Annotated in this window: 106 protein-coding genes and 4 pseudogenes (1 of these 110 only partly in view); 53 read left to right on the forward strand and 57 right to left on the reverse strand. The window is 72.3% G+C overall.

Annotated elements, in window-relative coordinates; all coding sequences use genetic code 11:
* Positions 1–130 precede the first annotated feature (130 nt).
* Entirely contained in the window at positions 131–412 is a 282-nt protein-coding gene (locus ACFPZN_RS10640) for a hypothetical protein (protein WP_378281689.1), read from the reverse strand.
* A gap of 453 nt (positions 413–865) precedes the next feature.
* Between ACFPZN_RS10640 and ACFPZN_RS10645 the strand changes: the two genes are divergently transcribed.
* Complete coding sequence (locus ACFPZN_RS10645) at positions 866–1,522, forward strand: hypothetical protein (protein WP_378281690.1); 657 nt, start codon at positions 866–868, stop codon at positions 1,520–1,522.
* Between the two features lie 958 nt (positions 1,523–2,480).
* On the opposite strand, the gene ACFPZN_RS10650 is transcribed toward ACFPZN_RS10645, so the two are convergent.
* Positions 2,481–3,209: a TetR/AcrR family transcriptional regulator gene (locus ACFPZN_RS10650; RefSeq protein WP_378281691.1), complete on the reverse strand. Its 729-nt coding sequence runs from the start codon at positions 3,207–3,209 to the stop codon at positions 2,481–2,483.
* A 181-nt stretch (positions 3,210–3,390) separates the two neighbouring features.
* Here ACFPZN_RS10650 and ACFPZN_RS10655 point away from each other — a divergent pair, with 181 nt between their 5' ends.
* Both ACFPZN_RS10655 and ACFPZN_RS10660 read left to right on the forward strand, forming a co-directional pair.
* Positions 3,391–4,143, forward strand: coding sequence for a siderophore-interacting protein (locus ACFPZN_RS10655; RefSeq protein WP_378281692.1), 753 nt, complete (start codon positions 3,391–3,393; stop codon positions 4,141–4,143).
* 74 nt (positions 4,144–4,217) lie between these two features.
* Complete coding sequence (locus tag ACFPZN_RS10660; RefSeq protein ID WP_378281693.1) at positions 4,218–5,333, forward strand: FAD-dependent monooxygenase; 1,116 nt, start codon at positions 4,218–4,220, stop codon at positions 5,331–5,333.
* 163 nt (positions 5,334–5,496) lie between these two features.
* On the opposite strand, the gene ACFPZN_RS10665 is transcribed toward ACFPZN_RS10660, so the two are convergent.
* Entirely contained in the window at positions 5,497–6,321 is an 825-nt protein-coding gene (locus ACFPZN_RS10665) for an SDR family oxidoreductase (protein ID WP_378281694.1), read from the reverse strand.
* A gap of 320 nt (positions 6,322–6,641) precedes the next feature.
* Between ACFPZN_RS10665 and ACFPZN_RS10670 the strand changes: the two genes are divergently transcribed.
* The 4 genes from ACFPZN_RS10670 to ACFPZN_RS10685 all read left to right on the forward strand — a co-directional run bounded on the left by ACFPZN_RS10670 (position 6,642) and on the right by ACFPZN_RS10685 (position 11,049).
* The gene (locus tag ACFPZN_RS10670; RefSeq protein WP_378281695.1) at positions 6,642–7,136 is read left to right on the forward strand and encodes a hypothetical protein; all 495 of its coding nucleotides are present in this window, start codon (positions 6,642–6,644) and stop codon (positions 7,134–7,136) included.
* Positions 7,137–7,361: 225 nt separating this feature from the next.
* Positions 7,362–8,549, forward strand: coding sequence for a hypothetical protein (locus ACFPZN_RS10675; RefSeq protein ID WP_378281696.1), 1,188 nt, complete (start codon positions 7,362–7,364; stop codon positions 8,547–8,549).
* 579 nt (positions 8,550–9,128) lie between these two features.
* The gene (locus ACFPZN_RS10680; RefSeq protein ID WP_378281697.1) at positions 9,129–9,467 is read left to right on the forward strand and encodes a hypothetical protein; all 339 of its coding nucleotides are present in this window, start codon (positions 9,129–9,131) and stop codon (positions 9,465–9,467) included.
* Positions 9,468–10,482: 1,015 nt separating this feature from the next.
* Positions 10,483–11,049, forward strand: a complete 567-nt coding sequence (locus tag ACFPZN_RS10685; protein WP_378281698.1) for a hypothetical protein — start codon at positions 10,483–10,485, stop codon at positions 11,047–11,049.
* A gap of 1,092 nt (positions 11,050–12,141) precedes the next feature.
* Here the strand turns inward: ACFPZN_RS10685 and ACFPZN_RS10690 are convergent.
* Entirely contained in the window at positions 12,142–12,405 is a 264-nt protein-coding gene (locus ACFPZN_RS10690; RefSeq protein ID WP_378281863.1) for a TetR family transcriptional regulator, read from the reverse strand.
* Positions 12,406–12,416: 11 nt separating this feature from the next.
* Between ACFPZN_RS10690 and ACFPZN_RS10695 the strand changes: the two genes are divergently transcribed.
* The 7 genes from ACFPZN_RS10695 (at position 12,417) to ACFPZN_RS10725 (ending at position 21,906) form a co-directional block, all read left to right on the forward strand.
* Positions 12,417–13,019 carry an SDR family oxidoreductase gene (locus ACFPZN_RS10695; RefSeq protein ID WP_378281699.1) on the forward strand — a complete coding sequence of 201 codons (603 nt, stop codon included), beginning with the start codon at positions 12,417–12,419 and terminating at the stop codon, positions 13,017–13,019.
* A 1,439-nt stretch (positions 13,020–14,458) separates the two neighbouring features.
* On the forward strand, positions 14,459–15,622 hold the full coding sequence (locus tag ACFPZN_RS10700) for a TolB family protein (RefSeq protein WP_378281700.1): 1,164 nt from the start codon (positions 14,459–14,461) through the stop codon (positions 15,620–15,622).
* Positions 15,619–16,530 carry a hypothetical protein gene (locus tag ACFPZN_RS10705; RefSeq protein WP_378281701.1) on the forward strand — a complete coding sequence of 304 codons (912 nt, stop codon included), beginning with the start codon at positions 15,619–15,621 and terminating at the stop codon, positions 16,528–16,530. The genes ACFPZN_RS10700 and ACFPZN_RS10705 overlap by 4 nt, the downstream gene beginning before the upstream one ends.
* 489 nt (positions 16,531–17,019) lie before the next feature.
* Complete coding sequence (locus ACFPZN_RS10710; protein WP_378281702.1) at positions 17,020–18,126, forward strand: TolB-like translocation protein; 1,107 nt, start codon at positions 17,020–17,022, stop codon at positions 18,124–18,126.
* 289 nt (positions 18,127–18,415) lie between these two features.
* Positions 18,416–20,401: a PKD domain-containing protein gene (locus tag ACFPZN_RS10715; protein ID WP_378281703.1), complete on the forward strand. Its 1,986-nt coding sequence runs from the start codon at positions 18,416–18,418 to the stop codon at positions 20,399–20,401.
* A gap of 479 nt (positions 20,402–20,880) precedes the next feature.
* The gene (locus ACFPZN_RS10720; RefSeq protein WP_378281704.1) at positions 20,881–21,525 is read left to right on the forward strand and encodes a TetR/AcrR family transcriptional regulator; all 645 of its coding nucleotides are present in this window, start codon (positions 20,881–20,883) and stop codon (positions 21,523–21,525) included.
* A gap of 3 nt (positions 21,526–21,528) precedes the next feature.
* On the forward strand, positions 21,529–21,906 hold the full coding sequence (locus tag ACFPZN_RS10725; RefSeq protein WP_378281705.1) for a hypothetical protein: 378 nt from the start codon (positions 21,529–21,531) through the stop codon (positions 21,904–21,906).
* A 62-nt stretch (positions 21,907–21,968) separates the two neighbouring features.
* Here ACFPZN_RS10725 and ACFPZN_RS10730 read toward each other — a convergent pair.
* From ACFPZN_RS10730 to ACFPZN_RS10740, 3 genes and pseudogenes are all read right to left on the reverse strand, one after another.
* Positions 21,969–22,091 (reverse strand): annotated as a pseudogene (locus ACFPZN_RS10730) (DUF397 domain-containing protein); the annotation flags it as partial.
* Positions 22,092–22,139: 48 nt separating this feature from the next.
* Positions 22,140–22,397, reverse strand: a complete 258-nt coding sequence (locus ACFPZN_RS10735; protein ID WP_378281706.1) for a hypothetical protein — start codon at positions 22,395–22,397, stop codon at positions 22,140–22,142.
* A gap of 112 nt (positions 22,398–22,509) precedes the next feature.
* Positions 22,510–23,769: a hypothetical protein gene (locus ACFPZN_RS10740; protein ID WP_378281707.1), complete on the reverse strand. Its 1,260-nt coding sequence runs from the start codon at positions 23,767–23,769 to the stop codon at positions 22,510–22,512.
* A gap of 167 nt (positions 23,770–23,936) precedes the next feature.
* On the opposite strand from ACFPZN_RS10740, the pseudogene ACFPZN_RS10745 reads away from it, so the two are divergent.
* Positions 23,937–24,307, forward strand: a pseudogene (locus tag ACFPZN_RS10745) (IS5/IS1182 family transposase); the annotation flags it as partial.
* On the opposite strand, the gene ACFPZN_RS10750 reads toward ACFPZN_RS10745, so the two are convergent.
* The 3 genes from ACFPZN_RS10750 to ACFPZN_RS10760 are packed head-to-tail and all read right to left on the reverse strand — an operon-like array spanning position 24,307 to position 25,567.
* The gene (locus ACFPZN_RS10750; protein ID WP_378281708.1) at positions 24,307–24,501 is read right to left on the reverse strand and encodes a DUF397 domain-containing protein; all 195 of its coding nucleotides are present in this window, start codon (positions 24,499–24,501) and stop codon (positions 24,307–24,309) included. The pseudogene ACFPZN_RS10745 and the gene ACFPZN_RS10750 overlap by 1 nt on opposite strands.
* A 20-nt stretch (positions 24,502–24,521) precedes the next feature.
* Positions 24,522–24,716: a DUF397 domain-containing protein gene (locus ACFPZN_RS10755; protein WP_378281709.1), complete on the reverse strand. Its 195-nt coding sequence runs from the start codon at positions 24,714–24,716 to the stop codon at positions 24,522–24,524.
* On the reverse strand, positions 24,713–25,567 hold the full coding sequence (locus ACFPZN_RS10760) for a helix-turn-helix domain-containing protein (protein ID WP_378281710.1): 855 nt from the start codon (positions 25,565–25,567) through the stop codon (positions 24,713–24,715). Before ACFPZN_RS10760 ends, ACFPZN_RS10755 begins: the two co-directional genes overlap by 4 nt.
* Positions 25,568–25,722: 155 nt before the next feature.
* On the opposite strand from ACFPZN_RS10760, the gene ACFPZN_RS10765 reads away from it, so the two are divergent.
* The 3 genes and pseudogenes from ACFPZN_RS10765 to ACFPZN_RS10775 all read left to right on the forward strand — a co-directional run.
* A complete protein-coding gene (locus tag ACFPZN_RS10765) occupies positions 25,723–25,974 on the forward strand; it encodes a hypothetical protein (protein ID WP_378281711.1) in 252 nt (83 codons plus the stop codon).
* The gene (locus ACFPZN_RS10770) at positions 25,971–26,870 is read left to right on the forward strand and encodes a GNAT family N-acetyltransferase (protein ID WP_378281712.1); all 900 of its coding nucleotides are present in this window, start codon (positions 25,971–25,973) and stop codon (positions 26,868–26,870) included. The genes ACFPZN_RS10765 and ACFPZN_RS10770 overlap by 4 nt, the downstream gene beginning before the upstream one ends.
* Positions 26,871–26,987: 117 nt before the next feature.
* Positions 26,988–27,434 (forward strand): annotated as a pseudogene (locus ACFPZN_RS10775) (DedA family protein); the annotation flags it as partial.
* Positions 27,435–27,563: 129 nt separating this feature from the next.
* Here the strand turns inward: ACFPZN_RS10775 and ACFPZN_RS10780 are convergent.
* Positions 27,564–28,145, reverse strand: coding sequence for a DUF4126 domain-containing protein (locus ACFPZN_RS10780; protein ID WP_378281713.1), 582 nt, complete (start codon positions 28,143–28,145; stop codon positions 27,564–27,566).
* 127 nt (positions 28,146–28,272) lie between these two features.
* Here ACFPZN_RS10780 and ACFPZN_RS10785 point away from each other — a divergent pair, with 127 nt between their 5' ends.
* A complete protein-coding gene (locus ACFPZN_RS10785; protein WP_378281714.1) occupies positions 28,273–29,310 on the forward strand; it encodes an SGNH/GDSL hydrolase family protein in 1,038 nt (345 codons plus the stop codon).
* Here ACFPZN_RS10785 and ACFPZN_RS10790 read toward each other — a convergent pair.
* The 4 genes from ACFPZN_RS10790 to ACFPZN_RS10805 all read right to left on the reverse strand — a co-directional run bounded on the left by ACFPZN_RS10790 (position 29,294) and on the right by ACFPZN_RS10805 (position 35,158).
* Complete coding sequence (locus tag ACFPZN_RS10790) at positions 29,294–32,209, reverse strand: hypothetical protein (protein WP_378281715.1); 2,916 nt, start codon at positions 32,207–32,209, stop codon at positions 29,294–29,296. The genes ACFPZN_RS10785 and ACFPZN_RS10790 overlap by 17 nt on opposite strands.
* Positions 32,210–32,413: 204 nt before the next feature.
* Positions 32,414–33,559: an NAD(P)H-dependent flavin oxidoreductase gene (locus tag ACFPZN_RS10795; RefSeq protein WP_378281716.1), complete on the reverse strand. Its 1,146-nt coding sequence runs from the start codon at positions 33,557–33,559 to the stop codon at positions 32,414–32,416.
* 17 nt (positions 33,560–33,576) lie between these two features.
* Positions 33,577–33,978: a Zn-ribbon domain-containing OB-fold protein gene (locus tag ACFPZN_RS10800; RefSeq protein ID WP_378281717.1), complete on the reverse strand. Its 402-nt coding sequence runs from the start codon at positions 33,976–33,978 to the stop codon at positions 33,577–33,579.
* 4 nt (positions 33,979–33,982) lie between these two features.
* Positions 33,983–35,158: a thiolase family protein gene (locus ACFPZN_RS10805; protein WP_378281718.1), complete on the reverse strand. Its 1,176-nt coding sequence runs from the start codon at positions 35,156–35,158 to the stop codon at positions 33,983–33,985.
* 118 nt (positions 35,159–35,276) lie between these two features.
* Here ACFPZN_RS10805 and ACFPZN_RS10810 point away from each other — a divergent pair, with 118 nt between their 5' ends.
* Positions 35,277–36,569 carry an MFS transporter gene (locus ACFPZN_RS10810; protein ID WP_378281719.1) on the forward strand — a complete coding sequence of 431 codons (1,293 nt, stop codon included), beginning with the start codon at positions 35,277–35,279 and terminating at the stop codon, positions 36,567–36,569.
* A gap of 70 nt (positions 36,570–36,639) precedes the next feature.
* Here ACFPZN_RS10810 and ehuA read toward each other — a convergent pair whose 3' ends face one another.
* The 9 genes from ehuA to pip all read right to left on the reverse strand — a co-directional run bounded on the left by ehuA (position 36,640) and on the right by pip (position 44,835).
* On the reverse strand, positions 36,640–37,509 hold the full coding sequence (ehuA, locus tag ACFPZN_RS10815; protein WP_378281720.1) for an ectoine/hydroxyectoine ABC transporter ATP-binding protein EhuA: 870 nt from the start codon (positions 37,507–37,509) through the stop codon (positions 36,640–36,642).
* Positions 37,496–38,149: an ectoine/hydroxyectoine ABC transporter permease subunit EhuD gene (gene ehuD, locus ACFPZN_RS10820; protein ID WP_378281721.1), complete on the reverse strand. Its 654-nt coding sequence runs from the start codon at positions 38,147–38,149 to the stop codon at positions 37,496–37,498. Before ehuD ends, ehuA begins: the two co-directional genes overlap by 14 nt.
* Positions 38,149–38,862: an ectoine/hydroxyectoine ABC transporter permease subunit EhuC gene (ehuC, locus tag ACFPZN_RS10825; protein WP_378281722.1), complete on the reverse strand. Its 714-nt coding sequence runs from the start codon at positions 38,860–38,862 to the stop codon at positions 38,149–38,151. Before ehuC ends, ehuD begins: the two co-directional genes overlap by 1 nt.
* 3 nt (positions 38,863–38,865) lie before the next feature.
* Entirely contained in the window at positions 38,866–39,765 is a 900-nt protein-coding gene (ehuB, locus tag ACFPZN_RS10830) for an ectoine/hydroxyectoine ABC transporter substrate-binding protein EhuB (protein ID WP_378281723.1), read from the reverse strand.
* Between the two features lie 214 nt (positions 39,766–39,979).
* Positions 39,980–40,888, reverse strand: a complete 909-nt coding sequence (gene thpD / locus ACFPZN_RS10835) for an ectoine hydroxylase (protein WP_378281724.1) — start codon at positions 40,886–40,888, stop codon at positions 39,980–39,982.
* Complete coding sequence (locus ACFPZN_RS10840) at positions 40,885–41,280, reverse strand: ectoine synthase (protein ID WP_378281725.1); 396 nt, start codon at positions 41,278–41,280, stop codon at positions 40,885–40,887. The genes thpD and ACFPZN_RS10840 overlap by 4 nt, the downstream gene beginning before the upstream one ends.
* Before the next feature lie 73 nt (positions 41,281–41,353).
* Positions 41,354–42,616, reverse strand: coding sequence for a diaminobutyrate--2-oxoglutarate transaminase (ectB, locus tag ACFPZN_RS10845; RefSeq protein WP_378281726.1), 1,263 nt, complete (start codon positions 42,614–42,616; stop codon positions 41,354–41,356).
* Between the two features lie 166 nt (positions 42,617–42,782).
* Complete coding sequence (gene ectA / locus ACFPZN_RS10850; protein WP_378281727.1) at positions 42,783–43,349, reverse strand: diaminobutyrate acetyltransferase; 567 nt, start codon at positions 43,347–43,349, stop codon at positions 42,783–42,785.
* A gap of 514 nt (positions 43,350–43,863) precedes the next feature.
* Positions 43,864–44,835 carry a prolyl aminopeptidase gene (gene pip / locus ACFPZN_RS10855; protein WP_378281728.1) on the reverse strand — a complete coding sequence of 324 codons (972 nt, stop codon included), beginning with the start codon at positions 44,833–44,835 and terminating at the stop codon, positions 43,864–43,866.
* Positions 44,836–45,531: 696 nt separating this feature from the next.
* Here pip and ACFPZN_RS10860 point away from each other — a divergent pair.
* The 5 genes from ACFPZN_RS10860 to ACFPZN_RS10880 all read left to right on the forward strand — a co-directional run bounded on the left by ACFPZN_RS10860 (position 45,532) and on the right by ACFPZN_RS10880 (position 51,829).
* Positions 45,532–47,103 (forward strand): coiled-coil domain-containing protein, encoded by a 1,572-nt coding sequence (locus ACFPZN_RS10860; protein WP_378281729.1) that lies wholly within the window; start codon positions 45,532–45,534, stop codon positions 47,101–47,103.
* Positions 47,104–47,296: 193 nt separating this feature from the next.
* Complete coding sequence (locus tag ACFPZN_RS10865; protein ID WP_378281730.1) at positions 47,297–48,982, forward strand: CTP synthase; 1,686 nt, start codon at positions 47,297–47,299, stop codon at positions 48,980–48,982.
* Positions 48,979–49,632, forward strand: coding sequence for an NUDIX domain-containing protein (locus ACFPZN_RS10870; RefSeq protein ID WP_378281731.1), 654 nt, complete (start codon positions 48,979–48,981; stop codon positions 49,630–49,632). Before ACFPZN_RS10865 ends, ACFPZN_RS10870 begins: the two co-directional genes overlap by 4 nt.
* Positions 49,633–49,846: 214 nt before the next feature.
* A complete protein-coding gene (xerD, locus tag ACFPZN_RS10875; protein WP_378281864.1) occupies positions 49,847–50,773 on the forward strand; it encodes a site-specific tyrosine recombinase XerD in 927 nt (308 codons plus the stop codon).
* 180 nt (positions 50,774–50,953) lie between these two features.
* Positions 50,954–51,829, forward strand: a complete 876-nt coding sequence (locus tag ACFPZN_RS10880; RefSeq protein ID WP_378281865.1) for a ParA family protein — start codon at positions 50,954–50,956, stop codon at positions 51,827–51,829.
* A gap of 293 nt (positions 51,830–52,122) precedes the next feature.
* Here ACFPZN_RS10880 and ACFPZN_RS10885 read toward each other — a convergent pair whose 3' ends face one another.
* Positions 52,123–53,313: a serine/threonine-protein kinase gene (locus ACFPZN_RS10885; protein WP_378281732.1), complete on the reverse strand. Its 1,191-nt coding sequence runs from the start codon at positions 53,311–53,313 to the stop codon at positions 52,123–52,125.
* Between the two features lie 168 nt (positions 53,314–53,481).
* Here ACFPZN_RS10885 and ACFPZN_RS10890 point away from each other — a divergent pair, with 168 nt between their 5' ends.
* The 8 genes from ACFPZN_RS10890 to ACFPZN_RS10925 all read left to right on the forward strand — a co-directional run bounded on the left by ACFPZN_RS10890 (position 53,482) and on the right by ACFPZN_RS10925 (position 59,895).
* On the forward strand, positions 53,482–54,372 hold the full coding sequence (locus ACFPZN_RS10890) for a segregation and condensation protein A (protein ID WP_378281733.1): 891 nt from the start codon (positions 53,482–53,484) through the stop codon (positions 54,370–54,372).
* Positions 54,365–54,934: an SMC-Scp complex subunit ScpB gene (gene scpB / locus ACFPZN_RS10895; protein ID WP_378281734.1), complete on the forward strand. Its 570-nt coding sequence runs from the start codon at positions 54,365–54,367 to the stop codon at positions 54,932–54,934. Before ACFPZN_RS10890 ends, scpB begins: the two co-directional genes overlap by 8 nt.
* Positions 54,935–55,027: 93 nt before the next feature.
* A complete protein-coding gene (locus ACFPZN_RS10900) occupies positions 55,028–55,759 on the forward strand; it encodes a pseudouridine synthase (RefSeq protein WP_378281735.1) in 732 nt (243 codons plus the stop codon).
* Between the two features lie 41 nt (positions 55,760–55,800).
* Entirely contained in the window at positions 55,801–56,163 is a 363-nt protein-coding gene (gene aroH, locus ACFPZN_RS10905) for a chorismate mutase (protein WP_378281736.1), read from the forward strand.
* Positions 56,164–56,213: 50 nt separating this feature from the next.
* A complete protein-coding gene (locus ACFPZN_RS10910) occupies positions 56,214–57,317 on the forward strand; it encodes a prephenate dehydrogenase (RefSeq protein ID WP_378281737.1) in 1,104 nt (367 codons plus the stop codon).
* Between the two features lie 127 nt (positions 57,318–57,444).
* Positions 57,445–58,110: a (d)CMP kinase gene (cmk, locus tag ACFPZN_RS10915; protein ID WP_378281738.1), complete on the forward strand. Its 666-nt coding sequence runs from the start codon at positions 57,445–57,447 to the stop codon at positions 58,108–58,110.
* A gap of 9 nt (positions 58,111–58,119) precedes the next feature.
* A complete protein-coding gene (gene der / locus ACFPZN_RS10920; protein WP_378281866.1) occupies positions 58,120–59,523 on the forward strand; it encodes a ribosome biogenesis GTPase Der in 1,404 nt (467 codons plus the stop codon).
* A 162-nt stretch (positions 59,524–59,685) separates the two neighbouring features.
* Positions 59,686–59,895, forward strand: a complete 210-nt coding sequence (locus ACFPZN_RS10925) for a hypothetical protein (RefSeq protein ID WP_378281739.1) — start codon at positions 59,686–59,688, stop codon at positions 59,893–59,895.
* A gap of 40 nt (positions 59,896–59,935) precedes the next feature.
* On the opposite strand, the gene ACFPZN_RS10930 is transcribed toward ACFPZN_RS10925, so the two are convergent.
* On the reverse strand, positions 59,936–60,610 hold the full coding sequence (locus ACFPZN_RS10930; protein WP_378281740.1) for a hypothetical protein: 675 nt from the start codon (positions 60,608–60,610) through the stop codon (positions 59,936–59,938).
* Between the two features lie 124 nt (positions 60,611–60,734).
* On the opposite strand from ACFPZN_RS10930, the gene ACFPZN_RS10935 reads away from it, so the two are divergent.
* The 5 genes from ACFPZN_RS10935 to ACFPZN_RS10955 all read left to right on the forward strand — a co-directional run bounded on the left by ACFPZN_RS10935 (position 60,735) and on the right by ACFPZN_RS10955 (position 66,369).
* Complete coding sequence (locus tag ACFPZN_RS10935; protein WP_378281741.1) at positions 60,735–61,895, forward strand: nucleoside 2-deoxyribosyltransferase domain-containing protein; 1,161 nt, start codon at positions 60,735–60,737, stop codon at positions 61,893–61,895.
* A 77-nt stretch (positions 61,896–61,972) separates the two neighbouring features.
* Positions 61,973–62,368, forward strand: a complete 396-nt coding sequence (locus tag ACFPZN_RS10940; protein WP_378281742.1) for a TOBE domain-containing protein — start codon at positions 61,973–61,975, stop codon at positions 62,366–62,368.
* Between the two features lie 180 nt (positions 62,369–62,548).
* Positions 62,549–63,304, forward strand: coding sequence for an ABC transporter permease (locus ACFPZN_RS10945; protein ID WP_378281867.1), 756 nt, complete (start codon positions 62,549–62,551; stop codon positions 63,302–63,304).
* A complete protein-coding gene (locus ACFPZN_RS10950; protein ID WP_378281743.1) occupies positions 63,301–64,353 on the forward strand; it encodes an ABC transporter ATP-binding protein in 1,053 nt (350 codons plus the stop codon). Before ACFPZN_RS10945 ends, ACFPZN_RS10950 begins: the two co-directional genes overlap by 4 nt.
* Before the next feature lie 183 nt (positions 64,354–64,536).
* Complete coding sequence (locus ACFPZN_RS10955) at positions 64,537–66,369, forward strand: phosphoenolpyruvate carboxykinase (GTP) (protein WP_378281744.1); 1,833 nt, start codon at positions 64,537–64,539, stop codon at positions 66,367–66,369.
* A gap of 69 nt (positions 66,370–66,438) precedes the next feature.
* On the opposite strand, the gene ACFPZN_RS10960 is transcribed toward ACFPZN_RS10955, so the two are convergent.
* Positions 66,439–67,302 (reverse strand): GNAT family N-acetyltransferase, encoded by an 864-nt coding sequence (locus tag ACFPZN_RS10960; RefSeq protein WP_378281745.1) that lies wholly within the window; start codon positions 67,300–67,302, stop codon positions 66,439–66,441.
* 160 nt (positions 67,303–67,462) lie between these two features.
* Between ACFPZN_RS10960 and ACFPZN_RS10965 the strand changes: the two genes are divergently transcribed.
* Positions 67,463–68,065, forward strand: coding sequence for an HdeD family acid-resistance protein (locus ACFPZN_RS10965; RefSeq protein ID WP_378281746.1), 603 nt, complete (start codon positions 67,463–67,465; stop codon positions 68,063–68,065).
* A gap of 80 nt (positions 68,066–68,145) precedes the next feature.
* Positions 68,146–68,616: pseudogene (gene soxR, locus ACFPZN_RS10970) on the forward strand (redox-sensitive transcriptional activator SoxR); the annotation flags it as partial.
* A gap of 143 nt (positions 68,617–68,759) precedes the next feature.
* On the opposite strand, the gene ACFPZN_RS10975 reads toward soxR, so the two are convergent.
* Positions 68,760–71,183, reverse strand: a complete 2,424-nt coding sequence (locus ACFPZN_RS10975; RefSeq protein ID WP_378281747.1) for a glycoside hydrolase family 65 protein — start codon at positions 71,181–71,183, stop codon at positions 68,760–68,762.
* Entirely contained in the window at positions 71,180–71,950 is a 771-nt protein-coding gene (locus ACFPZN_RS10980; protein WP_378281748.1) for a beta-phosphoglucomutase family hydrolase, read from the reverse strand. The genes ACFPZN_RS10975 and ACFPZN_RS10980 overlap by 4 nt, the downstream gene beginning before the upstream one ends.
* A 156-nt stretch (positions 71,951–72,106) precedes the next feature.
* On the opposite strand from ACFPZN_RS10980, the gene gndA reads away from it, so the two are divergent.
* Positions 72,107–73,552 (forward strand): NADP-dependent phosphogluconate dehydrogenase, encoded by a 1,446-nt coding sequence (gene gndA, locus ACFPZN_RS10985; protein WP_378281749.1) that lies wholly within the window; start codon positions 72,107–72,109, stop codon positions 73,550–73,552.
* 22 nt (positions 73,553–73,574) lie between these two features.
* Here gndA and ACFPZN_RS10990 read toward each other — a convergent pair whose 3' ends face one another.
* Positions 73,575–75,284, reverse strand: a complete 1,710-nt coding sequence (locus ACFPZN_RS10990; RefSeq protein ID WP_378281750.1) for a hypothetical protein — start codon at positions 75,282–75,284, stop codon at positions 73,575–73,577.
* Between the two features lie 92 nt (positions 75,285–75,376).
* On the opposite strand from ACFPZN_RS10990, the gene ACFPZN_RS10995 reads away from it, so the two are divergent.
* Together ACFPZN_RS10995 and ACFPZN_RS11000 are read left to right on the forward strand one after the other, a co-directional pair.
* Positions 75,377–77,893: a DEAD/DEAH box helicase gene (locus ACFPZN_RS10995; RefSeq protein WP_378281751.1), complete on the forward strand. Its 2,517-nt coding sequence runs from the start codon at positions 75,377–75,379 to the stop codon at positions 77,891–77,893.
* 95 nt (positions 77,894–77,988) lie between these two features.
* A complete protein-coding gene (locus tag ACFPZN_RS11000) occupies positions 77,989–78,789 on the forward strand; it encodes a carbon-nitrogen hydrolase family protein (protein WP_378281752.1) in 801 nt (266 codons plus the stop codon).
* A 20-nt stretch (positions 78,790–78,809) separates the two neighbouring features.
* Here ACFPZN_RS11000 and ACFPZN_RS11005 read toward each other — a convergent pair whose 3' ends face one another.
* From ACFPZN_RS11005 to ACFPZN_RS11045, 9 genes are all read right to left on the reverse strand, one after another.
* The gene (locus ACFPZN_RS11005; protein WP_378281753.1) at positions 78,810–79,322 is read right to left on the reverse strand and encodes a cupin domain-containing protein; all 513 of its coding nucleotides are present in this window, start codon (positions 79,320–79,322) and stop codon (positions 78,810–78,812) included.
* A 65-nt stretch (positions 79,323–79,387) separates the two neighbouring features.
* Positions 79,388–80,512, reverse strand: a complete 1,125-nt coding sequence (locus ACFPZN_RS11010; protein ID WP_378281754.1) for a tetratricopeptide repeat protein — start codon at positions 80,510–80,512, stop codon at positions 79,388–79,390.
* A 113-nt stretch (positions 80,513–80,625) separates the two neighbouring features.
* Positions 80,626–81,006 carry a VOC family protein gene (locus ACFPZN_RS11015; protein ID WP_378281755.1) on the reverse strand — a complete coding sequence of 127 codons (381 nt, stop codon included), beginning with the start codon at positions 81,004–81,006 and terminating at the stop codon, positions 80,626–80,628.
* Positions 81,007–81,091: 85 nt separating this feature from the next.
* On the reverse strand, positions 81,092–82,141 hold the full coding sequence (locus ACFPZN_RS11020) for an NAD-dependent epimerase/dehydratase family protein (protein ID WP_378281756.1): 1,050 nt from the start codon (positions 82,139–82,141) through the stop codon (positions 81,092–81,094).
* A 66-nt stretch (positions 82,142–82,207) separates the two neighbouring features.
* Positions 82,208–83,440, reverse strand: coding sequence for an RNA-guided endonuclease InsQ/TnpB family protein (locus ACFPZN_RS11025; protein WP_378281757.1), 1,233 nt, complete (start codon positions 83,438–83,440; stop codon positions 82,208–82,210).
* A 181-nt stretch (positions 83,441–83,621) separates the two neighbouring features.
* Positions 83,622–84,164, reverse strand: a complete 543-nt coding sequence (locus ACFPZN_RS11030) for a Clp protease N-terminal domain-containing protein (RefSeq protein ID WP_378281758.1) — start codon at positions 84,162–84,164, stop codon at positions 83,622–83,624.
* A 7-nt stretch (positions 84,165–84,171) separates the two neighbouring features.
* Positions 84,172–84,405: a helix-turn-helix domain-containing protein gene (locus tag ACFPZN_RS11035; RefSeq protein WP_378281759.1), complete on the reverse strand. Its 234-nt coding sequence runs from the start codon at positions 84,403–84,405 to the stop codon at positions 84,172–84,174.
* Positions 84,406–84,436: 31 nt separating this feature from the next.
* Entirely contained in the window at positions 84,437–85,456 is a 1,020-nt protein-coding gene (locus ACFPZN_RS11040; RefSeq protein ID WP_378281760.1) for a hemolysin family protein, read from the reverse strand.
* Between the two features lie 7 nt (positions 85,457–85,463).
* Positions 85,464–86,801, reverse strand: a complete 1,338-nt coding sequence (locus ACFPZN_RS11045) for a hemolysin family protein (RefSeq protein WP_378281761.1) — start codon at positions 86,799–86,801, stop codon at positions 85,464–85,466.
* Positions 86,802–86,906: 105 nt separating this feature from the next.
* Here ACFPZN_RS11045 and ACFPZN_RS11050 point away from each other — a divergent pair, with 105 nt between their 5' ends.
* From ACFPZN_RS11050 to ACFPZN_RS11065, 4 genes are all read left to right on the forward strand, one after another.
* Positions 86,907–87,866, forward strand: a complete 960-nt coding sequence (locus ACFPZN_RS11050) for an MBL fold metallo-hydrolase (RefSeq protein ID WP_378281762.1) — start codon at positions 86,907–86,909, stop codon at positions 87,864–87,866.
* Positions 87,867–87,870: 4 nt separating this feature from the next.
* Positions 87,871–89,448: an FAD-dependent oxidoreductase gene (locus ACFPZN_RS11055; RefSeq protein WP_378281763.1), complete on the forward strand. Its 1,578-nt coding sequence runs from the start codon at positions 87,871–87,873 to the stop codon at positions 89,446–89,448.
* A gap of 87 nt (positions 89,449–89,535) precedes the next feature.
* On the forward strand, positions 89,536–90,555 hold the full coding sequence (locus tag ACFPZN_RS11060; RefSeq protein ID WP_378281764.1) for a hypothetical protein: 1,020 nt from the start codon (positions 89,536–89,538) through the stop codon (positions 90,553–90,555).
* A gap of 99 nt (positions 90,556–90,654) precedes the next feature.
* Positions 90,655–92,433, forward strand: coding sequence for an FAD-dependent oxidoreductase (locus tag ACFPZN_RS11065; RefSeq protein WP_378281765.1), 1,779 nt, complete (start codon positions 90,655–90,657; stop codon positions 92,431–92,433).
* Here ACFPZN_RS11065 and ACFPZN_RS11070 read toward each other — a convergent pair.
* The 11 genes from ACFPZN_RS11070 to ACFPZN_RS11120 all read right to left on the reverse strand — a co-directional run bounded on the left by ACFPZN_RS11070 (position 92,407) and on the right by ACFPZN_RS11120 (position 101,635).
* Positions 92,407–93,261, reverse strand: a complete 855-nt coding sequence (locus ACFPZN_RS11070; protein WP_378281766.1) for an acyl-CoA thioesterase — start codon at positions 93,259–93,261, stop codon at positions 92,407–92,409. The genes ACFPZN_RS11065 and ACFPZN_RS11070 overlap by 27 nt on opposite strands.
* A 92-nt stretch (positions 93,262–93,353) precedes the next feature.
* Positions 93,354–94,115 carry a DeoR/GlpR family DNA-binding transcription regulator gene (locus ACFPZN_RS11075; RefSeq protein WP_378281767.1) on the reverse strand — a complete coding sequence of 254 codons (762 nt, stop codon included), beginning with the start codon at positions 94,113–94,115 and terminating at the stop codon, positions 93,354–93,356.
* A gap of 83 nt (positions 94,116–94,198) precedes the next feature.
* On the reverse strand, positions 94,199–94,492 hold the full coding sequence (locus tag ACFPZN_RS11080) for an HPr family phosphocarrier protein (protein WP_378281768.1): 294 nt from the start codon (positions 94,490–94,492) through the stop codon (positions 94,199–94,201).
* A gap of 56 nt (positions 94,493–94,548) precedes the next feature.
* A complete protein-coding gene (locus ACFPZN_RS11085) occupies positions 94,549–95,589 on the reverse strand; it encodes a zinc-dependent dehydrogenase (RefSeq protein WP_378281769.1) in 1,041 nt (346 codons plus the stop codon).
* On the reverse strand, positions 95,586–96,125 hold the full coding sequence (locus tag ACFPZN_RS11090; RefSeq protein ID WP_378281770.1) for a PTS mannitol transporter subunit IIA: 540 nt from the start codon (positions 96,123–96,125) through the stop codon (positions 95,586–95,588). The genes ACFPZN_RS11085 and ACFPZN_RS11090 overlap by 4 nt, the downstream gene beginning before the upstream one ends.
* Positions 96,109–96,423, reverse strand: a complete 315-nt coding sequence (locus ACFPZN_RS11095) for a PTS lactose transporter subunit IIB (protein ID WP_378281771.1) — start codon at positions 96,421–96,423, stop codon at positions 96,109–96,111. Before ACFPZN_RS11095 ends, ACFPZN_RS11090 begins: the two co-directional genes overlap by 17 nt.
* A 42-nt stretch (positions 96,424–96,465) precedes the next feature.
* Entirely contained in the window at positions 96,466–97,671 is a 1,206-nt protein-coding gene (mtlA, locus tag ACFPZN_RS11100; protein ID WP_378281772.1) for a mannitol-specific PTS transporter subunit IIC, read from the reverse strand.
* 53 nt (positions 97,672–97,724) lie between these two features.
* The gene (pfkB, locus tag ACFPZN_RS11105; RefSeq protein ID WP_378281773.1) at positions 97,725–98,666 is read right to left on the reverse strand and encodes a 1-phosphofructokinase; all 942 of its coding nucleotides are present in this window, start codon (positions 98,664–98,666) and stop codon (positions 97,725–97,727) included.
* Positions 98,667–98,871: 205 nt separating this feature from the next.
* Positions 98,872–99,432 (reverse strand): HU family DNA-binding protein, encoded by a 561-nt coding sequence (locus ACFPZN_RS11110; RefSeq protein ID WP_378281774.1) that lies wholly within the window; start codon positions 99,430–99,432, stop codon positions 98,872–98,874.
* A 91-nt stretch (positions 99,433–99,523) separates the two neighbouring features.
* Entirely contained in the window at positions 99,524–100,750 is a 1,227-nt protein-coding gene (locus tag ACFPZN_RS11115) for an RsbRD N-terminal domain-containing protein (protein ID WP_378281775.1), read from the reverse strand.
* Positions 100,751–100,843: 93 nt separating this feature from the next.
* Positions 100,844–101,635: an IclR family transcriptional regulator gene (locus tag ACFPZN_RS11120; RefSeq protein WP_378281776.1), complete on the reverse strand. Its 792-nt coding sequence runs from the start codon at positions 101,633–101,635 to the stop codon at positions 100,844–100,846.
* A gap of 115 nt (positions 101,636–101,750) precedes the next feature.
* On the opposite strand from ACFPZN_RS11120, the gene ACFPZN_RS11125 reads away from it, so the two are divergent.
* From ACFPZN_RS11125 to dmpG, 3 genes are read left to right on the forward strand one after another with little or no spacing between them, the layout of a single operon-like run.
* On the forward strand, positions 101,751–102,545 hold the full coding sequence (locus ACFPZN_RS11125) for a 2-keto-4-pentenoate hydratase (RefSeq protein WP_378281777.1): 795 nt from the start codon (positions 101,751–101,753) through the stop codon (positions 102,543–102,545).
* The gene (locus ACFPZN_RS11130; RefSeq protein ID WP_378281778.1) at positions 102,542–103,438 is read left to right on the forward strand and encodes an acetaldehyde dehydrogenase (acetylating); all 897 of its coding nucleotides are present in this window, start codon (positions 102,542–102,544) and stop codon (positions 103,436–103,438) included. Before ACFPZN_RS11125 ends, ACFPZN_RS11130 begins: the two co-directional genes overlap by 4 nt.
* Positions 103,435–104,478, forward strand: coding sequence for a 4-hydroxy-2-oxovalerate aldolase (gene dmpG / locus ACFPZN_RS11135; protein WP_378281779.1), 1,044 nt, complete (start codon positions 103,435–103,437; stop codon positions 104,476–104,478). Before ACFPZN_RS11130 ends, dmpG begins: the two co-directional genes overlap by 4 nt.
* On the opposite strand, the gene ACFPZN_RS11140 is transcribed toward dmpG, so the two are convergent.
* Positions 104,475–104,720, reverse strand: a complete 246-nt coding sequence (locus tag ACFPZN_RS11140; protein ID WP_378281780.1) for a hypothetical protein — start codon at positions 104,718–104,720, stop codon at positions 104,475–104,477. The genes dmpG and ACFPZN_RS11140 overlap by 4 nt on opposite strands.
* 431 nt (positions 104,721–105,151) lie before the next feature.
* Positions 105,152–105,337: a hypothetical protein gene (locus tag ACFPZN_RS11145; RefSeq protein WP_378281781.1), complete on the reverse strand. Its 186-nt coding sequence runs from the start codon at positions 105,335–105,337 to the stop codon at positions 105,152–105,154.
* On the opposite strand from ACFPZN_RS11145, the gene ACFPZN_RS11150 reads away from it, so the two are divergent.
* From ACFPZN_RS11150 to ACFPZN_RS11160, 3 genes are all read left to right on the forward strand, one after another.
* A complete protein-coding gene (locus tag ACFPZN_RS11150) occupies positions 105,296–105,907 on the forward strand; it encodes an ABC transporter ATP-binding protein (protein WP_378281782.1) in 612 nt (203 codons plus the stop codon). The two genes, ACFPZN_RS11145 and ACFPZN_RS11150, sit on opposite strands and share 42 nt — an antisense overlap.
* Before the next feature lie 32 nt (positions 105,908–105,939).
* Positions 105,940–106,698 (forward strand): ABC transporter permease, encoded by a 759-nt coding sequence (locus ACFPZN_RS11155; RefSeq protein ID WP_378281783.1) that lies wholly within the window; start codon positions 105,940–105,942, stop codon positions 106,696–106,698.
* Positions 106,699–106,805: 107 nt separating this feature from the next.
* Positions 106,806–107,684 (forward strand): MOSC domain-containing protein, encoded by an 879-nt coding sequence (locus tag ACFPZN_RS11160; protein WP_378281784.1) that lies wholly within the window; start codon positions 106,806–106,808, stop codon positions 107,682–107,684.
* On the opposite strand, the gene ACFPZN_RS11165 is transcribed toward ACFPZN_RS11160, so the two are convergent.
* The 5 genes from ACFPZN_RS11165 to mmsB form a co-directional block, all read right to left on the reverse strand.
* Positions 107,662–108,432 carry a class I SAM-dependent methyltransferase gene (locus ACFPZN_RS11165; protein WP_378281785.1) on the reverse strand — a complete coding sequence of 257 codons (771 nt, stop codon included), beginning with the start codon at positions 108,430–108,432 and terminating at the stop codon, positions 107,662–107,664. The two genes, ACFPZN_RS11160 and ACFPZN_RS11165, sit on opposite strands and share 23 nt — an antisense overlap.
* A 141-nt stretch (positions 108,433–108,573) precedes the next feature.
* On the reverse strand, positions 108,574–109,044 hold the full coding sequence (locus tag ACFPZN_RS11170) for a hypothetical protein (protein ID WP_378281786.1): 471 nt from the start codon (positions 109,042–109,044) through the stop codon (positions 108,574–108,576).
* Positions 109,045–109,139: 95 nt separating this feature from the next.
* Positions 109,140–110,000, reverse strand: a complete 861-nt coding sequence (locus tag ACFPZN_RS11175; protein WP_378281787.1) for an SMP-30/gluconolactonase/LRE family protein — start codon at positions 109,998–110,000, stop codon at positions 109,140–109,142.
* Between the two features lie 89 nt (positions 110,001–110,089).
* Positions 110,090–111,286: an aldose epimerase family protein gene (locus ACFPZN_RS11180; RefSeq protein ID WP_378281788.1), complete on the reverse strand. Its 1,197-nt coding sequence runs from the start codon at positions 111,284–111,286 to the stop codon at positions 110,090–110,092.
* Positions 111,287–111,342: 56 nt separating this feature from the next.
* A protein-coding gene (gene mmsB / locus ACFPZN_RS11185; RefSeq protein WP_378281789.1) for a multiple monosaccharide ABC transporter permease crosses the window boundary here: on the reverse strand, positions 111,343–112,605 show its 3' portion. The gene runs 30 nt beyond the window's last position; 1,263 of the gene's 1,293 nt are visible here — the last part of the coding sequence; its start codon lies off the right edge, out of view; its stop codon occupies positions 111,343–111,345.

Genomic DNA, 112,605 nt, shown 5'->3' on the forward strand with positions numbered 1-112,605 from the left:
CGGCCCGCGCGGCTTGGGTCGGAGTGCGGGCGGCGCCGGGGGCGCCGGCGTGCGGCGGCCCCAGGGGATCAAGGCCGGTTCGCCGGACGACGCTCATCCAGCGACGCTGCGCACAGGGTGCGGAGGCCGTTCAGTTGGCGGCGGCGCCCTGCTCGCCAGCAGCGATCGCGGCGGTGCGGGCGGGCACGCGCACCGCCTCCAGGCCCAGTGCGGGCGGCGGCACGCCTGCCGGGGGCGCCGCGCCGATCGCGGCCGCGGCCCGCGCTGCCGCCGACTCGTCGGCGAACGCGTGTCCTCCTGGAGTCGCCGTGGTGCTCCACGCCGCGGATCGCGGGTGACGGCGCCGTGGTGATGCCGGAGCCGGGCCGACGGCCACGTGCCCCGCGTCTGGGTGCGCCGACCCGGCGCCCATGGCCGTAGAGCCTCTCCGGCCCTCGCCGCCTTGGCCGACGACCTCGGGCTGACGGTGACCGTGCGGGCCCCGGCGGAGGGGGGCGTCGGCGCACCCGGCTTGACCGGCCGCGGTGGTCGAGCGGTCTCCCGTCGTCCGGACGCGTGCCTGGATGCGGCGCGTGCCTCGTGACGAGCCGCTCGAATGCCGGGTGGAACCGGCCGCCTCAGCTGCTCAGGGGGTTGCAGGGCAGGTGGGGTGATGGTCGAGGGCGGGAAGGTGCCCCTTCGACTCGGCGCGAGCCAGGCCGCCGCTGGTACTGCGATGTCGTGGTTGAGGACGGTTCTGCCCTCGCTGAGGCTGGTGAGCGTCCTGTCGCCCCGAGAGCACGCGAGCGCGAGGATCGCCGTCTGGTACCGGGCAGGGCATCGCGTCCGGGCCGTCGCTTGCGGCCGGTTCGTGGGAAAATCAGGAATGCCGTACGACGCATCGAAGATCGAGGTTCTTGAGGGGTTCGAGGCGGTCCGCCGTCGTCCGCAGATGTACTTCGGGGGGACGGCACGCGGGAATCCGGCTCTGCCCGGCGTGGCGCTTGCCCTTGTCGTGCAGGACGCCCTGGTCGAGGAGGCGCCGTACGGGCCGCTGACCGTACGAGTCGTCGTCGACGGCCCGCACACGTTCTCGGTCGAGGACGACGGGCCCGGGCTTCCGGTCGAACCGATGTGTCCCGGGCGGCGGCCGGCGATCACGGAGTTGATGACGTCCCTGATGTGCGGCCAGATCCCCATGCGCAGGTGGGGCATGGGGATGGTGACCGCGCTGTGCACGGAGGTCGTCGCGGACGTGTGGCGGGACGGGCGGCACTACCGGCAGCGCGCCGGTTGGCAGGACCTCGAAACCCCGCTCGAGGTGGTGGGAGAGAGCAGCCGGCACGGGACGCGCGTGGCCTACCGCCTGGACGACGCCTACCTGGCGCCGGCGGAGCTTCCGTTTGACCTGATACCGCTGCTGGAGCCGTTGTTCTCATTGCCGCACCATTACGACGAGGTACCGCGTCCGTCGCCGGGGACCATGATCGAGCTGATCGACCACCGGCACGCGAAGCGGACGGCGTCGCTCCGCTCTCCGTGATCGCTCGACGCGCCACGGCCAGTAACCCGCCTGGTGATCTTCGCCCCGGCCACCGTCCACGAACACGGCCGCGACCATCTCGGCGCGGGCCTGCCCGTCCGCCATATGGTCCTGCCCTGCGCCAGGAAACGGCCGTCCTCACCCAGGATCGTGAGCTGCTCGTCGTTCCCAGCCGCCAGTCCGGCAGCTCGGAGCTCTTGCCGCCGTCCGCAGGGGAATGAACCACCGCGAGCATCGAACCGTCCGGGCTCAGCCGCTGGACGCTCATCTGGCGGCCCTTGAGCCTGGGCAGCGCGGCCGGCCCGGGCCTGGTCGACGTGCACCTTGCCGTGTCGTTCGGCGCGCCAGGGGCGGTGACCTTGTCATCGGTGCCGGCGAGCAGGAGGTCGCCGGGCTGGAATCAGTGTGTCCGACGCCGCGCCAGACGATGACCTGCGGTCGTCCCCGCCGGATCTGATGTTCATCGGCTGCGGGGGCGCCGGCGGCCGAAGCCGCCCTCGGAGTCGGTGACCTGGCCGGTGATCCGGCGCGCCTCGTCGGTCACCGGCCAGGTGATCAGGCGCGCCGGGTCGTCCGGCTGGCCGTAGCGGCCGAAGGGGGAACATCGGCGCGACCATTTCCCACATCTCCTCGGTCAGGTTCACCGGCCCCGGGTTGACCGTGTTGAGCTGGTCGGACAGCTGGTCGGCCAGGGGCACGGTGATGCCTTCGAGCGCGGCTTTGGCGGCGCCGTAGGCGACCTCGCCGGGGAGCGGCCGGAATAGGGCGGAAAGGGGCCGCTGCGAGAGCGTTCGCGAGGTCAGTGGCGACGGCGGTTCACGGGGTAGTGGCAGCGGGCCTGGTCAGTGGGGTCGGCGTCAGCGGTGACCTTGGCTGAGGTCTGAGAGGCGGACGTAGGTGCCCAGGCCGGCCAGATGGGCGTAACAGATTCTGTGTCACGGGCAAGCGTGGGAACGGTTCAGGCGGGTGGCGAGTAGTCGAGACCGAGTATGGCGGCCAGGTCGCGGAGGGTCTCCTCGTAGATGGGGGCAGGGTCGGAGTACACGAAGTCGAGCTGGTTGAGGACCTCCATGCACAGCAGCCCGTACAGCCTGATCCAGCAGGACAGGGCCACGTGGAGTGCTTCGATGGGCAGGTCGCGGCCCAGGGAGGTGGCGTAGAGGCGCAGTTGCTCGCGGACGGAAGGGGCCAGGTCTTCGGGCGTGGGGACGGGGAAGCGCTGACGGGTCCACAGCTCCTCGATCTGCTGGAGGAAGACCAGTTCGAAGTCGCGGGCGGCCTGGTTGCGGGGGGTGTCGGGGCGGAGGCGGGCGGAGGCGGCGGCCGGGATGGGGCTGGCGAAGATCCATCCGAACTCGGCGGGGTGGGCGGTGGCCCAGTGGCGCATGGCGCGGCAGGTGGCCAGCAGCCGCTCGGCGGCGGTGCCGTTGGCGGGGTCGTCGCGGGCGGTCTCCATCGCCGTGGTGAGCTCGCGCAGGAAGTCGGCGGTCACGCCCGCGACCAGGTCGTCGTGCGAGGCGAAGTAGTGGTAGAGCGCGGGTCCGCTCATGCCCATCCGGCGGGCGACCGCGTTGATCGTCACCGCCGCGGGCCCCTGGGTGGTCAGCAGCTCGCGGGCGGCCTCGCGGATCTCGGCGAGCGTCGCCTGGCGGAGCTTCTCACGCCTGCGGGCGGTGGGGGCGGCCATGGCGGTCCTTTCTCGGGAACGTTGACAGCCTAGCGGCTCTATGCTTCCTTAGAGGTTCTAAAACTTCTAGAGCCTCTAAGGAGCTGTTCGTGACATGGATTCTGCTCGTCGTCCTGGTGATCGCGGTGTGGTGGGGCATGTCCCGCCGAGCCCGCCGGCGCGACGCACGGAGGGCCTGAGAATGAGAAACCGCATCCGCAAGCCGCTGCGCGGCGCGTTCGCCAAGTACCGCCTGGAGACCACGGTCACCGACACCGGGATGGTCACGCCGACGATGCGGCGGATCCGCCTGGTCGCCGACGAGCCGATCGGCTTCCCCTACGTTCCCGGGCAGCACGTGCGGGTCGAGATCAACGACCCCCTGTCGGTGCCGGGGCTGCTGCGTCCGGGCGAGACGCTGCGCACTTACACCATCTGGGACTTCGATCCGGGCGAGCGCGCGGTCGAACTGCGCGCGCACCTGTACGACGGGGACGGCATCGGGCTGAGGTGGGCGCGCGCGGCCGCCGTGGGGGACCGGGTGCCGGTCTGGTGGCCGCAGGGCGACTTTCACACCCGTCCGGCGCCGTTCCACCTGTTCGCCGGCGAGGAGACCGCGAGCGCGGCGTTCGGTCCGATGCTGCGGGCGCTGGAGCCGGCGGCCCGCGTGTACGGGGTGCTGGAGAGCGAGTCGCCCGAGCACGACCTGCCGATGCCCGGCCCGCACCGGCTGCGCCGCGTGCACCGCCATGGCGCGCCGGCGGTCGCGTCGGCGACGCTGCTGGCGGCGGTGGCCGATCTGGACGTGCCGACCGGCGACGGCGCGGCCTACCTGGCCGGGGAGGCGCGCACCTGCCAGCAGATCCGCGACCACCTGGTCCGCGAGCGCGGCTGGGACCGCCGCTCGATCAAGGTCAAGCCGTTCTGGGCCGTCGGCAAGCGCGGCCTGCACTGACCCGCGAAGAGCGCCGCGCGACGGCCGGCACGGCGTTCCCCGGCGAACGACACTTCCCGACCGAAAGGAAACAGATGCAAGCGCTCATCATCGGAGGCGGAATCGGCGGACTCGCCGCCGCGATCGCCCTGCACCGGTCTGGCTGGCGGGTACAGGTGCTGGAGCAGGCGGCCGAGTTCACCGAGATCGGTGCCGGCCTGTCGATCCAGCCCAACGCGCTGCGCGCACTGGACGCGCTCGAACTGGGCGACCAGGTCCGCGCCCAGGCCGTGACCGACGCCCCCGTCGGCACCCGGCGCGCCGACGGCACCTGGCTGATCCGCAACGACGTCGCCCGGCTCACCCGCCGCTACGGCACGTGGGCGACGCTGCACCGCGCCGACCTGCTCGCCCTGCTGCACCGGGCACTGCCGCCCCAGACGCTGCGACCCGGCGTCCAGGTCCGTCAGGTTCGCCCGGACGGCACCGTGGTGCACAGCGGCGGAACCAGCACCCCCGATGTGGTGGTGGGCGCCGACGGCCTGCACAGCATCACCCGGCGCTCGCTGTGGCCGGACGCTCCCGCACCCCGCTACGCCGGCTACACCACCTTCCGGATGATCACCGCCGCCTATCCCGTCGAGGGCAGCGTGGAGAGCTGGGGGCAGGGCGACCGGTTCGGCTACGCCCCGCTGGCAGACGGACGGATCTACTGCTACGCCATGGTCACCGCCCCGCCGAACAGCACCGGCGGCCTCGCCGACCTGCGGCGCCGGTTTGCCGGCCGGCACAACCCCATCCCCGCCCTGCTGGAGTCGGTGGAGCCCGACGCGGTGCTCCAGCACGACACCTACGAACTGCCCGATCTGAGCACCTACGCGACCGGCCGGGTCGCGCTGCTGGGCGACGCCGCCCACGCCATGACGCCCAACCTCGGCCAGGGCGCAGGCCAGGCGCTCGAAGACGCCGTGGTGCTCGCCCGATCGCTGGAGGCGGCCCGTACCGGCGACACCACGGTCGTCCAAGCCCTGCGCGCCTACGACCGCGCCCGCCGCCCCCGCACCCAGATGATCGCCCGCCGCTCCCGGCAACTCGGTGCGATGGCCGACCCGGCCCGTCTCCCGCTGGCCGCCCGCGACGCGGCCCTGCGGATGGCGCCCGCCTCGGTCTTCGTCCGTTCCATGCACCCGGTCCTGGGCTGGACCGGATGACATCCGCCGACCTTCAACGGCCTCATGGTCACCCCACACCCGCCCGCCCGCACTCCCAACACCTAACGGAGACACCAGGACGATCCTGGTCACCGGCGCGACCGGCGAAGTCGGCCGCAACCTCGTCACCGCACTGCTCGCGGCAGGCCGCTCGATCTGATGTTCATCGGCCGCGGGGGCGCCAGCGGCCGAAGCCGCCCTCGGAGTCGATGACCTGGCCGGTGATCCAGCGCGCCTCGTCGGTCACCAGCCAGGTGATCAGGCGCGCCGGGTCGTCCGGCTCGCCGTAGCGGCCGAACGGGAACATCGGCGCGACCGTTTCCCACATCTCCTCGGTCAGGTACCCGGTGTCCACCGGTCCCGGGTTGACCGTGTTGAGCCTGATCCCCTGGTCGGAAAGCTGGTCGGCCAGGGTCACGGTGATGCCTTCGAGCGCGGCTTTGGCGGCGCCGTAGGCGACCTCGCCGGGGAGCGGGCCGAGGCGCTGGCCGGAGGTCATGAACACCACGGAGCCGCCCGGGCGCCCGTCGTGCCGGTCGGCGAAGGCTTGGGCGAGCAGGATGCACGATCGGGCGTCCACGGCCCAGTGCCGGTCCAGTTCGGTTTCGGTCAGTGCGCCGAGCGGGCCGTCCTGGCCGGTGAGCGCGTGGTTGCAGACCAGCACGTCCAGGTGCCCGAACTCCGCCACGGCGGCGTCGATCACCCGCTCTGGCGCGCCCGGTTCGGCGAGGTCGGCGTGCAGGTCCGCCAGCCGGGCGCCGTCGACGAGGTGAGAGCGCACGTCCGCCAGCACCGCGCCGAGATCATCGGCCCCCCATTCCTGGTCGCGGTCGTGCGGCTGGAAGTGGTGCAGGAAGAGGTCCGCCCCGTACGCCGCCAGCCGGCGGGCGATGGCGTACCCGATGCCGCCGCGGCGGCTCGCCCCCGTGACCAGCGCGGTCCGGCCGGTCAGTGGACGAGGGCTCCTGGCCAGGTCGTCGATGCCCATCCGGCCACCCTCACACGCCCCGCCCGCGATGATCAAACTCCCGAGGTCCGTGACGAACCCACATCATCGGTGCTCTGAGAGACGGGCCCGCCTGGCCGTAATCGGCCGGGCGGCCCCGGCTCGACCTTCAGCCGTCCAGCGACACGACACCGTCGCTGAATCTCCTGGACATCACCCCCCCCACGACCGTCGCTCAGACCAACGCACCGGCATTGCTGCTCTCACGGCCACAGCCGCATCTCCGGCGATCACCGTCCCCGATGTCACCGGGGTGCGGTTGCATGGGGGCCGTCCACTGAAGATCGAAAAGGGAGGGACCGATGACGGAGCCCCCGCCCGGGACCCGGCCGCGTCTGTGGGAACGCCCCGCCCTCACCTGGCGGCTGGTCACCCTCGTCGTTTCGGTGTTCCCGCAGGTGCTTTTCAACCCGGTGCCACGCCTGCTCCCTCGGCCCGCACGACAGGACGACGCCGTCCTCGGGACGGGCATCGCGCACACCGACACCGCGGTGATCGTCGCGGGCTACGGACCGACCCCGCTGCCGGCGGCATGGTTCGAGTACCTGACCAGTTCGGGCCTGGTCCCACTGGCCCTGGCGGTGGCTTTGATGCTCCCCGGCGTGCCCGGCCGCCGCGCCGCTTTCGCGGCCATGTGGGCGCTGACCGCGGGAGGACTGCTCGCCGCGTATGTCGCGACGTCGCAGGGGACCGGCTACGTGTCGGTGTTCTGCCCGTTCTACCTGCTGGCCGCCGTCGTCCTCGCCGCCGCCGGAATGCGAGCCGCCCTCAACCTGCCTAGGCCGACCACCGAGTGACCTCTGGCCCAGGCCCCGTGGTCACCAGGTCACCTCGGGGATATCCGCGTCCGCTGGGAAGGGCTGTTGCAAGCTGAGACGGCCACGATGGATTCCGGTGGGATCCAACACACACGGGTGGACGATCATGGCGCGGTCGGCGGCCCCAGATCGCTCTACCAGGAACTGGCCGCGCGGCGCGGGCGTCGGTATCTGCGGACCATTCATGCTCGATGAGGAGCCGCCGTGCAGCCGGACCATCCGGACGAACTGTGGAACGAGGCCGCGGGGCATGCGCTGCTGGGCGCCGCTCTCCCGAGTGAGCCGATCATCACGTTCGAGGAGGACGGGGGCGGCCTGCGCCGCGTGGAGTTCGGCAGCGGGACCTGGGGCATCGCGTGGGTCGACGGCGGCCGGGCCGTCACCTACGGCTTCGACCTCGACTACAGCACCGCCCGCCGCCGACTCCCGCCCGTGGACCTGCTCGCGGGGGCGCCGGGCTGGTTTCCCTGGGACTATGTCCACGCCGCCCAGAAGGAGATCCAGCTGGTCTCGTGGGTTCACTGGTGGGACGGGGAGACCTGGGCGCGGGCCGAGTACCCCGGCGACATGGACGGCGTCCCCGACTCCGGCGGCGAGGAGTCCTTCGAAGGCTACGCCGATGGCTCGGAGGACCCGGACGCGGCGCGCGATGCCTACGACGACCTGATGGCGGCAGTGGCGGCCCGCGCCGTGGACACGGCGGTGATCGAGGCCCTGTACGCGCCGCTGGAAGAGGCCCTGCAGCCGCCCGACCTCACGGCGCCGGTCGCGGAGGTCCTGGATCTGGCGCGGCGGCTCGGCGTGACGCCTGGGGCCTCGCGGCCGGAGCTCGCCGCCGGGACCGGCGAGCCCGCCGTGCGGCGCGTGCACATCATGGACTTGGAACAGGTGGAAGGGGCGATCGCGAAGGCGATGCGCAACTCGTTCGAGCTGGACCGTCCAGCGCCCTCCGCCGACCCCGACGAGGTCGCCGCGTGGGTGCGCGCGAACCTGGGCGAGACCTCCATCGAGGTCGCCTACACGGGCACCGACCGACCCGGTCACAACTACAAGCTCGGCATCGGATGGGGAAAGATGGCCGATGCCGAGCTGTCCGCGCTGCTGGACGCGTGGCGGGAGCGGGAGGCCGACCCAGAGCGTGGCCGGTGGACGCACGCCCGTGTCGCGGTCACCGCCGACGGGTTCACCGCCGACCGCGCCTACGACCATCTGCCCGTCTGGTGGGACGGGTTCAGGGTCCACCTGACCGGGCTGCGTGCGGAGATGGCGTCCCGTGCGTCGCGGTGGCGCCCGTCCTGGACCGGGCTGCTGGACCAGGACCTCGCCCACGAGGGGGTCCCGCTGGAACTGACGTGGCGGCCTGGTGAACGCTTCCAGTCACTGGCCGGCTGACATCCTCAACCTGGATGAGCTCCGCGCCGCGTTCGGCGGCCCTGTGGGCTCTGGCCGCAGGACGGCGGGGTCGCTCAGGGATGGGTAAAGGAACGAGAGGCTGAGGAGGGCGGCTATGACGAGTTTCCCCAAGTGGAGCGACGTGCGTGCCGAGGTCGTGGCCGGAGCCGGGGGTGAGGAGGGTGTCGCCCGGGCCCGTCAGCGGAATCAGGCATATATCGATGAGCATCGGCTCGCTGAGCGGCGCAAGAGTCTCGGGCTGTCGCGGGATCGGATGGGCGTGACCAAGAGCCGGGTCTCCCAGATCGAACGCTTGCTACGTGGAGGCCCTGGGCGGACAGATCCAGATCTCGGCCGTGTTCGGTGACGATCTCTATACATCGTGCGGGGCACTGACACCGACGCCGCGTAGCCGAGCCAGTATGCCGCGACGTCGCTGGGGGACAGCCACGCGTCAAGGCGCTTGGTCCGTCATGCTGCCGAGACCAGTGAACAAAACCGTATCCTCACGGCATGTAGTCGAGCTACTACTCTTCGCTTAGGTTGGTGGTGCAGCCCGTCTGTTCGAAGAGAGTTCCCATGATCAAGCTTCTCGCTCCGGTCCTCTTGGCGGCCGCCCTGGTCGGCGTTCCCGCCACCGCTGCTCACGCCCTGGCGGGCGACAGCGTCGACCTGTTCGGCGGCCAGTCCCACACCCTGCCGGTAAAGAACGTGAAACCCGGTACGGGCGGGGGATGCACGCCCCTGGCGCAGCCGTTCCACGCCGGCTCTGCGTGGAACCACTCCGCCGTCTACACCGCCCACCTGTACTCCGGCGTCAGCTGTGACGGGGTCGTCCATGCCGTAGTGGGCCCCGGCGTCGACACGAACTTCACCCCCGAATTCGAGGTCGGATCGATCCTGTTCGGGACGGCGTGAGCGGGCGGCGGCCCTGACGGACGACAGCGACCGGGTCCGAGGGCGTGCTCACCGACGAACTCACCGCCCGCTGACTCCTGCCCGTGCCCCGGGTCGGTCGAGGCCGCCGACCGTGTTCGCCACCGCCACCTTCCGGCACAGCCGACCTCATCAACACGGTGGTCAACGCCCACAACTCGGCCGACCAAGCACGCCGTGCGCGGATCCGAGCCCGCGCGGTGGCACGTCGTCGCCGTCGCGGCACGCACCGGGCGCCGGATCGTACTCGAGGGGCTGAGTGGGATAGGCGAACGGGTTCCGGTTCCTCGCGACCAGCGAGCGCGCTTGTCTTTCTGGCCGTTCCGCCGGCTCGCTGTGTTCATCACCTACAAAGCCCGCAGCCAATGTGTGCCGCCGCTCGTGCTGGTACATCGCTCAGCGCTGCCCGCGCACGCCCGAACCCGCCCCGTCATAGCCGGGGCGGGTGGATGCGACCCGTGACCGTCCCGCCGTAAGGGGCAGTCGGGAGCGTGAACCACGTCCTGGCCGAGTCAACAAGCCCCGCGCTTCAGGGCCGAGTACTCGGCGGGAGTCCTGGTTGCACTTCTTGACGCCTTCGCCGGAGCCGTTGCCGTCCACGCTGTTGCCGGACCGGCCATCGGCGGTGCGCCACTTCACCTGGACGCCCCAGCCGCCACCGACAGTGAGTTCTTGTACCGCTTCGAGTCGGCGCTGGCCGGACCGGCCGCGGGCCCGACAGCGTCGACGGCCATCACAGGCGCCTCGGTGCAGCGGGCGAGCTTGCCGGACAGATTCCAGGTTCGTTGTTCAACCTCCGCTGCGGTGTGCTCGGGCTGCGTGATCGTGACAGGATGGCGAGATACAGCACATACTCGATGACCTGGGCAGCTTGACTCCACGAGCGCGGCAGTTCTTGAGCTCCTGGGCTCTCCGCGAGCCGTTCGACGCCTCGGTTGATGACGAGGTTCTCCGGTCCCAACTGCGAGAGCGCCACGGGATCGCAGACGATCGGGCGTTGCGGTTGTTGCGCGAGACACAGCAGCGTTACGGCGGGCTGGCCTTCTACAACCCTGCCGTGCATTTCGGCGAACGAATGAGTTTCGAGCCTCGGCCTGACTTCGGCGGGGCCGATGACGAGCCGTGGATCGACCTGATCGAGCACACGACTTCGATCCCCTGGTCAATCCTGCTCAGAATCGATGGGTCCGTCGCCTATACGGTGAGCGGCCCAGGATGGACACCGGATGGTGTGGTCAAGGTATTCGGCCACCCCGATGTCCTCATTGAGGACGCCGCACTACACGAAGAGTCCGCCAGTCGAGCCTGGAAGCGCTCCGAGCCGCTCAGCCTGCCGGATGCCGAGCACATCCGGAAGCGCGCCACAGGGCTCCGGCTCTTGGCGGAGGGGTCGGGGCTGACGCAGTGGTGGTGGGAGGGTGAGGGGTATCGAGCCTTCTTGTCCACCACGGTGGGCCGTCTGTTCCCCGCCTCTGGCAGGTCCACCTGCACCATCGAAGTGTGGGCCGACACCGGGCGCGGAGCCCAAGCCGCCGAGGCCCAACTGCTGGACCGTCTCGCATAGACGACCTCCAGACAACGTAGCGGCCTTCGCACGATCATGGGTGCTGCTGAAGCACCGGATGCGCTGTTCGAGCTGGCCGACGCGCTGTTGTGCTCCGACGGGCCGGTGAGATCCTTGGTAGATCCTGCGTTGGCTCCCTGGTCACGGAGCTTTGTACGACGGATCGAACAGTGGGCGTCCGGATGTTGCGCTGTTCCGGCAGTCGTCGTCCACGCTGCCGTTGCCGCAGACCGCCGACGGACGGATCGGGCTGGAGGCGGATGTGTCGCCATGGCTACGGTCGGACGCGCAGACCTCCGCAGAGCGGCGGTCCTGACGGACGACGGCGACCGCCGGGGCGTGCGACCCCGTTCCCGGTGACCGGGCCCGAGGGTGTGCTCACCGACGACCTCACCGCATGCGAACTCCTGCCCCCTCGGGCCCACTGGGTCGGTCGAGGCCGCCGACGCGTTCGCCTCTCCGCCACCTTCTGGCACAGCCGACCTCATCAACACGATGGTCAACGCCCACAGCTCAGCCGACCAGCACGCACTGCGCGGACCCGAGCCCGCCCGGTGGCAGGACGTCGCGCAAGGGGCATGACCCGTGCGAAGGCACCGGACTTGCCGCTTACGGCACATCCGTGAACGGCACCCGGTCATCTCTTGCCGGCCTGCCGGCCGCTGGTGTCGCCGATCTCTCCGTCCTCTTCTCGGGGAAGTCCTTGCTGCACTTCTTGATGCCCTTGCCGTCCACGCAGTTGCCGGACCGGCCATCGGCGGTGCGCCACTTCACCCGGACACCCTGCTGTTGCGGGGGCGGACGTTCGTGAGGCCAGCGATGAGGGATTGACGCGTCGGGCGCGTTGATCGCGAGCATCAGGCGGCCAACCCTCGCAGCGCGAGTTCGACCTGATGCTCAATCGTGCCCGGCGCCGGTTCGGAGATGAGCTGCACGATCCGGATGAGGCCGAGCAACTGGTATGCGGTGACGTCCGGAGCGAGGGTGCGGTCGGTGGCGGATCGCTCGATGGCTCCGCGGCCGACGGTTCTCAGATGGGCAAGGCATCGCTCAAGATCCGCGTCGCAGGGGATCCGCCCGCGAGTAGGTCGATCATGGCCTTGTTGGCGGTGAGTTGAGCCGGCGTCCTGGTGAAGAACTCTCGCAGTCCGCGATCGCTGACGCCCGATCGGGGAGGTGCGTGACGGCGAGGTCGGACCCGGTGATGGCCTGCGCGAGGTCTTCCCTGGTGGGGAAGTGCCGGTAGAGCGTGCCGATGCCGACTCCGGCCGCTGCCGCGACCGCACGCATGTCGACGGAAAGGCCGTGGTGTCGGAACGCGTCTTCGGCGGCCCGGAACCTGTGTTCCGGAATGATGGGAGTGCGTCGTGGGGGCGATCGTGGTCACGGGAGGCACGGACGGGATGGGCGCCGCCCTGGCGCGCCACTACCTCGCAGCAGGAGACCGAGTGGTGGTGATCGGACGTAGCCGCGCCAAGTTCGAGGCGCTGGTTGCGGCCGCGGCGAGCCAGTCCCCTTCGGCGCCGTCCAGGGCCGAGTTCATCGCGGCCGTCCTCTCCCTCATTGAGGACGGTCGCTGCGTGGTCAACCCGCTGGAGGAGAGCCACGAACGTATCGACGCGCTGGTACTGGCGGCGTCGTTCATCCGGCATCGCCTACACGGCACCCCCGAGGGGCACGAGGCGTCCTGGTCGCTGTTCTTCCTCAGCAAGTACCTGTGTGTCACGCGGCTCGCCGACCTTCTGCGGGAGACGGTCGACGGGTTCCCCTTCAAACGATCGAACGCTCAGCAGCGTCGAGCAAACGAACTGCCCGGAATCCTCGCCACCGACCAGAACTCGGATCTCGGTTACGTCATCTGGGGACCCGCCCGGCTGGTTCGCTCCAGCTTCGCCGGTGAAGTGGGGACGGGCGTGAAGATCGCCGCCCGCCGTTCTGGGGCCGTTGCTGGGCCAACGTCCCCACAGTAGCCCGGCCTTACCCGCCGGTTCGTCCAGCAACGACGTGCACGGCCTGCCGTACCGGTGTCTGCCAGCGCACATGGCAGCACGCACCTGTGTGAATGCGCCTACCGCTGAGCGAGAATCAAACTCTTGACACGCGAAATCCGTAATGCGATTCTACATTCACTCTGGTGTCGCAGATCACAGGGATGGGTGATGCGATCCGACCGACAAGGCATGAACGCCGGACCGGCCGGCTGCGCGCGGGGCGCCTTGGTGCTGCCGCGGTTCGCCTGCCTGGTGTCGAGCATCCGGGACGAGCGGACGAGCCTGTCCCGGGAATCACGAGGCGGCCGCCCCGCCTGGAGCAGTACACGACTTCGGTGACATCACCACGTACTCGAGGCCGCTTCTGATTGGGACGTCCGGCGTAGTGGCCACCGGTCACACCGTGCAGGCAACGACGAACGAGGCTGATGCAAGGTGTTCAAGAGACCGATACATCGTCACGAGTGGAGGCTGGTTTCCGGAGTGGGCGCCGCCGTGGTGGTCGCTTCCGCGGTGCCGCAGGCGGCCGCGGGGCAAGCGGCTGGAGAATCACTCTCGCAGGCCCGGGTCCAGGTCGATTTCCGGGCCCGGTAAGGCCGGTTGCTGCGCACCGAGCGGTTCAAAACCTTGCGAACCCAACGGTCTCATGCGGGTCTGAGCAACGCCGAGGCGAACACATGTGTTGCCCGCGTCCCTGATCAAGCAGAGGCGGTAACCCGCCGAGAAAAAGCGGATCCTCAAGATGGTCATCAAAGGGCTGAAGGAGCGCTACCCGAAAATCGAGTACATCGAAGCCAACCAGGCTAAGGCCAGTTGCAACAGGTCGACGAGAGAATCGTCGACCTCGGCAAGCGCTCCACCGAGAGCGTCGACCTCGATCCCAACGCGGTGATCATCGGAGGCCGCCGCGGATGCACGGTCACTGATTCATGTGTGGGTCCGTTCCTCCCCGCGGCGGCGCCGACATGGGGACGGAACGGGCACGGCGCCTGCTTGTCTGATTAGTTGAGAAGCAAGGGGCCGGTGGCAGAATTGGCCGTCTGGCCCGTCGCTGAACTCGTCGCGACCGACTTCTTCACCGCTGCCCTGCCCGGCGTGCACACTGCAATGTCGTCCTGTCTGTCGAGCTGTTCAACGAGCGGCTCCCGATTGCCGAGTCGCCGACCGGTGATTGCTCGACGAGCCGTCCAAATACGTCGATATCTGGGCTGTCTCCCGCGAAATCGGCTAGAAGGACCAGCACCCTATGCGGGCCCCAGAGATCGTCCTTGACTTCCACGCCAATACGTGTGAGGTTGCTCATACCTAAACCTGAGAGTGTCGTTTTAAAAATTTGGATCTAGGTTTCTTTCTGGCCTGGTGGTCCGGTTCGGAGCGCCCGGCCGTTCACCTCTGGCTCCTTTCCGAAAGTGAGGCGAATGGTGATCGGAGTTACCCGACGGATCGGCCGCGGCCTGCTCGTGGTCGCACTGGCCGTGGCCGGTACGACCGCAGCCGGTGAGACACCGCCCGAGTCGCCATTGGACGATCTGCCCGAGCACATCGTCCAGTTGCCCCTGCCAGAGGGGATGAACGCGTCGAGGCCCCAGTGGGCACCCGACGGGCGCAGCCTGTATGTGATCGACGAGCGCGGCGAGGTCTGGGACTACCGGGTCGACCTCGGCCACGGGCGTGCGGACGGTCGGCGGCCCCGGGCCCGGGTGCTGACCGGGAGCTTCGCGCCGCCGGTGCTGAGAGCCACGCCGCTGACGAACGGTGACCTGGTGTTGTGCGCCCCGGGCGAAGCGACCGGCGGACGATTCGACGGCCGGATCTGGCTCATGCGGCAGCCGCTCGGTCACAGTGCCCCGGTGCCCCTGGGCGAACGGTGCTGGGAGGGTATCGCCGTGTCGGGGGCGCGTGGCTCGACCACCATCGCCTGGGCCCGCTCGGACTACGACTTCGACGACCCGGACAGGGACATCTTGAACGCACCCTCGCAACTGTTCACCGGTCGCATCCGTTACGACCGCCGGGGCACCCCCTCCCTGGTCGACCGGACGCTGCTCCTCGACCGCAACGACGTCGCGCGACCGATCGCCTTGCTGGAGCCCCAGGACTTCCGCACCGTGCGCGGGCACCGTGGTGTCGATCGCGAGCTGCTCTTCACGACCTACGGCCACCAGGGCTCCGAGGTCACGAGCGTGGACCGGGTGACGGGCGAGATCGTCAACCACTCCCGGTCACCGTGGTACGAGGAGGCGGAGGGCATCGATCCGGCCGGCCGCTGGATCGCCGTGGAGCGGGACCCCAGAAGCGAGGTCGGCCCGCTCGCCATCGACATCTGGCGGGTGGCCTTGGACGGTGAGGCTCGCTGGCAGCGGCTCACGCACTTCACCGACTTCAAGGGCTACGGCGCCAACCAGCCGGTCATATCGCCCGATCGCCGAAGGATCGCCTTCACGTTGAAAGACGCGAACGACGCACACGGCGACGGCTCGGCGCTGCTGCTGTTCGACCTTGAGGCGTGGCAGGCCGGCGGGCCGGACGCCTGGAGGGTCGAGCCCGACCGGCTGCCGCCCTACTCCCGGCCCCGGTCATGAAGCGTCCGATCCGGCGCCTGGGCATCGTGGCGCTCGCCGGCCTCCTGTGCCTCGCGATCTCTGGGGCAGACGCGTCAAGCGCCAGGGGCGACGCGGATGACGCGGCCCCGAAGCAGTCCAAGAACGGGGCGGGCTGCCGCACCGCCGAGCCGGTCGGGCGGTTCCACCCGGCCGAGGACCTCCTGATCGCGAACTTCGACAACAAGCCTGACACCGATGACCTGCTGGCGGCGGCCGGGTTGACGACCATGCTGCGCGACGAGCGCCTGGCATGTGTGCGTTACGTCGCCGCGACCGGCACCTACGGCAACAACCCGGGCAGCTTCATCGACGCGACCTCGCTGTTCAATCTCGCGTTCGGCAGGGCATGGGCGGATGCGCACGCCGACCGGCCTGCCGCGGTGGCGTTCCTGGCCAAGCACGCCCTGAAGACACTGCGCCGCGGGGGCGACGTGTGGATCATGGAAGCGGGCCAGTCGGACGTGACCGCGGCAGTGGCCCGGCGCATCGCCGAGAAGGCGCCGGCCGTCGATATGAGGTCACGGGTGCATCTCGTCCAGCACAGCGAGGTCAACGAGTATCTGACGACACCCGCGGCACTCGCCTACGTGCGGGACCACCTCGACTACATCAAGATCGCCAACGGCAACGAGGTCGGCAACGGGACACCGGGCTTCAAGACCTTCGGCGGCACGGCGTGGCCCGCCCTCCTGGCCGACCCGGAAAGCGGGAAGGTATGGGCCAAGGCCAGGCGCTTGGCGTTGGAGTTCAATCCGACCTCGGCCTACCCTAACGAGGCCATCGCCGCGGGCGGTCTGGACTTCTCCGACCTGGTCGAAGCGGCATACGTCTTCGGCTTCGAGGACTTGGTCGATGTCGAAGACTTCGCCTCGGAGTTCGCGCCATGACGGCATCCGAAGCGTCGGGGATGGGGCTCCGGTCCCGCCGGGACCGTCCTGGGGCGTCATGCCGCGGTGGGGTGGCCCCGGTCCATCTAGCAAGGGGAGATGGACTGGGCCAACGGGGATGTCCGATTGCATCGGCGGGTCGAAGAGGAAACCGACACCGTCCACGCCCGCGTATCGAGCCCAGAGCCGTGGCTCTCCAAGGTCGCGACCCCCTCCAGCCGCTGCTCGCCCGCGGCCCGGCGATCTTCCGGCCGAGGAGGGGCGGCGGTCTGCGAACCGATGATCCGTGGTGCACCGGCCCCGGATGGAGCACCACGCTCACATCCGAGGCCTGAATCGACGTCCCGTCTCGGTGTCACTGAGCGAACCCGGCCGCGGCCAAGCCCCGGGCATGACGGCACGAACGCGCGCGACGATCGCGGCGGCCAAGAGCGGATACCGATGCCCATCCAGTCCGACTTCATCGTCGCAGGCCAAGGGAGCAGATCAATGCGACCACGAACCCGACTGCTCACACTCATCACAGGTGCGTCGATCCTCGGCTCGCTGTCGCCCAACGCGGCGGCCGCCGAGCAGCGTCCTCGCATCGACTACTTCAGCGCTCCCTTCGACATACGCCGCGTCCTCGACTGGGGCGACCGGCCTGTGTGGTCGCGCGACGGCACCAAGATCGCCTTTACCGAATCCGACACCGAGCAGAGTCACGCGCACGAACTGGATCTCCGCACCCGCCAAGAGCGGTGCCTCACATGTCAGTGGGGCGACAAGGGGCTGGTCGAACGCATCTATTACCTGCCCGACGGAAGCTTCCTCATCACAGCGGGCCCGGACCAGGCGAGCACCGAACTGTACTGGATGCCACAGTCCCTTTCGCGGCCGCCGCAACCCCTGGGCGTGCAGGCCGTGGGAGAAGTCGCCATCACGCGGTCCACCGCGTCGCCGCGGGACGAACGCCGACCACGCCCAGCATCACCCCGAGGAGATGATGTACGGCACCCGGCGACCGCACCGGACGGCGGCTTCCGACTCGCTGCCTGGAGCGTCCGCGGAGGGTTGTGGACGGGCACCATTGCACATGACGGGTCGCATGCCGCGATAACCAGCCGGCGGGAAATCAAGATTCCGCTCGAGGGCCTGATCGAGCCCTACAACTTCCTCAGGAATGATCAGGCGCTCACCTTCTACCATATCGACGACATCGACGGCGTCCTCAACGGAGAGATGCACGAGGTGAACCTGCGTACCGGCGCGGTGACGAACCTGTCGCGGGACCCTGCCCATAACGAGGCACACTCATTCCCGAACGAGCGTTTCGGTCTTGAGGAGTCGAACCGGATCTCCGACCCCGACGGCCCTGACCGGGGTGTCAGCGGTCACGCGCGCTACGGGGACAAGCCCTTCGATCTTTTCGTCGTGGATTACGAACGCTCGCGAAACATCCGCAGGCTCACGTATGTGAGCGATATCGGTGGGGAGGCCAACCAGTCGGTTCCCGCGCCCGATGGGCGCCGTGTCGCGTTCGTGCTCGATCCCCGGGCCAGCGGACCCCTCGCTGGTAGTGGCGGACTCTACCTCGGTGAATTCCGTCGACCCTGATGCACGCTGCGACCACGAGCGTGTCCAAGCCTGTGACCACAGCGCGATCCGTGGCACCTTCCGCGCGCGCAGTGACGGCATCCCGCACATCGCGAGCATGAGGAATCACTCATCTATGAGCGGCCGCGGTTGCCTGTGGGGTCGGCCGCGTGCCGCTTTCCAGGCGCCGTCTTCACGGCGACCGAGCCGCCTCATCCCACCCCCGCAAAGGATGGTCATGTCAAGGAGAACCAGCAGTACGTGGACCAGGCGCATCGCCGCGGCACCCGCACCCGCCACGCTGGCCTCGATGACGGCGCTGGCCGCCGTCGTCATCCCGGCGAGCGTGGCGACGGCCGCAGAAGGGACGGCCTGGTGCAGGCCACTCACGGCCGGTGGCCCAGTGTTCATCACAGCCGCGTGCGTCGACCCGGTGTTGGACGAGCCCTACATCGACGCCGACCGGCCCGGGACTACGACCGACCCGGCGACCGGCGTCACGGTCCACTACCGCTACGTCCACGGCGGATTCAGCGGGACCAACGCGAGATTCTCGCTCTACTTCCCGGCACCGGGCCAGTATCGGGGGCGTTTCTTCGAGTCCACCTACCCGACGGTGACGCAGGAGGACGCGGCGTCGGAAACCGTCGCTTTCGCCATCTCCAACGGCGCATACGTAGTTTCGACCAACAACGGCGGAGGTGTCACGGCCGCCGCTGAAGTCGGGCCTTACCGGGTGAACGCGGCATCGGCGAAATACTCCCGGACCGTCGCGGCCAAGATCTACCGCTCCTCTGTGCGGCCGCGCGGCTACCTCTACGGTGCGAGTGGCGGCGCGTACCAGACGCTCGGTGGGCTGGAGAACAGCAGAGGCGTTTGGGACGGTGGTGTTCCCATGGTTCCGGGCGTCCCGAACGGCATCCCCAGTTCCATGACCGCTCAGTTGCTGGCCTCGCGGGTGCTGCGCGACAAGCTGCCGGAGGTCGCCGAGGCGGTGGCGCCCGGCGGCAGCGGCAATCCCTACGCGGGCCTGAACGCCGAACAGCGCACGATCCTGCGCGAGGTGACACGTCTGGGCTTCCCGCTGCGCGGGTGGTGGCAGTACGCGACGTTGGACGGGGGCGCCTTCCAAGCCGTCCAGCCGGGGGTCCGGGCCCTCGATCCGACCTATTCCGACGACTTCTGGTCCAAGGCGGGTTATGAGGGTGGCGAGCCGGCGGTGCGTGCGGCTCGGGTGCGCCACGACACGACGGCGACGGGTCTGGTCGGCTCGCCGAGGGGGCTCGTGCTGGCGGACGTGCCGGAGGGGGAGACTGCGGGCGCGGATCTGGTCATCGCCAGCGGACCGGCGGCGGGCAAGGTCGTGCCGATCGGAAGGGTGACCGGGCGCACCCTCACCTTCGGGGCCGGGGCCGACCCGTCGGTCACCGACCAGATCAAGCCCGGCACGTCGGTGCGGATCGACAACTCCTGGCTGATGGCGCTGCAGTACTACCAGCGCCATCAGGTCCCGGGCCCGGACCAGTACGGCTGGAACCAATACCGCACCGCGAACGGCCTTCCTGCCGGGCCACAGCGACCGACCCTCGTCGGGCCGATCCTGGCCGCCGGAGCGGGCGGCGCGGTCGCCACCGGCCGCTTCCACGGCAGAATGATCATGCTGGCGTCCACGATGGACGTCCAGGCATACCCTTGGTTCGCCGACTGGTACCACCGCAAGGTCCGCGACGCGGACCTCGGCGGCGGCTACCGGCTCTGGTACATGGACAACGCCGACCACGACCGCCGCGGCCCCGCCACCAGCCCCGAAACCGACGCCGCCGCCCACATCGTCGGATACGACGGCGCATTGCAGCAGGCACTGCTCTACCTGGACGCCTGGGTCACCCGCGGCATCCGGCCTCCCGCCACCACCGGCTACGGCATCGACCCCGATACCCAGGTTCGGCTCGCGCCAACGGCCGCGCAACGCCACGGCGTCCAGCCGGTCGCGACACTGAGGGCCGACCCAGGTCCGCACCACGCCGGCACACCCGTCACGTTCTCCCTCAGCGCCCAGGTCCCGCCCGGCGCAGGAAAGATCGTTCGAGTGGAGTGGGACTTCAAGGGCACCGGCACCTTCACGGCCTCTCCGTCCCCGAATGGATCCGTGATCCACCAGCGGGCGACTCACACCTTCGTCAAGCCCGGCACGTACGACACCGTCGCCCGCGTAACCGCGCAACAGAACGGCGACCCTGACACCCCATACGGCCTGGTCCAGAACCTCGCCGCTGTGCGGGTGATCGTCCGCTAAGACGTCGCTTGGGGACACTGACAGTGTGAACAGCCAAGGCTGAACACCGTCCACAGCCGGTACGGGCCCTCGCCGTGGGCGTCCGCCTCCGCCTGCTGCCAGGCGCGGTGCGCAGCGCCGCGATGGTGGTGCGCTCCAGCGAGATCATCCCGGTGCTTCGCGCGGTCTTGGGCGGGCACTGTCAGTCGCCCGTCGCGTCGCCGCAGCTGTCGGCAGACCACCGCACTGCCCTCGTCCAGATCGACATCACACCACCGCGGCCCTGCCGCCTCACCACGCCTCAGCCCACAAGGCGATCAGATGACAGGCCGCTCACAGACGGTGCGAAGCGATCGCGTCCGGAAACTGCGGCCTTCGCGTGATCATGGATGCTGCTGAAGCACCACGATCGACTGCCACCGAATTGACGACTCCGGACACTGACCACCGCAGGGTTCACTATAAGTCCGACCGGTCGGTCTTATAGTATCCTCGGCGGCATGGAAGACGAGGGACGGGGAGACGGCCGGCTGCTGCGGGGGCGGCGAACCCGGGAGGCGGTCTTGGACGCCGCCGTGGCGCTGGCTTCGGTGCACGGCATGGAGGGCCTGTCATTCGGACGCCTCGCCCAGCACCTCGGCGTGAGCAAGTCCGGGCTGTTCGCCCATTGGAAGGAGAAGGAACACCTGCAGCTCGACACGATCGACTGGGCGCGCCGCCAGTGGACCGACCGGGTCGTGGCACCGGCCCTGCGCACACCTCCCGGTCTGCGCAGGGTGTTCGCGCTCCATGAGGCGCGGCTGGCCTTCTACGCCGACGGCGCGCTGCCGGGAGGTTGCTTCTTCCTCGCCGCCCAGACCGAGTTCGACGACCGGCCCGGTGCCGTGCACACCAGGTTGGCCGAGTCGATCCACGACTGGCTGGCGTTCATCCGGTCGCTCCTCGACGAGGCCATCGCCCTCGGCGAGCTTCCCGGCCACCTCGATACCGGGCAGCTCGCCTATGAGATCGATGCGCTGGGCGAGTCCGCGGTGATCCACTCGCGGCTCGTCGGCCGCGAGATCACCTTCACTCGCGCCCGCCGTGCCGTCCTGGAGCGGCTGCGCGGCCACGCCACCGACCCCGACGCCCTTCCGGAGGACTGACTCGTGCTGAGAAGCGCCTGGACGCCTGGACCGGCCGACGCCCACGGCCACGTGCTCGTCAGCGTCACCGAGTTCACCGCCGACCACCTCTGGGACATGCCGAGGATCTACCGGGCGGGCACACGACTGACGCGCCTGTGGCCGACCCTGGAGGGCGCCGTCGGGCACTGGCTCTGGTTGGAACCCCTACGGCGCAGGTCCGGCTCGGTCTCCCTATGGGAAAGCGATCAGGCCATGCGGAACTTCGTCAAGCTGCCTGTTCACCTGCAGATCATGCGCGCGTTCCGGGACCGCGGATCGCTCCGGTCGACCACCTGGACCGCGGACGACCCGGAACTGTCCGACACATGGCGTCAGGCATCGGAGTTCCTCAGGCAGTAGCGACGGCCGATCACGATCGAACATCGGACGCCGAATTGACGGCTCAGGACACCGGGGGCAGGTCAGCCACCTTTGGTGGTGGGCGGGAGCGTGAGGACGGGTCTTTGGAGTCTCGTACTGCCACGGTGTCGTTCACCCTCGGCCACCTCGATGCACTCCGGTTCCTGGAGTTGGCTGTGGCTGCTCGTGCGCCAGTGAACGTAGGTCGGTCATGAGCCGAGGCTGAGCGCCGCTTAGAGGTCGCGCAGATTGGTGACGTGGGTGGTCCAGGCGCGGCGCGCCAGGTTACTGACGGTGATCTCGTCGGGCAGTGATCTCGTCGGGCAGTGGCCCAGGTCATCGAGCTTGTCGAGGGTGGAGCCCAGCAGCGGGGAATCGTTTCGATCGGCCGGGGCCGGCACCCCGCCCAGCGGGATGCCGTACCCCTCGACCAGCAGCGAGCGTTTCATGTCCTGTTTGGGCCGGTCCAGTTCGAGCGCGAAGGCGTCCACGTGGCAGCGTGACCTTCTCGGCACGGCCGTCGCGGACCGTCACTCGGGCCTCGACCAGCCCGGCGGGCATCCAGGCCGGCAGATCCAGGGCGATCTGCACGATGTCCAGCAGTTAGAGGAAGCGGGAACTGGGGACGGGGCCAGGGGAACGGACGCGGCTGCGGGGGCCGCTCAGCCAATGGTCGCGAATCAACGCGACGAGGTGGTGGAGCGCCTCATCGCGGTCAGGGGGCGTGGCGCCGTCGCCCTCGTCCAGAAGGGGCGCGGCTTGTACGATCTCGTCGGCCAATTCCTCGACGGGTCGTTCGTCGGGCGGGATCCGTTGCAGGGAGCCGTCCGTTCCCTGCCGGAGCCCTTCGCCCCATGGCTCCGTCACCGCCTGGTGCAGGAACCCGCTGACGTCCGCGCTGACCGGCGCCGGCGTGGTCCAGCAGGTGGCGTGCTCGAACAGGACCTGGCCCGGCGTACGTTCCCACAGCTCGCTCACGTCGGTCTCGTTGAGGTTGTAGGCCACGACGAGGGTGTCGGGACGTCCCGGGGCGAACGGCTCGGCGGGCAGGCCGAGGACCCGCGCGGCCGCCAGCCCGAGGATGTGGCTCGACCGGTCGGGGAGCAGGCCGATCACCTTCGGCTCCCGTCCGGCCGCGGCCAGGATCAGACGGAGCCGGTCCAGGCTGCGGCGGCAGCCGCCGTACCCGTCGCCCATGTACGCGTAGCGGCCCGTCATACCGGCGTCGAACCCGTACGGCGACAGCGTGGCCAGCACACCGCCACTGAGCACGAAATGCCAGCCCCGCAGGTCCTTGGCGTCGAGCGGGCTGACCGCGCGGATCGCATGGGCGCGGGCGAGCATCCGGGCGAGCCGGTCGCGCGCGGGCAGCCAGTGGTCGTCCTTCGGCACGGACAGCCGCTCGGCCTCCCCGGTGGCGCGGGCCAGGTCCCCGGCCATGAGCGCGTTGTACGCGACGAGGTAGCGGTCGGGCCAGGGGCGCAGGATGGCGGTGTGCTCGTCCAGCACGGTGACGGCCTCCGCGTGCCTGACCTCGTCCTCCAGAGCAGCCACCAGTTCGTTCAGCACCGCCGTAGACCGGGGCGCCATGGTGAGGGCCGAGCGCAGCGCCGGCACCGCGAGGAAGGAAACGCCCCGTTCCACGCACGCGTGACCGAAGGCGTACAGAGTCTGGGGGCGGGCCGGGTCGGCGGCGACGGCGGCGGCCGCCTCCCTGAGATCGTCGAAACCCGATCGGGCGGCCGCCCCTTCCAAGAGCCGCGCCACCTCGGCCTGCTCCATGCTCTCCGCGTTGAATCGAAGGTGCCCCAGCAGCCCGGGGATGTCGCCGGCGTCCAGAAGTGCCCATGCCTCGGTGATCATGATGCGGGACGGTACCGCCCCGGACCAATCAGGATCACCCGGTTTTACGCAGCTCTCGAAGGAACCCCCGCCGGCGCACCGGAATCGCTCGGCGAACGCCTCGCCATAACGTCGTCGGCTATTCATGCAGGTGGCCCCGTGGCGCTGATTAAGAGCTCGCGCAACCGTTGTGGGTCCAGTTCGAGGCGCTGCTGCCCAAGCGGCCGGGTGTACGACCCGGCGCATCCGCTGGGTTGTCACCGGCGGCGCATCAGCGACCGGCTCGTGTTCGGCAAGCTGCTCCAGGTCCTGTGGTTCGGCTTCGGCAACCACGATCCGCAATCGCCGCGACGAATGGATCGCCGCCGGGGTGTTCGCCCGGCTCAACCGGATCGCCCTGGCCGCCTACGACCGGATCGTCGGCCTGATCCTGGACGACCTCGCGGTCGACGGCTGCATCACCAAGGCGCCCGGTGGCGGTGAGCTGGACGAATTGGGTCCGCCGCCCGACGACATCACCGTCCATCTGGACGCCGGCTACGACTCCGGCAAGACCCGTTAGCTGTTCTTGATGTCGCGCAGGAGTGAGCGCCACGTGGCGGCGTGCAGGGGGAGGACGGGGCCGCCCAGGTCCTTGGAGTCGCGTACGGCCACGGCGTCGCTTAGTCCTGCAACCTCGACACATTCGCCAGCCTGGCTGTTGCTGTGGCGGCTCTTGCGCCAGCGGGTGGGGGAGGGGCGGGCCTCGTTCATAGGGCGAGGCTAGGTGCTGGTCAGGCGTTTTTGAGGTTGCGTAGGAGTGAGTGCCATGTGGTGGGTGGGAGGGTGAGGACGGGGCCGTGCGGATCCTTGGAGTCTCGTACTGCCACGGCTTCCGTCATCGCCGCCACTTCGACGCATTCTGACGCCTGGAGTTGGCTGTGGCTGCTCTTGCGCCAGGTCACCTGGGACAGGGGCGATGCGTTCATAGGTCCGAGACTAGGCGCTTGATCAGGGATTGGGAATCCGGCTCGGTAAGGGCTGAGGTGCGCAGCCGGTCGAATGCCGCGCTGTAGCGCTCAAGGTCTGCTTTGCCTTCCAGATGCAGCCTGCCGGTGAGGTGGGTGATGAGAACCGAGCTCAGGATGGGCGGTCGGCCGACGTCCAGCATCCAGAAGGTTGCGGTCACTCCCGGATCCTCTCGACAGGAGAAGGGGAGAACCTGCACGGTGATGTGCTGTCTTTGGGAGTCGTCGAGCAGCTTGAAAAGCTGCTCGCGCATCACCGTGCGGCCGCCTCGTGTGCGACGCAAAGCAGCTTCGTCGATGACCAGGCGCAGCCGAGGCGGAGCAGAACGATCCAGTATCTGCTGACGTCGCATCCGGAAGGCCAGGAAGCCATCCATCTTGCTGGTTTGTGCCTCCTCAAGATCCGATCGGACGATTGACCGGGCGTAGTCCTCGGTCTGGAGGAGACCGGGGATGAAGCCCATCTCGAAGGCGTCCAGGTGGGTCGCGTCGTTCTCAAGCGAGGTGTAATCCAGCGCATCGGCTGGGATGGTGTCTTTGAAGTCGTCCCACCAGCCTTGTTGGTGTTGTTGGGCGGCGAGGGTCATCAGGGCGTGGTGGGTGTCGGGGTCGACGTCGTAGACGTCCAGGATGTGTTTGAGGTCGCGCAGCCGGAGTAGTTGCGTTCCCTTCTCGATCAGGCTGAGGGACGAGCCCGATCGTTCGATGCGGCGGCCTGCGGCGTTGAGGGTGAGGCCCGCCTCCTCGCGGATCTGCCGCAGGGTGCGGCCGATCTTGCGGAGGCGGGCCGTCGAGGGGGGTGATTCCGCCATGTGATCAGAGTGTCACGGTGTGCAGTCATGGGCCACGAGGATCCAGGGACTCTGGAAATCCAGTGACTGGACGTCGCGGGCGAAGCCGAAAGTGTTGTCGCGTGTGCGGAGCGCGATGAATCTGGCCGGTGACATCAGGACCGAAAGGGGATGTGATGGCGCCGAGCGAGATGCGGTACGCGCTCCTGGCCGGGTTGGCGTGGCGGTTGTGGACGGGCTCACTGGGGTGCCGGCTGGAGTTCCCGCGGTGCGCGGAGCCCGTCCTGTACGTGCGGTGCGGGGACGGGCACTGGGAGCCGGTGGTCGCCGTGCAGTGCGGCCATGCGTGGCTGCTGCTCTGGCGGGGCGCTGAGGTCGACGCGGCCCGGCTGGACGAGGTCGCGCGCACGATCGCGGCGGCGGCGTGAACGGGGCGGGGGTCGGGGTCACGCTGCCGGGGCTTGAATGTGCCGCAGGCTTGGCGCGGGCGTACGTCCGGGATGTTCTGGGAGCAGGGCATCCCGCGTTGGACGACGTGCGGACGTGTGTGAACGAGGCGTTCGCGAACGCGGTCGAGCACACCGCGTCCGGGCGGGGCGGCCGGGTCGAGGTGAGCGTGGTGGACGAGGGCGTCCGCGTCCGCGCGGAGGTGGCGGACGACGGGGCAGGGGGAGCGCGGCCGCGGCTGTGCGACGACCTCTTGGCCGAGAACGGGCGCGGGATGCGGATCATCGATGCGCTGGCCTCGGAGTGGGGCGTGCGCGCCGACGGGGTTCGCAGCGTGGTGTGGATGCGGTTTGCCGGGACGGGGCGGACGTACGATCGCGGCATGGATCTGGAACCGCGCCCGGCACGGCCCGAGGACTGGCCGGTGCTGCCGGGGATCGAGCAGTCCGGCGACGCCCTGTTCACCCCCCTGGGGATCGTGTTCCCGCCCGGCCCGATGGTGGTCGAGATGATGATCGAGAAGCGGGCGGAGATCCTCGTGGCCGGGGATCCGCCGGTGGGGTTCGCGGCGGTCGAGGAGGTGGACGGCGCCGTCCACCTGGAGCAGATCAGCGTGCACACCGACCACGTGCGGAAGGGGATCGGCGGCAGGCTGCTCAAGGAGGTGCTCCGGCGCGCGGCGGAGGCGGGGTCGCCCGGGGTCTCGCTGCTGACGTTCCGGGACGTGCCGTGGAACGGCCCCTGGTACGCCGCGCACGGTTTCGAGGAGCTCCCGCGCGAGCGTTGGGGGCTTGGCCTGCGCGCTCACTGGGACGCCGAGGTCGGGGCGGGTCTGCACGAGTTGGGTCCGCGGGTCGTGATGTGGGCGGAGCTCTGACCTACCGGGGGTGTCGGGCTTTGCCCGCTTCGTCCGGTTGATTAAGGTTGCCCCTGGGCGGCGCGGTCGAACGCGCGGGGGCACGGGGTGGAATGGATCGTCGACGGCGTCCGGACGATGGGGGAGCTTCCCTTCGCGGTCGTGTTGGTCGTCGCGGGGTTGTTGGCGTTCGCGGAGTCGGGGCTCGGGCTCGGCGCGCTGGTTCCGGGAGAGACGGCGGTGCTGCTGTTGGGCGCGTCGGCGGCGGAACCCGTGCGGTTCGCCAGCATGCTGGTGGTCGTGGCTCTGGGGGTGACGGCGGGCGACCATGTCGGTTACGGCATCGGGCGCCGGTACGGGTCGCGCCTGGGGCGGACGCGGGTCGTCCAGAGGCTCGGCGAGCGGCACTGGGAGCGGGCGCTGGCGGCGCTGCGCCGGCATGGGGCCGCGGCGGTGTTCCTGACGCGGCTCGTCCCGGTCGTGCGGACCCTCACCCCGGCCGCGGCGGGGGCGTCGCGGGTGCCCTACGGCCGTTTCCTGCCTGCTTCACTGGCCGGGGCGCTGCTGTGGGCGAGTGTGTACGTGGGGCTCGGCGCGTTCGCGGGGGCCTCGGTGGCGCGGCTGGAGCGGCTGCTCGGCGCGGCGGGCTGGGCCTTGGCGGGGGTGCTGGCGGTGGTGGTGGTCGTCGCGTTGGCGGTGCGGCGCCGGCGGGCCTCAGCCCGGTTGCTCCTCGCGTCGTCTGCGGAGGCGGAGCAGGCGGTATCCGACGTAGCCGAGCATGGCGAGGCCGATCAGCGCGACCACCGGGGCGAGGACGGCAAGCAGGCTCATGCCCAGGGAGAAGGTGTCCTCGACGGTGCTGACGACGGGTGCGCCCGCGCCGAGGGTGCCGGCGTTGACGACGGGACGGACGGAGGTCTTGGTGAGGTGGACGATGAGGGCGACGGCGATGCCGAGCGTCCAGCCGATCCACGGGTTGTCCCGCATGAACGTGGAGTCGTCGACGCGGGCGGCGGCCTCGGTGGCGGCGAAGACGGCGCCGCCGGAGGCGGGGCGGATCAGGGTCTGCATGATGTCGTTGACGGTGTCGACGACCGGGACCTTGTCGACGACGACCTCGGCGGCCAGCAGCAGGGCCAGCAGTGCCAGCACCCGACCGTCGGCCAGCCAGGCGAACTCCGCGGGCAGCCGCACCAGGTCGCTGTGGCGGTCGAGCAGGCCGACGACGAGGGCGGGGATGAAGGCGTTCAGGCCCGCCGCGGACGACAGGCCCAGACCGGTCAGCACGGAGAGCACCGTCCCAGGATCCCGCACTCAAGATCGTTGAGCGCGCGGTACGGAAAATAATCTACAATGTAAAGGCGGGAACCCGGGCGGCCCTCGCGGCGTCTGCCAAGGGGGAGCCGGAGAAGGGGACGGTGGCATGCGAATCCCGGGCGTACGCTTCGGCCCGCGCGGCCGGGCGGTCGCGGTGCTGGTCGGACTGCTGGCGGTCGCGATCACCCCGCTGGTGGCGCTGCCCGCCGTCCGGTGCGAGGTCTTCGGCGCCGGCTGCCCTGCGAAGATGAAGGTCGCCAGCGCCGATCCGGCGCGCGCGCAGCCGCAGCGCAGGGCGCTCACCCCGGCCGAGGCCGCCGCGCAGGGTACCTACGTGGCCCTGGGCGACTCCTACTCCTCGGGCCTCGGCGCCGAGGCCACCGTGGCCGACCAGAACCCGCTGGAACGCTGCCAGCGCACCTCCAAGGCCTACTACCACCAGGTCGCCAAGAGCTTCCCGTTCAAGGGCAGCGCGTTCTGGGCCTGCTCGGGCGCCACCACCCGCACCTTCCTGAGCGGCAAGTCGGGCGAGCCCTCCCAGCTCACCCGGATCGACGCGAACACCAGCCTGATCACCATCAGCGTGGGCGGCAACGACGTCGGGTTCTCCAAGGTGCTGGCCGGGTGCGTGGTCAAGCTGCCCTGGAGCCGCAGCTGCTCCGACCAGGGCCGCGACGTGGCCGCCCGGATGGCCGAGCTGCGCCGCACGCTTCCCGACCTGTACTCCAAGGTCACCGCGAAGTCGCCCAAGGCGAGGGTGATCGTGATGGGGTACCCGCGGGCGTTCTCCGAGGCCGACGGCGCCGGCGGCGACAACCTCTCGGTCGCCGACCAGCAGTGGCTGAACGCGCGGGCCCGCGACCTGAACGAGCTGATCCGGCAGACCACGGCGGAGGCCGACCAGCGGATCGCCGCGACCGGCGGGGCCGGCAGCGTGGAGTTCGCCGACGCCTACAGCACGTTCGCCGGGCACGAGGTGGGCAGCTCCGACCCGTACATGAACGGCCTGGCCGTCAGCGTCTCGGCCCTGGCCGCCGAGCCGCGCAGCTTCCACCCGACCGTCCGGGGCCACGAGGCCCTGGCCCGCCTGTTCGTCGACCAGGTCGGCAAGGGCCCCGGCCGCCCCCTCAACCAGTACCGCTGAGCGGCGGCCGCGGGCACGGATCCAGGCCCGGAGCCGAGGCGCCGCCGCCGCTGAGCCGTCCGCACACCGGCTCGGACTTCACCCGCCCGTCCTGAGCGGTGATCTTGACCAGGGTGAGGCCCCGATTGCCCGGCCCGGCCCGGCTGTGGGTCTCCCGGGTGAGGTCGACCTTCCCGGTCGCGCCGTCGGGCACCGTGACGTGGGGCAGGGCGAGCCGGACGGAGCCCGAAGTGACCGAGCGGCTGCCCGGAATCTGGGCCGGATCCGGCCGGTTCAGCCCGAGCACGTTGAAGGAATTCTGCGCCGCCTGTATCAGGGCCGAGGTCGCGTCGAAGGCGAGGGCCATATGACCGTCGACCAGTACCGGGTCGGCCCCCTGGATGGTCGCTCCGTTGCCGAGGCCGAGGAAGGCGGGATTGCGCGCGAGGAGGAAGAAGGAGCTGATCGTGGCCCGGCTGTTCGCGATCAGGTGCGGAAGGTGGGCGAAGGCGGTGTGGTAGAAGGTGATCTTCGGATGCAGGGCGACCTGGTACGGCCCGGTCCCGAACTGGTACTTCGTCACGTCGTCCCCGGCCACCACGGTCAGTTCCCGATCGGTGCAGCCGCCGAGGGCGAGGCCGTGCATGAAGCCCCACAGGTCTTCGGCGCGCCCGGCGAAGTACACCAGCGTGTAGGGACTGGAATCCGCCCCTGCGCAGGCGTTCCGGACCTTGTCGGAGATGTCGTTGGAGCTCAGGTACGGCACGCTGTCCACATGGCGAGGTCGCAGCGCCTCCAGCACGCCGGAGGCCAGTTCGGGGCCGTAGGCGTCGTCGGAGGGGTCGGACGCCCTCGACACGATCATGATGCGCTCGATCGGGCGGGTCCCCGATTTCTCACGTGCGGCCGCTTTGGCCGCCGTGGCCTGCTCGAGGCTGGTCGAGGCCAGCGAATAGTAATGCGGGAGTGCGGGCAGGCGGTCCGAGGAGTTGGCGGTGCCCAGCACGGGGAGGCCTGCGTCGTGCAGTCGCCGGATGGCTCTTTGCGTGTGCGCCGTGTTGCGGGCCAGGCCCACCACGCCGATGACCGTCGGATCCCTGCGGGCGAGATCCAGCATGCGGTCGGCGGCGATTCCGGCCAGGCCCATGTCCTGGCCGGTGTTGACGGGCAGCAGCCGCACCTGCAGGAAATTGCCGACCTGGCCGGGATGCTGCCGCCCGTTGTTCCGCACCTGTGCGAGGTGGGCGCCCGCGAGTTCCCTGATGCTGCTCACGGCGCGGTCATGTTCGCCCTGCCGGGCGGTGAAGGCCCCGGCGTGGAGCACGGTGACATAGGGTTTTCTGCTTTTTCTGACCCGCTCGTTCTCTTTGTTGATCTTGTTTTGCAGGTCGGCGAGAGTCAGCCGGGAGCCGGTGTTGCCGGGGCTGGGCGGGCGCACTTCGCTGTCGATTCCGACGCTTGGCCGGCCGCGTTCGAAGCGGACTTTCCCGGTCGCGACTCCCGCGCATTCCTTGAAACCGTCGGGATGCCTGTGCAAACGGGTGTCGGTGCTCCAGTCGAAGGTGATCCCCACGTTGCAGTAGTCCAGGCGAAGGCTGGCCTGCACCATGCCCGCGATGATGGCCAGCGCCGCCACTCCGGCGAACAGTCCGCGCCTGGACCAGGCCCACGTCCAGCGGGGGCGGCGGCGGGGTGTCGCGGGACGCGAGGGAATGGAGGCGGCGTCCCCGGGCTGGACGGGCAGGCGGAGCAGCCAGGGCAGCGGCACGTGGCTGCTGGGGGGCTGGAGGGTGCCGAGCGCCGCGCGCCATCCCCCGTAGATGCCCAGAAGTGACTTCCGTTCGGGGGTGGGGGATGGGCCGGGGAGTTCGCCGCGGTGGGCGGAGTCCGCTGAGGCGATGACGAGGAGCGGGTGCATTTCGCTGCGCTGGCTGCGGATGTCGCTCAACGCCGCCAGCAGGTCTATCCCGCCGTTCTTCTCGGTGACCCCCTTGAGGAAGAGCACGGGAGGGGCGGAACGTTTGAACCCGCGCAGGTCGGGTGAGAGCCTGCGGTGGTTCGCCCGCATGTCCTCCAGAAAGGCCAGCGTTTTGATCCGGAGCAGGAAGTCGTGGGGGGCGGAAGTGGTCAGGCGCCTGAGGACCTCGTAGAGGCGCCCCTCGAAGCCGGTGCGGCCCTGGGCGCCGCCGCTCCCGTCCCCGAGGATCCTGATGAGGGAAGACGTGGCCAGCCACCGGTATCGGCCGCCGAAGCCCACGCGGGAGAGGACCGGGAGCCAGACTCCGCGGGCGGGGAGCGCGGCGGTCAGGAAAAGCAGGCCGAAGAGGATTCCTGTGATGGCCAGCGCGATCCAGTTGTTCTGTCCGGCGAACCCGCCGATGATGCCGCCGGCCACCGCCATGACGAAGGCGGCCACCGTCGCGCCTTGGGCGAAGACGTTGGCGGACCGGTTGCGTCTGGGGAACAGGCTCGCCTGCCTGTTCCAGGCCGTCACCGCGACGGCCGACATGTCCTGTGAATCGGATGCGTGGCCCCGGGCCGCGGCGGCGGCCTCCTCCAGCGTCCTGACCAGGTCTGATCGGGGGAAACGGAACGCGCCGTAATGAGGGGATTCGGCGACCCAGTGGATATTCTGCGTCAACCGGTCCAGCAGCGTGCATGCCCTGGAGCGGGGGTTGCGCGACTCGCCGCCCTGCTCTCCGTTCTCGCTCAACTCCACGTACTGGTGGGTGAGGTTCAGTTTCTCGGCGCATTTGTGCAGCGCCGCCATGTACGCGCTTTCGTCGACGGCGATGGTGCCCGGCTCGATGACCACCACCGGGAACGGGCGTACGTGTAACCGCCAGGGGAGCGGCCGGGTGAGCCGGTTGAACAGGGTGAAGAGTTCGCTGGCCGAGTCCGGTTCTCGGGGGGCGTTCACCCATCGTCTCCCTCGGTCGCGGTGTCCTGAGGGGCGCGTTGTGAACCCATGTGTCATTAATCCACGTGGGCGTGCGCCCTGCGGTGGAGCGGCCGCGCGGGGAGCGACATCGCTTGGTGCGAGCGTATAGAGGCTCTGTGTCGAGTGATAGGAAAAAGTGCGAATTGCGCCGGGGGTAGGGGTGACCTCCGGTGGAGAGTTGAGTTACTCGCCGGAGATGGTGTTAAGGCGGTCGAGGGCCTCGGCGAAGTCCCGCATCATGTCGTAGACGACCTGGCGGGCGGGCTTGACCGTGTTCATCAGGCCGACGCACTGGCCGACGAAGTAGTTGGCCAGCGCGCGGGCTCCCGGGTTGCCCGACTCGGCGATCTTCTCGATCTGGGCCATGGCGCCGTGGGCGACGATCATCTGCAGCGGCATGCCGAGCGGCCCCGGGCTCGCGGGGTCGTCCCACTCGTCGGTCCAGGCCGAGCGCAGCTGGCGGGCGGGCTTGCCGGTGCGCGAGCGCGAGCGGACGGTGTCGCGGGAGGTCGCGGCGAGCATCTTCGCCTTGACGGTCGGCGAGGTCTCGGCCTCCTCGGTGGTGAGCCAGACCGAGCCGCACCACACACCGGAGGCGCCCAGCGCCAGCGCGGCGGCCATCTGGCGGCCGGTGGCGATGCCGCCCGCGGCCAGGACGGGGATCGGGGCGACGGTGTCGACGATCTCGGGCACCAGCACCATGGTGGAGATCTCGCCGGTGTGGCCGCCGGCCTCGCCGCCCTGGGCCACGATCAGGTCCACCCCGGCGGCGACCTGGCGGCGGGCGTGCTCGGCGGTGCCGACCAGGGCGGCGACCGGGATCCCGGCGGCCTTGGCCTTGTCCACCATGAGGGGCGGGGGAGTGCCGAGGGCGCTGGCGATCAGCCGGATCGGGTGGGACAGCGACACGTCGATGAGCTCGGTGGCGCCCTCCTTGGTCACTTGGGTGCCGCCGCGGGAGTCGCCGCGGCGGGCGCGGTCCAGGTCGGGCGGGGGCACGTCGTACTTCGCGAAGAGGCCCGCCAGGAACGCCCAGTGCTCCTTGGGGACGGCGGCGAGCATGGTGTCCAGGCCGCCCTCGCCGCGCCCGGCCCGTTCCGCCGACTCGTCGATCTTCCCGGGGACCAGCACGTCGACCCCGTAGGGGCGGCCGTCGACGTGGTCGTCGATCCAGCGCAGCTCCTCCTCCAGCCGATCGGGGGTGTAGGCGACGGCGCCGAGCACGCCCATGCCGCCGGCGTTGGTGACGGCGGCGACCACGTCCCGGCAGTGGCTGAAGGCCAGCAGCGGGAACTCGATCCCGAACCGCTCGCAGATCTCGGTGCGCATCTCGCGGCTCCCTCGGCTCAGTGGGCGGGGCGGAAGAGGAGGTAGGCCTCGCCTTCGGCGGGGTGCTCGAAGGAGGCTTCGAGGGGGAGGCCCTCGCGGAGGGCGGCGGGGGCGGCGCCGTCGAGCCGGGCGTGCAGCCAGGGGCCCTCCTCCAGCTCGACCAGCGCCAGCACGGCCGGGGGCGGGACGGTGCCGTCGGCGCGGGGGCGGCCGTGCGTGACCGTCCAGGTGACGAGGGTCGCCGCGCCGCTCGCCCCGGCCCAGGCCAGGTCCTCGGCGCCGCAGCCGGGGCAGGAGTGCTGGTCGGGGGCGTGCCAGCGGTCGCACGCCGCGCAGCGCTTGATGACCAGCCGGTCGGCGGCGGTGCCGTCGAAGAACGGATCGGTGCGCCCGTCTCGCTTGAGGATGCCGATCTCCATCGGGTCAGGCCCCCTTCGGGTGCGGGCTGAGGATCAGCGTGGAGTGGTGGTCGAGGATGCCGCCGTTCCCGCTGACCAGGACGACGTCGTTGCCGGCCTGGCGGTCGCCGCCGTCGCCGCGCGCCTGGACGACGGCCTCCGACAGCGGCGTCATGCCCCACATGTAGTACGCCGAGAGCTGGCCGCCGCCGGTGTTGGTCGGGAGCGCGCCGCCGGGACCGAGGGCGCCGGAGGCGGCGAACGCGCCGCCCTCGCCCTTGGCGCAGAACCCGTAGTCCTCCAGGGTCACCAGCACCGTGTAGGTGTAGCAGTCGTAGAGCTGGCACTGGCTGACGTCGTCGACGGTCACCCCGGCCATCTTCATCGCGGTCGGGCCGGAGGTGAGCGCGCCCGTCGTGAGGCCGAAGCCGCTGCCGCGCTCCTTGCGGTGCCCGGGGTGGCCCTGGCCCCAGCCCCACAGGTGGACGGGCGGGCGGGCGAGGTCGCGGGCGCGGTCGGCGCCGGTGACCACGATGGCGACGGCGCCGTTGGAGACCAGGCAGCAGTCCAGCAGGCGCAGGGGTTCGGCGATCCAGCGGGAGGCCCGGTGGTCGTCCAGGGTGATCGGCTCGCGCATCTGGGCGATCGGGTTGCGGACGGCCCATTCGCGCGTGCTGACGGCGATGGCGCCGAGCTGCTCCTCGGTCGTCCCGTAGCGTTCCATGTGGCGGCGGGCGGCCAGGGCGTAGAAGGCGTTGACGCTGCGGAACCCGAGGGCGGCCGTCATCCCGCCGAACCCGTACCAGGCGGGCGAATCGCGGTGGTACGCCTCGCCCGCCGACGTCTTCGGTTTGAGCGGGGCGTCGGCGAAGACGCAGGCCACGGTGGACGCGGCGCCGCTGAGGATGGACATCGCCGCGTACGACACCATGGCGCCGGCGGTGGCGCCGAAGGAGTTCATCTGGGACAGCAGCCGCAGGTCGCGCAAGCCGAGGGTGTCGGCGAGCTCGATGCCGGGGGAGCCGCCCATGCCGTGGCTGACCAGTAGGCCGTCCAGGTCGTCCAGGGACAGCCCCGCGTCGGCGGTGGCGAGCCGGACGGCGTCGGCCGCGAACCGGCGGGGGCTGCGCCCGTACACCTTGCCGAGCTCGGTCATGCCGAGTCCCACGATGGCCGTGCCCGAGGCCGCTGTTCCGGTCACGCGTGACCTCCCTTCGCCGGAGCTTGCGCCCCACGGTACCGAATCCGATTCGGCTGCGAAAAGACAGGTGTTAACCCGATATTGGACATGACACCCCGGGTGCGGTAGCAACGGTCGGGTGACCCCCAGCGACATACCCGCCCCGACCGCCCGAACCGGCCGGGTCGCCCCCGGGCGCGACGCCGCGCCCTCCGGGCTGGCCGGCCGCGACTTCCTGCTCCTGCTGGCGGCGACGTTCGGGATGTTCTCCAACCACGCCGTGCTGATCTCGGTGGTGCCGCTGTGGTCGGTCGGCGGCGGCGCCGGGCACGGCGGAGCGGGCGCGACCACCGGGACCGTCATGGCGGTCACGGTGGCCGTCCAGCTCGCCATGGGCCGGCTGACCCGCCGGTTCGGGGCCCGCGTCCTGCTGCCCGGCATCGTCACCGTCGCGGGCGCGGCGCTGGTGGCGGGCCTGGTCGCGCCCGGCCGCCGCGGACGGGCCGTCGGCCTGTACGGCCTGGCCGTCGGGCTGCCGCAGGTGCTGATCCTGCCGGCGGGGCTGTGGGCGGCCGAGCGGTACGGCTTCGTCCCGGTCTTCGTGGCCGCGGGGGCCCTGAGCGTGCTCGCCGCCCCGCTGGTGGCGGTCATGTCGCGGCACCCGGCGCTGGCCCCGGCGCGGGGCGCCGCCTCCGGGACGTCCCGCACGGGCGCACCGTCGCTCCGCTCGCGGCTGTCGGCGTCATTCCGGGAGGACGACCCCGCAGACCCCCCGGCAAGTGCCGGGCCGACATTCCTCGCTTCGCTGCGGGTGTCGGCCGCAGGCCGCGCGCTGACCCGGGCGGCGGGCCCCTGGACGGCGCTGTTCGCCGCGGCGAGCGCCCTCGGCGGCGTCGTCTCGTTCCTGCCCCTCGCCCTGCACGATCCCGCCGCCGCCGCGGTCGCGCTGTTCGCCCTCTCCGCGGCGATCATCGCCGGGCGCTGGGGCGCCGGGGTCTGGAACGACCGCTGCGGGGCCGGGCGGCTGACCGCACCCGGGGGCGTTGCGGGCGTGGCGGGGATGGCGGGGATGGCCGCCGCCGCGGCGATGGACGGGGGCTGGGCCACGGGCGCGGCCGTCGCCGCCGCGACCCTCTACGGGCTCGGGTTCGGGCTGGTCCAGAACGACACGCTGGTGGTGATGTTCCAGCGCTCCGGCCCGGACGGGCACGGCACGGCCAGCGCCGCCTGGAACATCGCCTTCGACGCCGGGACCGGCGCCGGGGCCGTGGCGATCGGGCTGCTGTCCGGCGTCCTGGGGATCGCCGGGTCGTTCGCGGTGGCGGCCGCCGGGATGGCCGCAGCCCTCCCGGTCGCCTGGCTGGACGCCCGCGGCCGCGGCCGTGGCGGCGCCGCACGCCCTGACCACGGCGCCCCGGGGCGCGGGGGGTGAACCACCCGCGCTCCCGGGGCGACGGGAGCGCGGGTGATCCATGGCGCCGCGGTACGCCCGGCGGCGGCCCCTACGAGGCCAGGACCGCCTGGAGGAAGTCCCGCGTGCGCTGTTCGGACGGCTCGCCGAAGATCTGCTCCGGCGGGCCCTCCTCCACGATCTGCCCCTGATCGAACATCAGTACGCGGTCGGAGATGTCCTTGGCGAAGCCCATCTCGTGCGTGACGCACAGGATGGTCAGGTCGCTCTCCTTGGCGATGTCGCGCAGCAGGTCCTGCACGCCCACCACCAGCTCGGGGTCGAGGGCCGAGGTGACCTCGTCCAGCAGCAGCACCTGCGGTTCCATCGCCAGCGCGCGGGCGATGGCGACGCGCTGCTGCTGGCCGCCCGAAAGCTGGGTCGGGTGGGCGGCGGCCTTGTCGGCCAGGCCGACCATGTCCAGCAGCTTGCGGGCCCGTTCGGCGGCCTCGTCCTTGGACAGCCCCAGCACGTGCACCGGCCCCTCGGTGAGGTTGCGCAGCACGTTCATGTTGGGGAACAGGTTGAACTGCTGGAACACCATGCCGATCTTCTTGCGCATCTCGTGCAGGTGCTTCTCGTTGGCCGGGACGAGCTTCCCGCCCTTGTCCATGTGCGACAGCGGCTCGTCGCCCACCCGGATCACGCCGTCGTCGACCTTCTCCAGGGTCATCAGCAGCCGCAGGATGGTGGTCTTGCCCGAGCCGCTGGGCCCGATGAGCGTCACCCGCTCGCCGGGGGCGACGGTGAAGTCGAGCTCGCGCAGCACGACGTTCTGGCCGAACCGCTTGACCACCTTCTCGAAGCGGATGCCCGGCGCCTGGCTGGGCCCCTTCGGCGGCGGGCCGTCGCCCTTCGCGAGCGGGACGCCCGAGGCGTCCTCGGGAGTCGGGGCCGGGGGTGTGGCATCAGTAGGTGGCATAGCGCCTCTCCAGGCGACGGACGAGGATCGAGGACGGGACGCTGACGGCGACGAAGAGCAGGCCGACCATCGTGATCGGTTCGAGGAACTGGCCTCCCACGGAACCGGCCTGGTAGGCCGCGCCGAGCAGCTCCACGACCGTGATCCCGAAGATCAGCGGACTGTCCTTGAACATGGCGATGAGGTAGTTCCCGAGCGAGGGCACGACCTTGCGGACGGCCTGAGGAAGGATCACGTCCTGCCATACCCGCCGCTTGGGCAGGTTGAGCGCGACGGTCGCCTCCCATTGGCCGCGGGGGACGTCGGAGATGCCCGCCCGGTACACCTCGGCGGTGTAGGTGGAGTAGTGCAGTCCCAGGCCGAGGATTCCCGCGGTGAGCGGGCCGAGGGTGAGCCCGATCGAGGGGAACACGTAGTAGATGTAGAACAGCTGCACCAGCAGGGGGGTGCTGCGGATGAACTCCAGGATCCAGCGCGTCGTCTGGCTGACGGCCTTGTTGGGGGAGCGGCGCAGCAGCGTCCACACCAGCCCCAGGGCCAGCGCCAGCACGTAGCCGAGCACCGTGGCGAGGATGGTGACGCGCAGGCCGTTCAGCAGGTCGGGGAGGATCTCCCCGGTGTAGGTCCAGTCCCAGGTCATCACATCACCCCGCTGCCGGGCGCGCTCGCCGACACGGTGGCCAGGCTCTGCTCACGCGACGGCGTCCGGCCGAGCATCCGGTCCACCCGGCGCTCGGCGTACCGCACGAACAGCTGCAGGAACTGCGCGATGATGAAGTAGAGCACCAGGATCGTGGTGTAGGTCCAGAACGTCTCGCCCGTGGACGACTGGATCTGCTTGGCCCGGAACGTCAGATCGCTGATCGTGATCAGCGAGACCAGCGCGGTGCCCTTCATCAGCTCGATGAGCAGGTTGCCGAACGGCGGCAGCATCAGCGCCACCGCCTGCGGCAGCAGCACCCGCCGCATCCGCTGCGCCGGCGTGAAGTTGAGCGCCACGGTGGCCTCGTACTGGGCCTTCGGCACGGCGTTGATCGCTCCGCGGACCACCTCGGCGCCGTAGGCGCCCACGTTCAGGCCCAGCGCCAGCACCGCGGCGAAGATGGTCGTGAACCGGAGTCCCACCAGCGGCAGCGCGTAGAAGAACCAGAACATCAGCACCAGGGTCGCGGTGCCGCGGAAGAACTCCACGTAGACCCTGTTGAGAGCGCGCAGGGCGGGATTGCGCGCGGTGCCGGCCAGTCCGAAGACCAGCGCGAGCACCGCGGCGAGCGCGCTCCCGTACAGCGTGAGCTGGATGGTGATCCCCGCGCCCCGGAGCAGCAGCTGGTAGCTGTCGAGGACGTGCCCCATGGGTCAGACCGCGCAGAACTTGGCGGCGGTGTCGCCCGGGCCGGGCAGCTCGGCCTGGCTGAACCCGAACGGCTGGATGATCGGCAGCAGCTTGTTCTGCTGCTTGAACTCGGTGAGCTTGTCGTTGAACGCCTTGAGCAGGTCGGTATCGGCCTTGCGGAAGCCGAACCCGCCCGCGCCCAGCTGCTCCTTGCCGTCGATCACCGGGGTGAACGCCTCGGTGACCTCGAACGGCTCACCCGGGTGCTTGGACAGCAGGTCGGCCAGCGAGATGCGGGTCAGCGCGATCGCGTCGATCCGCCCGGCCTTCAGGCCCTCGTACGCGTTGGGCTGGTCGGGGAACGGCTTGATCTGCCCCTTGGGCACGCCCAGCTTCTCGGCGTAGCCGCCCTCGACCGCGCCGGTGAGCACGCCGATGTTGGCCTTGGACCTGGTGACGTCCTCGAACTTCAGGATCTTCTTGGGGTTGCCCTTGGGCACCATGAACGCGGTCTTGGCCACGTAGTCGGGGTCGGAGAAGGCGGCCGAGGCGCACCGCTCCTTGTTGATGAACATGCCGGCCGCGATCACGTCGAACCGCTTGGCGTTCAGCCCCGCGATCAGCCCGCCGAAGTCGACCTGGACCCCCTCGACGTTGGGGATGCCGAGCTCCTTGAAGATCGCCCTCGCCAGTTCCGGCGCCTCACCGGTGAGCTTGCCGGACTTGTCGGTGAAGCCGTAGGGCGCCTCGTTGGCGAACCCCACCTTGATCTTGCCCTCCTGCTTGGCGCGTGCCAAGGAGCCGCCGCCCTGGCGCTCGGTCTCCGGGTTGGTGGTCGAGCAGCCGGCGGCGGCCAGCGACACCCCGCCGGCCAGCAGGGTCGCGGTGCGCAGGAAGTCGCGCCTGGAACTGGAGGAAGTCATCGTTGATCTCCTAGTGATGCCCCGCGACCGCCGGGGGGCGCTGGGGCCCTCCGGCGGTCGCGGGGCCGTCGGTCGGGTATGTGGGTCGGGATCGGCCGGAACAGGCGCCGGACGGGACGCTCGGGACTGACCGGACTGATCGGACTGACGGGACTTGCGGGACTTGCGGGACTAATAAACCGTTCTAGGGGAATCGGGCGCGCGGCGCAGTCGGTTACGCCCCGACAGGGGTGAAATCGCGGGCGCCGATGAACGCGGGCCTCGGCTCGTCCGCCGAGAACGGCTCGGTGCAGGCGTTCTCGACGCTGTTGAACACGATGAACACGTTCGAGCGCGGGAACGGCGTGATGTTCCCGTTCGAGCCGTGCATGCAGTTGCAGTCGAACATCGTGGCCGAGCCCGCCGGGCCGGTGAACAGCTCGATCCCGTACTTGTCGGCCAGGATCGACAGGCTGTTGGGGTCGGGCGTGCCGATCTCCTGGCGCCTCAGCGACTCCTTGTAGTGGTCGGCGGGCGTCTCGCCGACGCACGACACGAAGGTCTTGTGCGATCCGGGCATGATCATGAGACCGCCGTTGTGCACGAAATTCTCGGTGAGCGCGATGGAGATGCTCACCGCCCGCATGCGGGGCATGCCGTCCTCGGCGTGCCAGGTCTCGAAGTCGGAGTGCCAGTAGAAGTCCTTGCCCGTGAAGCCTGGCTTGTAATTCACCCGGCTCTGGTGCACGTAAACATCCGAACCCAGGATCTGCCGGGCACGGCCCACCACGCGGGGGTCGCGGACCAGCTCGGCGAACACCTCGCTGAGCTTGTGCACCTCGAAGATGGAGCGCACCTCGTCGGTGCCGCGCTCGGTCACGGCGCGCTCGTCGCGCAGCACCGCCGGGTCGGCCGACAGCCGGCGCAGCTCGGCCCGGTAGTCCTCCACCTCGTCCGGGCGCAGCAGCTCGTCGACGTTCAGGAAGCCGTTGGTCTCGAACGAGTCGAGCGTGGCGGCGTCGACCGGGCCGTCCTCGGGGCCGCCGTACACCACCGGGTCCTGCCGGTACAGCAGCACCGCCTCGCCGCACTTACGGGTGGGATAGGGGTCGTCGATGCTCGGATGGCTCTCGATGATGCTCATGCGTCCTCCTCGGTGAGCAGGGGGTAGACACCGTTCTCGTCATGGACCTCCTGGCCGGTGACGGGCGGGTTGAAGACGCAGACGGTGCGCACGTCGGTGTGGGCGTTCAGCGTGTGGTGCTCGTGGCCGTTGAGCAGGTACATCACGCCGGGCTCGATGCGGTGCCGCTCGCCGGTCTCCTCGTTGACGAGCTCGCCCTCGCCCTCGATGCAGTAGACCGCCTCGATGTGGTTGGCGTACCACATCTTGGTGGACGTCCCCGCGTACAGGACGGTGTCGTGCAGGGAGAAGCCGACCCTGTCGCCGGCCAGCACGAAGCGGCGGCTGCACCATGTCGGGGCCTGCACGTCGCGCTCGGTGCCGATGATGTCCTTGAGAGAACGGACGATCATTGGTGTGTTCCTTTCGTTCTGCGGGCCGGGGCGCGGGGCCCCGGCCGCCGGGGGCGGTGGACCGCGGCGGCGGTCAGACCGCCACCGTCGCGCGGACCGCGCGGACCGACTCGGCGATGATCTCCAGACCCCGGGCGAGCTCGGCGTCGGTGGTGGTCAGCGGCGGCAGCAGCTTGACCACCTCGCCCTCCGGCCCGGAGGTCTCCATCAGCAGCCCGCGGCCGAACGCCTCGGCGCACACCCGCGGCGCCATCTCGGCGTCCCGCATGACCAGGCCCCAGGCCAGCCCGCGGCCCCGGACGCCCTCGATGGCGCCGGCGTGCTCCAGCGCGATCTCGTTCAGGGCCAGCTCGACCTGCTGGCCCTTGGCCAGGGTCTGCTTCTCCAGGCCCTCGCCCGTCCAGTAGTCCTCCAGGGCGGCGGTGGCGGTGATGAAGGCGGGGTTGAAGCCGCGGAAGGTGCCGTTGTGCTCGCCGGGCTCCCACACGTCCAGGTCGCGCCGCATCAGCGTGATCGCGAACGGCAGCCCGTAGCCGCTGAGCGACTTGGACAGGCAGACGATGTCGGGGGTGATCCCGGCCTCCTCGAAGCTGAAGAAGGGTCCGGTGCGGCCGCAGCCCATCTGCACGTCGTCGACGATCAGCAGGATGTCGTGCCGCTTGCACAGGTCCGACAGGCCGCGCAGCCACTCGGCGGTGGCGACGTTGAGGCCGCCCTCGCCCTGGACGGTCTCGACGATCACCGCGGCGGGCTTGTCGAGGCCGCTGCCGCTGTCGTCCAGCATCGTCTCCAGCAGCAGGAAGTCGGGGGTGCGGCCGTCGAGGTAGTTGTCGTAGGGCATCGCCACGCCGTGACCCAGCGGCACCCCGGCGCCGTCCCGCTTCATCGAGTTGCCGGTCACGGCCAGCGCGCCCAGCGTCATGCCGTGGAAGGCGTTGGTGAAGCTGATGACGCTCTCCCGGCCGGTGAATTTCCGGGCCAGTTTGAGCGCCGCCTCCACCGAATGGTTGCCCGCCGGACCGGGGAACTGCACCTTGTAGTCGAGCCCGCGCGGGGCGAGCACGATCTCGTTGAAACGGTCCAGGAAGTCGCGTTTGGCGACCGTGTACATGTCGAGCCCATGGACCACCGAGTCGCTCGCGAGGTAGTCCATGAGCCGCTGTTTAAGCTGCGGGTTGTTGTGCCCGTAGTTGAGCGTTCCCGCACCGGCGAAGAAGTCGAGGTAGGTCTTGCCGTCCTCGTCGGTCATGTGGCTGCCGCGGGCGGTGCTGAACACGGTCGGCCAGCCCCTGCAGTAGCCGCGGACTTCAGATTCGAGGTGGGCGAAAACATCCATGTTTCTGCCTCCGGCAGGTGTGGTGAACGGGCTGAGAACGGGCTGCGAACTGTCGGGAGATGAACTGGGCGCCGGCTGTGAGATCGCTGCGAACGGGCTCCGGACGGGCCTCGGGCGGGCAGGGCGCGCCGCCTGGAGGGGCGGGGCGACCCGTCCGCGGAACGGATCAGACGGCCTTCCCGTCGGGCGCGACGGACGGCGTCGCGGGCGGGAAGGGGCCGATGCGGAAGAGGACCTCCGGGTCGTGCCCCTCGGGAAAGTGCTCGGGCGTGAACAGCGGGCTGCGGGCGACCGCGCAGCCGCGGCCGCGGGCGAAGGACTCGAACATCCTGGTGGAGGCGGTGTTGTCCGGTGTGACGGTGGCCTCCAGGTAGCGGCAGCCGCGGGCCGCCATCCGGTCGCCGAGCCCGTCGAGCATGCGCCGCGCCAGGCCGAGGCCGCGGTAGGTGTGGTCGACGGCGACCTGCCAGACGAAAAGGGTGTCGGGCCGGTTCGGCCGCGTGTAGCCGGTGATGAAACCGCACGCGGCGGAACCGTCGCGGGCGACCACGGAAGTGCCGGCGAAGTCGCGGCACCACAGCACGTAGCTGTAGGGCGAGTTCACGTCGAGAACTTGCGAGTCCCGTGCCAGCCGCCACATCTCCGGGCCATCCGTAAGACGGGGCTCCTCGAGCCTAATGGCCGGGTCCGGTCCGGATCGGTCAGGGGGCGATTGCAGGGGTTGCGCTGCCATGTCCAGGTAATTTAGCGAATCCCGGCCACTGATCGCTACGGAATGTTATGTGCGAGATGTTTAGGGTGTGGCGCACGGGGTATAACAATGTGCTTGTCAAATTCGGTGCCATTTATGCGCCACGCGGGCGCGCGTGGCGGGCGCTATTCCGGGCGATACGCAGGGGTAACCGGGGTGTCTGCGCCGCAGCTGCACCGGAGTCTCATCGAGGGGCACTCTAGTGATTTGTTACGAGCAGATGACGTTATTTATGTCTCATTTCTGTGACGTGAATCACACAATCCGGTTGTCAACGGGGTGTGTGCGGTGAGCGTCACGTTGCGTCACGCGAGGTGAGAGGGCCATGGGGCTGGTGGGCCGCACCCGGCGACCGCCCGGAGGTCCCCCGAACGCCTCGCCGGTAAGGGCTCCCGAGAGGACCACCCCCGTGACCGGGGGCCCGCGAGGGCGGCCCGCGGCGGCGGCTCGATGACGGCGAAATGACCGCTATGTGACGGAGTTGTTACCCGGCGGATCAGCCCGTCGAGCGGGCGAAGCGGTCGGTCGCCTCGATGAGGCGGTGGAGGATCCCCGGCTCACTGTAGGCGTGCCCGGCGTCGTCCACCAGATGGAACTCGGCCTCGGGCCAGGCGCGGTGCAGATCCCACGCGGTCGCGGCCGGGGTGCACACGTCGTACCGGCCCTGCACGATCACCGCCGGGATGTGCCGGATCCGGTCCACGTCCCGCAGCAGCTGCTCCTCCTCGAAGAACCCCTCGTTGACGAAGTAGTGGTTCTCGATACGGGCGAAGGCCACCGCGTAGTCGGGCTCGCCGAAGGACTCGGCCAGCTCCGGGTCGGGACGCAGCGTGACCGTCCGGCCCTCCCACTGCGACCACCCCCGGCCGGCGGCCACCCGCACCTCGCGGTCTGGCGAGTTCAGCCGTTCGGCGTAGGCGGACAGCAGGTCCTCGCGCTCGTCCTCGGGGATCGGCGCGAGGTAGTCCTCCCACAGGTCGGGGAAGAGCAGCGAGGCGCCCTCCTGGTAGAACCAGTACAGCTCGAACGGGCGCAGCATGAAGATGCCGCGCAGCACCAGCTCGGTGACCCGGTCCGGATGGGCCTGCGCGTACGCCAGCGACAGCGCGCTGCCCCACGACCCGCCGAACACCTGCCAGCGCTCGATCCCCAGGTGCTCGCGCAGCCGTTCCATGTCGGCCACCAGATGCCAGGTGGTGTTGGCCTCCAGCGACACCTCCGGGTCGGCGGCGTGCGGCGTGCTGCGCCCGCAGTTGCGCTGGTCGAACAGCACGATCCGGTACGCCTCGGGGTCGAACTGCCGGCGGTGGTCGGGGCTGCAGCCGCCGCCGGGCCCGCCGTGCACCATCACCGCGGGCTTGCCCCCGGGATCGCCGCACACCTCCCAGTAGATGTGATTGCCGTCGCCGACGTCGAGCAGCCCGGAGTCGTACGGCTCGATCGGCGGATACAAGGTCCGAAGCTCCATGCTGAGATTATTGCGGCGCCCTCGGCGTCGGGCGCTGAACGCCCCCTCTGCTCATTGCGGCGCCCTTGGCGTCGGGCGTTGAACGCCCCCTCTGCTCATTGCGGCGCCCTTGGCGTCGGGCGTTGAACGCCCTCCTTCGGCGGGCGCCGCGTGCGATTGCTGCATCGCTCCGACTCGCCTGGCGGCTCGCTGCGCGATCAGGTTCTCGCAGGCTCGAACCTGGCTTCGCTCGCAATCGCAACGGTTGAGCGTCGTAGGGGGGTGAGGTTGTGTCGACCGGATAGCCGCTCATGGCGGCGTCGCGTGCGATTGCCGCATCGCTTCGACTCGCCATCGCAACGGCTGAGGTCGGCGGTGGCTGAGTAGAGTGGCTGAGGCGGGTGCGCCCCGGCGGCGCCCTCGTGCGATTGCTGCATCGCTCCGGGGCGGCGCGAGCCCGTCGAGTCGGAGTTTCGGACGCTCAGGAACCTGCTCATCGACGGCCCGGAGCGGATTCATGCGCGCGAATAGACCACGCGGATCACGAAACTAAACCCCAAACTGGGCAAACGTCGTGCTGGTCGGCACTAGAGTGCCTTGGGTGAGCGAAGCGACGAGCCGCCGGGCGGACGATCGACGCCGGGCGAGGAGTGCGGCGAACACCATGAGTACGACGCCCCCGCGTCCGCGGCCCCGCGCCGCCAGGCGAGGAGACACGTGAGCGAGCTGAACGGATCGGGGTCGCGCCCCGTCCCTGACACCGGTGCGCCCTGGCCCGCCATGGGCCGGGACGCGGCCGCCCAGCAGCCCATCAAGGCCGCCTCGCCGGGGCGTCCCGGCGAGGCTGCGCGGCCCGAGCAGGACAGGCCCGAGGCCCAGCCCTGGGACATCGTCGAGCGGCTGCGCCAGATGGCCGACCTCATCGGCGACGCGCTGGCGGCCGGCGAACGCAAGGTCAGCGAGGCGCAGACCGACGCCCAGACGCAGGTCGCCGCCGTCCAGGCCGAGAAGGACGCGGCGCAGCGCGACGCCGCGGCCGCCTGGGGTGAGGTGCAGCGTGCGCGGGGTCAGGCCGAGCAGGCCGACCGGCGCGCGGTGGAGGCCGAGCGGCGCATCGCGGAGGCGCAGAGCGACGCGCAGGCGCAGATCGCGGCGATCACCGCCGAGAAGGAGTCCGCGCAGCGCGACGCGGCGGCCGCCTGGGGTGAGGTGCAGCGTGCGCGGGGTCAGGCTGAGCAGGCCGACCGGCGCGCGGTGGAGGCCGAGCGGCGGCTGGCCGAGGCGCAGAGCGACGCGCAGGCGCAGATCGCGGCCGTCCAGGCCGAGAAGGAGTCCGCGCAGCGCGACGCCGCCGCGGCCTGGAACCAGGCCCAGCAGGCGCGTGTCCAGGCCGACCAGGCGCGCGTCCAGGCCGACCAGGCCCGGGCGCAGGCCGAGCAGGCCCGCTCCCAGATGGAGCAGGCCCAGGCCGGGATGGAGCAGGCCGAGCGCAGGGTCGCCGAGGCCGAGGCCACCGTCCGGCAGGCCATCACCCAGCGGGACGCGATGAGCGAGGCCCGCGACGACGCCCTGCGCGCCGTCGAGGACGCCGTCAACGCCCGCCGCGCCGCCGAGGCCGAGCGCGACCGGATGGCCGAGCAGGCCGCCGAGCTGTCCCGGGCGCTGGAGTCGGCGCACGGCGACCTGTCGGGGCTGCGCGCCAAGCTCACCGACGCCGAGATGAAGGCGCAGAACCTCCAGCACACCGCCGCCGCGGCCGCCAAGGAGGCCGAGGAGGCCCGGCGCCGCGTCCAGGGCGCCGAGGCCGAGCGCGAGCAGGCCCTCGACACCGCCGCCCAGTCGCTGGAGGCCGCCAAGAAGGCCGAGCGCGAGCGGGACGCGGCCGGCCAGGCCCGCGACGCCGCCGCCTCGGCCCGCGAGGCCGCCGAACGCGGCCGGGAGGCGGCCGAGCGCGGCCGGGAGGCCGCCGTCCAGGCGCAGGCCCGCGCCGAGTCCGAGCTGACGCTGGCCCGCGGCCAGGCCGAGCAGGCGGGCCGGGAACGGGACAAGGCCGTCACCGGGATGCGCCAGGTCGCCGCCGAGCGGGACGCGGTCGCCGAGAAGCTCAAGGAACGCGACCAGTGGGTCGACCAGCTTGCCCAGGCCGTCACCGAGCAGCGCGCCGCGATCGCCGAGCTCTCCCAGGAGCGCGACGCCGCCCGGCAGGCCGCCGACCAGGCCCGGTCGCTGATCGACGAGCTCACCCGGCAGCTGCGCACGATCATGCCCACGGCCGCCCCGCGGATCTGACCGGCGTTTTCGCGGCGCGGGAACCGTTTCCGCGCCCGATTCGGTCAACCCGGCCGGGAACCGGCCTCTGACCAGGGGCCTGACCGACCTGGACGGGCACGACCCGGACGGGCCACGGTGTCGTGCCTGTTATCCTGGTGGCCCGTGGACAGTGCGGTACCGTCCGCCTCGCAACGACCACGGGAGCGCCTTCTTGCCTTCGGCAGCCACTGGTAGAACACGTCCTACCAAGCATCTCTTCGTCACCGGCGGTGTCGCCTCCAGCCTCGGCAAGGGACTGACGGCGTCCAGCCTGGGGCGGCTACTCGCCCTGCGCGGCCTGCGGGTCACGATGCAGAAGCTCGACCCCTACCTCAACGTCGACCCCGGCACGATGAACCCGTTCCAGCACGGGGAGGTCTTCGTGACCGACGACGGGGCCGAGACCGATCTCGACATCGGCCACTACGAGCGGTTCCTGGACACCGAGCTGCACGGGTCCGCCAACGTCACCACCGGCCAGGTCTACTCCAACGTGATCGCCAAGGAGCGGCGCGGCGAGTACCTCGGCGACACCGTGCAGGTCATCCCGCACATCACCAACGAGATCAAGGACCGGATCCGCGGCATGGCCGCCGACACCGACGTCGACATCGTCATCACCGAGGTCGGCGGCACGGTGGGCGACATCGAGTCGCAGCCGTTCCTGGAGTCGGTCCGCCAGATCCGGCACGAGATCGGCCGCGACAACTGCTTCTTCCTGCACGTGTCGCTGCTGCCCTACATCGGCCCCTCCGGCGAGCTGAAGACCAAGCCCACCCAGCACTCGGTGGCCGCGCTGCGCTCCATCGGCATCCAGCCCGACGCGATCGTGTGCCGCTCGGACCGGCCGATCACCGACGGGCTCAAGCACAAGATCTCCATGATGTGCGACGTCGACCGCGAGGCCGTGGTCTCCGCGGTGGACGCCGCCAGCATCTACGACATCCCCAAGGTGCTGCACGCCGAGGGCCTGGACGCCTACGTGGTGCGCCGCCTGGGCCTGCCCTTCCGCGACGTGGACTGGGGCGCCTGGGACGAGCTGCTGCGCCGCGTCCACCGGCCCGCCCGCGAGGTGACGATCGCGCTGGTCGGCAAGTACATCGACCTGCCCGACGCCTACCTGTCGGTCACCGAGGCGCTGCGGCACGGCGGGTTCGGCAACGACGCCAAGGTCAACATCCGCTGGGTCAAGAGCGACGACTGCGAGACCCCCGAGGGCGCCCGCCGCGAGCTCGACGGCGTCGACGGCGTGCTGATCCCCGGCGGGTTCGGCGTGCGCGGCATCGAGGGCAAGCTCGGCGCGGTCCGGCACGCCCGGGAGAACCGCGTCCCGCTGCTGGGCATCTGCCTGGGCCTGCAGTGCATGGTCATCGAGGCGGCCCGGTCGCAGGGCGGGCTGCCCGGCGCCGGCAGCACCGAGTTCGACCCGGCCGCCGCCCACCCGGTGGTGGCGACCATGGCCGACCAGGTCGACGTGGTCGCGGGCGAGCGCGACATGGGCGGCACCATGCGGCTGGGCCTGTACCCGGCCGACCTGGCCGAGGGCTCGGTGGTGCGGGAGCTGTACGGGGAGGCCAAGGTCTCCGAGCGGCACCGGCACCGCTACGAGGTCAACAACGCCTACCGCGAGCAGCTGGAGCAGGCCGGGCTGCGCTTCAGCGGCCTGTCGCCCGACGGCCGCCTGGTGGAGTACGTGGAGCTGCCCCGCGAGACGCACCCGTTCTTCGTGGGCACCCAGGCGCATCCGGAGTTCCGCTCCCGCCCGACCCGCGCGCACCCGCTGTTCGCCGGGCTGGTCGCGGCCGCCCTCGACTACGCCGAGCTGCGCGGCGGCGCCGACGCGGTGTCGACCTCGTGAGCGGTCCCGGGGCCGTCCCGCCGGGCGTGGACGACGTGCGCGACCGCCGCGACCGCTGGGAGGTCGTCGCCACCGAGCGCGTGTTCGAGGGGCACGTGTTCGACGTGCGGCGCGACTCGGTGCCGATGCCCAGCGGCGGCACCACCGAGATCGTCCACCGCGACGTCATCGAGCATCCCGGGGCGGTCGGCATCCTCGCCGTCGACGACGCCGACCGGGTCCTGCTGCTGCGCCAGTACCGGCACGCCTCCGGCTACCTGCTGTGGGAGGCGCCGGCGGGGCTGCGCGACGTGGCCGGCGAGCCGCTGCACAAGCTGGCCGAGCGCGAGCTGCTGGAGGAGGCCGGCTACCGCGCCGACCGCTGGGACGTGCTGGCCGACGTGCTGCCCTCCTCCGGGATGTCGGACGAGCGGGTGCGGATCTTCCTGGCCCGCGGCCTGACCGAGGTGCCCGCCGACCAGATCGACTTCGAGCGGGTGCACGAGGAGGCCGACATGCCGGTGGTGTGGGTGCCGCTGGACGAGGCGGTCCGCAAGGTCCTCGCCGGTGACCTGCACAACATGATCGCGGTGACCGGGATCCTGGCCGTGCACGCGGCCCGCGCCCGCGGCTACCGCGACCTGCGCCCGGTCGACGCGCCCGAGGGCTGAACCGCCGCCCGTGCGGGCGCATGTCGGTTTTGTTGCGACATCGGCCCGCGGCGCGCGCGGATGGCGCGTTCCCGCGCGGCCGGAGGGGGCATGATGGGCACGTCCCACTCGGCCACCCCGCCCGGAAGAGGTGCCGCAACTGTCACCGAGCACGACCGGCCGGAGCGGCGCGCGGCCCGGAACCGACGGCCAGACCCCCGACGACGCCACCCCCCTGGGCTCGGCCGTGCGCACCTACCTCGGGCATCTCGCGGTGGAGCGCGGCCTGGCCGCCAACACCCTCAGCTCCTACCGCCGTGACCTGCGCCGCTACCTGGCCGTCCTGACCGGCCGCGGCCGCACCGCGATCGACCAGGTCACCGAGGACGACGTGCGCGAGTTCCTGGCCGGGCTGCGGGAGGGCGACGCCGACCACCCGCCGCTGTCGGCCGGGTCGGCGGCCCGCGCCGTGGTGGCCGTGCGCGGCCTGCACCGCTTCGCGCTGCGCGAGGGCCTGACCGGCACCGACCCCGCCCGCGACGTCAAGCCCCCGACCCCGCCGCGCCGGCTGCCCAAGGCCATCTCCCTCGCCGACGTCGAGCGGCTGCTGGCGGCCGCGGGAGGCGGCGCCGACGGCGACGCCGAGGCGGCCAGGGCGCTGCGCGACCGCGCCCTGCTGGAGCTGCTGTACGGCTCGGGCGCCCGCATCTCCGAGGCCGTCGGCCTGGACGTCGACGACCTCGACCTCGGCGAGGGCTTCGCGCGCGTCGCCGGCAAGGGCGGCAAGGCCCGCGTCGTCCCGATCGGCGACTACGCCCGCCGCGCCGTGGAGGCCTACCTCGTGCGGGCCCGCCCAGAACTGGCGCGGGCCGGGCGGGGCGGGCCGGCGCTGTTCCTCAACGCCCGCGGCGGGCGGCTGTCGCGGCAGGGGGCCTGGATGGTGCTGCGCGCCGCCGCCGAACGCGCCCGCCTGTCGGACGTCTCGCCGCACACGCTGCGCCACTCCTTCGCCACGCACCTGCTCGACGGCGGGGCCGACGTGCGCGTCGTCCAGGAATTGCTCGGACACGCCTCGGTGACGACCACACAGGTCTACACTCTGGTGACGGTGCAGCTGCTGCGCGAGGTCTACGCCACCTCCCACCCGCGCGCGCGGAGCTGACACCTGGCCGGTGACCTGCTGGGGCGCCCGTCGACAAATCGCGACCAACGGCGCGCGTCGGCTTGTGACAGGTGATGTCAAGCCCTAGAGTCCCCGGTGCTGGATGGCATTTTCGGGCCACCGGGGAGGGATCTGGTGACGAGCACGCAGGCTTCAGGGGGGGTCCTCTCCTCCGCCACCATCGAAACCGATCCGAGCCGCGCCCTCGGGCCGACTCAGCGTCCCGTGCCCGCGTTCCCCGACCCGGAACCGCTGGCCGAGCACGGCCCCGCGCGGATCGTGGCGATCTGCAACCAGAAGGGCGGGGTCGGCAAGACCACCACCACGATCAACCTGGGCGCCGCGCTCGCCGAGTACGGCCGCCGGGTGCTGCTGGTCGACTTCGACCCGCAGGGCGCGCTGTCGGTCGGGCTGGGCAAGGGCGACCCGCGGCAGCTCGACATGACGATCCACAACCTCCTGCTGGAGTCGGACACCGACTGGGAGGACGTCGTCATCGACACCGGCGTCGACGGCATGGACCTGCTGCCCAGCAACATCGACCTGTCGGGCGCGGAGGTCCAGCTCGTCCACGAGGTGGGCCGGGAGTACATCCTGGCGCACTCGCTGAAGTCGGCGGTCCCGCACTACGACTACATCCTCATCGACTGCCAGCCGTCGCTGGGCCTGCTCACGGTGAACGCGCTGGCCGCCAGCGAGGGCGTGCTGATCCCGCTGGAGTGCGAGTACTTCGCGATGCGCGGGGTCGCGCTGCTGATGGAGACCATCGACAAGGTGCAGGGGCGGATCAACCCCGAGCTGGTCATCGATGGCGTCCTCGGCACGATGTACGACTCGCGCACCCTGCACACCCGCGAGGTGCTGGGACGCATCGTGGAGGCGTTCGGCGAGAAGGTCTTCCACACCGTGATCAACCGCACCGTCCGGTTCCCCGACGCGACCGTCGCCGGCGAGCCGATCACCTACTTCGACCCCAACTCCATGGGCGCCAACGCCTACCGCGGCCTGGCCCGCGAGGTCCTCCAGCGCTGGCGCGCGATGGAGGAGGAGGACTGACCGGCCCCGCACGAGCCGGTCGGCGCCGGATCAGACGTCCAGCGAGGGGACGTCCAGCCACAGCATGGCGGACTCCCGGTGTCGCCCGCGCAGGGACTCCTGCACGGAACGGCGCCGCTCGTGGCGAAGATGCCGCACCGGTTCACGGCCGTCGAGGATCTGCGCGGTCCGGGCGAGGGTCGTCGCGCGCAGGAAGGTGTCGGTGATGCCGGCCGCCAGCCGTTCGGCGCGGTCGGGAGCCTGGCGGGCCAGTTCGGGGACGACCCGGCTCAGCGCCGAATCGCGCCGGCCCGTCAGCCCGTCAGCCCGTCGGCCAGCCGCGCCGCCCGCTCCGGATGCGCCTGCCGCATGCCGATCGCGGCCTCGGCGAGGGCACCGGGATGGCCTCGCGCGATGGAGCGGGCGATCGCCTCTGCCCGGTCGGGGAACGCCGGCGCGATGCCCTCGGCGAGATTGGCGAGGGCCGTGTGGCGGGAGAACGGCAGCAGGATGAGCCGTGCTGTGCGGCGCGTCCGCTTGATCAATGCCTTCGCGTGTTCCGGGTGGTTCGCGGCCATGGCGGAGGCGACCTGCCCGGTCAGCCGGAAGTCGCGGTCGGGGCGAGGGCGGGAGGTGAGCAACCGCTCGGCCAGGCCGGGACGGGCCGGCGCCAGGTCCATGATCAGCTGCGAGGAGAGGTCCTTGAGTCTGTCCTCGGGGAGGATGCCGATGATCCTGCTCGCGCGGGCCGGGTCCGTCGCGGCGTACCTCTCGGCTATCAAGATCAGGCTGACGGTGGAACAGCGCGCGAAGAACCTGTGGGCCTTCCCCCCCCTGTGAGAATGAGAAGCAGTGAGCGTGCGATCCGCTCCGCCTTGCCGGGGTGCGAGTCGAGGGCTCGTCGAGTACCAGCGTGCGGTCTCGCCCGGGTGACGGGGTGCGGCGCCGTCGCCGCGGCACTGCTCGGGCGACATGTACACGGGAGTGCCGAAGACCTGCCCCTTCGCCGTGAGGACGGACGCGGCGTCGGCGGCGCGGGCGATCCCGAAGTCGCAGATCTTGACCTCGCCGCCGCTGGTGAGGAACAGGTTGGCCGGTTTCAGGTCGCGGTGCACGACGCCTCCGGCGTGCGCGGCGGCCAGCGCCTCGGCTGCGCGGCGGGCCAGGGACGCGGCGCGCCGGACGGGCAGCCCGCCCGGCGACCCGGCCACCACGGCGGCCAGGTCGCGGCCCTCCAGCAGCTCCATGACGATGAACAGCAGGTCCTCGTCCTGGCCGATGTCGTGCACGGCGGTGATCCCGGGATGCCGCAGCCGCGCGCCGAGGGTGGCCTCCCGCCGGAACCGCGCCGCCGGCTCCCCGTCGGCCCGCACTCCCATCATGAGCTTGACGGCGACCGGGCGCTCCAGGGCCCGGTCGTGGCCGCGCCACACCTCGCCCATCCCGCCCCGGCCCAGCCGCTCCTCCAGCCGGTACCGGCCGTGCAGCTCGAACCCAGCGCGCATGGGGTCTCCGGGGCCTGCGGGGGGATGTGATCGACAAGTTTGACACGCCGGGGGCCGTCCGGGTTCGCGTGGCGCGGGTGCTCGCGCGCACGTGGGAGCATGGTTCTTTCGGCGGGACGGTCGGCGGGAAGGGGAGGACACCGGGTGGGCTCGGCTACCGTGAGCGACGTGGACGGAACGTCCGGAACGTCGGGGGCGGCCGGGACGGAACCGGAGCCGGAGCAGGGAGCCGAGGGGGCGCGCGGCTTCCAGGTCCACCTGGACAACTTCGAGGGCCCGTTCGACCTGCTGCTGGGGCTGATCTCCAAGCACAAGCTGGACATCACCGAGGTCTCGCTGCACAAGGTCACCGACGACTTCATCGCCCACATCCGCTCCCACGGCAAGGAGTGGGACCTGGACCAGGCCAGCCACTTCCTGCTGGTCGCCGCGACCCTCCTCGACCTCAAGGCGGCGCGGCTGCTGCCGTCCGGGGAGGTCGACGACGAGGAGGACCTGGCCCTGCTGGAGGCCCGCGACCTGCTGTTCGCCCGGCTGCTGCAGTACCGGGCGTACAAGGAGGTCGCGCGGGTCTTCGCCGGGAAGATCGCCGACCAGGGGCGCCGGTTCCCGCGGATGGTGCCGATGGAGCCGCGGTTCGCCGGCCTGCTGCCCGAGGTGCTGCTGGGCCTGGGGCCCGACCAGTTCGCCCGGCTGGCCGCCAGGGCGCTCACCCCCAAGGCGCCGCCGTCGGTGTCGGTCGAGCACATCTACCAGGCGCAGACCACCGTCAAGGAGCAGGCGGCCATCGTCATCGAGCGGATGCGTGCGCTGCGCCAGACCACCTTCCGGGTGCTCACCGACGACTGCGACGGCACGTTCGAGATCGTGGCCCGGTTCCTGGCGCTGCTGGAGCTGTACCGCGAGCTGGCGGTGGCGTTCGAGCAGCCCGAGCCGCTGGGCGAGCTGCACATCACCTGGACGGGCAGCGAGGAGGGCGACATCAAGGTCGGCGACGACTACGAGGGCGCCCGCCCCGCCGAGGACGGCGACGGGAAGAAGGACGAGGGCGATGACTGACGGACCGGGCGACGAGGACCTGCCGGGGCTGCGGGCGTCGGTCGAGGCGATCCTCCTGGTGGTGGACGAGCCGGTCGCCGAGATCACCCTCGCCCAGCTGCTGGAGCGCCCCACCCACGAGATCACCGCCGTGCTGCGCGAGCTGTCGGCGGAATACACCGAACAGGGCCGCGGGTTCGACCTCAGGGAGGTCGCCGGCGGCTGGCGGTACTACACCCGGGACGTGTGCGCCCCGGTCGTGGAGCGCTTCGTCACCGACGGCCAGCAGGCCCGCCTCACCCAGGCGGCGCTGGAGACGCTGGCGGTGGTGGCCTACCGGCAGCCGGTGAGCCGCGCCCGCGTCTCGGCGATCCGCGGCGTCAACAGCGACGGGGTGATCCGCACCCTGACGCTGCGCGGCCTGATCGAGGACGCCGGCCAGGACCCCGAGACGCAGGCGCACCTCTATCGCACCACCGGGTACTTCCTGGAGCGGCTCGGCCTGCGCGACCTGGACGAGCTGCCCGAGCTGGCCCCCTACCTGCCCGACGACCTGCCAGAAGAGATCATCGAGGACAAGTGAACGAAGAGACGAGCCGCCAGGCGAGGAACGGAGTGAACCGGTGAGCACAGCACCCCGGCTCATTCGGTCCCGAGCCGTCAGGCGAGGGGCCGAATGAACGAGAACGAGGGTGTGCGCCTGCAGAAGGTTCTGGCCGAGGCCGGGATCGGCAGCCGCCGCCACTGCGAGGAACTGATCGGCGAGGGCCGGGTCACCGTGAACGGCAAGGAGGTGTTCCGGTTCGGCGAGCGCGTCGACCCCCGCCGGGACGTCATCCATGTCGACGGCCGCCGGGTCGAGACCCGCGCCGAGATGCGCTACTACGCGATCAACAAGCCGCGCGGCGTGGTGAGCACGATGGCCGACGAGCGGGGCCGCAAGTCCCTGGCCGACTACGTGGAGGTGCCCGAGCGGCTGTTCCACGTCGGCCGGCTCGACACCGACACCGAGGGCCTGATCCTGCTGACCAACGACGGGGAGCTGTCGCACCGGCTGACCCACCCCAGCTACGGCGTGCAGAAGACCTACCTGGCCGAGATCCACGGGCCGATCCCGCGCGATCTGGGCAAGCGGCTGAGGGCCGGGGTGCGGCTGGAGGACGGCCCCGCCAAGGCCGACAAGTTCCGGATCTTCGACCAGGTCGGCAGGCGGGTGCTGGTGGAGATCACCCTGCACGAGGGGCGCAAGCACATCGTGCGGCGAATGCTGAAGGAGGTCGGGTTCCCCGTCCAGCAGCTGGCCCGCATAGATTTCGGGCCGATCAAGCTGGGCCAGCTGAAGCCCGGCACGATGCGGGCGCTGACCGTGACCGAGATCGGCGAACTGTACAAGGCGGTCGGCCTGTAGCCGAGCGGCGCGAGACTGGCGAGACGGGAAGGGACGAACACGTGGCGGTACGCGCGGTCCGGGGGGCGACGCAGGTCGACGCCGACGACCGGGAGCAGATCCTGGAGGCCACGACGGAGCTGGTCAGCGAGGTGATGGGCCGCAACGGGCTCACCACCGACGAGGTGATCAGCGTGCTGTTCACGGCGACGCCGGACCTGGTGGCGGAGTTTCCGGCGCTGGCCGCGCGCAAGCTGGGCTTCCACGAGGTGCCGCTGCTGTGCGCGTCGGAGATCGCGGTGCCGCACGCGCTGCCGCGGGTGATCCGGCTGATGGCGCACATCGAGACCGACCGGCCGCGGTCGGAGATCCAGCACGTGTACCTGCGGGGCGCGACCGCGCTGCGCCTGGACATCGCCCAGTAGCCCGGCGCGAAGCGGCCGGAGGAGCCCCGAAGCGTCGCTAGGCTTGTGGGGTGGTTGAAGAGGGCATTCCAGGGCGTGTCGTCATCGTCGGGACAGGGCTGATCGGGACGTCGATCGCCCTGGCGATGCGCGAGCGCGGCGCCGAGGTTCTGCTGACCGACCGCGACGAGGTCTCGCTGCGGATGGCGGTCGAGCTCGGCGCGGGCGAGGCGCTCCCCGGCGGCGCCTCGGGGGAGCCGGGCGGGGGCCCGGCCGACCTGGCGGTGCTGGCGGTGCCGCCCGCCGCCGTCGCGGTCACCTTGCTGGACGCCCAGAAGCGCGGCCTGGCCTCGGTCTACACCGACGTGGCCAGCGTCAAGGCGCTGCCGCTGCGGCAGGCCGCCGAGCTGGGCTGCGACCTGACCTCCTACGTCGCGGGCCATCCGCTGGCCGGCCGGGAGCGCTCCGGGCCCGCCGCGGCCCGCGCCGACCTGTTCCTCGGCCGGCCCTGGGCGCTGTGCCCGACGGAGGAGTCCGCGCCGGGGGCCGTCGAGGCCGTCACCGCGCTGGCGCGCGCGTGCGGCGGCGAGCCGGTGGTGGTCGACGCCGCCGAGCACGACGGCGCCGTCGCCCTGGTCTCGCACGCGCCGCACGTGGTGTCGGCCGCGGTCGCCGCCCGCCTCACCGGCGCCGGCGACGTGGCGCTCGGCCTGGCCGGGCAGGGCGTGCGGGACGTCACCCGGATCGCCGCCAGCGACCCCCGGCTGTGGATCGGCATCCTGTCGGCCAACGCCGAGCCGGTCGCCGACGTGCTGGAGGCGGTCGCCACCGATCTGGCCGTGGCGGCCTCGCTGCTGCGCGACGGCAGCGAGGGGGCCGCCGGGCACGTGGCCGACCTGCTGCTGCGCGGCAACGCGGGCCGCTCCAGGATCCCCGGCAAGCACGGCGGCGAGCCGTCGTCCTACGCCGTGGTCCAGGTGGTCATCCCCGACCGCCCCGGCGAGCTGGCGATGATCTTCCAGGCGGCGGGGATCGCCGGGGTCAACATCGAGGACGTCACCATCGAGCACTCGCCCGGCCGCCCGCTGGGCGTGCTGGAGATCTCGGTGCGGCCCGAGGCCGCCGAGCGCCTGGCCGAGGAGCTGCGGGCGCGCGGCTGGTCGGTCCCCGGCTGACCTCCCGTCCCGGAGGCGGCTCGCGCCGGGCGGCCGAGGTCCTCCCGGAGAGCCGGTAGCCTGGCACGTCGGCCGCACCGCCTGGAGCACCACCGCACCGCGTCTCGCCGCGAAGAAAGGGAGCATCGTGCCGCTCGTCATCGCCATGGACGGCCCCTCCGGGTCGGGCAAGTCCAGCGCGTCCAAGGGCGTGGCCCGCGCGCTCGGCCTGCGCTACCTCGACACCGGCGCGATGTACCGCGCGATGACCTGGTGGATGCTGCGCGAGGGCGTCCCGGTCGACGACCCCGCCGCGGTCGCGGCCCGCGCCGCCGAGCCGGTGATCGAGTCCGGCACCGACCCCGACGGCCCCGCCATCACGGTGGACGGCGCCGACGTGTCCGCGCCCATCCGCACCCGCGAGGTGACCAACGCGGTCAGCGCGGTCAGCTCCGTCCCCGCCGTCCGTGAGCGCCTGGTCGCGCTGCAGCGCGAGATCATCGGGGCCGGCGGGATCGTGGTGGAGGGCCGCGACATCGGCACCGTGGTGGCCCCGGACGCGGCCGTCAAGGTGTACCTGACGGCCAGCGAGGAGGTCCGCGCCGCGCGCCGGGCCAAGGAGCTGGCCGCCGACCCGGCCGCGTCGGTGACCGTGACACGGGCCGAGCAGGCCCGCCGCGACCGGCTGGACTCCACCCGGACCGCGTCCCCGCTGGCCAAGGCCGGCGGCGCGGTCGAGATCGACTCGTCCGGGCTGGGCCTGGACGAGGTCATCGAGGCGGTCCTCCGCCTCGCCAGAGCGATGAGCGACTGAGTGGCACACGTGAGCGAGTACGAGATCGAGACCCTCCCCGAGGACGCCGGCGAGGCCGGGGACTCCGGCGCATGGGCCGCCGACGAGGCGCCCGCGCCCGTGGTGGCGGTCGTGGGCCGTCCCAACGTCGGGAAGTCGACCCTGGTCAACCGGGTCATCGGGCGCCGCGAGGCGGTCGTCGAGGACGTGCCGGGGGTGACCCGCGACCGGGTCGCCTACGACGCCACCTGGAGCGGCCGCCGCTTCACCGTGGTCGACACCGGCGGCTGGCTGCCCGACTCCTCCGGCCTGGCCGCCGCGATCGCCGAGCAGGCCCGGCTGGCGGTCGACCTGGCCGACGTGGTGATGTTCGTGGTCGACGCGACCGTGGGCGCCACCGACGTGGACGAGGCCGTGGTGGAGATCCTGCGCCGGTCCGGCAAGCCGGTGGTGCTGGTCGCCAACAAGGTCGACGACGTGGGCGCCGAGTCCGACGCGGCGATCCTGTGGTCGCTGGGCATCGGCGAGCCGCACCCGGTCAGCGCCCTGCACGGGCGCGGCAGCGGCGACCTGCTGGACGCGGTGCTGGAGGCGCTGCCCGAGGAGGCCCCCGCCGAGACGTTCGGCGAGACCGGCGGGCCGCGCCGGGTGGCGCTGCTGGGCCGTCCCAACGTCGGCAAGTCCAGCCTGCTCAACAAGCTCGCGGGGGAGAACCGGGCGGTCGTGGACGCGGTCGCCGGCACCACCCGCGACCCGGTCGACGAGCTGATCGAGCTGGGCGGCAAGACCTGGCGGTTCATCGACACCGCCGGGATCCGCCGCCGGCACCGCGAGAACCAGGGCGCCGACTTCTACGCCACGCTGCGCACCCGGTCGGCGCTGGAGCGCGCCGAGGTCGCCGTGGTGCTGGTCGACACCACCGAGCCGCTGGCCGAGCAGGACCTGCGGATCGTCTCGATGGTGATCGAGTCGGGCCGCTCGCTGGTGATCGCCTACAACAAGTGGGACCTGCTGGACGAGGAGCGCCGCCACTACCTGGAGCGCGAGATCGACCGGCAGCTGCACAACGCGCGCTGGGCGCCGCGGGTCAACATCTCCGCCCGCACCGGACGGCACATGGACAAGTTCGTCCCGGCGATCGAGACGGCGCTGGAGGGCTGGGGCACCCGGGTGCCGACCTCCAAGCTCAACCAGTTCTTCGCCGACCTGGTGAACGCGCATCCGCACCCGGTCCGGGGCGGCAAGCAGCCCAAGATCCTGTTCGCCACGCAGGCGGGCGTGCGCCCGCCGCGCTTCGTGCTGTTCACCTCCGGGTTCCTGGAGGAGGGCTACCGGCGGTTCATCGAACGGCGGCTGCGGGAGGAGTTCGGGTTCGAGGGCACCCCGCTGGACATCGCGATGAAGATCCGCGAGAAGCGCTCCAAGCGCAAGTAGCGGCGATCGTTTCCGGCCCGCCCGGTCGCCGGGGGGTGTGGGGGGTCGTCCCCCCACATGGCACTTTCGTGGGCGGGCCGGGTCGTGTCACCATGCAGTCAGGCGGAAGCGATGTAACCTATCGCTTACTTGGCGGAGTGCGCCGCACCGGATGCTCGAGGGGTGCCTGTGAAGCTGCTGCTGCTCATGTCGGTCGCGCTGGGCTGCGTGGCGCTCAGCTTCGCCTGGAAGGAGCCGTGGATCGGCGGCGTCGGCCTGCTGGTGGCCTTCGTGGCCATGTTCACCGACCGCGACGACGTCCGGCTCGACGACGAGAAGCGCGACTACGAGACCAGCGCCTCCGTCCGCAACATGCGCGGCAGGAACCGCTGACCCCCTCGGCTCCGGGCCTCTGGCCTCAGGGCCCCCGGCCTTAGGCCCGCGGCCCGGGATCTCCCGCCACGCGCTGGTCGGGGGCGTGCGGCGGCCCCGGCGGCTCGTCCTGCGGCGGCCGCGCGTAGCGGCCGAACGCCGGGGCCAGCGGCTGCGTGGTGCCGCTGGAGCCGGAGTAGCGCGAGGTGACGTTGGAGCTCCTCGGGGCGTCGTAGGGCTCCTCGTGGCCGTCGTCCCCGTAGCCGCCGTAGTCCTCCGCGTCCCGCGCGCCGGCGACCGCGAAGCGTCCCAGCGCCAGCGCGGCCAGGAACACCGCGACCACGCCCAGCGCGGAGAAGCCCGACAGGTCCTCGGCCAGCCGCCGCCCTTCCTCGGTGCCCAGCGGCGCGCCGACGCCCTGCACGTCCCACAGCGCCGCGACGGGGCGCCCGACCACGAACCAGGCGCCGCCCAGCGCGGCCAGCAGGGCGCCCGTCATCGCCAGGACGCGCCCGGCGGCGACCAGCACCACCAGCCCGCCCAGCCCGACGGCGATCGCCGGGGCCACGCTCAGTTGCAACCGCTCGGTGGTGTAGAACCACGTCCTGTCGGGGGCGAAACCGAAATCGGCGTACGGACCGGCGAAGGGGAGGAGCCCGCCCCACAGTCCGAGCAGCACCAGCAGCGCTCCGCACAGGGCGCCGCGGCTGCGCGGCACCCGCCTTGTCCCAGTCATCGCTTCTCTCCTTAGACCGGGCGGAATGTTTGTTGGAAGGCCCTTTACCCCAAGGGGATCGGTCCAAGCCGCGACGGCCGCCGGCGGCCCGGCGCGGGCGGCCCGAACACAGGAAGGTACGGCCATGGCCCAGGAAACGATCACCGTGTACGCGCGCGAGGAGCCGCCGGACCGCTGGGACGCGGCGATCTTCCTGGCCGGTCCCACGCCGCGCTCGCCCGAGGTGCCGTCCTGGCGCCCCGCCGCCCTCGCCGAGCTGCGCGCACGCTGGCGCGGCGGCGGGCGGCTGGTGGTGTTCGACCCCGAGGACCGGCACGGTATCCAGGACGACTACACCGGCCAGGTCGACTGGGAGGAGCGCTGCCTGCACCTCGCCGACGAGGTGCTCTTCTACGTGCCGCGCGACCTGGACACCATGCCCGCGTTCACCACCAACGTCGAATGGGGGATGTGGCACGACAGCGGGCGCGCGGTGTTCGGCGCCCCGCCCGGCGCCCCCAAGAACCGCTACCTGCTGCACTACGCCGAGAAGCACGGCGTGCCCACCGCCACCGACCTCCCCGGCACGGTGGCCGCCGCCCTGGACAGGATCGGCGCGGGCGCGCCCCGCTCCGGGGGCGAGTGCGCGGTGCCGCTGGCGCTGTGGCGCACCGGCCCCTTCCAGCGCTGGTACGGGGCGCAGCGCGCGGCGGGCAACGTCCTGCTCGGGGCCCGCGTCGCCTGGCGGTTCGGCGACCAGTGGGGGCTGCGCGTCCGGGTGCGCGTCACCGCCGAGGACCGGGTCAAGGACGGCGAGCTGGTGGTCTTCCGGCCCGACACGAGCGTCGTCGTCCTCTACCGGCCGGGGCCCACGCTCGACGAGACGACGGTCGTGCTGGTCCGCGAGTTCCGCGGGCCGGGCGCCACCGCCGACGGCTTCGTGCACGAGCCGCCCGGCGGGTCCGGCCCGGCCGGGACGGACGACCCGCCGGCCGTGGCGCTGGCGGAGCTGGCCGAGGAGACCGGCCTGGAGCTCCCGCCCGGCCGCCTGCGCGCGTACGGGGACCGCCAGGTCAACGCGGCCATGTCGGCGCACCGCGCGCACGTGTTCGGGGCCGAGGTCACCGAGGCCGAGCTGGCCGAGCTGCGGTCGGCCGAGCCGCAAGGCGCGGCGGCCGAGGGCGAGCGGACGGCCGTGGAGATCGCCACGTTCGGGGAGATCCGCCGGAGGCGCCTGGTCGACTGGGCGTCCCTCGGGATGATCGCCGGGGTGATCGAGCCGGGGAACGGCGCCGGGCCGGGCTGACCGGCGAGGCGGCATCGCATCTCCGGGTGATATCCAGGGACCGACCTGGTAAGTGCGAGGGGTAGGGTGTGCCCGTGATGACCGAGACGACCTTCCGGATCAGCGAGGCCGCCGCGCTGCTCGGGGTCAGCGCCGACACCGTCCGGCGCTGGGTGGACGGCGGGCGGCTGGCCGCGTCCCGCGACGAGCACGGCCACCGGCTGGTGCCCGCCGCCGAGCTGGCCGCCTTCGTCCGCGCCGAGGCCGGCCAGGCCGAGCTGGCCTCCTCCTCGGCCCGCAACCGGATGCGCGGCATCGTCACCGACGTCCGGCGGGACGGGGTGATGGCCCAGGTGGAGATCCAGGCCGGGCCGTTCCGGCTGGTGTCGCTGATGAGCCGGGAGGCCGCCGACGAGCTCGGGCTGGCGCCCGGGGTGGTGGCCGACGCCGTGGTGAAGTCCACGAACGTCGTGGTCGAGCTGGCCGGGCAGTGAACGGAGGGCGCGTGCCCGCCGGGCCGGGCCGGGTGATGGTCGCGGCGGCGGCGTGAGGCCATGCGCCGTACGGTGACCGCCTCCACCCCGCCCGCCCCGCCGGACGCGCCCGCGCGGCTCAGGAAGGCCAAGAAGGCCAAGGCGGGGGAGGGGCATCCGGGGCGGCCGCCGTGGATCCTGATGGTCCCGGCGCTGATCGCGCTGGCCTTCCTCGTGCTGCCCCTGGGCGGGCTGCTGTTCCGGGCCCCCTGGTCCACGCTGGGCACGCGGCTGGGCGAGCCGCAGGTGCTGGAGGCGCTGCGGCTGTCGCTGGTCAGCGCCACGCTCGCGACCGGGCTGTGCCTGCTGTTCGGGGTGCCGCTGGCCTGGATGCTGGCGCGGGTGCCGTTCCCGGGCGCCCGGCTGGTGCGGGCGCTGGTCACCGTGCCGCTGGTGCTGCCCCCGGTCGTGGGCGGCGTGGCGCTGCTGCTGGTGCTGGGACGGCGCGGGGTCGTGGGCCAGTGGCTGGACTCGGCGTTCGGGATCACGCTGCCGTTCACCACCGCGGGCGTGGTGCTGGCCGAGACGTTCGTGGCGATGCCGTTCCTGGTGATCAGCGTGGAGGGCGCGCTGCGCGCCGCCGACCTGCGGTACGAGGAGGCCGCCGCCACGCTCGGCGCCACCCGCTGGACGGTCTTCCGGCGGGTCACGCTGCCGCTGGTGGCGCCGGGCATCGCGGCCGGGGCGGTGCTGTGCTGGGCGCGGGCGCTGGGGGAGTTCGGGGCCACGATCACGTTCGCGGGCAACTTCCCGGGGCGCACGCAGACCATGCCGCTGGCCGTCTACCTCGCCCTGGAGACCGATCCGCAGGCCGCGATCGTGCTGAGCCTGGTGCTGCTGGTGGTGTCGGTGCTGGTCCTGGCCGCGCTCCGGGACCGGTGGGTGAACACGGCGTGAGCGGGCGGCGGGGGCTGGAGGCGCGGCTGCTGGTACGGCGCGGGCCGTTCGAGCTCGATGTGGAGCTGGAGGCCGAGCCCGGTGAGGTCGTGGCGCTGCTCGGGCCCAACGGGGCGGGCAAGAGCACCGCGCTGCGGGCCCTGGCGGGGCTCACCCCGATGGCCGCCGGGCACATCCGCGTGGACGGTGACGCCGTCCACGCGCTGCCGCCCGAGCGGCGGGGGATCGGCATGGTCTTCCAGGACTATCTGCTCTTCCCGCATCTGAGCGCCGTGGAGAACGTCGCGTTCGGGCTCCGCTGCCAGGGGACGGGGCGGCGCGAGGCGCGCCGCAGGGCCGCCGAGTGGCTGGAACGGGTCGGCCTGGCCGACTACGCCTCGTCCCGTCCCAGGACGCTGTCGGGCGGGCAGGCGCAGCGGGTGGCCCTGGCGCGCGCTCTGGCCGTGGAACCGAGCCTGCTGCTGCTGGACGAGCCGCTGTCGGCCCTGGACGCGCATACGCGGCTGGAGATCCGGGCCGCGGTGCGCCGCCATCTGGCCGGTTTCGAGGGCGCGGCCGTGCTCGTCACCCACGACCCGCTGGACGCGATGGTGCTCGCCGACCGGCTGGTCGTGGTGGAGGGCGGCCGGGTGGTGCAGCAGGGCGAGCCCGCCGAAGTGGCGCGGCGTCCCAGGACCGACTACGTGGCACGCCTGGTCGGGCTGAACCTCTATCGCGGGCACGCGTCCGGTGGTACTGTCACGCTCCAGGACGGTGCCCACCAACTGGATACGATCGACAAGCTCGACGGCGAGGTTTTCCTTGCCTTCGCGCCATCGTCGGTGGCGATCCACCGTTCCATGCCGGAGGGCAGCCCGCGCAATCTGTGGCCCGCCCGGGTCGGCGCCATCGAGCGCCACGGCGATCGGGTCCGGATCCGGTTGGACGGCCCGCCGCTGCCGGCCGCCGCCGACGTGACGCCCGGCGCCGTCGCCGAACTCCAATTGACCGAAGGCAGCCGGGTTTGGGCCGCCGTGAAGGCCACCGAAACCCACGTTTACCCGGCGTGAACTCCGCCAGGCGGAACCGGTGCCCGCGGCCCTCCGACCCCGGACAAGACGGGCCAGGTGATATCAGTCACATAAACGGACCGCAACCCCCAAAAGCTGCCGCGATTGGTCCAGACCAAATGGCAAAGACGTTCGCTTTTGTTCATGATGCAAAGATCCTGCGAACAGCTGAAGGAGTTGCCCGTGTCCAACCAGGTCACCGCGTCGTCGGCAGCGGCCCTCGACGAGGCCCCAACCAGTCACACAGCGCTGATCGACTGGGTCCGCGGGATCGCCGAGCTGACCCAGCCCGACCGGATCGAATGGTGCGACGGCTCGGAATCGGAATGGGAGCGCCTCACCGGGCTCCTCGTGGAGCAGGGCACGTTCAAGCGGCTGAACCCGGAGAAACGGCCCAACAGCTTCTACGCGGCCTCCGACCCCAGTGACGTCGCCCGAGTAGAGGACCGCACCTACATCTGCTCGGAAAAGGAGGCCGACGCCGGCCCCACCAACAACTGGATCGCGCCCGCCGAGATGCGGGCCACCTTCGGCGAGCTCTTCAAGGGCTGCATGAAGGGCCGCACCATGTACGTGGTGCCGTTCTGCATGGGCCCGCTGGGCGGCAACATCTCCCAGCTCGGCGTTGAGATCACCGACTCCGCCTACGTCGCGGTGTCGATGAAGGTCATGACCCGGATGGGAACCGAGGCGCTGCGCCTGATCGAGGAGCGCGGCGGCTTCGTCAAGGCCGTCCACTCCGTCGGCGCCCCGCTGGAGCCGGGACAGCAGGACGTGCCGTGGCCGTGCAACTCCACCAAGTACATCTCGCACTTCCCCGAGACCCGGGAGATCTGGTCCTACGGGTCCGGCTACGGCGGCAACGCCCTGCTCGGCAAGAAGTGCTACGCGCTGCGGATCGCCTCGACCATGGCCCGGGATGAGGGCTGGATGGCCGAGCACATGCTGATCCTCAAGCTCACCCCGCCGACCGGTGAGACCCGGTACGTGGCCGCCGCGTTCCCGTCCGCCTGCGGCAAGACCAACCTGGCCATGCTCCAGCCGACCATCCCCGGCTGGAAGGTCGAGACGGTCGGCGACGACATCGCCTGGATGCGGTTCGGCGAGGACGGCCGGCTCTACGCGATCAACCCCGAGGCCGGGTTCTTCGGCGTCGCCCCCGGCACCGGCGAGGGCACCAACGCCAACGCGGTCAAGACCCTGTGGGGCAACAGCGTCTTCACCAACGTCGCGCTCACCGACGACGGCGACGTGTGGTGGGAGGGCCTGACCGACGAGCCGCCCGCGCACCTGACCGACTGGAAGGGCAACGACTGGACGCCGGAGTCGACGACCCCGGCCGCCCACCCCAACGCCCGCTTCACCACCCCGGCCGGGCAGTGCCCGATCATCGCCGACGAGTGGGAGGACCCCAAGGGCGTCCCGATCTCGGCGATCCTGTTCGGCGGCCGCCGGGCCAGCGCGGTCCCGCTGGTCACCGAGTCCTTCGACTGGCAGCAGGGCGTGTTCCTCGGGGCCAACGTGGCCTCGGAGAAGACCGCCGCGGCCGAGGGCAAGGTCGGCGAGCTGCGCCGCGACCCGTTCGCGATGCTGCCGTTCTGCGGCTACAACATGGGCGACTACTTCGGCCACTGGCTGAAGATCGGCCGCTCCACCGACGCCGAGAAGCTGCCGCGGATCTACTACGTCAACTGGTTCCGCAAGAACGCCGACGGCACGTTCATCTGGCCCGGCTTCGGCGAGAACAGCCGCGTCCTGAAGTGGATCGTGGAGCGCCTCAACGGCCAGGCCGACGCCGTCAAGACCCCGATCGGCCACCTGCCCACCAAGGCGGCCCTGGACACCGAGGGCCTGGAGATCGCCGACGCCGACCTCGACACCCTGCTGACGGTCGACACCGAGGTCTGGAGGCAGGAGGCCGCGCTGGTCCCCGAGCACTTCGAGACCTTCGGCGACCACCTGCCCAAGGAGCTGTGGGACGAGTACAACGCCCTGGTGAACCGGCTGGGCCACTGACCCACCGGTAGATCCCGGCACAGAGAGACGTCCCCGCCGGCGCCGGCGCGGCCCGCTCTTTCCCTTCCGTCAGCGGACGAAGGTCACGTTCCGCGCCGAGCGCCGGAAACCCACCGACCGGTACGTCGCCCGCGCCGAGGGGTAGGCGTCGTCTCCCCGCGCCGCGACCCGCGCCGTCTCCGCGCCCAGCTCCCGCGCGGTGCGCAGAGCCGCGAGGACGGCCGCGCTCGCCAGCCCGCGCCGCCGGTGCCCCGGATCGGTTCCCACCGGCTCCAGCACCGCCTCGCGGTTGTGCTCGTCCAGCCACACCAGGCAGAACGCGGCGGGGGAGCCGTCGGGCGCCTCCACCAGCCAGTCCAGGTCGGCCCGGTACGGCCACACGCCCATCATCCGCTCGTAGGCGGCGCTGGTGACCATGGACGGCGCGCCGGGCAGGGAGAACGCCGCCCGGTGCACCGCCGCCCTGGCCATCGCGTCGCCCGTGCCCCGCACGTGCCGCAGCGCGTACCCTTCGGGCACCTCCGGCTCGGGCAGCCCGTCGAGGTCGCGGCGCAGGTGGATGAAGAACGGGCCTTCGGTCACCTCGCGGTAGCCGTGCCGGCGCAGCGTCTCGATGAGGCCGGTCTCGGCGTCCAGCACGGTGATCGCCCGGGAGTCGCTCCCGGCGACCTCGTCGAACCAGCGCAGGATCTCGTCGGCCAGGTCGGGGTGGGCGGGGTCGAGGTGCAGGTCGAGTTCGCCGGGCCGGGCGAGCCACGCCCACGCCGCGGTCTCGCCGCCGCGCTCCCACAGGGCGGTGGGCCAGGCGCACTCGCCGTGCTGGTGGCGGTACCAGACGAGCTCGCCGATGTGCCAGCGGCCGCTCCGCGGCTCCAGCCGCCGGGTGAGCTCCTGCATGGCGCGCAGATCGGAGGGTCCGGAGAAGGGGCGCATTCGCGTGATCGTAGCCGGGCTTTGCCTGGAGTCGACCCGAATTTTGGCTCGCTGAGGGAACGGGTGCTTTCCGTACGGGCAGTCATTCGGGAAAGGCGTGCTCAAAGACGTTCATTCCGGGCGTTCGACCCGGGGGCCGCCACGGAGAGGGAGGCCTGACGTGTTCGATCTGATCACCCGGCACTGGTGGGTGCTGGCGGTACGCGGCGGGTTCGCGGTCCTGTTCGGCCTCGCCGCGCTGTTCTGGCCGGGGATCACGGTGCTGGCGCTGGTGATCCTGTTCGGCCTGTACGCGCTGGTGGACGGCATCATCGCGCTGGTCGGCGCGATCCGCGGCGGATTCGGGGGGTCCCGGACCTGGGCCGCGGTCATCGGGGTGGCCGGGATCGTGCTGGGCCTGGTGGCGCTGATCTGGCCGGCCATCACCGCGTTCGCGCTGCTCATGCTGATCGCGGTCTGGGCGGTCGTGGTCGGGGTGTTCGAGATCATCTCGGCCGTCGCGCTGCGCCGCGAGATCGAGGGTGAGTGGTTCTACATCGCGGCCGGCGCGCTCTCGGTGCTGTTCGGCGTGCTGCTGTTCGCCTGGCCGGTCTCCGGGGCGCTGGCGCTGGTCTGGCTGATCGGCGCGTTCGCCATCGTGGTCGGCGCGATCATGATCGGCGCCGCGTTCCGGCTGCGCAAGGCGGGCAAGGAGGCCGAGCGGCGGGCGGAGCGGCCCGCGGGCGGGATGGGCGCCGGCGGCGCCACTCCCACGCCGGGCTGACCCCGGCCCGCGCCCCGCGCCCCGCCGCGCTCGGCGGCGCAAACCTCAACTCTTGTTGAGGATGACCTACGATGGGGCCCATGACGCGCTTGGAGCACAGGGTGCACGAGCTGACCGTGGGCCAGCTCGCCGAACGCAGCGGGGTCGCGGTCTCCGCGCTGCACTTCTACGAGTCCAAGGGGCTGATCAGCAGCCGCCGCACGCCCGGCAACCAGCGGCGCTTCCCCCGTGACACGCTGCGCCGGGTCTCGTTCATCAAGATCTCGCAGCGGGTCGGGATCCCGCTGAGCGACATCAGGGACGCCCTCGGCACCCTGCCCGAGGGCCGCACCCCCACGGCCGACGACTGGGCGCGGCTGTCGGAGACCTGGCGCGCCGATCTCGACTCCCGCATCGCCCAGCTGGAACGGCTCCGCGACGACCTCACCGACTGCATCGGCTGCGGCTGCCTGTCCCTGAAGACGTGCGCGCTGGCCAACCCGTACGACCGGCTCGGCGACAACGGCCCCGGCCCCCGCCGCCTCATGGTCGAGTGCGAGCCCGAGACCGGGGCCGTCCGCACCACCGCCGCCGGCGGCGCGGACGTCTGCGACCCCTGCGCGCCGTCCGGCGCGACCCCGCCCGTGGCCGTCCGGCCCGTGGACGTCCCCTCCGGGGACGCCTCCTGCGGCACCGTCCCCGGTGGGTGAGGGCGTCAGCCCAGGCCGTCGGCGGCGAGCGACTGCTCCGGCACCTCCCGCAGATGAGGGTCGGTGCGGCGCGGCATCGGCTCCCGGCCGGGCGGCTGCGCCGGCCGGGGCAGGCCGGGCATCGGCTCGATCCGCAGCTCGGCCGGCTCGTCCCCCAGGGTGAACTCCTCCCCGTGGTGGCGCAGCTTGAGGCCGGGCCCCTCCAGCAGCTCGTAGATCGCGTGCTCCGCCCGCACCGTGACCCGCACCCGGCTGCCCCGGTAGCGCATCCGGAACGCCATGCGGCTGATCCCGCCCGGCAGCCGCGGCGCGAACGACAGGCACCCGTCGGACGCCCGCATCCCGCCGAAGCCCGCGACCAGCCCGCTCCACGCCCCCGCCATCGAGGCGATGTGCAGCCCGTCGCGGGTGTTGCGGGCCAGGTCGTGCAGGTCCATCAGCGCCGTCTCGCCCAGGTAGTCGTGGGCCAGGTCCAGATGCCCCACCTCCGCGGCCATCACGGCCTGGCTCTGCGCCGACAGTGAGGAGTCCCGCACCGTCAGGCCCTCGTAGTACTCGAAGTTGCGCCGCTTCTGCTCGTCGGTGAACGCCTCCCCGCACATGTGCATCGCCAGCACCAGGTCCGCCTGCTTGATCACCTGCTTGCGGTACAGGTCGAAGTACGGGTAGTTCAGCAGCAGCGGGTAGTGGTCGGGCTTGGTCCCCTGGAAGTCCCACTTGGCGTGGTTGGTGAAGCCCTCGCTCTGCGGGTGCACCCCGAGCCGCTCGTCGTAGGGGAGCAGCATCGCCGCCGCCGCGTTCCGCCAGGACGCGGCCTCGTCCGTGCTCACCCCGTACCGCTCGGCCAGGTCGGGATGGCGCATCGCCATCGCCGCCGCCGCCTGCATGTTCCGGCGCGCCATCAGGTTGGTGTAGACGTTGTTGTCCACGACCGCGCTGTACTCGTCGGGCCCGGTCACGCCGTCGATGCGGAAGACGCCCTCCACGTCGTGGTGGCCCAGGTCGCGCCACAGCCGCGCCGTCTCCACCAGCAGCGGCAGCCCGACCTCGCGCTCGAACCGCTCGTCCTCGGTCGCGTCCACGTACCGCACCACCGCGTCGGCGATGTCGGCGTTGATGTGGAACGCCGCCGTCCCGGCCGGCCAGTACCCCGAGCACTCCTGGCCCCGGATCGTCCGCCACGGGAAGGTGGCGCCCGCCAGCCCCAGCTGGTGGGCCCGCTCGTGCGCCAGCGGCAGCGTCATGTGCCGCCAGGCCAGCGCGTCCGCCGCCGACGACGGGTGGGTGTAGGTCAGCACCGGCAGCACGAACGTCTCGGTGTCCCAGAACGTGTGCCCGTCGTACCCCGGCCCGGTCAGCCCCTTGGCCGGGATCATCCGCCGCTCCGCGCGGGCCCCCGCCTGCAGGATGTGGAAGAGCCCGAAGCGGACCGCCTGCTGGATCTCGGCGTCCCCGTCGATCTCGATGTCGGCGCCGCGCCAGAACTCGTTCAGGTACTCGCGCTGCTGCTTGAGCAGCCCGTCCCAGCCGGTGTGCCGGGCCGCCGCCAGCGCCGCCACCACCTGGTCGTGCAGCGCCGGCCGGGACCGCTGGGACGACCAGCCGTAGGCGATGTACTTCACGATCCGCAGCTTCTGCCCCGGCTGCAGCTCCGTCGCCACCGTCATCCGGCCCACGTCGGGGGAGCTCTCGGCGTCCACCTCCATCCGGCCCGGACCCTCGATCTCGTGCGACATCCCCGCGGCCATCCGCAGCCCGCTCTTGCGGGTGGCGTGCACCAGGATGACCTTGGTGCCGTTGTGCACGTGCTCCTCGCTGACCAGCGGGGACTCCAGCGCGGCCGCCACCCGCGGATCGTCGCCCAGATCGGGCAGCTGCTCGTTGGCCACCAGCTCCGACTGGGCCACCAGCCGCAGCGGCTCGTCCACCGGCTCGACCTCGTAGCAGATCGCCGCGATCGCGCGCTGGGTCAGCGACACCATCCGGGTGGAGGTGATCCGCACCCGGTCCTCGGCGGGGGAGGTCCACTCCACCTCGCGGGTCAGCGTCCCCGCCCGCAGGTCCAGGATCCGCTCGTGGCGGTGCAGCCGCCCGTAGCGGACGTCGAACGGCTCGTCGTCCACCAGCAGCCTGATCAGCTTGCCGTTGGTGACGTTGATGACGGTCTGCCCCTGCTCGGGGTAGCCGTACCCGGCCTCCGCGTATGGCAGCGGACGCTGCTCGTAGAAGGAGTTGAGGTAGGTGCCCGGCAACCCGTGGGGCTCGCCCTCGTCCAGGTTGCCCCGCATCCCCACATGCCCGTTGGACAGGGCGAACACCGACTCGCCCTGCGCCAGGCGGTCCAGCCGCAGCTCCGGCTCGCGCACGCACCACGGCTCCACCGCGTACACCGGCCGGTCGGAGGCGCCCCGCACGTCCCGCTCGGTCACCGATCCCCCTTCAGTACCTCGTCGCCCTGCAGCAACTCCGACAGGTCGTCCACCACCACGTCCGCGCCGTGCTCGGCCAGCGCCCGGGCGTGCTCGCCGTCGACCCGGTTGACGCCCACCACGTACGCGAACGCGCCCGCCCGGCCCGCCTCCACGCCCGCCAGCGCGTCCTCGAAGACGACCGCGCGGGACGGCTCGCAGCCGACCTCCCGGGCCCCCTCGACGAACGTGTCGGGCGCCGGCTTGCCCGGCAGGCCGCGCTCGGCGGCCACCACCCCGTCGACGCGGGCGTCGAACAGGTCGGCGATCCCCACCACGTGCAGCACCTGGACGGTGTTCGCGCTGGAGGACACCACGGCGGTCTTCAGCCCCGCCGCCCGCGCCCGCCGCACGTACTCGATCGAGTCGTCGAAGGTCTCCACGCCCTTTTCCTCGATCAGCTTCAGGACCAGCGCGTTCTTGCGCGAGCCCAGCCCCCGCACGGTCTCGGACTCGGGCGGGTCCTCGGGGGAGCCCTCCGGGAGGGTGATGCCCCGCGACTCCAGGAACGAGCGCGTGCCGTCCTCCCGCCGCTTGCCGTCCACGTACCGGCTGTAGTCCTTGGCGGAGTCGAAGGGCACGAACGGCTCGCCCGTCCGCTCCGCCCGCTCCCGCAGGAACTCGTCGAACATCTCCTTCCAGGCCGCCGCGTGCACGGCGGCGGTACGGGTCAGCACCCCGTCCAGATCGAACAGGCAGGCCTCGACGCCCTCCGGCAGTCCCAGCATCGCTCCCCTCTCGGCGCTGTGCGTGAGATCTCAACCATGGATGCCGTTCCCGCGCGGAACAAGGACATGCGGCTCCGAGTCGCCCGAACGCGGCCGTGTTCTCCCTCGTACCAAGGGGTAGGGCGCGAGATGAGCGAGATGGGCAGGAGAGAGCCAATGGGGAACGCGGAAAAGGGCGGGGCGCGGATCGGCGTCACGGGACTGGCGGTCATGGGACGGAACCTGGCCCGCAACCTGGCGCGGCACGGCCATCCCGTGGCGGTGCACAACCGCACCCCGGCGCGCACCAAGGCGCTGGTGGAGGAGTTCGGCCACGAGGGGACCTTCCTGCCGGCGCGGTCGCCCGAGGAGTTCACGGCCGCGCTGGAGCGCCCCCGCCGCCTGGTGATCATGGTGAAGGCGGGCGAGCCCACCGACGCGGTCATCGAGGAGTTCGCGCCGCTGCTGGAGCCCGGCGACATGATCGTCGACGGGGGCAACGCGCACTACGCCGACACCCGGCGCCGCGAGGCCGCGCTGCGCGAGCGCGGGCTGCACTTCGTCGGCACCGGCATCTCCGGCGGTGAGGAGGGCGCGCTGCACGGCCCCAGCATCATGCCGGGCGGGTCGGCGGAGTCCTACGCGGCGCTCGGCCCGATGCTGGAGGACATCGCCGCCTCGGTCGGCGGCACGCCCTGCTGCGTGCACGTCGGCCCCGACGGCGCCGGGCACTTCGTGAAGATGGTGCACAACGGCATCGAGTACGCCGACATGCAGCTGATCGCCGAGTCCTACGACCTGCTGCGCCACGCCGCCGGACTGTCCCCGGCCGAGATCGCCGAGGTGTTCCGCACCTGGAACACCGGGCGGCTGGAGTCGTACCTGATCGAGATCACCGCCGAGGTGCTGGCGCACACCGACGCCGCCACCGGCGAGCCGTTCGTGGACGTGGTCCTGGACCAGGCCGAGCAGAAGGGCACCGGCCGCTGGACCGTGCAGACCGCCCTCGACCTGGGCGTCCCGGTCGGCGGGATCGCCGAGGCGGTGTTCGCCCGGTCGGTCTCCGGGCACGCCGACCTGCGGGAGGCCGCGCAGGGCCTGCCGGGCCCGGCCCGGTCCGCGCCCGCGGCCGCCGGCTCCGGCTTCGCCGACGCGGTCGAGAAGGCCCTGTACGCCTCCAAGATCGTCGCGTACGCGCAGGGCTTCCACCAGATCCAGGCGGGCAGCGCCGAGTACGGCTGGGACATCGACCGGGGCGCGATGGCCACGATCTGGCGCGGCGGCTGCATCATCCGCGCCCGGTTCCTGGACCGCATCCGCGCCGCGTACGAGGCCGACCCGGCGACCCCGACGCTCCTCACCGACGACCACTTCGCCGAGGCCCTCGGGGACGCCCAGGACGCCTGGCGCGACGTGGCCGCCACCGCCGCCCGTGCGGGCATCCCCGCGCCGGGGTTCGCCACGGCGCTGGCGTACTACGACTCGCTGCGGACGCGGCGCCTGCCCGCCGCCCTCACCCAGGGCCAGCGGGACTTCTTCGGCGCCCACACCTACCGCCGCACCGACCGCGAGGGCTCCTTCCACACCCTCTGGGGAGGTGACCGCACCGAGCGCCCGGCCTGAACCGGCGGAGCCGGCGGCGCCCTCAGGCGTCCTCGGGCTCCTCGGGGTCGAGCTCGATGTGGAACAGGTAGCCGACGACGTCCTCGACGATCAGCTCCCTCATCATGAGGTGCGAGTCGGCCACCGCGTCCAGGTACGCCTCGGTCATGGACTCCTCGCCGGGCTCGCCGCTCCCCAGCAGGGACAGGCTCCCCGGCAGCGCGTCCGCCCGCGCCAGATGCTCGCGCCATCCGCGGTCCGTCACGGCGAGCAGCACCCTGCGCTCCATCTCCCGGGCGAGCTCCGCGCCCAGCTCGCGCTCGCGGCGCCCGTACGCCTCGACCATGTCGGCCCGCAGGCGCTCCATGACCGCGCTCCGCCTGGGGGCGCGCACCAGCTCGTCCGCCGTCACCGAGATCGGGTAGGTGTCCCCGATGCGCGCCAGGACGTGCTCGACGTCGTCGCGGCCGAGCGACCTGGGCAGCCCATGGAGCAGCATCTCGAGGTACTCCCCGAACAGGCCGTCGACCGCGACGGGCTCCCCGCCCGGCATGATCGCGGCCCGCTCCGCCGCCCGCTCCGCGCGCTGCAGGTCCACCGCCATGCTCGCCGTGGCCTGCCGCTCGTAGCGGTCCATCTCGACGATCCAGCCGGACTCCTCGCCCTCCGGGCGCCGGGACGGGATCGGCACCACCGTCATGCCGTAGAGGCGCTGGAACACCTCCGACTGCTCGGCGGCACCGGCCGACGCGCCCGACAGCGTCCCGTACGCGCGCAGCAGCCCACCGCCGGTGATCCTGGCGAGCCTGACGTTCCCGGCGGGGTCGGGCTCCTCCGTCCCGAACTCCCGCGCCCGCAGGACGGCGGCCACCACCCCCAGCTCGACCGCGTCCTCGACCGGCCGCAGCTCGTCGACCCCCAGGAGGTCCTGGAGCCGGTCGACCCCCTGCGGCAGGAGGCGGACCGAGCGCGTCTCCCGGTGGACGGCGTAGTCGCCCGCGTCCAGGCTCAGCGACCCGGCGACCCCGGCCCAGGCGGTGCGCCGCTCGACCACGTCCTCGCCCGCCGGGCCGCTGATCAGGAACTCGGTGTCGCCCTGCAGGACGAACCGGTGCAGCGCGTCGTCCACGATCCCCGCGTCCAGGCCGCGCAGGACGAGCTCGTCCGGGGTCCACGCCAGCTCGTCCCGGAGCACGTCGTAGCCGATCTCGTCGGCGGACCCGTAGACGACGTCGGCCCTGTACACCGCGCGCCGCGCGTCCGTCTCCAGGTCGTGCCCGATCAGCCCGGCCTCGATGCCGAGCGCCCGGTAGACCGGGCCCATCCAGCGCGCCGCCTCCGCGGCCTGCCGGTCGTCCATCGTGATCACGTGCACGGCGCCGCCCTCCAGGGCGGCCAGGTAGGCCGGGAGCACGCAGGTCAGGGTCTTGCCCTCGCTGTCGCGCATGTCGGCGACCGCGCCCATGGCCATCGCCGCCCCGCCCATGATCTGCTCGTCGTGGTGGCGCAGCCCCAGCGTCCGCCGGGACGCCTCCCGCACCGCCGCGAACGCCTCGATCAGGAGGTCGAACGCATCCTCCCCGGCGGCGATCCGGGCCCGGAACCCGCCGGTGAGGGCGGCCAGCGCGGAGTCGGAGAGATCCACGAAGTCGGATTCGACCGAGGCGACCTCGTCGGCGATCTCCCGGCACCCGCGCAGCACCCGCCGGCCGGACAGCCGCCCCGTCAACCTGCCGACCGTCCCCGACGCCATGGCCCCGCCGCCCTCCGCCGCCCGTCCCTGCCCGAGATCATAATCGCCCGGGCGCGGCGCGGGCAGTGGGCGATCAGAGGCAGGATGGAGGGGTGAACCTCATCGATCAGCTCCCCTCCGGTAACGACGCCGACGCCGACTCGCTGTACGAGGCGTTCGAGCGATGGGTGTCAGGGCGCGGCATCACGCTGTACCCGGCGCAGGAGGAGGCGCTGATCGAGGTCGTGTCGGGCGCGAACGTCATCCTGGCCACCCCCACCGGCTCCGGGAAGAGCCTGGTGGCGGCGGGGGCGCTGTTCGCCGGGCTGGGCCGCGACCAGGTCGGGTTCTACACCGCGCCGATCAAGGCGCTGGTGTCGGAGAAGTTCTTCGACCTGGGCGAGATGTTCGGCCGCGAGAACGTCGGGATGATGACCGGCGACGCCAGCGTCAACGCCGACGCCCCGATCGTCTGCTGCACCGCGGAGGTGCTGGCCAACATCGCGCTGCGGGACGGCGCCGAGGCCGACATCGGCCTGGTGGTCATGGACGAGTTCCACTTCTACGCCGAGCCCGAGCGCGGCTGGGCCTGGCAGATCCCGCTGCTGGAACTGCCGCAGACCCAGTTCCTGCTGATGTCGGCGACGCTGGGCGACGTCTCGTTCTTCCAGAAGGACCTCACCCGGCGCACCGGGCGGCCCACGGCGCTGGTCACCTCGGCGGAGCGTCCGGTGCCGCTGATCTACGACTACCGGGTCACGCCGCTGCACGAGACCGTCGAGGAGCTGCTGGCCGAGCGCAAGGCCCCGATCTACCTGGTGCACTTCACCCAGGCCGCGGCGATAGACCGGGCGCAGGCGCTGATGAGCATCAACGTCTGCACCAAGGAGGAGAAGGCCAGGATCGCCGAGCTGATCGGCAACTTCCGCTTCACCACCCGGTTCGGGCGCAACCTGTCGCGGTTCGTCCGGCACGGCATCGGCGTCCACCACGCCGGGATGCTGCCCAAGTACCGGCGGCTGGTGGAGCGGCTCGCCCAGGCCGGGCTGCTCAAGGTCATCTGCGGCACCGACACCCTCGGGGTCGGGGTGAACGTCCCGATCCGGACGGTGGTGTTCACCGCGCTGAGCAAGTACGACGGGCACCGGGTGCGGCGGCTGCGGGCCCGCGAGTTCCACCAGATCGCCGGGCGCGCGGGCCGGGCCGGGTTCGACACCGTCGGGTTCGTGGTCGCGCAGGCCCCCGAGCACGTGGTGGAGAACGAGAAGGCCCTGGCCAAGGCCGGCGACGACCCCAAGAAGCGCCGCAAGGTGCAGCGCAAGAAGCCCCCGGAGGGCTTCGTCGGCTGGGACGAGGACACCTTCGCCAAGCTCCAGGACGCCGAGCCGGAGATGCTGCGCTCCCGGTTCGAGGTCAGCCACGCGATGCTGCTGTCGGTGATCGCCCGCCCCGGGAACGCGTTCCAGGCGATGAAGCGGCTGCTCACCGACAACCACGAGGACCCGGCGGCGCGGCGGCGGCACATCTCCCGGGCGATCGCGATCTACCGCTCGCTGCTGGCCGGGGGCGTGGTGGAGAGCCTGGACGAGCCCGACGAGCAGGGCCGGTACGCCCGCATCACCGTCGACCTGCAGGAGGACTTCGCGCTCAACCAGCCGCTGTCGACGTTCGCGCTGGCCGCCTTCGAGGTGCTCGACCCGGCCTCGCCGTCGTACGCGCTGGACGTGCTGTCGGTGATCGAGGCGACGCTGGACGACCCGCGGCAGATCCTGGCCGCCCAGCTCAACAGGGCGCGCGGCGAGGCCGTCCAGGAGATGAAGGCCGAGGGCATCGAGTACGAGGAGCGGATGGAGCTGCTCCAGGACGTCGACTACCCCAAGCCGCTGCAGGAGGAGCTGGAGGCGGCGTACGAGATCTACCGTTCGGGCCATCCGTGGGTGGGCGACCATCCGCTGCGGCCCAAGTCGGTGGTGCGCGACATGTTCGAGCGGGCGATGACGTTCACCGAGTACATCGCCTTCTACGAGCTGGCGCGCGGCGAGGGCCTGGTGCTGCGCTACCTGTCGGGGGCCTTCAAGGCGCTCCAGCAGACGGTGCCCGAGTCGATCAAGACCGATGATCTGATCGACCTGATCGAGTGGCTGGGCGAGCTGGTCCGGCAGGTCGACTCCAGCCTGCTGGACGAGTGGGAGCAGCTGGCCAACCCGCGCGACGAGGGCGAGCTGGAGCAGGCGATCGAGGAGCGGGTCACCCGGGTCACCGCCAACGCCCGCGCGTTCCGGGTGCTGGTGCGCAACGCGCTGTTCCGCCGGGTGGAGCTGGCCGCGCTGGAGCGGTACTCCGAGCTCGGCGAGCTGGACCCGGGCCTCGGCGCGGACGGCTGGGAGGACGCGATGGCGGGCTACTGGGAGGACCACGACGAGCTCGGCACCGGCCCGGACGCCCGCGGGCCCCGGCTGCTGCAGATCGAGGAGGTCCCCGACGACGGCCTGTGGCGGGTCCGGCAGGTCTTCGACGACCCCGCGGGCGACCGCGACTGGGGGATCACGGCCGAGGTCGACCTGGTCGGCTCGGACGAGGCGGGCGAGGCCGTCGTCAAGGTCATCTCCGTCGACCGGCTGGGCGGCTGACCACCCCCCGCGGAGCCGATGATCGCGGCACGCTTCCCGGCGGCGTCTCGGGGCAGGTCGTACCTGGAAACAACGCACGGAACGAGGAGAACGAGATGGTCCAGGTCGCCGTAGCGCAGTTCGCGGCAGGGCAGGACAAGGAGCGGAACCTGGCGGACGCGGCCAAGCTCGTGGCCGACGCCGCCGGGCGCGGCGCCCGGCTGGTGGTGCTGCCCGAGTACGCGATGTTCGCCGCGCCGAAGATGGACGAGCGGTTCGTCGAGTCCGCCGAGCCGCTGGACGGGCCGTTCGTCGGCGGCCTCGCCGACCTGGCCGCCCGGCACGGCGTGCACGTCGTCGCCGGCGTGAACGAGGCGGTGGACGAGCCGGGCCGCATCTCCAACACCCTCGTCGCCCTCGCCCCGTCCGGCGAGCCGGTCGCCCGCTACAGCAAGATCCACCTGTACGACGCGTTCGGCTACAAGGAGTCCGACCTGGTGCGCCGCGGCCCGATCGAGCCGCCGCAGACCTTCGAGGTCGAGGGCGTCACCTTCGGCATGCAGACCTGCTACGACGCGCGCTTCCCGGAGATGGCCCGGCTGCTGGTGGACGCGGGCGCCGACGCGCTGGCCCTGCCCGCCCAGTGGGTGCCGGGGCCGCTCAAGGAGGACCACTGGCGCACCCTCGTCCGGGCCCGCGCCATCGAGAACACCATCTACGTCGTCGCCGCCGACCAGTGCGCGCCCAACGGCGCCGGCAACAGCATGATCATCGACCCGATGGGCGTGGTCGTGGCGTCGCTGGGGGAGGGCACCGGCATCGCGGCCGGGGAGGTCTCCCCGGACCGCGTCGCCGAGGTCCGGACGAAGAACCCGGCCCTGCGGCTGCGCCGGTTCGGCGTCACGCCCCTCGACTGACCGCGCTCGGCCGCTGCTTATCAGACCATGTACTGGTCGTGGCGCCGGTACAGCTCGGTCCACTCCTCCTTCGACAGCTGCCGGCCGCTGGTCGCGATCTCGGCCAACGCCTCGAAGTAGGCCTCGCGCGGCGCGCCCGGCGTGAAGAGGATGAGCATCGACGCCGGCTCGCCCGACTCGTTGCGGAAGGCGTGGACGCCGCCCTCGGGCACGAACAGGAAGTCGCCCTGCGTCGCGTCCACCCAGTCCTGGCCGTTGTAGAGCCGGACGGTCCCGGACAGGACGTAGAACGACTCGGTGATCGTCCGGTGGAAGTGCGCGGCGGGCCCGGACGGCTCCGGGCCCATGTCCCACTGGTAGAGGCCGAACGCCCCGCCGGTGGAGCCGCCCGTGCCCAGGTAGCTGGTCCGGGTTCCGGTCCCGGGCGGCGCCCCGGCCCGCGCGGTCGTCAGGTCGGGCCCGGCGGCGGCCCGCCGCAGCACGCCGCTGACCTCGCCGCCCTCGCCCAGGTACCGGGCCTCCGGATAGGACATGGAACCTCCCCCTCGTCGCCGACGATCTACAGCACGGTAGACCAAGGGCCGGGCGGGCGGACGGATCAGCGCGGTGGAAGGAGGCCGCGCAGCCCCTCGATCTCCTCAAGGTCGGCGCCCAGCGCGGTGGCGCGCTCGAGGACGGCGGGCACCTCGCCGGCGCGGTCCTGGTCCAGGAGCAGATGGGCGTGGGCGACGGCGCAGTGCGGGTCGCCCAGCTCGGTCCCCTCGCGCAGGCGGACCTCGGCCTCCTCGTCCCGGTCCAGATCGTGCAGGACGTAGGCCAGCCGCAGGTAGGCGTCGCGGTCGCCGCCCTCGGCCGCCAGGCCGTAGTGGCGCAGCGCCTCCTCCAGGCGGTCGCGGACCTCCAGCCACGCCGCGTACCAGTAGTCGGCGTCCTCGTCCGCCGCCTCCACCGCGATCTGGTGGGCGGCCTCGATCACCACCGGTTCCTCGCCGTTGCGCTGCAGGTGCCGGGCGTAGGCGGTGTGCGCGCCGGCGAGGCCGAGCCCGATGGCGCGGCGGATGCGCCGGGCGGCGCTCGCCGCGTCGCCGGCCTCGTCCTCCAGCTTGGACAGCTGCAGCAGCTTGGCGTCCCGGCCCTCCTCCACGGCGATGCGCAGCCACCGGATCGCCTCGGCCGTGTCGCCGTCATCGGAGGCCATCGAGCCCAGGTTGCCCGCCGCCAGGTCGTCGCCGGCCAGGTACGCCCGGAGCAGCAGCACGCGGGCCTCCTCCTCCCGCCCCGGCCGCTCGCTGAGGAAGGCGCCCAGATCGTTGGCGGCGTAGGGGTCCTCGTCGTCGAGCGCGACGCGGTACCACTGCTCGGCCTCCGCGTGCCGCAGCGGGTCCCCGGCCAGGATGTTCGCCATCAGCCTCGCCAGGTGGAGGTGCCCCTCGCCCAGGCGGGCACCCAGCATCTCCACGGCCTCCTCGGCCCGCCCGGTGTCGCGCAGCAGCTCGCCCAGCCGCTCGTCGCCGTTCCAGTCCTCGCCGGCGGCGATGGACGCGCGGAACAGCCGCTCCGCCTCGGCGGCGTCCTCGCCCCAGCGCAGCAGGGCGACGCCGTACTCGACCCCGGCGCCCGTCACGCCCCCGGCCATGGCCTCCAGGTACAGCGCGCGGGCGCCCTCGCGATCGCCGCCGGCCTCCAGTTCGTCGGCGCGCCACCAGACCTCGTCGCCGTCCACGTGATCCAGAGTCTCACAACCCGGTTTTGACATGGCGGTGGACGGTGGCGCGCGAGACGTCGAACCGCTCGGCGAACAGGGCGCTCGCCGCGTCCAGGAACCCGCCCCCGGGGTCAGGACCAGCCGCCGTACGGGACGGTCAGGACCTCCATGGCGTGCCCGGACGGGTCGTCGAAGTAGACGCCGCGCCCGCCGTCGCGGGTGTTGATCTGGCCGGGGCCGCTGCCGTCCGGGTGGGCGTAGTAGCGGGCGCCGGACTCCTTGATCCGCGCGAAGACGCCGTCGAACTCCTCGTCGGGGATCAGGAAGGCGCAGTGCTGCCAGCGGAAGTCGTCGGAGTCCATGAAGTCGAGCGTCACCCCGTTGCCCGTCTTCACCGGCAGGAACGGGCCGGTCCTGGGGCCGACCTCCAGGCCCAGGACGTGGGCGAGGAACTCGGCCGAGACCTTCTTGTCCCGGGCGGGGACGATGATGTGATCGAGCTGGATGGACATGTCGGGCACCTCCTCACCACGAGTGTGCGACCTCAAGCGTGGTCGAGGTCAACCGCGGTGACGGGACCCTGTTCCCGGGGCGGCGTCAGGGGCGGCGGCCCACGCCGGTCATCAGCTCGCGCAGCCGCATCGGGCCGCCCGTCCCCGGTGCCAGCGGCGGGGTGTCCATGCCCGCGTCCGTGCGCAGCCCCGCCAGGAAGTCGCGCAGCGCCTCCATGCCCGTGTGCGCGGGCGACCAGCCCAGCTCCGCCCGGGCCCGCGCGGTGTCCATGATCGGGACGTGCAGGGCCAGGTCGAGCAGGTCGGGCGAGGCGGGCACCATGCCCATCGTCCAGGCCGCGCGCAGCGCCGCGCGGGCGCCCCGGGCCGGCACCGGCACCTTCCGGGCCTTCAGCAGCTCGGCCAGTTCGCCGGTGCCGATCACCGGCTCGGCCGCCAGGTTGAACGGCCCCCGCACGTCCTGGACGACCGCCAGCCGGTAGGCGTCGCCCGCGTCGGCGGTGTGCAGCGCCTGGAAGCGCAGCCCGGGGAGGTCCGGCACGATCGGGATCAGCCCCGGCCGCACCAGCGGGCCGGGCAGGAACGGTCCCGCGAACAGGCGGCGCTGCTCGGCGGCCGACTCCCGCTTGAAGATGAACCCCGGCCGCATCCGCACCACGCGGCACTCGGGATGCTCGGCCTGGAACCCGTCGAGGAGCCGCTCCACATAGGACTTCTCGCGGCTGTAGGCGGCGGCCGGCCAGCCGTGCGTGGGCCAGGTCTCGTCCACGCCGCGGTCCTTGGGGCCGGGGGAGTACGCGCCCACCGACGACGCGTACACCAGGGCCGGCACCCCCGCCTCGGCCACGGCCATGAACACCCGCGCGCTGCCGAGCACGTTGGCCCGCCAGGTGACCAGGGGCGCGTGGGTGGGCTGGAACAGCCAGGCCAGGTGGACGACGGCGTCCGCGCCCCGGAAGTGCGGGACCAGGTCGGTGGTGTTCACGTCGGCCACGGCCCACCGGGTCTTGTCGACCTTGAGTCCGGGGCGGCGCCGGGCGAGCCCCAGGATCGAGGTGACCGCCGGGTCGGCGGCCAGCGCCTGCACGGTGCTGGTGCCCACGTTGCCGGTGGCGCCGACGACCACGACGCGCATGACTGCCTCCGTCGGTTGCGGGGATCGGTGCAGCCCGCCCTACCCGCGCCGGCGGGGGCCATGCGGTCAGGACGCGGGGTCGCCGAAGACTTTGCCCGGAGTCAACTGCCCGCCCCTGAAAAGGGATGGGCTTGCGGCTCGTGACTGCCTCTGACGATGGGGCGGTGACACGGCTGCATGGGGCGGGTTGACGAACACCCACGCCGTTCGTGCGCGTCTTCGGACGTTCACGGCGGCGATGTGGTCGGCCGGGCCAGCGAGCCCGCAGACCATACAGTAAAAGACGTCCCGGGTGGGACGGTTCCTTCTGGTGACGTGCCAGCAGCGCGGGCACCCCTGGGAGGTGTGGGCAGGGTCCACCTCGATCACCGGCACCCCGGCACGCCGGGCTTTGTAGCCGATGAAGGTGCCGAGTTGGTGGAATGGCCAGGACGCGAGGGTGGCCCGCTGGTGCCGCCTGAGCCGTACCCGGTCGCGGATGCCCTTGAGGTCTTCGAGGGCGATCCCGCGTCCGGTGCGTTGGGCATCGGCCACCACCGTCTTGGCGATCGTGTGGTTCGCATGGGCGGCGTGCCGGGCCTCCCGGCGCGCCCGCTTCTTGAGTTTGCGCTTGGCGGACTTGGTGCCCTTGGCCTGTAGTTCGGCCCGCACCCGCGCCATCCGGCGCCGGTAGCGTTCCAGGCTCCGGCCCTGGTGGTTGTGCCCGTCGCTGGTTGTAACCAGGTTCGCGATGCCGCGGTCCACCCCGATCCAATCGGCGGGCTCGTACGGTTCGGCCTCGGGCACCTCGCAGGTCGCCATCAGAAACCATTTCCCGTCCCGGCACACCAGGTCCGACTCGCCCCGGCGATGCTCGGCCAGGGTCTTCAGCTGGGACGGCTCACCGGTGAAGGACAGGTTCTTCATCCGGCCGCGGATCGTCCAGATGCTCACGGTGCGGGTGTCAAGCTGCCAAGACAGGCACCGATCGTCGAACGGCTGTGCGGCATCCGGCCGGAAACCGATCGGCTTGGAGGTGGCCTCGGTCCGCCGTGGTGAGCCCCGTTCGCCCAGGAGCCCGGCGCGGATCTGGGCGTGCAGGGTGGTGTAGGCGTCGGCGGTCTTGCGGATCACATGCAGGGCGGGCTGGGCCGACAGGCCCCGTGCCTTCATCTGGCAGTACAACAGCTTCTGCAACCCGGCTCGAGAGAACGCACCCCGTTCGAACGCGATCTGTGCCGCTTGGCCGGCGGCCTGGTTGCAGGCCCGCAGGGTGTGGCTCAGCACAGCCGCCTGCTCGGGCGTCGGCAGCAGCTTCACCTGTACCGCTATTTTCACAATCCGTGACTCTAGCATCACGTAACGTTTGAGGAGCCTGTCGAAGATCCCTGCGGGGACCGGTGGCCGCCGTGATCGGATGGAGCGGCGCAACTACGGCGGGGTCGGGTTCGGGGTGCGGCCGCGCGGCCCGGCGCCGCGGGTGAAGCCGGGCCGGGGCGGGTCAGGCGGCGTCGGCCGTGATGAGCCGGGTGACGTCGGCGCGGAGGGCGGCGACGTGCACGTCCTGGGCGGCCAGGAGGCGCACCGCCTCGGTTTCGTTGTCGTGCAGGAGGCCCAGCAGGAGGTGGCCGCCGCCGATGTGGCCGTGCTTGAGCCGGATCGCGTGCCGCAGGGCCAGCTCCAGCGCCTTCTTGGTCTCGGGGGCGAACGGGATGTGCCCCTTGCGGAAGCGGCCGGCGGGGGCGTCCAGCGCGCCCTCGCCGAAGTTGCTCTCGGCGGCCTGGCGCACCGCGTCCAGGTCGATGCCCAGGGTGCGCAGCGCTTCGGCGTCGATGTCGCCGGCCCCGGCCCTGCGGACGACGGCGGCGCGGAGGGCGCCGGGCTCCTGCCCGTGGTCGCGCAGGGCGCGGGCGGCCGGGCCGTCGCCCTGCAGCAGCGCCAGCAGCAGGTGCTCGGTGCCGATCCTGCGGCCGGAGGTGGCGCGGCACTCCTGCTGCGCCCCCGTCACCGCGGCGCGGGCCTCCTTGGTGAAGCGCTCGAACATCCCCGTGTCACCTTTCCTTCTTGAGGACACGGCGGCCTCCGCCGTGCTTCTTGTGGACGGCCTGCCGGCTCACGCCGAGGCAGACCGCGATCTCCTGCCAGGACCAGCCCTGCTCGCGCGCCCCCGCGACCTGCAGCGCCTCCAGCCGGTCGGCCAGCTCGCGCAGCGCCCGCACGGCCCGCAGCCCGACGGCCGGGTCCCGGCTGCCCGCCTCCTGGGCGAGCCTCACTCCGTCGTCCATGGTGTCAATGTAGGTTGACACTCGATCCTTGTCAACCGACGTTGACAAGGGTGGAGAGGAGATCGTCCAGGTTGATCAGGCCGGCGATCCGGCCGTCGGCCTCCCGCACCAGGCCCAGATGGCTGTGATGGGCGCGCAGCGTCGTGACCGCCTCCGCGACCGGCGTCGCCGCCGCCAGCGCCGGCACCGGGTGCGCCAGCCCGCCCGCCGTCGCCCGGCGCCCCCGCGCCCGCGCCAGGTAGGCGTCCCGCACATGCACCATCCGCGGCGGCCCGCCCTCCGCCGCGCCGCGCAGCATCAGCCGCAGCCGCCCGGTCCGCGCCGCCGTCTCCACGATCTCCGCCGCGGTCGCCGACGGCGGCACCGACACCACCTCCGACAGCGGGATCACCAGGCCCGACAGCGGCGTGCGCGGCGCGTCCAGCGCGGCCGTCAGCAGATGCAGATCGGTCTCCTCGATCAGCCCCAGCCGGCGCGACTCCACCGCCAGGCTGCGCAGCTGCTCGGGCGTGCGCGACACGCTCACCGTGTCGCGCGGCGGCACCCCCACCAGCCGCAGCAGCAGGTTGGTGACCGCGTTCAGCGCCGCCAGCACCGGCCGCACCACGGCGGCGTACGCCCGGAACGGCGGCGCCAGGATCATCGCCGACCGCTCCGGCCGGATGATCGCCCACGACTTGGGCGCCATCTCCCCGACCACCATGTGCAGGAACGTCACCAGCCCCAGCGCCAGCACGAACGCCACCGCGTGCGCCGCCCCGTGCGGCAGCCCCGCCGCGTGGAACAGCGGGGCGAGCGATTCGGCGATCAGCGGCTCGGACACCAGGCCCAGCCCCAGCGAGCACATCGTGATGCCCAGCTGCGCCCCCGCCAGCATCAGCGACAGCTCGCCGATCCCCGCCACCGCGGCCGCCGCCGTCCGGCTGCCCCGCGCCGCCGCCCGCTCCAGCCGCGGCCGCTTGGCCGCCACCAGCGCGAACTCCGCCGCCACGAAGAACCCGTTGGCGGCCAGCAGCCCCACGGTCAGCGGCACCCCGGTGGAGAGGTCCACGGCCCGATCACCCGCCCCGTCCCGCGGGCACGTCCTCGACCCGCAGCCGCACCAGCTCCGGCACGTGCCGGCGCACCGACAGCACCTCCACCACCGCGCGCCGCCGCGGCTCGGCCAGCCGCCGCGGCGCCAGGTCCACCGTCACCACGTCGCCCGGCTCGGCGATCCGGCCCAGCCGCTTGTGCAGCAGCCCGGCGACCGTCTCGTAGTCGCCGCCCGCGGGCAGCGCGATCCCGGTCTCGTGCGCGACCTCGTCCACCCGCAGCCCGGCGTCGGTCGTCCACCAGTCGCCGCGGCGCACCGCCAGGTCCTCGCCCACCTCGTTCTCGTCGGCGATCTCCCCGACCAGCTCCTCCGCCACGTCCTCCCAGGTGACCAGGCCCGCGAACCCGCCGTACTCGTCGACCACGCAGGCGATCGCGCCCTCCCCGTCGCGCAGCCGCGCCACCACCTCCGGCAGCGGCAGCGTCGCGGGCAGCAGCGGCGCGGGACGGCACACGTCGCCCACCCGGGTGCGCGCCGCCTCCTCGAGGTCCAGCCGCACCAGCTCCTCCAGCCCCACCAGCCCGACCAGATCGTCCACGCTGTCCCCGACCACCGGGTAGCGGGTGTGGCCGTGCGCCGTGATGATGTCGGTGAGCCCGTCGGCCGTCGCCGCCGCCGGGACGGTCACCACGTCCACCCGGGGCACCATGACCTCCTCGGCCGTCCGCTCGGGGAACGCCAGCGCCCGCTCCAGCAGGTCCTGCCCCTCCTGGAGCTCCTCCCCGGACTCCCCGATGATGTGGCCGAGCTCCTCCAGCGTCGCGCCGTGGTGCAGCTCCTCCACCGGTTCGATCCCCACGGCCCGCAGCAGCCGGCCCGCGGCGGCGTCGAACAGCCGGATCACCGGGGAGGCGATCGCCAGGTACACCAGCGTGGAGCGCGCCAGCGCCCGCGCCAGCGGCTCCGCCCTGGCCAGCGCCAGGTTCTTGGGGAGCAGCTCGCCCAGCACCATCTGCACGACGGTCGCCAGCGCGAACCCGGCGGCCACCGCGATCCCGCCGACCGCCGCGGCCGGCACCCCGGCCGCCGCCAGCCCCGGCGCGAACAGGTCGGCCAGCGCCGGCTTGGCGATGAACCCGACGATCAGCGCGGTCACCGTGATGCCCAGCTGGGCGCCCGACAGCATGAACGACACCCGCCCCATCACCCGCACGGCGCGGGCGGCGTTCCGGTCGCCCTCCCGGGCCCGCCGCTCCAGCTCGGACCGGTCGGCGGTGACGAACGCGAACTCCTGCGCGACGAACCAGCCCGTCGCAGCGGTCAGCAGTACGACGGCGAGCAGACCCAGCGCGACGTCCACGCTGCAGACCATTCCCCGCGCAAGATCTTTCTCACCCGGGATTGCCGGGCGCCGCGCGGTGGAATGAAACCCCGCACCGCCGGCGATCCCGTGAAGGGGGCAACGATGCCCAGACCGTTCGCGTCGTCCGCAGACCTGGCCGACAAGGAGCAGACCCTCGAGGTGCTCGACGACGGGGTGTACGCCCTCACCGCCGAGGGCGACCCCAACGTGGGCGCCGTCGAGGGCGAGGACTTCCTGGTCTGCTTCGAGGCCCTCGCCACCCCCGCCGCCGCCCGCGACTGGCTGGTGAAGCTGCGGCGGCACACCGACAAGCCGATCCGCTACCTCGTGCTGTCGCACTACCATGCGGTCCGCACGCTGGGCGCGAGCGCGTTCGGCGCCCCCGTGATCATCGCCCACGACCGCACCCGCGCCCTGATCGCCGAGCGCGGCCGGCAGGACTGGGAGTCGGAGTACGGCCGGATGCCCCGCCTGTTCAAGGAGCCCGAGGGCATCCCCGGGCTCACCTGGCCGACGGTGACGTTCTCCAGCACCCTCACCATCGACCTGGGCGGCGACCGCGGCGACCTCGACCTGGCCTACTGCGGGCGCGGCCACACCGAGGGCGACATCGTGGCGTGGCTGCCGCGGCGGCACATCCTGTTCGCCGGCGACCTGGTGGAGACCCAGGCCGCTCTCTACACCGGCGACGCCTTCCACCGCGAGTGGGCCGCCGGCACCCTCGACCACGTGGAGTCGTTCGGCGCCCGTACTCTGATCGGCGGCCGCGGCGCGGTCGCGCACGGCCGCGAGGCGGTGCGCGCCGCGATCGCGCAGACCCGCGACTTCCTCGAGGTGATGATCGCCGAGGTGGGCGAGGTCCGCGACCGCGGCGGCACGCTCAAGGACGCCTTCGCCGCCGTGCACGGCGCCCTCGCCCCCGCCTACGGCGGCTGGCCGATCTTCGAGCACTGCCTCCCGTTCGACGTCTCCCGCCTCTGGGACGAACTGGAGGGCATCGAACGCCCCCGCGTCTGGACCCCCGAACGCGACCGCGAGACCTGGGCCGAACTCCAGGACTGACGAGATGAGCGACCGGGTTCTCGTGATCGGGGCGGGGCCTGTCGGGTTGACGGCCGCCCTGCTGCTGGCTCGGTGGGGGGTGCGGGTGCTGGTGCTGGAGCGGCATCCGGGGCGTGCGGCGGCGGGGTCGCGGTCGATCTGCCAGCAGGGCGACGTGCTGGACATCTGGTGCCACGCGGGCGCGGAGGCTGTGGCCGAGGAGGGGCTGGCCTGGACGACGGCGCGGACCTACTTCCGCGACCGGGAGCTGTTCTCGTGGCGGTTCGCGGAACCGGGAACGCTGCCGCCGTGCGTGAACATCTCCCAGTCCCGCACCGAGGAGATCCTGGACGCCTGTGTCGCCGAGCACGCCGATCTGATCGAGGTGCGGTGGGGCTGCGAGGTGACCGGGCTGGAGCAGGACGCCGGCGGGGTGACCGTGCACTGCGGGGACGGGGAAGCGGTGCGGGCGCCTTACGTGGTGGCGTGCTCGGGCGGGCGGTCCCCGGGCGTGCGCGAACTGCTCGGCGTCGGGTTCCCGGGGGAGGGCTTCGACGACCGGTTCCTGATCGTCGACCTGGAGGCGGATCTGCCCGGCTGGGAGCACGAGCGGCGCTTCTACTTCGACCCGCCGTGGAATCCGGGCCGCCAGGTGCTCATCCATCCGTGCCCGGGGTCCCGGTACCGGATCGACTGGCAGGTGCCGCCCGGGTTCTCGCTGGACGAGGAGGAGGCGGGCGGCGGCCTCGACCGGCGGGTCCGGCAGATCATCGGGGACCGGCCGTACCGGATGCTCTGGCGCTCGGTGTACCGCTTCCAGTCCCGGGTGGCCGACCGGATGCGGGTGGGCCGGGTGCTGCTGGCGGGCGACTGCGCGCACGTGTTCGCGCCGTTCGGCGCGCGGGGCCTCAACTCGGGGGTGCCGGACGCGGAGAACGCCGCCTGGAAGATCGCGTTCGTGCTGCGCGGCTGGGCGCCGCCGGAGCTGCTGGAGACCTACCACCTGGAGCGGCACGCGGCGGCGCTGGAGAACCTCGACGTCACGGCCGCCACGATGCGCTTCCTCGTGCCGCAGGGGGAGGAGGCGCGGGCGCGCCGGATCGCGGCGCTGGAGCGGGCGGCGGCCGATCCGGCGGCGATCGGGGGCGTGGACTCGGGCCGGTTCGCCGAGCCGTTCTGGTACGGCGGCTCGCCGCTCACCACGCCCGAGCCGACCCGGCCGCCGCCGGCGGGACGGCCGCCGAAGGGCGCCGTGCAGCCGCCCGCGCCCGGGGTGATCGTCCCGGACCTGCCGCTCGGGGACCCCGGCGGCGCCACCAGGCTGCGCCGGCTGCTCAGGGACGGGTTCGCGCTGCTGCTCGCCCCCGGCCTCGGTGACGGCGAGGACCTCGTGGCCGAGGCCCGCGCCGTCTCGGGGGCTCCGGTGCACGTCGTGGCCGATCCCGGCGGCGCCGTGGCGCGCGGCCTGGGCGTCAGGGCCGGGGAGGCGTGGCTGGTGCGTCCCGATGCGCACCTGGGCGCGATCCTGCCCCGTCCCCGCCCAGGTGACCTCGCCGCGGCGCTGCGCAGGGCCCTCGGCGCGGCCGGCGCCGCCGAGTTGTGAAGATCTCGTGGAGGATCTGGAGCGCCCCTTTTCCGCGTGATAGGCACGGGGTGATGGTCAGGTTCGTTCCCGAGCGGTGGGAGTGCCATGACGGATGACGGACGCCCCCGGCCCGTCCTCGACCCCGAGATCCCCGCCGAGGACCGCGCGCTCCTGGACGCCGCCCCCGAACGGCTGGTCGCCGCCCGCCTGCCCGCCCCGCCGCGCCCCCGGACCGGCCGGGGCACGATCGCCGCGCGCGCCCTGTGGGTCCCGGCGGCCGCCCTCTTCTACGGGGTGCTGCCGGGCGGGTGGATCCGCATGTTCTTCCTGGCCGCGATGGACGGGGACGACCTGGTCGACGTGGTCTTCGGGTGGGGCCGCGCCGCCCTGCTGGCGATGCTGGTCGTGCCGCTCGTCCACGCCCTGCTGATCCTGTCCGGGCAGGGCGAGGCGGCGGTGCTGCTGGCCGCGGTGAGCTTCACCGGCTGGACGGCCGGGATCCTGCGGCACCTGCGCGAGCCGGCCGCCGCCCGGGCCGCCCGCCGGTACCACGGCCGCTACCTGCTGCCCGGCGACCTCGACCGGCCCGCGGCCCGGCTGCTGGTACGCGCGCAGCGGGCCTGCGACGCGGTGCTCGGCTCGGCGGCGCACCGCGCCGGGCTGCTGGACGACGTCGACAACACCGTCGTGCTGCCCCGGCAGGAATGGGCGATCGCGGTCGCGCTGGCCGAGCACACCCGGCTGCGCCGCGAGCGCCGCGCGCAGCGTCCCGAGCGGCTCTCGCCGCGGGTGCGGGCGCTGCTGGAGCCGCAGGACCGCGCCCTGGAGCTGTCGGTCGCCTCGGTCGTCGAGCGCGTCGAGGCCCTGGAGACCTACGCGGCGCAGGCGCGCGGCCTCGACGACGCGTACCACGAGTGGCAGGTCGTGCGGCGGCTGCCCGAGCAGAACGAGCGCTACCGCGAGCTGCTGGCCGCGACCGTCCGCGACGACCTGGCGCGCGAGGAGATCGAGCGGCTCGCCGGCGGCGCCGCGGCGGCCCGCGACCTGCTCCGCGAGTCGGTCGGCGACGCCGTGCGCGCCGGGCACGATCTTGTCAGCGCGATGACAAACCCTCGCGCGAAGTGATGCCGCGCGCACATTGCGCTGCCGCCGCCGCGGGTCGATAGTCGGTCGTTCAGATTCGGCCGGGCGACGGCGCGCGGCGACGGAGGAGGCGACCGGCTCATGGCGGGAACCGACGGCGGCGAGGGCTTCGACTACGACGTGGTCGTGGTCGGGTCCGGCTTCGGCGGCAGCGTCGCCGCGCTGCGGCTGGCCGAGAAGGGCTACCGGGTGGCGGTGCTGGAGGCCGGCCGCCGCTTCGACGAGGGCTCCCTGCCCAAGACCAACTGGCGGCTGCGCAAGTACGTGTGGATGCCCCGGCTGGGCATGCGCGGCATCCAGCGGTTCCACCTCGTCCGCGGCAAGGCCAAGGTGCTGGTCCTGGCGGGCGCGGGCGTCGGCGGGGGCTCGCTGGTGTACGCCAACACGCTGTACGTGCCGCCGCGCCCCTTCTTCACCGACCGCCAGTGGGGCCACATCACCGACTGGCAGGACGAGCTCGCGCCGTTCTACGAGCAGGCGCAGCGGATGCTCGGCGTCACGCCCAACCCGCTGATCACCCCCGCCGACGAGGCGATGCGCCGCGTCGCCGAGCGCATGGGCGTCGGCGACACCTGGCACGTGACGCCGGTCGGGGTGTTCTTCGGCGAGCCGGGCACCGAGCCGGGCGCGGAGGCCGACGACCCGTACTTCGGCGGCGCCGGGCCCAGCCGCAACGCCTGCGTCGCGTGCGGCTCCTGCATGGTCGGCTGCCGCGCCAACGCCAAGAACACCCTCACCAAGAACTACCTCTACCTGGCCGAGCGCAAGGGCGTCACCGTGCTGCCCGACACCACGGTCCGGGCCGTCGCCCCCAGGGACGGCGGCGGCTACCAGATCGAGGTCGTGCGGACCGGGGCCCTCCCGCTCCGCCGCCGCACGATCACCGCCGAGCAGGTCGTGTTCGCCGCCGGCACGTACGGCACCCAGTCCCTGCTGCACGAGATGCGCGGCAAGGGACGGCTGCCCCGCCTGTCGCCGCGCCTGGGCGAGCTGACCCGCACCAACTCCGAGGCCCTGCTCGGCGTCGAGCGGATGACCGTGTGGCACCGCGAGAAGGACGTCGACCACAGCACCGGGCTGGCCATCACCTCCTCCTTCCACCCGGACGAGAACACCCACATCGAGCCGACCCGGTACGGGCTCAACGGCAACGCGATGGGCGCCATCCGCACGCTGCTCGTCGACGGCGGCGGGCGCCTGCCGCGCTGGGCGAAGTTCGCCGGGCAGAGCGTCCGGCACCCCACGATCATCCTGCGCGGCCTGTCGCTGCGGGACTGGGCGAAGCGGACCATCATCGCGCTGGTCATGCAGACCCACGACAACTCCATCACCGTCCGGGCCAGGCGCGGCCTGCTGGGCCGCCGGCTGCTGTCGGCGCGGCAGGGGACGGGCGAGCCCAACCCCACCTGGATCCCGATCGGCCACGACGCCACCCGGATGCTCGCCGAGGAGCTGGACGCGACCCCGGGCGGCACCTGGTTCGACCTGTTCAACATCCCGACCACCGCGCACTTCATCGGCGGCTGCGTCATCGGGGACTCGCCCGAGACCGGCGTCATCGACCCCTACCACCGCGTGTTCGGGCACCCCGGGCTGCACGTGGTGGACGGCTCGGCGATCACGGCCAACCTCGGCGTCAACCCGTCCCTGACGATCACGGCGCAGGCCGAGCGGGCGATGGCGTTCTGGCCGAACCGGGGCGAGCCGGACCCGCGGCCGGAGCCGGGCGCCGCCTACCGGCGGCTGGAGTGGGTCGCGCCGCGCGACCCGGCGGTGCCCGCGCACGCGCCCGCCGCGCTGCGCCTCCCGCTCGTGGACGGCACCGCGCCCGGGTCAGGAGCCGCCGGCAGGGCGCAGTAGGGCCTCCTGCGCGAGCGAGGCGACCAGCACCCCGTCCTCGGTGTGCAGCGTGCCGCGGGCCAGGGCGCGCGCGCCGAAGTTGCTCGCCGGGTCGGCCGAGAACAGCAGCCACTCGTCGACCCGGGCGGGCCGGTGGAACCAGAGCGCGTGGTCCAGGCTGACCGCCGCCGCCAGCTCGCGCGGCGAGCCCGGCGCCCGCGAACTGCTGACCACGGCCATGTCCGACAGGTAGGTGATCAGGCAGGCGTGCAGCGTCAGGTCGTCGCCGAGCGGCTCCCGGCACCGGATCCAGAACGGGTGCGGGATCGGGAACCCGTTCGGGCGGGGCGGCTTCACCACCCGGAACTCGAACCCGGGCGGATGCCGGATGAACGCCGGGAACTCCGGCGGCTCCAGGCGGCCGGGCGGCGGCGCGTCCGGCCGCGGTCCGGCCTGCCAGTCGAAGCCCGGCTCCGGGTCGTGGAACGAGGCGATCATCTCGAAGATGGGCTTGCCGCCCTGGGCGGCCGTGACGTGGCGGGTGGAGAACGCCCGGCCGTCCCGGGTGCGCGCGACGTCCAGCCGCAGCGGCTCGCCGGGCGTGCCCGGCCTGATGAAGTAGGCGTGCAGGGAGTGGGGGAGCCGGCCGGCGCCGACGGTCAGGCAGGCGGCGCGCAGGCTCTGCGCCGCGACCTGGCCGCCGAACAGCCGCTCCCGCCCGATCCCTCCGGTCGCGGTGATCTGGAAGGCGTCGCCGTCCAGCGCCTCGAGGTCGAACAGCCGCACGATCTCCGGTGGGGAGCCCGCGCCCTTCTCCCCGCCCGTCTCCGGGTCCGTACGGTGGCTCATCCGGGTGCCTCCGCCTCACATCGCCACAGATCCTGTCCAACCGTACAGTCGGTTGTCCGGGCGCCTCCACGCCGCCCCGGCGGACGGGCCGGTCAGGCGCGGATGACCTCGGGGCCTTCGGCGGCCAGCTCGGCGGCGACCTCGGTGTCCAGCCCGGTGTCGGTGATCAGCACGTCGATCTCCGACAGCGCCGCGAACCGCACCAGGTTGTCGTTGCCGATCTTGGTGCGGTCGGTGAGCAGCACCCGCCGCCGGGACGAGGCGATCATCGCCCGCTTGACCGCCGCCTCCGCCTGGTCGGAGGTGGTCAGCCCGTGCGCCGCCGAGCAGCCGTTGGTGGCCATGAACGCCACGTCCACCCACAGGTCGGCCAGCGGGCGCAGCACCCAGTCGTCCACCGTGGCCAGGGTGCGCGCCCGCACCCGGCCGCCCAGCATGATCACCGTCAGGTTGGCGCGGGCGGCCAGCGCGGTGGCGTGCGGCGGCGAGTTCACGATCACGGTCAGCTCGCGGTCGGCGGGCAGCAGCTGCACCAGCCGGGCGGTGGTGGTCCCCGCGTCGATGATCACCGAGCCCTCGTCGGGCAGCTCGGCCAGCGCCGCCTTGGCGATCCGCTCCTTCTCCTCGGTGAGCACGGCGTCCCGCGCGGCCAGCGCCGGCTCGAACCCCAGCCGCTCCACCGGGATCGCGCCGCCGTGCACCCGGCGCAGCGTCCCCGCCCGCTCCAGGACGGTCAGATCGCGCCGGATCGTCTCCGTGGTCACCGCGAACAGCTCCGACAGCGCGACCACGTCGACGCGGCCGTCGGCGCGGGCCCGGGCGAGGATCGCCTGCTGCCGTTCCTCGGCGTACATGGTCGTCGGCTCACCTGCCCTGGACGTGGTGACGGGGACACCATTGTCGTACAGCCGTCATGCGGCGGCGGCAGCCCGGGGACTCACCCGGCCCCGGCCCCGCCGGGCTCCTCGGCGTCCAGATCGCGGGCGACCAGCTCGGCCAGCTCGTCCAGCGCCCGCTCGGCGTGCTCGCCCTCGGCGCTCAGCGTCACCTCGGCGCCGTGCCCGGCGCCCAGCGCCAGCACCGCCAGGATGCTGGCCGCGGGCACCGGGGCCTTGCCGCCCGCGCTGATCAGGACCGGCACGGGCTGCCGCGCGGCCTCCTGGACGAAGATCCTGGCGGGCCGGGCGTGCAGCCCCTGCGCCGACCCCACGACGACGATGCGTTCGGGCACGTTCTCCCTGCCTTCCGGGGATGCGCTCCCCGCTCGTGCCGACCCCGGGACGCGCCCTAGGGCTCGACGGTGACCTTGATCGCCTCGCCGCGCGCGACGAGGTCCAGGGCGTCGTGCACGCGCGCCAGCGGGACGCGGTGCGTGACGAGATCGTGCACGGGCACCTCGCCCGAGCCGATCAGCCCCAGCGCGCGGGCGTTGTGCGCCGGGCTGGAGCCGTTGGCGCCCACGATGGTCAGCTCCCGGTAGTGCACCTGGTTGGAGTCGCAGGAGATGACCGGGTCGTCCTTGGGCAGCCCGCCGAAGAAGCTGATCCGGCCGCCCGGCGCGGCCATCCACTGCGCCTGGGTCTGCGGCGCGTGCGCGGCCGCCGCCGTGATGATCACGTCCGCGCCGCGGCCCCCGGTGAGGTCCCGGACCGCCTCGACCGGGTCGGTGCCGTCCGCCAGGATCGCCGCGTCCGGCTTGACCAGCTCGGCGGCCCGGTGCAGCCGGTCGGGGTTCAGCTCGACCAGGAACACCCGGCCCGCGCCGCGCGCCCGCGCCACCCGCACGTGCAGGCAGCCGATCGGGCCGGAGCCGAACACCACCACGTCGTCGCCCTCGCCGACCCGCGCCAGCTCCTGCCCGTTCAGCACGCAGGCCAGCGGCTCGGCCACCGACGCCTCGGCGAACGAGACGCCCTCGGGGATCCGGTTGACCCCGTCCACGGCCAGGACCTTGGCGGGGACGATCATGAACTCGGCGAAGCCGCCGTCGTAGTGGTAGCCCATCGACTCCTGCCGGGAGCAGACGGTCCGCCGCCCGCGCGAGCACTCCGCGCAGGTCCCGCAGGGGATCGCGGCGATCACCTGGAGCCGGTCGCCGGGCGCCCAGCCCTCGGTCCCGGTCCCGGCGGCCACCACCTCGCCGGCGATCTCGTGCCCCATCACCCGGGGCGGGACGATGTGGTGGTGGCCGAACCTGGAGATCTTGACGTCCGTGCCGCAGGTGGAGCAGTTGCGGACGCGGATCTTCAGTTCTCCGGGGCCGGGCTCGGGCTCGGGGGCGTCCTCCAGGCGGATGTCCCCGGGGGCGTGGAAGCGGGCGACCTTCACTGTGCCGGCTCCTGTTCCTCGTCGTGGTCGTGGTCTGGGTCGGTTTCCTGGTCGGCGGGACGGAGCAGCCGGACGATCTCCTCGGCCGCGGTGGCCCCGCGCAGCGCGCGGGCGCGCCCGGGGTCCATCAGGATCTGGGCGAGCTCGGCGAGGATGCCGATGTGGCCGTCGCCGCGCGCGGCGATCGCGATGGCCAGCGTGACGGTGTGGCCGTTCCAGTCCGCGCCCTCGGGGAAGCGCACGACCGCGAGCGCGTCCCGGCGCACGGCGTCCTTGCCCGCGGCCGTGCCGTGCGGGATGGCCACGCCCTCGGCGAGGTAGGTGGAGATCGACCGCTCGCGGTCGAGCATGCTGGCGACGTACGCCTCCTCCACCGCGCCGATCTCCACCAGCAGCCGGCCGCACTGCCGTACCGCGTCGTCGCGGTCCTCGGCGCGGGCGTCCAGGCGGATCGCGGCCGGATCGAGCAGCCCGGCCGCGCCCGCGCCGCCAGACCCCGCGCCGCTGGACCCCGCGGCGCTAGACACTGAGCGCACCGCCGTCCTTGATGGCCTTGACGACCCGGTCGACGGCGGGGTCGCCGATGAAGATCTCGAACGGGACGACCACCGCGCCGCCGGGCGCGCCGCGCCGGGCCCGCTCGGCGAGCCCGGAGTGGCAGACGACCACGTCGGCGTCCGACGGGATGGAGTCGACGGGGGTGTGCTCGACCGCGACCGGCTGCTTCTTCAGCGCCTTGCGCAGCTGCCCGGCCAGCATCACGCTGCTGCCCATGCCGGCGTCGCAGGCGATGACGAGCTTGCGGATGTCCTTGCCTTCGATGGTGGTTCCCATGCTGGTCCTCCGCTGGGGGTCGGGTGGTCGGGGCCGCCGCGGCTAGCGCGCGGCCGGTTGCTGGGCGGTGCCCGTGTCCGTTCCGGTGTCTTCGTTCGTGCCCGTTTCCGTGGCCGCGGCCGCCTCGTCCCCGGAGTCCTTCCCTTCGGGGGCCGCCTCGTCCCCGGAGTCCTGCTCGCCGGAGGGCCGGTCCTCGGCGAGCTTGCCGAAGCCCAGCAGCGCCGCGCCCACCGCGAACGAGACGGCGGCCGAGGCCAGCAGCCCGCCGTAGACGCCGACCCAGTTGCCCACGCCCCGCGGCGTCTGGGCGAGGTAGGCGAAGATGCTGCCGGGGGAGGGCGTGGCGACCAGTCCGGTTCCGGCGGCCAGGAAGATGGCGATGCCGGTGGCGCCCCCGGCGATGGCGGCCAGGATCATCCGCGGCTTCATCAGGATGTACGGGAAGTAGATCTCGTGGATCCCGCCGAAGAAGTGGATGATCGCGGCGGCGGGGGTGCTGGGGCGCAGCCGGCGCGGCCCGAAGAACATGTAGGCCAGCAGCACGCCGAGCCCGGGGCCGGGGTTGGACTCCAGCATGAACAGCACCGACTTGCCGGTCTCGGCCGCCTGCTGGACGCCCAGCGGCCCGAGCACGCCGTGGTTGACCGCGTTGTTGAGGAACAGCACCTTGGCCGGCTCGATCAGCACCGAGGTCAGCGGCAGCACGTCGTGGTCGACCAGCCAGCCGACCGCGTCCCCGGCGGCCTCGGTGAAGGTGCGCACGACCGGGCCGATCGCCACGTTCCCCGCGATCGCCATCGCGGCGGCCAGGATGCCCGCGGAGAAGTTGTCCACCAGCATCTCGAAGCCGGTCCGCACGCGGTCCTCGATCAGCCCGTCGAACAGCTTCATCAGGTACGCGGCCAGCGGGCCGATGATCATGGCGCCCAGGAACATCGGCACGTCGGCGCCCACCACCAGTCCCATGGTGGCCACGGCGCCGACCACCGCGCCGCGCTGGCCGTGCACCATCCGGCCGCCGGTGTAGCCGATGAGCAGCGGCAGCAGGATCTTGATCATCGGGTCGACCAGCTCGCCCAGATCCTTGTTGGGCAGCCAGCCGGTGGGGATGAACAGCGCGGTGATCAGACCCCAGGCGATGAACGCGCCGATGTTGGGCATCACCATGCCCGCCAGATGGCCGCCCAGGCGCTGGACGCGGGCCCTGACTCCGTCGCCGGTCGGTTGCGGGGTGTACGCAGTGGCCATGACGGCCTCCTGATGGTCCGGGGGGGTGGGGGTGGAGGGAAAGGTGTCGCGGGTCAGCTCACGAGGGGCTGGTCGAGGTCGGGCCGGGAGTGGATGCGGACGATGTCGTGGCGGATGTCGGAGCGCCGCGGCATCCGGCTGGCGGGCAGCCGCACCGCGGCGGCGCCCCAGGCCAGCGCCTCGGCGAGCGCGCGCGGGCCGCGCGCCCCGGCGGCCAGGAACCCGGCGAGCAGGGCGTCGCCCGCGCCGACCGTGCTGCGCGGGTGGGCGACGGGGGCGTCGCCGGCGATGACGCCGTCGTCGTCGACCAGGACCGCGCCGTCGGAGCCCAGGCTCACCAGCACCCCGCGGGCGCCCCGGGCGCGCAGCTCGCGGGCGGCCTCGACGACGTCGGCGAGCCGGCCGACGGGGCGCCCGACCGCCTCGGCCAGCTCCTCCCGGTTGGGCTTGACCAGGTCGGGACGGGCGGGGAGGGCGGCGAGCAGCGCGGGCCCGCTGGAGTCGATCGCGACCCGGATGCCGGCCGCGGAGACCCGGCGGCACAGCTCGGCGTAGATGCCGTCGGGCACGCCCGGCGGCAGGCTGCCGCAGCCCGCCACCCAGCTCGCCGCGGCGGACTCGGCGGCGACGGCCCCGGCCACCTCGGCCAGCTCGTCGCCGGACAGCGGGGCGCCGGGCTCGTTCAGCTTGGTGACCACCCCGCCCGGCTCGGCGATGGTCACGTTGGAGCGGGTGCGCCCGGCCACCGGCACCGCGCGCACGGCCAGCCCCTCGGCCGCCAGCAGCCGCCGCAGCTGCTCGCCCTCGGAGCCGCCGACCGTGACCACGGCGGTGGAGGCGACCTCCCCGCCCGCGAGCAGGGCGCGGGAGACGTTGACGCCCTTGCCGCCCGGGTCCAGCCGCGCCGAGCGCGCCCGGATCATCTCGCCCCGGGTCAGGACGTCCACCTCGATCGTCCGGTCCAGGCTCGGGTTGAGGGTCACCGTGACGATCATCCGCGGGCCGTTCCCCGCTCCGCACCCGGCATGTTGTTTCCTCCAGGTTTTGAGTTGGTTCTCCTTTGTTTACGCCCGTGAGTGTCCGAGGTCAAGACCTGAAGGCCGGAATGGGTGGGCTGGATCACAGAAATGGCAAGCGAAGCGGGCATGCGAGAAGCCCCGCGCGTGCGGCACGCGCGAGGCGGAGGGGGCGGCGGTAACGTCAGCGAGCCTTGGCGGCCTTCTTCCCCGAGCCGCCCTTCTTGCCGTCCTTCCCGGTCTTCCCGGCCTTGGCGTTCTTGACGGTCTTGGTCTCCTTGCGGGCCTTCCCGCCGTCCGCGGCGGCCTGCTTGGCCTTCTTCGCCTTCTTGTCCTTCTTCGGCGGCTTGGCGGCCTGGACCTCGGCGGACGCGGCGGCCTCCTCCTGGGCGGGCGCCGCGGTCGTGGCCCGCGCCGGAGCCGGGGCGGGTGCCGCGGCGGCGGCCGTCCCGCCGGACGCGCCGTCGGCGCCCTGGGCCACCCGGTTACGGAACGTCTGCCCGAACCGGAACCTCGGCACCTCGCCCGCCGCCACCTCGACCGTCTGCCCGGTGCGCGGATTGCGGGCCGTCCGGGCGGGGCGGGCGGCGCGGTCGAAGGTGCCGAAGCCGGTCACCAGCACGCGCTCACCGGCCGTGACGCTGTCGACGATGGCGTCGAACACCGCCTCCACGTGGCGGCGCGCCACGGCGCGCTCGCTGCCCGCCCGCTCCGCCACGGCCTCGATGAGTTCGGTCTTGTTCATCCGCTGTTCCCTTCGCCGCAACCCGATTGTGCTGGTCAGGCTAGACCAGCGGGGTGGCGCCGACCACCCGGACGGCCCGGAGGGCGCGGGATCAGTCCTCGTGCGGCTCGACCAGGTGCTGCCAGCTGTGCAGCAGCAGGAGCAGCTCCAGATGGCGTCCGGGGTCGTTCAGCTCGCCGGAGAACAGCTCCTCCAGGCTCGACAGCCGGTAGCGGACGGTCTGGGTGTGCACGTTGAGGCGCTGGGCGGCCGCGGCGGCGTTGCGCCCGTTCTCCAGGTAGGTGAGCAGCGTCGACACCAGGCGCCGCCGCTGGTTGGGGGTGAGCTCCAGCAGCGGACCGAGCCGCTGCGGGATCGCCGCCTCGATCAGGTCCAGCCCGACCGAGGCGACCAGCGTCGGGAGATGGTCCACGCAGCGCACCAGGCCGTCGCCGGGGATCTTCCCCGCCTCGGCCAGCTCCAGCGCCCGCCGCGCCCAGTGCAGCGACACGCTCCCCCGGGACAGGTCGACGGTCGGGCCGACCGCGGCGGGCGTGCCGCCCAGCGCGGCGAGCAGGTCGCGGTGCCCCGGGCTGTCGGGGTCGGGGACGACCAGCGACGGCACCTGGCTGTGCCAGTCGGCCAGCACCGGCGGCGGCAGCAGCGGCGGGGCCTGGTCGCCGAGGCTGCGCACCGCCACCACCGCGATCGTGGACGGGGTGCCCCAGCCGGTGGATCGTGCCAGCTGGGTGATCGCCACCCGGTCGGCCAGCCCGTCCCCGGTGAGCATGGCGTGCAGCCGGGCGCGCAGGTGCTCGCGCTGGCTGCCGGGCCGGTCGTGGACGCTCGCGTAGCCGCGGGTGGCCGCCTCGGAGATCGCGTCCAGGAACACGAACAGCGCCTCGATCAGCCGGCCCAGCGTCTCGTGCGGCCAGTCCAGCCGGGCCGCGTCGGTGGTGAAGCGGCGGGCGGCGACCTGGCCGCACAGCCGCATCGCCGTCTGCAGGCTCTCCAGGCTGCGGCCCTTGCGCGCCTCGTACGCGCCGATCTCGGCGTAGATCTGGCGCAGCGGCTCCCAGGAGGCGTCCGGGCTGGAGACCACCACCAGGAAGTCGGAGACGGCCTGCCGGATGGCGCCCCACATCTTCTGCCCGTAGTTGCTGCCCAGCGGCCGGGAGTACTCGGGGATGCGCTGCCGGATCCAGTCGATCATCTCGTGCGCGACGTCGTCGACGTACGGGCGGATCGGGTCGATCACCTCCGGCGGGAGGGTGCCCCATGGGATCTCGGGGACCCCGGGGGCGTTCCTGACCCCCGCCGCTCCCGTTCGCTCGCTCAAGGTCGCCTCCTGGCCCGGCGGTGATTGCTCATTTACTGATAAGTAACCTCTTGGTGATATCCAACACGCCGTCCAACAGTCAAGGTGCCCAGCTCAGCGGCGGCGGGCCGGGCGCGCCCCGCCGTCGCCGAGCGTGCCGCCGCGGTGGCCGAGCGTGCGCGACAGCGCCAGCGCCGCCGTGTGGACGGCGGGGGAGACCTGGTCCAGGCGCATCCGGTTGCTCCAGCCCGACACCGACAGCGCCCCGAGCACCTCGCCGCCGGGGCCCAGGACCGGGCCGGCGGCGCAGACCACGCCCTGGGCGGACTCCTCGTGGTCGTAGGCCACCCCGGCCCGGCGGATCCCCTTCAGCTCCCGGGCGAGCAGGCCGGGCGCGACGGTGCTGCGCTCGCTGAGCCGGGGCAGCCGGCCGTCCAGCACGGCCCGCGCCACCTCCGGCGGCGAGAAGGCCAGGATCGCCTTGCCGACGCCGGTCGCGTGCGCGGGCAGCCGCCCGCCGACCCGGGACGGCATCGGCGGCCCGCCGGGCGACCGGAGGATGTCCACATACACGACCTCGCTGCCCTCCAGCACCGCCAGGTGCACGGTCTGCCGCGTCGCCTCCCGCAGGTCGGACATGTAGGGCAGGGCGGCGTCGCGGAGCGCGCGCTGCCGCGGGACGCGCTGCCCGATCTCGAACAGCCGCAGGCCGAGCCGCACCTCCGCGCCGTGCCGTTCGAGCAGCCCCTCCTCCACCAGCGTCAGCGCGATGCGGTGGACGGTGGACCGCGGCAGGCCGGTGCGGCGGGCCAGCTCGGCGGCGCCGACCGCGTTCTCCTCGGCGCGGAAGGCGTTGAGCACGGTCACGACGCGGTGCAGGTAGGTGTCGTCGGTCGCGGGGGCCATGCGCTCACCCTAGGCGGGATTCCGCGGGCCGCGTCCCGTCACGTGGGACGAGACCGTTGGCTCCGGCGGCTCCCGGGGATCAGGATTCACCTGCGGAAACGACGAAAGGACGACCATGGACCCCGAATCCGTGGGGAAGGCGGCCACGGGACTGCTGGAGGCGTACGCCACCCGCGTCCCGGTGGCGCCCCTCACCGAGACGTTCCCGGACGTGTCGCTCGAGTCGGCGTACGCGGTCCAGCGCGCCCAGGTCGAGCGGTGGGTCGCGGACGGCGCGGTCATCAAGGGCCACAAGGTCGGGCTGACCTCGGCGGTGATGCAGCGGCAGCTCGGCGTGGACCAGCCGGACTACGGGCACCTGCTGGACACCATGTTCCACACCGACGGCGCGCCCATCGACGCCGGCCGGTTCGTGCAGCCGCGGATCGAGCCCGAGATCGCGTTCGTGCTCGGCCGGCCGCTGGCCGGGCCCGGGGTGACGGCGGCGGACGCGGCCGCCGCGGTGGACTTCGTGCTGCCCGCGCTGGAGATCATCGACTCCCGGATCGCGGACTGGCGGATCACGCTCCCCGACACCGTGGCCGACAACGCCTCCAGCGGCGGCGTCGTCCTCGGCACCACGCCGGTCCGGCCGGACGGGCTGGACCTGTCGCTGACCGGCTGCCTGCTGCACCGCGGCGGCGAGCTGGTGCAGACCGGCGCGGGCGGCGCGGTGCTCGGGTCCCCGCTCAACGCGCTGATCTGGCTGGCCAACGTGCTCGGCCCGATGGGCGTCACGCTGGAGGCCGGGCACGTGGTGCTGCCCGGCTCGCTCACCGCCGCCGTCCCGGTCGCCGCCGGGGACACCGTGACCGCGGCGTTCGCCGGGATCGGCACCGTCACCGCACGCTTCCGAGGGGAGGGCTCGTGAGCACGCTCACCGCCGCCATCGTCGGGCCGGGCAACATCGGCACCGACCTGCTGGTCAAGCTGCTGCGCAGCGAGTCGATCGAGGTGCACTCCATGGTGGGGGTGGACCCGGAGTCGGAGGGGCTGGCGCGGGCCCGCGACCTGGGGGTCGAGGCGTCCGCGGGCGGCGTGGACTGGCTGCTGGGCCAGGCCGTCCTGCCCGACCTGGTCTTCGAGGCCACCTCCGCCAAGGCGCACCTGGCCAACGCGCCGCGCTACGCCGAGGCCGGGATCCAGGCCATCGACCTCACCCCCGCCGCGGCCGGGCCGTTCGTGTGCCCGCCGGTCAACCTGGACACCCTCGCCGACGCGCCCAACCTCAACATGATCACCTGCGGCGGGCAGGCCACCATCCCGATCGTGCACGCGGTCGCGTCGGTGGCGCCCGTCCCCTACGCCGAGATCGTGGCGTCGATCGCCTCCCGCTCGGCGGGGCCGGGCACCCGCGCCAACATCGACGAGTTCACCCAGACCACGGCGCGGGCGATCGAGTCGGTCGGCGGCGCCGACCGGGGCAAGGCGATCATCATCCTCAACCCGGTGGACCCGCCGATGATCATGCGGGACACGGTGTTCTGCGCCATCCCGGCCGACGCCGACACCGCCGCCATCGCCGCGTCCGTGGACGCCATGGTGGAGCGGGTGGCGGCCTACGTCCCCGGGTACGCGCTGCGCGCCGAGCCGCAGTTCGACGAGCCCCGCGACATCTGGAACGGGCACGCCCGGGTCGCGGTATTCCTGGAGGTCCGCGGCAACGGCGACTACCTGCCGCCCTGGGCCGGCAACCTCGACATCATGACCGCCGCCGCGGCCCGCGTCGGCGAGCGGCTCGCGGAAGGGAAGGTGGCGTCATGAACGCCGCTGTCGACGAGAAGATCAGGCTGACCGACTCCACGCTGCGCGACGGCAGCCACGCCATGGCGCACCGGTTCACCGAGGGCGAGGTCCGCGGGGTCGTGCACGCCCTCGACCGGGCCGGGGTGGAGGTCATCGAGGTCGCGCACGGCGACGGCCTGGGCGGCTCCTCGTTCAACTACGGGTTCTCGCTCGAGGACGAGGTCAAGCTGATCGCCGCCGCCGTGGACGAGGCCGAGCGCGCCCGGATCGCGGTGCTGCTGCTCCCGGGCCTGGGCACCGTCGAGGACCTGCGGCAGGCGCACGGCGTGGGCGCGTCCGTCGCCCGGATCGCCACGCACTGCACCGAGGCCGACGTGTCGGCGCAGCACTTCGCCGCCGCCCGCGACCTGGGCATGGAGACCGTGGGCTTCCTGATGCTGTCGCACCGGATCGGCCCGGCCGAGCTGGCCGCGCAGGCGCGGATCATGGTGGACGCGGGCGCGGAGTGCGTGTACGTGGTCGACTCGGCCGGGGCGCTGGTGCTCGGCGACGCCCAGGAGCGGGTCGCCGCGCTGGTCGAGGAGGTCGGGCGGGAGGCGCAGGTCGGCTTCCACGGCCACCAGAACCTCTCGCTGGGGGTGGCCAACTCCGTGCTGGCCGTGCAGAACGGCGCCCGGCAGATCGACGGGGCGCTGTGCGCGCTGGGCGCGGGCGCGGGCAACGCGCCGACCGAGGTGGTGGCCGCCACCTTCGACCGGCTGGGCATCGCCACCGGCGTGGACGTGCAGGGCGTCCTGGCCGCCGCGCAGGACGTGGTGCGGCCGTTCCTGCCGCGGCTGCCGTTCGCCGACCGGTCCGCGATCACGCAGGGGTACGCCGGGGTCTACTCCAGCTTCCTGCTGCACGCGGAGCGGGCCGCCGAGCGCTACGGCGTGCCCGCGCACGCGATCCTGCAGCGGGTCGGCGAGGCCGGGTACGTCGGCGGCCAGGAGGACATGATCATCGACGTGGCGCTGCAGCTGGCCGCCGAACGCGACCGCGCCGGCGCCGCCGGCTAGCCCTTCCCCTGACCGCGCCGTGCCGTCCGTCGACGGCTCGGCGCGGCGGGCGCGGTCAGGCGGGCTCGGGGTTCGGGCGGGTCTTCGAGATGATGCGGGCCGCGCCGACGCTGATGGCGCGCCTGGAGGAGCTGGGCGGGCAGATGGTCGACCGGCTCGCCGAGGTCCTGGCCGAGGAGGCCGGGGCGGCGCCGGACGACCCGCTCCCCCGCCTGGTCGCCGGCCAGATCGGCTGGTGCCACGCCCAGGTCTTCGGCGAGATCGGCCGGCGCACGGCGGCGGGCGAGGACCCCGGCACGATCGCCGCCGCGCTGCTGGACCTCCTCGACGCCGTCGAGAGCCGACCGCGTCCTGAACTACCGTTCCTAAGGACTGTGCATAAGTTGCTCAGCCGCGCGCCCCGAACGGTCTTGGACGCACTGGTCCCCGGCGTACTCGACCCCGGGGCGGCGACACGCATCCCGTGCGTGGTCCGTTCCCGGGAGGCCGGTTCCCTGCGCGACCTGGCCATGTTGGCTCGACCAGAGGCGACGGGGAGGCCCCAGACCATCACTCCGGTGGAAAGGGGGCCCCGCACGCCGACATCAAACCCAGCGTCCCAGATCGCGCTACTTAAAGTACGGGGACGAACACAAAACGTCAAGTCGGATCACTTGATCACCCGCCTTTTCACTCAATCGACCTCACAGGCGAACAGTTCGCACCCCTCGGTCAGGCCCAGGCTGCGCTCCCGGCCGCGCACCTCCTCGCGCAGCCGGGCCAGCACCGCGCGGGCCGGGGACAGCGGTCGGGCGGCCGCGGACGATCTCCGCCAGCCGTGCTGCCGCCCACCGGAGGCGAGGCGACCGTCGCCGGCCATGACCTGCTCCGCGACCCGGCCGGGGTGCGCGCCCGGATCGGGTACGTGGCGCAGTCCGGCGGCCTCGACCCGGCGTGCGGCGTGCGCGAGGAACTGGTCACCCAGGGGCGCCTGCACCGGCTGCCCAAGGACGCCGCGCGCCGCCGCGCCGGCGAACTGGCCGGGGACCTCGGCCTGGGCGACCTCATGGACCTTCCCACCGCCGCGCTGTCGGGCGGCCAGCGCCGCCGCCTGGAGATCGCGCTCGGCCTGGTCAACCGGCCCGAGGTGCTGTTCCTCGACGAGCCGACCACCGGCCTGGACCCCGGCAGCCGCTCCGACCTGTGGGACCTGGTGCGCCGGATCCGCGCCGAGCACGGCACCACGATCTTCCTGACCACCCACTACCTGGACGAGGCCGACGCCCTCGCCGACCGGGTGGTGATCGTGGACGCGGGCGCGATCGCCGCCGAGGGCACGCCCGCCGAGCTCAAGGCCCGGCACGGCGGCCCCGGTGCCGGCCTCCAGGACGCCTTCCTCGCCGTCACCGGACGGAGCGCGCCCCCCGAACAGGCGCCCGTCGCCATCTGACCCCGCCCGCCCCACCGACCCCGGAAGTTCCGATGCCCGCTCTCCTCGCCGACACCGGCGTCATCTTCGGCCGCGCCATGCGCGCCACGCTGCGCTCCAAGACCAACCTGTTCTTCGGCATGCTGCAGCCGCTGCTGTTCCTCGCGCTCTTCGGCCCCCTGCTGACCGAGGTCGCCCTCGGAGTGGACGGGTCGTCCTGGCAGGCGCTCGTGCCCGGCCTGCTCGTCCAGCTCGCCCTGCTCGGCGGCTCGTTCGTCGGGCTGGGCATCATGATGGACCGCACCCTCGGCGTCATCGACCGCATGCGCGTCACCCCCGTCAGCCCGGTCGCGCTGCTGCTCGGCCGCGTGCTGCGGGACGTGGTGCAGCTGGTCGCGCAGTCGGTCCTGCTCGTGCTGCTCGGGCTGGCCTTCGGGCTGCGCGCGCCGCTGCCGGGCGTCCTGCTCGGGCTGGCGTTCGTCGCCGTGCTGGCGGCGGCGCTGTCGGCGCTGTCGTACGGGCTGGCGATGAACGTGGGCTCCACGCCCGAGTTCGCCGCGATCGCCAACACGGCGATGCTGCCGCTGATGCTGCTGTCGGGCGTCCTGCTGCCGATGAGCCTGGGCCCGGCGTGGCTGGACGCGGTCTCGCACGCCGTGCCGTTCCGCTACACGGTCGACGCCGTGCGGGAGGCGTTCCTCGGCCACTACGCCAGCGGAACCGTCGCCGTGGGAGCCGCCGTCACCCTGGCGCCGGCGGCCCTCTGCCTGGTCGCGGGCGCCCGCCTGTTCGCCCGCACCGCCAGGACCTGATCCGGGCGAACCTGACGTATTCGTGTCAGGTACGCGCCGAAACCCTGGCCTCCGGCGGCGGGCGGGCCGTAGCGTCCCGCCTGTCGCCGAGTGAACCAGGGGGAGTCTTGGCCGTCGTCGTCGAACTCGTGACCTATCCCGTCAAGGGGTGCGCCGGTATCGGGCTCACCGCGGCCCGGGTGGGCGAGGCCGGTCTCGAACACGACCGCGCCTTCATGGTCGTGGACGGCGGCGGAACGTTCCGCAGCCAGCGGCGCGATCCCCGGCTCGCGCTGATCCGTCCCGAGATCGGCGCCGACGGGGACCGTCTCACCCTGCGCGCGCCGGGCACCGGCCCCGTCGCGATCGACGTGGACGTGCGCTCGGCCCGCGGCGACGTCGAGCTGTTCGGGACCCCGTACCAGGGCATCGACCAGGGGCCGGAGGCCGCGGCCTGGCTGTCGGACTTCCTCGGAGCGCCCAGCAGGCTGGTGCGGGTCCCGCCCGAGCACGACCGCGTCACCGGCGGCCTGACACCGGGACGCGCCGGATACGCCGACAGCGGCGCCGTCCACCTCGTCTCGCGGGCGAGCCTGGACGAGCTCAACCGGCGGCTCGCCGACGCCGGGCACCCCGCGCTGCCGATGAGCCGGTTCCGGCCCAACATCGTGATCGACGGACCGGAGGAACCGCACGCCGAGGACGCGCTGCGCGGCCTCGCCATCGGCGGTGCCGGGCTCGCCTTCGCCAAGCTCGCCATCCGCTGCGCCGTCACCACCGTCGACCAGGACGGCGGGAGGAAGGCCGGTCCGGAACCGCTGCGGACGCTCGCCGCCTACCGCAGGGTCCCCGAGGGCGGTGTCGCGTTCGGGACCAAGCTCTCCGTGGTGCGGCCCGGCACGGTCGCGGTCGGCGACACGGTGGGCGACGAGGCGGGCGGCGGGGGCGGCGGGGGCGGCGCCGCCGTCCCCGCCGGCGGGCGGCTCAGTCCCGGAAGCCCTGGATGAAGGCGAAGCGGTCGGTGTAGGTGATCTCGTGCTCGGGGTGGTGGAGGCGGATCGTGTCGACGCCGGCGTCGATCTCCTCGGCGGAGAACGACGACAGCACCGACATCCACTGGTTGCGCACCAGCGCGATCCACTGCTCGCGGTCGATCGTCACCGCGTACTCCTCGTGGCGGTGCTCGGTGCGCAGGCCCGCGGCGCGCATGGCCGCGGCGATCGAGTCCGGCTCGGGCTGGTGGGCGGCGAAACGTTCCAAAGCCTCGGGGAACAGCGGGTAGTCCAGGCGCCGGGGCAGCGTCACGATGAGGACGCTCCCGCCCGGCGCGAGCCGGTCGGCCAGGCCGCGCAGCGTGGCCGGGATGTCCTTGACGTGGTGGATCGCCTCCTTGAACACGAAGGCGTCGACGTTCTCGTACGGGAGCGTCACCTCTCCGGAGGCGATCTGCTCGGCGGTGGCGCGGACGGGGGAGAGGCGGGGGTCGTCGGGGAGCAGGTCCAGCATGTGCTGGGACGGGTCGATGCAGAGGATGGGCGTCCGGGCGGAGGCCGTCTCCAGGAGCCTGCTGAGGAACAGGCCGGTGCCGGAGCCGATGTCGGCGATCCGGTCGCCGGGCGCGGGCTTCAGCCAGGACATGATGCGGTCGGCCATCCACGCGATGTATTCGGGACGGTCGGCCCAGTTGCGTTCGTAGGTCTCCGCGATGCGCTGGTAGTGCTCGTCGGTGACGTCGATGGTGAGGGATCCTTTCACGCCGCCCCCGGCCGCGGCGCCGCGCCGCACCCGCGGCCGGAGGACTTCAGGAATTAGGAAGCTTCCGTAAATAGGGGGATTGTCGGGAAGCTCCCTTCCCAGCGGGCGGCGCCGGACAAACCTTCGCCCGGTCAGAGGCGGTCACCCGGCCGTGTTCCGCGCCTCCAGGACGCGGATGTACTCGACGAGCCGCACACCGATGTCGAACGCCAGGTCCGGGTCGTCCAGATCGGGGTCCGGCCAGGTCTCCGACACCCGCCGCCACGACCCGCGCCCCAGGAACGCCCCGGCGACGGCCTCCTCGCCCAGCTCCGGCCGCCAGCGCCCCTCCCGGGCCCGCAGCCGCTCCAGCGCCGCGTCGTTGTCGGCCTCCTTCGGGTGCTCCGCGTGGAACCCGATCTCCACCGCGAACGCGCGGGCGCCGGACCCGGACCCGGCGATCTCCGCGTCGATGATCTGCGCCTCGTAGTGCTCGCGGGCCGCGGTGTCGGGCGACCCGTACCAGACCTTCACGCCGTTGCGGCGCACCTGCACCCGCGGCTCGCCCGGATCGCGCGGCGCCGCGCCCCGCACCACCTCGCCGACCTGCTCGAACAAGCCCGTGTCCAGCACCCGCGTCCTCCTGAAACGATCTTTTGAGGGGCAACCTCCCCAGTGTGCCGCCGCATTCCGCCGCGCGGGCCTCAGCCGGGAAACGCGGGGGAGCCTCAGCCGGGAAAGGCGGGGGAGGCGGCGCCCCGGCCCGCGTCCCGGACGACGAACAGCGCGCCCGCGTCCGGCGTGCCGGGCGGGACGCCCTGCGAGGCGGTGGTGATGTAGAGATCGCGCAGGTCCGGGCCGCCGAACGCGCACGCCGTCGTCAGCGGGACCGGGACCTCGACGGTGCCGTCCAGCGCGCCGTCCGGGGTGAAGCGCAGCACCCGGCCGCCGCCCCACACCGCCACCCACAGGTTGCCGTCGGCGTCCACCGTCAGGCCGTCCGGCTCACCGGGCTCCGGCACCTCCGCGAACGGGCGGCGGCCGGTCGGCAGGAACGTGCCCGGCTCCACGTCGAAGACGTCGATCCGCCCGGTCGGAGTGTCGATGTAGTACATCAGGAGGCCGTCCGGGCTCCAGCCCAGGCCGTTGCTGATGGTGACATCGTCCAGGATCACGGCCGTCCCGCCGCCGGGCTGCACGCGGCGCAGCCTCCCGCCCCCCGGCCGCGTGTCGTAGCGCATCGTCCCCGCCCACAGCGCGCCGTCCGGCCCCACGGCCGCGTCGTTGCCCCGCACGCCCTCCTCCGGGTACTCGGCGAGCCAGCGGAACGAGCCGTCCGGGTCGTACAGGCCGACCCCGTCGCGCAGGTTGACCGCCAGCCCGCCGCCGGCCCGCGGCTTGGCCGCGCCCACGTGCTGCGGCGTCGCCCGCAGGACCGTGTCGGCGCCGGTGACCGGATCGTAGGCGTGCACCTCGCAGGCCAGGATGTCCACCCACAGCAGCCGCCCGCCGGCCGGGTCCCAGGTCGGGCCCTCGCCCAGCGCCGCGCCGGCGGCCACGGCCACCTCGATCTCGTTCGTCGAAGTCATCGTCATGCTCCAGGACTGCTCCGGGAAGGAAGGGATGGCCGGGCGGTCGCGCCGCCCGGCCGTCCCATTGTGATCAGTGTCCGCCCGGATCAGCGCGCGGAGAACGCGTACACGGTGGTCGTGTCGTACACCTGGCCCGGCCGCAGCGTCGTGGACGGGAACCCCGGCTGGTTGGGCGAGTCGGGGAAGTGCTGGGTCTCCAGGCAGAACCCGTCGCCCTGCCGGTACACCTTCCCGCTCGTGCCGGCGAAGGTGCCGGTCAGGAAGTTGCCCGAGTAGAACTGCACGCCCGGCTCGGTGGTGTGGACGTCCATGACCCGGCCGGAACGCGGCTCGGTGACCCGCGCCGCGCGCGACAGCCCCGGCCCCTGGCGGTCCAGGACGAAGTTGTGGTCGTACCCCTGGCCGACCAGGATCTGCGGGTGGCCGTCGCGGATCCGCTCGCCGATGGCGTGCGGCGCCGTGAAGTCGAACGGCGTGCCCCGCACGGGCGCCCGCTCACCGGTGGGGATGAGCGTGGCGTCCACCGGCGTGTAGCGGCTCGCGTCGACCTGGAGCCGGTGGTCGTAGACGTCGCCCGACCCCTCCCCGGCGAGGTTGAAGTAGGTGTGGTTGGTCAGGTTCACCACCGTCGGCCTGTCGGTCGTGGCCCGGTAGCCGATACGCAACTCGTTCTTCGGCGTGAGGGTGTAGGTGACGGTGGTCTTCAGCGTTCCGGGGTAGCCCTCCTCCCCGTCGGGGCTGGTCCGCGTCATGCGCAGGGCGACGTTCCCGCCCTCCTGTACCGGCTCGGCCTTCCAGACCCTCTTGTCGAAGCCCCGGTCCCCGCCGTGCAGGCTGTTGGGCCCGTTGTTGGCGGCCAGCCGGTAGGTCGTGCCGTCGAGGGTGAACCGGGCGCCGCCGATCCGGTTCCCGTACCGCCCGATGATCGCGCCGAAGTAGGGGTTGGCCTCGGTGTAGGCATCGCCGAGGTAGCCCGCCAGCGAGCCGAAGCCCAGCGCGACGTTGCCCGGCCGCCCCTTGCGGTCGGGCACCTCCAGGCTCTGCACGATGCCGCCGTAGGTGAGCACCCGGACCCGCATGCCGCGTCCGTTGCTCAGGGTGTAGCGCTCGATCTTCGTGCCGTCGGCCAGGGACCCGAACGGCTCCCTGCCGATCTCGGGACGGCCGAAGCCCGCCGGGCCGGGCGCCGGACCGGCGGCGGCCGGGACGGAGGCCGCCACCAGGGCGGCGGCCAGTACCGCCGTGCCGGCCAGGGGCGTTGTCCAGTGGGGGATGAACCTCATGACTCTCCTCTCGGGGGCGGAGCGGGGAGGAACGAGCTCGGCGGGGAGGATCGGTCTCAGCGCAGGACGGGGGCGCCGGCGCGGCGTTTGGTCCACACGTCGAACGCGACGGCGGCCAGCAGCACGATGCCCTTGACCAGCATCACCCGCTCGCTGGGCGCGCCGATCAGCGACATGCCGTTGTTGATCACGCCCATGATCAGGCCGCCGGTGATCGCGCCGACCACCTTGCCGACCCCGCCCTGGACGGCGGCGCCGCCGATGAACGCGGCCGCGATCGCGTCCAGCTCGAAGGTGTTGCCGGCGGTGGGCCCGGCCTGGTTGAGCCGGCCGGCGAAGATGATCCCGGCCAGCGCGGACAGCACGCCCATGTTGACGAAGATCCAGAAGACCACCGACCTGACCTTCACGCCGGACAGCGTGGCCGCCTGCAGGTTGCCGCCCACCGCGTAGATGCGGCGGCCGAACACCGCCCGGTTGGTCAGCAGCGTGTAGCCCAGCACCAGCGCCGCCAGCAGCACCAGCACCCAGGGCAGGTTGCGGAACCGGGCCAGCTGCACCGTCACCGCCATGATCAGCGCCCCGGCCGCGGCGATCTTCAGCACGAAGACCGGGAACGGGTCGACCGTCTGGCCGTACCCCAGCCGCGCCGTGCGGGTCCGCCACTGCGCGGCCGCCAGCCCGGCGACCGCCGCGACCCCGGCCAGCAGGCTGAACAGGTCCGCCCCGCCCAGCGCGCCGAGCCCGACGTTGCCCAGGTAGCCGGCCGTGAAGCCGTTCGACAGCGTGCGGACCTCCGACGGGAACGGGCCGATGCCCTGGTTGCCCAGCACGGTCAGCGTCAGCGCCCGGAACAGCAGCATCCCGGCCAGCGTCACGATGAACGACGGGATCCCGAAGTAGGCGATCCAGTAGCCCTGCCAGGCGCCGATCAGCCCGCCCGCCGCCAGCGTCACCAGCAGCGCCACCGGCCAGGCCAGGTCGTGGTTCACCATCAGCACCGCGGCGATCGCCCCGGTCACGGCCACCACCGACCCGACCGACAGGTCGATGTGCCCGGAGATGATCACCAGGATCATCCCGATCGCCAGGATCAGGATGTAGGAGTTCTGCACGATGATGTTGGAGATGTTCTGCGGCTGCAGGAGGTCGCCGCCGGTCAGCGCGGTGAACAGCACCACGATCAGGGCGAAGGCGACGTAGATGCCGCTCTGCCTGATGTTGATCGACAGCCGGTACGGCGATCCGCCGCCGTCCCCCGCCGGGCCGGCCTTCCCCGGTCCGCCCGGTCCGGTCCCGGAGGCATCGGTGCCGGCGCC

Origin of the sequence: Actinomadura rugatobispora (genome assembly GCF_042656285.1) — a bacterium.
Lineage (GTDB): Bacteria > Actinomycetota > Actinomycetes > Streptosporangiales > Streptosporangiaceae > Spirillospora > Spirillospora rugatobispora.

Excerpts from the sequence above, each read along its gene's own strand:
- ACFPZN_RS10640 (WP_378281689.1), bottom strand. The coding sequence starts at position 412 with ATGGGCGCCGGGTCGGCGCACCCAGACGCGGGGCACGTGGCCGTCGGC.
- ACFPZN_RS10645 (WP_378281690.1), top strand. The coding sequence starts at position 866 with ATGCCGTACGACGCATCGAAGATCGAGGTTCTTGAGGGGTTCGAGGCG.
- ACFPZN_RS10650 (WP_378281691.1), bottom strand. The coding sequence starts at position 3,209 with ATGGCCGCCCCCACCGCCCGCAGGCGTGAGAAGCTCCGCCAGGCGACG.
- ACFPZN_RS10655 (WP_378281692.1), top strand. The coding sequence starts at position 3,391 with ATGAGAAACCGCATCCGCAAGCCGCTGCGCGGCGCGTTCGCCAAGTAC.
- ACFPZN_RS10660 (WP_378281693.1), top strand. The coding sequence starts at position 4,218 with ATGCAAGCGCTCATCATCGGAGGCGGAATCGGCGGACTCGCCGCCGCG.
- ACFPZN_RS10665 (WP_378281694.1), bottom strand. The coding sequence starts at position 6,321 with ATGGGCATCGACGACCTGGCCAGGAGCCCTCGTCCACTGACCGGCCGG.
- ACFPZN_RS10670 (WP_378281695.1), top strand. The coding sequence starts at position 6,642 with ATGACGGAGCCCCCGCCCGGGACCCGGCCGCGTCTGTGGGAACGCCCC.
- ACFPZN_RS10680 (WP_378281697.1), top strand. The coding sequence starts at position 9,129 with ATGATCAAGCTTCTCGCTCCGGTCCTCTTGGCGGCCGCCCTGGTCGGC.
- ACFPZN_RS10700 (WP_378281700.1), top strand. The coding sequence starts at position 14,459 with ATGGTGATCGGAGTTACCCGACGGATCGGCCGCGGCCTGCTCGTGGTC.
- ACFPZN_RS10705 (WP_378281701.1), top strand. The coding sequence starts at position 15,619 with ATGAAGCGTCCGATCCGGCGCCTGGGCATCGTGGCGCTCGCCGGCCTC.
- ACFPZN_RS10710 (WP_378281702.1), top strand. The coding sequence starts at position 17,020 with ATGCGACCACGAACCCGACTGCTCACACTCATCACAGGTGCGTCGATC.
- ACFPZN_RS10715 (WP_378281703.1), top strand. The coding sequence starts at position 18,416 with ATGACGGCGCTGGCCGCCGTCGTCATCCCGGCGAGCGTGGCGACGGCC.
- ACFPZN_RS10720 (WP_378281704.1), top strand. The coding sequence starts at position 20,881 with ATGGAAGACGAGGGACGGGGAGACGGCCGGCTGCTGCGGGGGCGGCGA.
- ACFPZN_RS10740 (WP_378281707.1), bottom strand. The coding sequence starts at position 23,769 with ATGATCACCGAGGCATGGGCACTTCTGGACGCCGGCGACATCCCCGGG.
- ACFPZN_RS10750 (WP_378281708.1), bottom strand. The coding sequence starts at position 24,501 with ATGAACGAGGCCCGCCCCTCCCCCACCCGCTGGCGCAAGAGCCGCCAC.
- ACFPZN_RS10755 (WP_378281709.1), bottom strand. The coding sequence starts at position 24,716 with ATGAACGCATCGCCCCTGTCCCAGGTGACCTGGCGCAAGAGCAGCCAC.
- ACFPZN_RS10760 (WP_378281710.1), bottom strand. The coding sequence starts at position 25,567 with ATGGCGGAATCACCCCCCTCGACGGCCCGCCTCCGCAAGATCGGCCGC.
- ACFPZN_RS10765 (WP_378281711.1), top strand. The coding sequence starts at position 25,723 with ATGGCGCCGAGCGAGATGCGGTACGCGCTCCTGGCCGGGTTGGCGTGG.
- ACFPZN_RS10785 (WP_378281714.1), top strand. The coding sequence starts at position 28,273 with ATGCGAATCCCGGGCGTACGCTTCGGCCCGCGCGGCCGGGCGGTCGCG.
- ACFPZN_RS10795 (WP_378281716.1), bottom strand. The coding sequence starts at position 33,559 with ATGCGCACCGAGATCTGCGAGCGGTTCGGGATCGAGTTCCCGCTGCTG.
- ACFPZN_RS10800 (WP_378281717.1), bottom strand. The coding sequence starts at position 33,978 with ATGGAGATCGGCATCCTCAAGCGAGACGGGCGCACCGATCCGTTCTTC.
- ehuA (WP_378281720.1), bottom strand. The coding sequence starts at position 37,509 with ATGCCACCTACTGATGCCACACCCCCGGCCCCGACTCCCGAGGACGCC.
- ehuD (WP_378281721.1), bottom strand. The coding sequence starts at position 38,149 with ATGACCTGGGACTGGACCTACACCGGGGAGATCCTCCCCGACCTGCTG.
- ehuC (WP_378281722.1), bottom strand. The coding sequence starts at position 38,862 with ATGGGGCACGTCCTCGACAGCTACCAGCTGCTGCTCCGGGGCGCGGGG.
- ehuB (WP_378281723.1), bottom strand. The coding sequence starts at position 39,765 with ATGACTTCCTCCAGTTCCAGGCGCGACTTCCTGCGCACCGCGACCCTG.
- thpD (WP_378281724.1), bottom strand. The coding sequence starts at position 40,888 with ATGAGCATCATCGAGAGCCATCCGAGCATCGACGACCCCTATCCCACC.
- ACFPZN_RS10840 (WP_378281725.1), bottom strand. The coding sequence starts at position 41,280 with ATGATCGTCCGTTCTCTCAAGGACATCATCGGCACCGAGCGCGACGTG.
- ectB (WP_378281726.1), bottom strand. The coding sequence starts at position 42,616 with ATGGATGTTTTCGCCCACCTCGAATCTGAAGTCCGCGGCTACTGCAGG.
- ectA (WP_378281727.1), bottom strand. The coding sequence starts at position 43,349 with ATGGCAGCGCAACCCCTGCAATCGCCCCCTGACCGATCCGGACCGGAC.
- pip (WP_378281728.1), bottom strand. The coding sequence starts at position 44,835 with ATGGAGCTTCGGACCTTGTATCCGCCGATCGAGCCGTACGACTCCGGG.
- ACFPZN_RS10885 (WP_378281732.1), bottom strand. The coding sequence starts at position 53,313 with ATGCGCGCTGGGTTCGAGCTGCACGGCCGGTACCGGCTGGAGGAGCGG.
- scpB (WP_378281734.1), top strand. The coding sequence starts at position 54,365 with ATGACTGACGGACCGGGCGACGAGGACCTGCCGGGGCTGCGGGCGTCG.
- ACFPZN_RS10900 (WP_378281735.1), top strand. The coding sequence starts at position 55,028 with ATGAACGAGAACGAGGGTGTGCGCCTGCAGAAGGTTCTGGCCGAGGCC.
- ACFPZN_RS10930 (WP_378281740.1), bottom strand. The coding sequence starts at position 60,610 with ATGACTGGGACAAGGCGGGTGCCGCGCAGCCGCGGCGCCCTGTGCGGA.
- ACFPZN_RS10935 (WP_378281741.1), top strand. The coding sequence starts at position 60,735 with ATGGCCCAGGAAACGATCACCGTGTACGCGCGCGAGGAGCCGCCGGAC.
- ACFPZN_RS10940 (WP_378281742.1), top strand. The coding sequence starts at position 61,973 with ATGACCGAGACGACCTTCCGGATCAGCGAGGCCGCCGCGCTGCTCGGG.
- ACFPZN_RS10945 (WP_378281867.1), top strand. The coding sequence starts at position 62,549 with ATGGTCCCGGCGCTGATCGCGCTGGCCTTCCTCGTGCTGCCCCTGGGC.
- ACFPZN_RS10960 (WP_378281745.1), bottom strand. The coding sequence starts at position 67,302 with ATGCGCCCCTTCTCCGGACCCTCCGATCTGCGCGCCATGCAGGAGCTC.
- ACFPZN_RS10980 (WP_378281748.1), bottom strand. The coding sequence starts at position 71,950 with ATGCTGGGACTGCCGGAGGGCGTCGAGGCCTGCCTGTTCGATCTGGAC.
- gndA (WP_378281749.1), top strand. The coding sequence starts at position 72,107 with ATGGGGAACGCGGAAAAGGGCGGGGCGCGGATCGGCGTCACGGGACTG.
- ACFPZN_RS10990 (WP_378281750.1), bottom strand. The coding sequence starts at position 75,284 with ATGGCGTCGGGGACGGTCGGCAGGTTGACGGGGCGGCTGTCCGGCCGG.
- ACFPZN_RS11000 (WP_378281752.1), top strand. The coding sequence starts at position 77,989 with ATGGTCCAGGTCGCCGTAGCGCAGTTCGCGGCAGGGCAGGACAAGGAG.
- ACFPZN_RS11005 (WP_378281753.1), bottom strand. The coding sequence starts at position 79,322 with ATGTCCTATCCGGAGGCCCGGTACCTGGGCGAGGGCGGCGAGGTCAGC.
- ACFPZN_RS11015 (WP_378281755.1), bottom strand. The coding sequence starts at position 81,006 with ATGTCCATCCAGCTCGATCACATCATCGTCCCCGCCCGGGACAAGAAG.
- ACFPZN_RS11020 (WP_378281756.1), bottom strand. The coding sequence starts at position 82,141 with ATGCGCGTCGTGGTCGTCGGCGCCACCGGCAACGTGGGCACCAGCACC.
- ACFPZN_RS11030 (WP_378281758.1), bottom strand. The coding sequence starts at position 84,164 with ATGTTCGAGCGCTTCACCAAGGAGGCCCGCGCCGCGGTGACGGGGGCG.
- ACFPZN_RS11035 (WP_378281759.1), bottom strand. The coding sequence starts at position 84,405 with ATGGACGACGGAGTGAGGCTCGCCCAGGAGGCGGGCAGCCGGGACCCG.
- ACFPZN_RS11050 (WP_378281762.1), top strand. The coding sequence starts at position 86,907 with ATGCCCAGACCGTTCGCGTCGTCCGCAGACCTGGCCGACAAGGAGCAG.
- ACFPZN_RS11055 (WP_378281763.1), top strand. The coding sequence starts at position 87,871 with ATGAGCGACCGGGTTCTCGTGATCGGGGCGGGGCCTGTCGGGTTGACG.
- ACFPZN_RS11060 (WP_378281764.1), top strand. The coding sequence starts at position 89,536 with ATGACGGATGACGGACGCCCCCGGCCCGTCCTCGACCCCGAGATCCCC.
- ACFPZN_RS11065 (WP_378281765.1), top strand. The coding sequence starts at position 90,655 with ATGGCGGGAACCGACGGCGGCGAGGGCTTCGACTACGACGTGGTCGTG.
- ACFPZN_RS11070 (WP_378281766.1), bottom strand. The coding sequence starts at position 93,261 with ATGAGCCACCGTACGGACCCGGAGACGGGCGGGGAGAAGGGCGCGGGC.
- ACFPZN_RS11075 (WP_378281767.1), bottom strand. The coding sequence starts at position 94,115 with ATGTACGCCGAGGAACGGCAGCAGGCGATCCTCGCCCGGGCCCGCGCC.
- ACFPZN_RS11095 (WP_378281771.1), bottom strand. The coding sequence starts at position 96,423 with ATGGGAACCACCATCGAAGGCAAGGACATCCGCAAGCTCGTCATCGCC.
- mtlA (WP_378281772.1), bottom strand. The coding sequence starts at position 97,671 with ATGGCCACTGCGTACACCCCGCAACCGACCGGCGACGGAGTCAGGGCC.
- pfkB (WP_378281773.1), bottom strand. The coding sequence starts at position 98,666 with ATGATCGTCACGGTGACCCTCAACCCGAGCCTGGACCGGACGATCGAG.
- ACFPZN_RS11110 (WP_378281774.1), bottom strand. The coding sequence starts at position 99,432 with ATGAACAAGACCGAACTCATCGAGGCCGTGGCGGAGCGGGCGGGCAGC.
- ACFPZN_RS11120 (WP_378281776.1), bottom strand. The coding sequence starts at position 101,635 with ATGGCCCCCGCGACCGACGACACCTACCTGCACCGCGTCGTGACCGTG.
- ACFPZN_RS11125 (WP_378281777.1), top strand. The coding sequence starts at position 101,751 with ATGGACCCCGAATCCGTGGGGAAGGCGGCCACGGGACTGCTGGAGGCG.
- dmpG (WP_378281779.1), top strand. The coding sequence starts at position 103,435 with ATGAACGCCGCTGTCGACGAGAAGATCAGGCTGACCGACTCCACGCTG.
- ACFPZN_RS11145 (WP_378281781.1), bottom strand. The coding sequence starts at position 105,337 with ATGGCCGGCGACGGTCGCCTCGCCTCCGGTGGGCGGCAGCACGGCTGG.
- ACFPZN_RS11155 (WP_378281783.1), top strand. The coding sequence starts at position 105,940 with ATGCCCGCTCTCCTCGCCGACACCGGCGTCATCTTCGGCCGCGCCATG.
- ACFPZN_RS11175 (WP_378281787.1), bottom strand. The coding sequence starts at position 110,000 with ATGACTTCGACGAACGAGATCGAGGTGGCCGTGGCCGCCGGCGCGGCG.
- ACFPZN_RS11180 (WP_378281788.1), bottom strand. The coding sequence starts at position 111,286 with ATGAGGTTCATCCCCCACTGGACAACGCCCCTGGCCGGCACGGCGGTA.